Origin of the sequence: Micromonospora sp. LOL_015, assembly GCF_048060275.1 — a bacterium.
GTDB lineage: Bacteria > Actinomycetota > Actinomycetes > Mycobacteriales > Micromonosporaceae > Micromonospora_E.
In genome coordinates, this window is sequence record NZ_JBHMIO010000010.1 from 1 (window position 1) to 115,343 (window position 115,343).

Genomic DNA, 115,343 nt, shown 5'->3' on the forward strand with positions numbered 1-115,343 from the left:
GCGCCGATGGTACTGCACTCGTGAGGGTGTGGGAGAGTAGGTCACCGCCGGACATCTTTACTTGTGGGCCACCCGTACGGGTGGCCCACAAGTGTTTTCCAGGGGAAATCCCTCGGAAGACCGCCCTGTGCAACGACCCCGTGCCGACCGTGCAGTACACCGTCGACCGGACGTCAGTCCCGCTGCTGAAGGTCCATCCGCAGGTCCGCGAGCAGCGCGGCCGACTCGCCGACGGTACGCCCCGGGAACAGCGCCACCGCGATGCTCCCGTGGTCCGCCCAACCGCATACCGGCATCTCCTGGTCACCGGTAGGCGTGCTGCCGCACTTCATCACGCCGCCGTACGTCCCGGGCGGCACCTGGTAAACGCCGGTCACCGAACCCTCCTCGTCACCGACGATCTTCAGCAGCGCGTCCAGGTCGTGCTCGGGTGACCAGAGCAGAGCGGTGCCACCGAAGACCAGAACGCTGCGGTCCGCCGCCGACGGGTCCCGGTAGACGGCAGCCGTGCTGTGGTCCAGGTCGATTCCGGCGGCGAAGGCGCTGTGCAGGTAGTCGGCCGTACTCCTGGCCTGTTCTCCGTCGTCGCGGACCAGCCCGGCCGCCTTGTCCGGGGCGCTCAGGCTGGCATCCTTCTGCGCGACGATGCGCAAGCCGGTCGAACCGAGCAGACCGACGCCCAGCACACCGATCGTGGCAAGTGAGCCGATGACGACGACGCGCCGGCCGCGCCCGACCCGGGCACCTCGGCCGCGGCTCTCTCCGTCGCCCGGCGTCGGCTGGGCCTCCGGGGTAACGTCGACCGGTTCCTGGTGAGCCGACCGTCGTCCGCCGAATATGTCGTCGACCATGCCCGACACCGTACGTCACCGAGTCCGCCGAGCGGTGGGTGCCGCCCGTCGGCCCCGTCAAAGCGGCCCGAGACAGCTGGCCTGCCGCGGTCGGGCCTGCGTGAATTCGGGTGCGGGGGCTCCGTAAACTCGATGGGTGACCGAGACTCCGCAACCCCAACACGACGCAGCCCCTATGTTGCCGGCCCAGTACGCTCCGGGTGAGGTCGAACAGCGGCGGTACGAGTGGTGGGTAGCCGAAGGTTACTTCCGGGCCGACGCGGGCACCGGGAAGCCGCCCTTCACCATCGTGGTGCCGCCCCCGAACGTCACGGGGTCGCTGCACGTCGGGCACGCACTCGACCACTCGATCCAGGACACGCTGATCCGACGCAAGCGGATGCAGGGCTTCGAGGCGCTCTGGTTGCCCGGCATGGACCATGCCGGGATCGCCACCCAGAACGTCGTGGAGCGACAACTCGCCGCCGAAGGGCTGTCCCGGCACGACCTTGGCCGGGAACAGTTCATCGACCGGGTCTGGCAGTGGAAAACGGAGTCGGGCGGCACCATCCTCGGGCAGATGCGCCGTCTCGGTGACTCGGTCGACTGGGACCGGGAACGTTTCACGATGGACGAGGGCCTGTCCCGGGCGGTGCAGACCATCTTCAAGCGTCTCTACGACGACGAGCTGATCTATCGCGCCGAGCGCATCATCAACTGGTGCCCGCGGTGCCGGACCGCCCTGTCCGACATCGAGGTGGAACACAGCGACGACGACGGCGAGCTGGTCTCCATCCGGTACGGCGAGGGCGACGCGTCAATCGTGGTGGCCACCACCCGGGTCGAGACGATGCTGGGCGACACCGCAGTCGCGGTGCACCCGGACGACGACCGCTACCGGCATCTCGTCGGCACCGAGGTCGAGCTGCCGTTGACCGGTCGGCGGATCCCGATCGTCGCGGACGCGCACGTCGATCCGACGTTCGGCACGGGCGCGGTGAAGGTGACCCCGGCGCACGACCCCAACGACTTCGAGATCGGCCAACGGCACGGGCTGCCGAGTCTGACCATCCTCGACGAGCGGGCGGTAGTCACGGCCGCCGGACCGTTCGAAGGACTCGACCGGTTCGAGGCGCGGCCGGCGATCGTCGCGGCGTTGCGGGCCGAAGGTCGGGTGGTGGCCGAGAAGCGGCCGTACGTGCACGCGGTCGGTCACTGTTCGCGGTGCCGGACCACGGTCGAACCGCGGCTGTCGTTGCAGTGGTTCGTCCGGACCGGCCCGTTGGCGAAGGCCGCCGGGGACGCGGTGCGTGACGGTCGGACCCGGGTTGAGCCGCCAGAGCTGGCCGCACGCTACTTCGCCTGGGTCGACAACATGCACGACTGGTGCATCTCCCGGCAGCTGTGGTGGGGGCACCGAATTCCGGTCTGGTACGGCCCGGCCGGCGAGGTCGTCTGCGTCGGCCCCGACGAGCAGCCGCCGGCCGGTGCCGGCTGGCGGCAGGACGAGGACGTCCTCGACACCTGGTTCTCCAGCGCGCTGTGGCCGTTCTCCACGCTCGGCTGGCCGGACCAGACCGACGACCTGCGGACCTTCTACCCGACCAGCGTGTTGGTGACCGGTTACGACATCCTGTTCTTCTGGGTGGCCCGGATGATGATGTTCGGGCTGTACGCGATGGACGGCCGGCCGCCGTTCGACGTGGTGGCCCTGCACGGCATGGTCCGCGACCAGTTCGGCAAGAAGATGTCGAAGTCGTTCGGCAACGTCGTCGACCCGTTGGACTGGATCGACCGGTTCGGTGCCGACGCGACCCGCTTCACCCTGGTCCGCGGTGCCAACCCGGGTGCCGACGTGCCGGTCAGCGAGGAGTGGTGCCAGGGCTCGCGCAACTTCTGCAACAAACTGTGGAACGCGACCCGGTTCGCGCTGCTCAACGGCGCGCACCTGACCGGTGACCTGCCCGACCCGGCGGATCTGGGCATGACCGACCGGTGGATCATGTCGCGGCTGCAGGAGGTGACGGCCCAGGTCGACCAGCAGTTCGAGGCGTTCGAGCTGGCCAAGGCGTGTGACACGCTCTACCACTTCGCCTGGGACGACGTCTGCGACTGGTATCTGGAGCTGAGCAAGCCGGTGCTGGGCGCTGGCGGGGAGGCCGCCGACCGGACCCGCCGGGTGCTCGGCCACGTGCTCGACCAGCTGCTGCGGCTGCTCCACCCGGTTACTCCGTTCGTCACCGACGAGTTGTGGTCGGCGCTGGCCGGGTCGGGCCAGCCGGCGGCCGGCAGCCTGATGGTGGCTTCCTGGCCGGTCGCCGATCCAGCGTGGCACGATCCGGCGGCGGAGGCGGAGCTGGCCGTGGTGCAGCGGGTGGTCACCGAGGTCCGCCGGTTCCGGTCGGACCAGGGGCTGCGGCCGACCCAACGGGTCAGCGCCCGGCTGACCGGTCTGGCCGATGCAGGCGTCGGCGGGCACGAGCCGCTGATCCGGTCGCTGACCCGGCTGGACGAGCCGGCCGTTGAGTTCTCGGCTACCGCGAAGCTTGCCGTGACCGCACAGGTCGGTGTCGAGTTCGACACCCGCGGTTCGATCGACGTGGCGGCTGAACGCGCCCGGTTGACCAAGGACCGGGCGGCGGCCGAGCGGGAAGCCGAGCAGTGCCGGGCCAAGCTGGGCAACAGCGCGTTCGTCGACAAGGCACCGCCCCTGGTGGTGGACAAGATCCGTACTCGGTTGGCAGTGGCCGAGGCGGAGCTGGCCCGCATCGCCGGAGCGCTCGCCGCGCTGCCGGCTGCTGACGGTGGGCAGTCGTGACGGTACGGCGACCCGGAGCCACCGGCGGCGCGAAGCAGCGGCCGGGTGGCGAGTTTGCGCGGGTCGAGCAGGAGCTCGCCGACCGGGGCTTCACCCGGATGGTGTTTGACCTGGACCGGATCGGCCAGCTGCTGGACCTGCTGGGCAGCCCGCAGCGGGCGTACCCGTCGATTCACTTGACCGGGACCAACGGCAAAACCTCGACCGCGCGGATGATCGACTCGCTGCTGCGGGCCTTCGGGCTGCACACCGGCCGCTACACCAGCCCGCATCTGGAGACGGTGCGGGAGCGGACCAGCCTGGACGGTGAACCGGTCAGCGAGGAGCGGTTCGCCGCCGTGTACCGGGAGGTCGCGCCGTTGGCCGAGCTGGTCGACAAGCAGGCGGCGGAGCCGTTGACGTACTTCGACATGACGACCGCGTTGGCGTTCGCGACGTTCGCCGACGCCCCGGTCGACGTGGCGGTGGTGGAGGTCGGGCTGGGTGGCGCCGAGGACGCCACCAACGTGTTGTCCGCCGGTGTCTGCGTGATCACTCCGATTGGTCTGGATCACACCGAGTGGCTGGGCGACACCCTCACCGACATCGCCTGGGCCAAGGCCGGCATCGTGCACGCCGGGTCGACGGTGGTCACCGCGGTGCAGCCGGAGGAGGCGGCCGGGCCGATCCTGGACCGGTGCGCCGAGGTGGGGGCCACCATCGCTCGGGAGGGCGGCGAGTTCGGTGTGGTCCACCGCGCGGTCGCGGTCGGCGGGCAGATGCTCACGTTGCAGGGGCTCGGCGGCCGCTACGACGAGGTGTTCCTGCCGCTGCACGGGGCGCATCAGGCGCAGAACGCGGCGTTGGCGCTGGCAGCGGTGGAGGCGTTCCTCGGTGCCGGACCGGGTCGGACGTTGGACGCTGAGCCGGTCCGGCAGGGCTTCGCCGGGGTGACGTCACCGGGCCGGCTGGAGCGGGTACGCAGCGCGCCGACGATCCTGCTCGACGGCGCCCACAACCCGCACGGAATGGCGGCCACGGTCACTGCGGTGCAGGAGGAGTTCGCGTTCCGGCGGCTCGTGGTGGTACTCGCCGTGCTGGCCGACAAGGACGCCGAGGCGCTGCTGGATCTGCTGGAGCCGGTGGCGGACGCACTGGTGGTGACCGGCAGCACGTCGCCGCGGGCGATGCCGGTCGGTCAGTTGGCCGGTCTCGCGGTCGAGGCGTTCGGCGTGGACCGGGTACGGGTGACCCAGCAGATGCCGGACGCGATCGAGGCGGCGGTGGAGCTGGCCGAGGCTGACCTCGACGGGGAGCTCAGCGGGGTGGGGGTCCTGATCACCGGATCGGTGGTGACGGTGGCCGACGCACGCCGGCTGCTGACCCGGTGACCGGCGACCCGACGACCGACGACCCGGCCGGACCGCCGCCGCGTCGGTCCGGGTTGCGCAACCCGCCGGCCGCCGTGCGCGGGCTCGGCGCGGCGACCCTCGGCCTGGAAGCGTTGGTGCTGGTGCTCGCGATCCAGCCGATCCGGATGCTGGGCGACGGTTCCGGCCCGGCGGCGATGGTGGCCAGCGCCGTCCTCGCCGTCGGCGCAGTGCTGCTCGCCGGCCTGTTGCGGCGCGGCTGGGCCTGGTACGCCGGCACGGTGCTGCAAGGGCTGGTCCTGCTCGCCGGCCTGCTGCACTGGTCACTGCTGGTGGTGGGGGTGCTGTTCGGCGTCGTCTGGGCGTACGTGTGGCACGTCCGGCGGGTCATTCTCAGCTGACCACAACTGGCGCCGGGGTCACTGCGGTGCGTCGGTGTCGGACGTCGGCTGGTCACGGTCACGCCACTCGATGATGGCGATACCGTGGCCGTCCGGGTCGCGGAAAGCAGCCGCCCACAGCTCCAGCCGGGCACCACGGTTGACCGCCCGGGGCGCGTAGGTGAACCGCACCCCTTTGGCCTTGAGTTCGTCGTGCATCCGTTGCAGGCCGTCGACTTCGAGGTTGAGGTGCATGAGCCGACGGTTGACCGGGGCGACCTCGGGCACCGACCGCAGCACCAGGCGGGTCTGCCCGGAGGCGAGCACCGCGTTGCCGTCCCCGCCGTCGATCTCGAAGAAGCCGAGCATGTCGCGGTAGAACCCGACCGACCGGTCGAGGTCCGCGACGAGCAGGGTCAGTCCGACGCCGTGGATCGGCCCGTGGTCGTCGCCCGGTTCGCCGGCCAGGGTGTTGGGGCCGGTCACCGGGCCGGCGGCGGCCAGGTCGGCGAGCGGGCCGTCCGGGTCGGTCACCGACCCGCGGTCGGGGTCGTCTGCGTCCTGGTCGGGCTGGTCGGCCAGCGCCGTCCCGGTGACGGTCGGCGACTCGGCGCGGGCCTCGGCGGCGGCCCGGCCCCGGTCCGCTCCGGCGGCGACCGTGCCGGCCTCCGACTCGGCGGGTGGGGAGTACGGCCGTGGCCGGGCACTGCGCGGCAGCGGCACCGGCTGCGGGTCCACCACGGTGCCGTCCACCACCTTGTGGCCCCCCGGTGACTGGCTCATCACGACGGGGTCGTCGACCTTGCCGGGGGCGTCGACCCGGCCCGGAACCGCCGGCTCGGACTGTTCGATGTCGGGGTCGAACCCCGGGGTGGTGAAGTCCGGCCGGGGATTTTCCGCCGGGTCGCGTCGACGCTGACGCGGGTCGACGGCCGGACCGGCAGGCTCGGCCGGATCGTCGCGCAGCCCCGCGCCGAGATCGGCGGTCTGGGCGGTGTCCGGGTCGAGGAACAGGCCGTCGGAGCGTCGCCGCGCCCACGGCGGCTCCTCATCCACGTCGAGCAGGTCGTCGTCGAGAGTGCTGAAGTCGGGCTCGTCGAACTCCGGCGGCAGGTCGGCCCGCTCTGCGGCGGCTTCGGCGTGGGTCAGCACGTCGTCCCAGATGATCCGTACGTGGCGTTGGTCGTCGATGGCGACCATGATCGGCAGCGTGGCGCCAGGGTCGGGCCACTTCGCCACCGGCACCCGGGGGTCGCGGACCTTGACCGACCGGGGCGGTACGCCCGGCGCGTCCACCAGAATCTGCAGTTCGCAGCGGCCGTAGGTGGAGGAGGCCGGTGGCTCGGAAACGCTGCGGACGTGAGCGATGCCGGCCACCCAGGCGCGCTCAGCGCCGGGAAACGCGGTGATCAGCACCAGGCTGACCGCGAGCACCAGCAGCGCCACGCCCAGCGCGGCGATCGCCCAGCTGGTCATGCCGGCGCCGAAGAGGATGATGAACGTGGCGAAAGTGCCCAGCACCGTCGCGATGAGCTTGCGGGCGGTGGAAACCGATCGATGGCCGTTCGCCACAGTAGACCTCCCTGCGTCAAGGCCAGGCTAGGCCGGGCCCGGCGAGGATGGAAGAGCCGCGACCGGTGGCGTCGGTAGCCGCCGGTCCTCGTCCGTCCCCTGGCCCTCCATCATGACGCGCGGGGCGGCGTGCACCCACTAGGCTGGCAGCGCCAGTCCGTACCGGATCGCTCCGCAGGGGAGCGGTGCCGGTCCGTCGATAAGGAGCCAGCGTGTCCAGCCCCACCGATGTCGAACGTACCCTCGTGTTGATCAAGCCGGACGCGGTCCGGCGCGGCTTGGTCGGCGAGATCCTCGGCCGGTTCGAGCGTAAAGGACTGCACCTGGTCACCCTGCAGTCGCGCCGGATGGACGAGGAGCTGGCCGGCGCGCACTACGCCGACCATGTGGACAAGCCGTTCTACCCGCCGCTGAAGGAGTTTATGACCAGCGGGCCGCTGGTCGCCCTGGTGCTCGCCGGTGACCAGGCGATCGAGGTGGTGCGTGCGCTGATCGGCACCACCGACGGGCGCAAGGCGGCAGCCGGCACCATTCGCGGTGACCTGGCGCTGTCCAACCGGGAGAATTTGGTGCACGCCTCGGACTCCCCGGAGAGCGCGGCCCGCGAGATCAAGCTCTGGTTCCCCGACCTGGGCTGATCCCGGTCGATCAGCCGCGGGTTATCGGCCGGTTCGTGTGCTGGTCACCTGATCCGGTGGATCTCGCCACATTCCATCGATAGACCTCTTGGGAACGCCGTACTTCCCAGGAGGATTTCGATGAACCCGTTCGACCGCCGTACCCTGCTGCGGGCCGGACTGGCCGGCGGTGCCGGGCTCGCCGGCGGCGCGCTGCTCGGTGGAGCCGGTGCGGCCGCTGGCGCGGACCTCGCGTCCGGCCGGCCCGCGGCACCAGCCTGGCACCCCACCGGCCGGCCGGTGCTCACCCACGGAGTGCAGAGCGGCGTGGTCGGCCCCGGCGAGGCCGTCGTCTGGACCCGCGCCGACCGGGTCGGCCGGCTGATCGTCGAGGTCGGCCGCCGGCCCGACCTGCGCGACGCCCGACGGGTACGCGGCCCGGTGCTCGACGACCGGGGCGACTTCACCGGCAAGGTGCGGCTGCGTGGCCTGCCCGCCGGCGAGCGGCTGCACTACCGGGTGCGGGTGGAGAGCCTGCACCGTCCCGGCCTGGTCAGTGAACCGTTGACCGGTTCGCTGCGCACCGCACCCCGCGCCGGTGGCCACCACGGACACCGAGGCCGGCCGGTCGGCGGAACCGGCGGGCGGGTCGACGACGTGCGATTCGTCTGGACCGGGGACATCGCCGGTCAGGGATGGGGGATCAGCGACGACTTCGGCGGGATGCGGATCTTCGAGGCGATGCGGCGTGGCCGGCCGGACTTCTTCCTGTGCAGCGGCGACACGGTGTACGCCGACAACCCGCTCGCTGAGACGGTGACGCTGCCGGACGGGCGGGTGTGGCGCAACCTGGTGACCCCGGAGAAGTCCAAGGTCGCCGAGACGCTCCCCGAGTTCCGTGGTCAGTTCGCCTACAACCTGCTCGACGCGCACCTGCGGGCGTTCGCCGCCGAGGTGCCGCAACTCAACCAGTGGGACGACCACGAGGTAACCAACAACTGGTATCCCGGCGAGATCCTTACCGACCCGCGTTACACCGAGACCCGGGTCGACGTGCTGGCAGCGCGGTCTTGGCAGGCGTTTCACGAGTGGCTGCCGACCCCGGACGACGGACCGCTGTACCGGGTGGTCCGCTACGGGCCGCTGCTGGACGTGTTCGTCCTCGACATGCGCACCTACAAGGACCCCAACGACGGCAACACGTACGCCGACCCGCATCGTGGCCTGCTCGGCACCCAGCAACGGCAGTGGCTGATCCGCGAGCTGACCCGGTCGACGGCCACCTGGAAGGTGATCGCCAGCGACCTGCCGATCGGCCTGATCGTGCCGGACGGTGGCGGGGCCCAGGAAGGGGTCGCCCAGGGCGACGGTGGCGCGCCGGCCGGGCGGGAGCTGGAGTTCGCCGAGATTCTCGACGCGGCGCACCGGTCCGGCGTCACCGGTATTGTCTTCCTCACCGCCGACGTGCACTACACCGCCGCCCATCACTACGATCCGGCACGGGCGGCGGTGGCCGACTTCACCCCGTTCTGGGAGTTCGTCTCCGGCCCGGCGCACGCCGGGGCGTTCGGCCCGAACACCCTCGACGGTACGTTCGGCCCGGAAGCGGTGTTCGTCAACGCCCCGCTGCGGGCCAACACCTCACCGGCCGAGGGCTTCCAGCACTACGGCGAGGTGTTCGTCGACGGCGGGTCCCGGGCGTTCACCGTGCATCTGCGCGACCGGGACGGACGTTCGCTCTGGTCGACCACCCTGCCGGCCCCGTCCGCCCGCTGATCCCGGAAGTGGCGGGCGGACGGAAACCGGCTCGACGGGTGGGATACGCTCGGAACCGAAGGTAACCCAAAGGCGACGACCCGGCCATCACCGGTGAGCCTCCGGAAGAACCGGCCACCACTGCCAGGCAGTGGCGGCCCCAGTAGAACCGGACGGGTCCGGCCCGTCACAGCCGGCCGACGAGCGGGCGGTCGCGCACCTCGGCGACCGCCAAGCGAGGTGGTACCGCGGCCCACCGTGGCGACGTCCGGCAGCAGCCGGCGACCGCCCGGCGGGTTCGTCCTCGCAGACCACGAGACAGTGAGCTGTGCGAGGAGAGGGCACCACCATGGCGTACCCGATGACCGACCCCGCCGCCACCGGCGTGCCGGCCAGTCCGGACCTGCCCGAGGTGGAGCGCCGCGTCCTGGACTACTGGACCGCGGACAAGACCTTCGAAGCCAGCGTCGACCAGCGCGACCCGGGTCCGGACGGCGCCAACGAGTACGTCTTCTACGACGGCCCGCCGTTCGCCAACGGCCTGCCGCACTACGGCCACCTGTTCACCGGCTACGTCAAGGACGTGGTACCGCGCTACCAGACGATGCGCGGCCGGCGGGTCGAGCGCCGCTTCGGCTGGGACTGCCACGGGCTGCCCGCCGAGGTCGAAGCCGAACGTCAGCTCGGCATCTCCACCAAGGCGGAGATCGTTGAGCTGGGCATGGAACGCTTCAACGATGTCTGCCGCAGCTCGGTGCTGACCTACACCCAGGACTGGGAGCGCTACGTCACCCGGCAGGCCCGGTGGGTCGACTTCGTCAACGACTACAAGACGCTCGACCTGGACTACATGGAGAGCGTCATGTGGGCCTTCAAGGCCCTGTACGACAAGGGGCTGGTCTACGAGGGCTTCCGGGTGCTGGCCTACTGCTGGCGGTGCGAAACGCCGCTGAGCAACACCGAAACCCGGATGGACGACGTCTACCGGGACCGGCAGGACCCGACCGTCACCGTCTGGTTCGAGCTGGCGCCCGCGCAGCCCGGTGGCGAGACGGAACGGATCGGGGTGTGGACCACCACGCCGTGGACGCTGCCGTCGAACCTGGCCCTCGCCGTCGGCCCGGACATCGAGTACGCGGTACTGCGGCGCGACGGGCAGCGGTACCTGCTCGGGGCGGCCCGCCTCGAGGCGTACGCCAAGGAACTGGACGGGTTCGAGCGGGTCGGCACGGTCCGCGGCGCCGACCTGGTCGGACGCCGCTACACCCCGCTGTTCGACTACCTGGTCGACCGGGCCGGCCCGAACGCCTACCAGGTCCTCGGCGCCGACTTCGTCACCACCGAGGACGGCACCGGGGTGGTGCACCTGGCCCCGGCGTTCGGTGAGGACGACCAGAACACCTGCAACGCCGCCGGCATCCCGACGATCGTCACCGTGGACGACCACACCCGGTTCACTGCTCTGGTCCCGCCGCACGCGGGGGAGCAGGTGTTCGACACCAACAAGCCGATCATCCGTGAGCTGCGCGACCGGGGTCTGCTGCTGCGCCACGACACCTACACCCACTCGTACCCGCACTGCTGGCGCTGTGACACGCCGCTGGTCTACAAGGCGGTGTCGTCGTGGTTCGTGGCCGTGTCCACCTTCCGGGACCGGATGGTGGAGCTGAACCAGCAGATCTCCTGGACGCCGACGCACGTCAAGGACGGCTCGTTCGGCAAGTGGCTGGCCGGAGCGCGGGACTGGTCGATCAGCCGGAACCGGTTCTGGGGCTCGCCGATCCCGGTGTGGCGCTCGGACGACCCGGCCTATCCGCGGGTCGATGTCTACGGCTCGCTCGACGAGTTGGAACGCGACTTCGGCGTACGCCCGGCCGACCTGCACCGGCCCGGTATCGACGAGCTGACCCGGCCCAACCCGGACGACCCGACCGGACGGTCCACGATGCGCCGGGTGCCGGAGGTGCTCGACTGCTGGTTCGAGTCCGGGTCGATGCCGTTCGCCCAGGTGCACTACCCGTTCGAGAACCGGGAGTGGTTCGAGCACCACTACCCGGGCGACTTCATCGTCGAGTACATCGGGCAGACCCGGGGCTGGTTCTACACCATGCACGTGCTGGCCACCGCGTTGTTCGACCGGCCGGCGTTCCGCAACTGCGTCAGCCACGGCATCCTGCTCGGCGCCGATGGGCGCAAGATGAGCAAGAGCCTGCGCAACTACCCGGACGTGTACGAGGTGTTCGACACCTACGGCTCGGACGCGATGCGCTGGATGCTGATGGCCTCGCCGGTGCTGCGCGGCGGCGACATGGCGGTGGTGGAGAGCGGCGTCCGCGACGCCGTCCGGCAGGTGCTGTTGCCGCTGTGGAACGTCTGGTACTTCTTCGCGTTGTACGCCAACGCGGAGGGCTACACCGCGACCCGGCGTACCGACAGCACCCACCTGCTCGACCGGTACGTGCTGGCCAAGACCGGTGAACTGGTCGACGAGGCCACCCGGCAGATGGACGGCTACGACATCTCCGGTGCCTGCGCCAGTGTGCGCACCTACCTCGACGCGTTGACCAACTGGTACGTCCGCCGGTCCCGGGACCGGTTCTGGTCCGGTGACACCGACGCGTTCGACACGCTCTACACGGTGCTGGAGACGCTCACCCGGGTGGTGGCGCCACTGGCGCCGTTGACCAGCGAGGAGATCTGGCGCGGGCTGACCGGTGAACGGTCGGTGCACCTGACCGACTGGCCGGCCGCCGGCGAGTTCCCCGCCGACCACGACCTGGTCGCGTCGATGGACGCGGTCCGCGAGGTCTGCTCGGCCGGGCTGTCGCTGCGCAAGGCCCGCAATCTGCGGGTCCGGCTGCCGCTGCCAGGGCTGACCGTGGCCAGCGCCGCCGCGCCGCAACTGCGGCCGTTCGCCGACCTGGTCGCCGACGAGGTCAACGTCAAGTCGGTGGAGTTCACCGACGCGGTCGCCGACCACTGCCAGCAGGTGCTGACCGTGGTGCCGCGGGTGCTCGGCCCCCGGGTCGGTGGCCAGGTGCAGGCGGTGATCCGGGCGGTGAAGTCCGGTGACTGGGCGCTGGGCGACGACGGCGCGCCGGTCGCCGCCGGGGTCCGGCTGGCCGAGGGGGAGTACGAGCTGAAGCTGGTCGCCGCCGACCCGGAGCATTCCGCACCGTTGCCGGCCGGGCAGGGGGTGGTGGTGCTGGACACCACCGTCACGCCGGAGCTGGCCGCCGAAGGGCTGGCCCGGGATCTGGTCCGGGTGATCCAGCAGGCCCGGCGGGAGGCGGATCTGCGGATCACCGACCGGGTCCGGGTCACGGTGGTCGCCGGGGCCGAGGTGGCAGCGGCGGTACGGGCGTACCAGGACTTCGTCGCCGGTGAGGTGCTCGCCGACGAGGTGACGTTCGTTCCGTCCGGTGCGTCGGCCGTCGGTCCGGCAGGTGGATTCGCCGGTGAGGTGGGCGACGGTGAGCCGGTGTCGGTGCGGGTGCAGCGGGTCTGACCGGTCCGGGCGGGATCCCGTCCGTTACCGTGTCTGTCCGACCCACCCATGCCTGTCCCGTCGCCGGAGGATCCGTGCCGCCGCTGTATTCGATCGGCAAAGTCACTGTCGGACCAGCGTTGCTGCTGGGCTGGCGGCCCAAGGTGGAAGGGCGGGAGAACGTCCCCACCACCGGCGGAGTGATCCTGGCCGCGAACCACCTGTCCGTCGCCGACGAGTACTTCCTCGGCGCGGTGCTGCCCCGGCACGTGGCGTTCTGGGCCAAGGCCGAGTACTTCGACGGCACCGGATTCCGTGGGCTGCTGACCAAGGGCCTGGTGACCGGGCTCGGCGCGATCCGGGTGGAACGCGGCGGCGGGCGGGCGGCGCTGAGCGCCTTCGACGGCGCGATCCCGCTGCTGCGGGCCGGCCGGCAGGTGGCCGTCTTCCCGGAGGGCACCCGATCGCCGGACGGGCGGCTGTACCGGGGCCGGACCGGGGTGGCCCGGCTGGCGCTGGCCGCCGGGGTGCCGGTCGTCCCGGTCGGGTTCGTCGGCACCGCGCAGGTCCAGCCGATCGGGTCGCTCTGGCCGAAGCTGAGCCGGGGCGCGGTCACGGTCCGGTTCGGCAAGCCGCTCGACTTCACCGGACGCGGCGATGACCGCTCCGAGATGCGCCGGATCACCGACGAGGTGATGAGCGAGATTCAGCAGCTCACCGGCCAGGAGTACGTGCCCCGGTACGCGCCACCGCGTACCGCCGGTGGGGCCAGGACCGGCGACGGCCAGCCGGGCAGCGGCAACGGCGACGCCGCCGGCTGAGCCGCTCCCGGGTCACTCCCGGCTGATCACCTGGGCGCGTAGTTGCCCGGTCAACGTCGCGCTCTCCTCGACCGACCGGCGGGTGAACAGCGCGGTGCCGAGGCTGCCGTGGTCGGCCCAGGCGCAGACCACCACGTCGTCGCCGTCGGAGACGCCGGTTCCACAGCTCAGGTGGGTGCCCCGGGCGCCGGTCTCGAACGTCTCGACGGCATCCATCTGGTACGCGTCGCTGATCCGGCCGACCTCGCTGTCCAGGTCGCTGCCTGGCGTCATCCGGAAGCCGGTGATGCCGTACAGCACCACGAGCTTGCCGTTGCCGTCCCGGTAGACCCCGGCGAAGGTGTCCTCGGCCAGCAGATGGGCGGTGCGCATCTCACCTTCCAACCGGGTGACCGTCTCCTGGCTGGAACCGTCGTCGCTGAGTCGCAGGTCGGCGACCTGCCCGGGGAGCGCGGCGTTCGCCGGGTACTGGTCCCACAGTGGCTTGCCGTAGTAGGCCGGGCAGCCACAGCAGCAGGCGACGGTGAGCAGGGTGAACAGCGTCGTCTTCCAGGGCCAGCGTCGTCGGCGTTGTTGTCGGCGCTGCCGACGGGCCGCCTTCCCGGTCGGCGCCGGCGGCCCGGTGACTGGCGGTCGGGTCACCGGGAGCCGGCTCGGGTTCGGTGGGTGCGGGCCGGCGACCGGTGGTGGTGGGTGCGGGCCGGCGACCGGTGGTGGTGGGTGCGGGCCGGCGACCGGTGGTGGCGGCGGGTCCGGGGGCGAGGAGGGCGCGGGTGGGGACACCGGCGGGGGGAAGGCCATCGGTTCCGGTGTCGGCGCCCCGGCACCGGGCCATTCGTCGGGTGGACCGGTCGACTGACCTGCCGGCCAGGGGTCGGCGGCGGCCCACGGGTCGACCGGGGTGCGGGTCGCCGGATCGTCCTCGGCGAACCCGTCGGGTGGTAGCTGCAGGGTGGGGTCACGGGGTGGTGGTTGCTCCGTCCGGGGGGCGTCCCGCTGCCACCAGCGCTGGCGCGGCCGCGGTGGCGGCACCGCTGCCGAGCCCCGCCACGGGGCCGGTGACGTGGCCGGGTCGGACCCGCCCGCCCCGGCCGGCTGGTCCGTGATCGGACCTTCATCCGGTTGCGGCTGCCGCATCGCAGATGCATCTCCTCTCGGACCCGTTCGAGGTTAGTACCGTGCGGCCAGCACGCCCGCTCCGCCCGCGTACTCTGGGTGGTTGATCCGGTGTCCGATGCGGTTTGGAGGAGGTTTGATGGGTGTCCCGGCAGGCGCTGCCCCGACGGCGACCGTGGGTGGCCCGACGGCCAGGTCGGTCTGGCCCCGGTTGGAGCCGCTGCTGCCTCAGGTCAGCAAGCCGATCCAGTATGTCGGCGGCGAGCTCGGCGCGGTGGTCAAGGACTGGGACGCCGCGGCGGTGCGTTGGGCGCTGATGTACCCGGACGCCTACGAGGTCGGCCTGCCGAACCAGGGCGTGCAGATCCTGTACGAGGTACTCAACGAGCAGCCCGATGTGCTGGCCGAACGGACCTACGCGGTGTGGCCGGACCTGGAACGGCTGATGCGGGCGCACGGGGTGCCGCAGTTCACCGTCGACGCGCACCGGCCGGTCGGCGACTTCGACGTTTTCGGTGTCTCGTTCGCCACCGAGCTGGGCTACACGAACCTGCTGACCGCGATCGACCTGGCCGGGATCCCGCTGTCCGCCGCCGACCGGGACGACTCACACCCGGTGGTGCTGGCCGGTGGGCACGCCGCGTTCAACCCGGAGCCGATCGCCGACTTCATCGACGCGGCGGTGCTCGGCGACGGCGAGGAGGCCGTCCTGGAGATCACCGGCATTGTCCGGCAGTGGAAGGCCGAAGGGTCGCCGGGCGGGCGCGATGAGCTGCTGCTGCGGCTGGCCCGTACGGAGAGCATCTACGTGCCGCGCTTCTACGACGTGGACTACCTGCCGGACGGCCGGATTCAGCGGGTGGTGCCGAACCGGGCGGATGTGCCGTTCCGGGTGCACAAGCGCACCACCATGGACCTGGACGCCTGGCCGTACCCGAAGAAGCCGATCGTGCCGCTGGCCGAGACGGTCCACGAACGCTACGCGGTGGAGATCTTTCGCGGCTGTACGCGCGGTTGCCGGTTCTGCCAGGCTGGCATGATCACCCGTCCGGTGCGGGAACGGTCCATCACCACGGTCGGGCAGATGGTCGCCGACGGCCTGGAGTACTCCGGTTTCCACGAGGTCGGTCTGTTGTCGCTGTCCTCGGCCGACCACTCGGAGATCGGCGACATGTGCTCCGGCCTGGCCGAGCAGTACGCGGGCACCAACGTGTCGCTGTCGTTGCCGTCGACACGGGTCGATGCGTTCAACATCGAGCTCGCGCAGGAGCTGTCCCGCAACGGTCGGCGTACCGGGCTGACCTTCGCCCCGGAGGGCGGCTCGGAACGGATCCGCCGGGTGATCAACAAGATGGTCTCGGAGGAGGACCTGATCCGCACGGTGGTGACCGCGTACACCAACGGCTGGCGTCAGGTGAAGCTCTACTTCATGTGCGGGCTGCCCACCGAGACCGACGAAGACGTGTTGCAGATCGCCCGGCTCGCCCACGAGGTGATCAAGGCGGGCCGGGCGGCGACCGGCTCCAAGGACATCCGTTGCACCGTGTCGATCGGTGGGTTCGTGCCCAAACCGCACACCCCGTTCCAGTGGGCGTCGATGCAGCGCCCGGAGGTAATCGACAACCGGCTGCGGCTGCTCAAACAGGCGATCAACGCCGACCGGTCACTTGGCCGGGCAATCGGCTACCGCTACCACGATGGTGAGCCGTCGCTGATCGAAGGGCTGCTGTCGCGCGGTGACCGGCGGGTCGGCGCGGTGATCCGCCGGGTCTGGGAGTCCGGTGGCCGGTTCGACGGCTGGAGCGAGCACTTCTCGTACCAGCGGTGGGTCGACGCGGCCGCTGACACGCTGCCAGCGTACGGGATCGACCTGGACTGGTTCACGGTCCGCGACCGGGACGCCACCGAGGTGCTGCCCTGGGATCACCTGGACTCCGGGCTGGACAAGGACTGGCTCTGGCAAGACTGGCAGGACGCGTTGGGCGAGTACGAGCAGGATGACTGCCGGTGGACGCCCTGTTTCGACTGCGGTGTCTGTCCGTCAATGGATACTGAGATCCAGATCGGTCCGACTGGGCAGAAGCTGCTGCCGCTGACGCCGGTCAACACCGGCCTGCGGACCCCGACAGCGGGCTGACTGGCGCGCCGCACCCATCCGGGTGAAGATGACGACGTTCCCTACCCCTTCCGAGGAGCATCACGATCAGCAGGAAGCCACAACCGGCAGGCGGCCAGGCACCGGTCGTGCAACGGATCCGGATCCGGTACGCCAAGCGCGGCCCGCTGCGGTTCACCTCGCACCGCGACTTCGCCCGGGCGTTTGAACGGGCATTGCGTCGGGGCGGTGTCCCGGTCGCCTTCTCTCAGGGATTCACCCCGCACCCCAAGATCTCCTACGCGAGCGCGGCCCCGACCGGTGTCGCCAGCGAGGCCGAGTACTTGGAGATCGGTCTGCAGCAGCAGGTCGATCCCGACCGGCTGCGGGTGGCGCTCGACGCCGCGCTGTCGTCCGGTCTCGACGTGCTGGAGGCGGTCGAGGCGACCGGCGGCAGCCTGGCCGACCGGATCGACGCGTCGCGGTGGCGGATCGAGCTGCCCGAGGTCGATCCGGAGTCGGCCGGCCGGGCGGTGGCGACGTTCGCCGCCGCCGAGGAGGTGCTGGTGGAGCGGTTGACCAAGCAGGGCCGACGGACCTTCGACGCCCGTGCCGCAGTGGTGCGGATTCTGGTCGTCGACCGGTCCGACAACACCGACGGACCAGGTGCCGGTCCGGGCAGCGGCCTACCTTCCGAGGTCAGCTCGGTGCCGTGTGCGATACTCGACCTAGTCGTCCGGCAGGTCACCCCGTCGGTACGACCCGATGACGTCCTCTCCGGCCTGCGCGTCATGGCCGACCTGGAGCCGCCGGTGCCGCCCCGAGTGACCCGGCTAGCGCAGGGAACACTGACCGCGCAGGGGGAGATCGTCGATCCGTTGGAGGCGGATCGAGCTGGGCAGCCATCGGTGAACGCCAGCCGTGTTCCGGCCGGCGCTCAGTAAGCCAGACTTCGGCGGTCTGCCTCCGGGTCTTTCGCCCCACCGGGCCGGAAGCTCAGCGGCGCGTCCGCCGGATCACTTTTTGCGGCAACCCTGCGTGGCAGCGCTCACCCGCGCCCGGGGCGGCCAGAACTGGAGAACGTCCAATGCTCGAAAACGAGCCCGAGGGCGGGGACCGGACCGGTACCGAACCGGCCGGCGCCACCGCTGATGTGACCCGATCCACGACCGCCCGTACGACGCGGCGGCGGACCAGCAAGGCCGCAGCGGCGGCCGCCGAGCCGGCGGCGGAGGCCACCGGCGGCGATACGGCCGCGACCGGCGGTTCGGCCGATCCGGCACCAGCCACCGGTGAACCGGCTGCGGTGTCGCGGACCCGCCGTCGCCGTTCGACGGCAGCGGACACCACCGGCGCGGATACCACCGGTACGGGTGGCCCGGCCGACAACGCCGGCCCGCCGGCCGACTCCGCTGCGGAGCCGGCCGAGCCGGCCGTCAAGAAGACCACTCGGACCCGGCGGAAGAAGGCGGCCGAGCCGGCCGTCGTGGTGCCGGCCGAGGAGAGTGAACCCGCCCCGGGAGCAGCCGCTGCCCAACTGGCCACATCGCCGCCGGCCGGTCCCGCGACGCCGGCAGCCGAGCCGCTGGCCACCGCCGCCTCCGACGCGGAACCGGGTGCCGCCGTGGACCAGCCCGGCTCGGCGACCGACGGCGCGGCTGCGGCGCCGGACGCCGCGCCGCCTTCCCGCCGCCGCAGAGCGGCAGCCGGCCCACCGGTCGTACTGTTCATGGCGCCCGATCCGAAAAGCCCGCCGGTCGCCACCGACGCCGGCCAGCCGGCGGCAGCGGAGGCCGCTGTCCGGGCCGTCGACGGTGCTGAGGCGGCCGGCGAGGACGAGCCGGTGCGGCGCCGACGGCGGGGCCGGCGTAGCGCCGACGGCGAGCCGACGGCCGAGGCCGTCACCGAAGCAGCCGAGGCGCCGCAGGAGCAGCCCGCTGCGGCGACCACCGACACCGACGCGGACGACGATGACGACGACACGCCTGCCGGCCGGCGCCGCCGGCGCCGGGGCCGCCGGGGCCGGGGCCGCGGCAAGGGCGGCGCGGAGGAGGACGACGCCGACACCGGCGACGAGACCGAGGCGCCCGCTGACGCGGGATCGGCCGACGACGCCGACGCCGACGGCGACTCCACGACCCGTCGGCGGCGTCGGCGCCGCCGACGTGGCTCCGGCGACGCCGAGTCCGGCGCCGAGGACGGTGTGCCGACCGTCGTCAAGATCCGTGAACCGCGCAAGACCGTTGACGAGGTGCAGGGCGTCACTGGGTCGACCCGCTTGGAAGCCAAGCGGCAGCGCCGTCGGGACGGTCGTGAGCAGCGGCGGACCCGTCCGCCTATCCTCAGTGAATCGGAGTTCCTGGCCCGGCGGGAGGCCGTCGACCGGGACATGGTGGTGCGCCAGCGCGGTGACCGGACCCAGATCGCCGTGCTGGAGGACGGCGTCCTGGTCGAGCATTACGTCACCCGGGCCTCGTCGGGCACCATGGCCGGCAACGTCTACCTCGGCAAGGTGCAGAACGTGCTGCCGAGCATGGAGGCCGCCTTCGTCGACGTGGGGCGTGGCCGCAACGCGGTGCTGTACGCCGGTGAGGTCAACTGGGACGCCACCGGCCTGGAAGGTCGGTCCCGGTCCATCGAGCAGGCGCTGCGTTCCGGTGACTCGGTGCTGGTGCAGGTCACCAAGGACCCGATCGGGCACAAGGGCGCTCGGCTCACCAGTCACGTCGCGCTCTCCGGCCGGCATCTGGTGTACGTGCCGAACGGCAACGCCTCCGGGATCAGCCGCAAACTGCCGGACACCGAACGCAAGCGGCTCCGGGACATCCTCAAAAAGTTGGTGCCCGACGGCGCCGGGGTCATCGTGCGGACCGCGGCCGAAGGCGCCAGCGAGGACGAGCTGTCCCGCGACGTCAAGCGACTGCAGGCACAGTGGGAGGACATCCAGGCAAAGGCGGGTTCCGGTGGCGCACCGACGCTGCTCTACGAGGAGCCGGACCTGGTCATCAGGGTGGTCCGGGACCTGTTCAACGAAGACTTCCGCGAACTGGTCGTGCAGGGTGACACCGCGTACGAGATGGTGGAGTCCTACCTCGCGCACGTCTCGCCGGACCTGCTGGCTCGGCTGCGCCGGCACGCTGCGGTGGCGGACGTGTTCGCCGAGCGGCGCATCGACGAGCAGATCCTCAAGGGCCTGGACCGCAAGGTGTTCCTGCCGTCCGGTGGTCACCTGGTGATTGACCGGACCGAGGCGATGACCGTCATCGACGTGAACACCGGCAAGTACACCGGCGCCGGCGGAAACCTGGAGGAGACGGTCACCCGTAACAACCTGGAGGCAGCCGAGGAGATCGTCCGCCAGCTACGGCTGCGCGACATCGGCGGCATCGTGGTGATCGACTTCATCGACATGGTGTTGGAGTCGAACCGGGAACTGGTGCTGCGTCGGCTGACCGAGTGCCTGGGCCGGGACCGCACCAAGCACCAGGTCACCGAGATCACGTCGCTGGGTCTGGTGCAGATGACCCGTAAGCGGATCGGTGCCGGGTTGCTGGAGGCGTTCAGCGAGACCTGTGACTGCTGCAAGGGCCGCGGGCTGATCATTCACACCGAGCCGGTGCCGGAGAAGCCGCGTTCGTCGGGCGGGACCGGGGCCGGGGACCGGGCGAAGGCGGTCGCCGCAGCTCCGGCCAGCGGTGGCGGTACGGGTGGTGCGACGGCCGGCGGCGGTCGCCGCCGGGGCCGCAAGGCCAATCAACCGGCGGACGACACCTCCCCGGCGCCTGACGTCACGGGTACCCCTGACGTCACGGGTACCCCTGAGGTAACGGCTGTGACCGGGGCGGACCAGCCGGATGAGCCGGCCGACGTGGTGGTCGTCGGCGTCGCCGAGGCTGCCCCGATCACCACCGGCGTGATCAAAGTTCCCGTCGCGGCAGCGCAACCGCTGGTCGATCCGACCGCGGAGGACGAGGACGAGACGATGGGCTACGACCTGTCCCGCTACGAGGTGGATCCGGTGGTCGAGAACGGCAACGGCGCGGCACCGGTCCGCCTGGCCGGGGCGGACGATCCCGACCTCGCCGATGACGACGATGACCAGGACGCGTCCGCGGCCGACCACGCCGCCGGCGGTCGGCGGCGGGTCCGTCGCAGCGGGGGCACCCGCCGCCGGACCCATCCCTGACCGGGGTCGATTTGAGGGTTGCCACCGGCATGGCGTACCCTTGCCGGTGGCGCACCCGGTGCGCCAGGTTCCCGCGTGCCCGTGACTGCTCAGTCCGAGACCGCCGCGTCCGTTCCCTACGGCGTAGCCGACGGTCCACCGAGCTGCCACGAACACCATCCGCCAGCGACAAACGACAGGAGTCCGCGTCCGATGTACGCGATCGTCAAGACCGGCGGCAAGCAGTACAAGGTCGCCGAGGGCGACGTGATCGAGGTCGAGAAGATCACCGGCGCCCCCGGTGACGCGGTGACGCTTCCCGCGGTGCTCCTCGTCGATGGCGACGACCTGGTGACCGACGCGACCAAGCTTGCCCAGGTCGCTGTGACCGGCGAGATCGCCGCGCAGACCAAGGGTCCGAAGATTCGGATCCACAAGTTCAAGAACAAGACCGGCTACCACAAGCGCCAGGGTCACCGTCAGCCGCTGACCCAGGTCAAGGTGACCGGCATCTCGAACGGGAAGTAGGCACCAGCCATGGCTCACAAAAAGGGCGCGTCCAGCTCGCGGAACGGCCGTGACTCCGAGGCCAAGCGTCTCGGTGTGAAGCGGTTCGGTGGTCAGGTCGTCAGTGCCGGCGAGATCCTGATCCGTCAGCGCGGCACCAAGTTCCACCCGGGTGACCTGGTTGGCCGGGGCGGCGACGACACGCTGTTCGCGCTGGCCACCGGCTCGGTGCAGTTCGGCACCAAGCGCGGTCGCAAGACGGTCAACATCGTGCCGCCGGCGCAGTAGCATCTGCCGTACAGCGCCGCCGCCGGCAGGCGCCCTGGCGTTGCTGGCTGACGCTTCGTCGAGCAACCTGACGAGCGGGCTGCGGACCAGAGGTCCCAGCCCGCTCTGTCGTGTCCGCCGGTCCCTCCGGCGGCAGTGGAGAGGATAGGGCCGTGACGACCTTCGTCGACCGGGTTGTACTGCATGTGCTGGCGGGCAACGGTGGGCACGGCTGCGTCTCGATCCACCGCGAGAAGTTCAAGCCGTTCGGTGGACCGGACGGCGGCAACGGCGGGCATGGCGGCAGCGTCACCCTGGTCGTCGACCCGCAGGTGCACACCCTGCTCGATTTCCACTTCCGGCCGCACGCCAAGGCGGAGAACGGCAAGGGCGGTGCGGGCGGCAACCGGGACGGTGCCAAAGGTGCCGATCTGGTGCTCAAGGTGCCGAACGGGACGAGTGTGCAGGGTCTCGACGGCGAAGTGCTGGCCGATCTGGTCGGCGCCGGCACCAGCCTGGAGATCGCCCGGGGTGGCCGGGGCGGCCGGGGCAACGCCGCGTTGGCCAGCGCCCGGCGCAAGGCCCCTGGCTTCGCTGAGTTGGGCGAGCCGGGCGAGCAGCTTGACGTCGTACTGGAGCTCAAGAGCGTCGCCGACGTGGGTCTGGTCGGTTTTCCCTCGGCCGGCAAGTCGTCGCTGATCTCGGTGATCTCGGCGGCGCGGCCGAGGATCGCTGACTACCCGTTCACCACACTGGTGCCCAACCTCGGGGTGGTCCGGGCCGACGAGCACACCTTCACCGTCGCCGACGTACCCGGGCTCATTCCCGGTGCGGCCACCGGCAAGGGCCTCGGTCTGGAGTTCCTGCGGCACATCGAGCGGTGTGCCGTGCTGGCCCATGTGGTCGACACGGCGACTCTGGAACCTGGGCGGGACCCGCTGGCCGACATCGACGCGATCGAGGCGGAGCTGGCCGCGTACGGCGGTCTGGCGGACCGTCCACGGCTGGTGGTGCTGAACAAGATCGACGTACCGGACGGCAGGGCGATGGCCGAGCTGGTCCGAGACGACCTGACGGCGCGCGGGCTGCGGGCGTTCGAGGTCAGTACGGCGACCCGGGAAGGGCTGCGGGAGCTGACCTACGCACTGGCGGAACTGGTCGCCGCCGCCCGTGCGGCCGCCCCGGAGCTGGAGCCGACTCGGATCGTGCTGCGGCCGGCGGCCGTCGACGACGCCGGATTCACCGTCGAGCCGGCCGCCGACGGCGGGTACCGGGTCCGGGGATCCCGCCCGGAACGCTGGGTACGGCAGACCAACTTCGACAATGACGAGGCGGTCGGCTTCCTCGCCGATCGGCTGGCCCGGCTGGGCGTGGAGGACGCGTTGGCCAAGGCGGGCGCCGAGCCGGGTGCGTTGGTGCGAATTGGCTCGTGGGAGTTCGACTGGCAGCCGAGCCACTTCGCTGACGTCGAGTATGTGCCGAGCTCCCGTGGCACAGACGTCCGGCTGGAGGAGCAGTCGAGCCGGGCCAGCGCCGCGCAGCGGCTGGCGGACCGCAAGGCCCGCCGGCAGCGGCCGGTCGAGGACGACCCGGACGTATCGAGGTAACTGACTGTTACCAAGTGGGTGGGTGGCAGGTGAACGTCGGGTTGTCGGAATCAGGCCTGATCCCGGCCAACTGGACGAAACCTTCGGGAAACGCGTCTTGTCTATTGTGACTGAGTGTTGATCGAGCGCCGTCTGCCTACCGACCCGGAGGTCGCCGCCCTGATCATGACCCAGCAGCGCGAGCTGGCTGAGGCGGAGCGTGCCGGCCGACCGGTCGACCCGGTCGGGTTCCCGGTGCACGACGACGCCCGGTATCTGGTGTGCGTGCTGGACGGGCGGGCGGTCGCCTGTGGTGCCGTCCAGGCGCTGGACGCGCAGACCGCCGAGATCAGACATGTGTACGTACGGCCGGCCTACCGGGGCCGGGGGATCGCACGGCACTTGCTGACCGCGCTGGAGGAGTCGGCGTACGCGGCCGGGCACACCGTCTTCCGACTGGAGACCGGCAGCTACCTGCCGGTGGCGCTGCACCTGTACGCGTCGGCAGGCTACGCCCGGATCCCGGTTTACGGCGAGTACGTCGGCAATCCGTACAGCGTCTGCTTTGAAAAGCGGATTCCGGTCGCTGCGGCCTGACCGTCCTGGCTCATGCTGCCCGGCGAAGCGGACGGGGTGGCCGATCCCGGGCGAATGGTGGACGATGTCGGGTCATGAGCGATTCGCCGGTTCTGGACAGCCCCGAGGCTATCGATGCTCATCTCGCTGCGGCGATTGAGCGGTGGGAGCGGGGTCGGCGCGGGGTGCGGTTCGTTCTCTGTGACGAGGAGGACCGCGTTCAGGTCCACTGTCCGGTCGACGACCTGCCGGCGCGGCTCGACCCGGACGGCTGCGCCCAGGCGGTCGGGATCTTCGCCAACGCGCTCGCGGAGCGGGCGGGTGACGGCTCGATGCTGGTGGTGCTCACCCGGTCCGGTTCGAGCGCGGTCGGCGACCCGGACCGGCTCTGGTTCCACACCGCGTACCACGTGTGCGGGCAGGCCGGCGTGCGGCTGCTCGGCGTACACCTGGTGACGCCGACCGACCAGCGGCGCATCCTGCTCGACGACGCGCTGTAGTCCTGGCCCGACCCGCCTGCTGCAGCCGGTGTCTCTCAGTCCAGGAGTGTCAAAGATTGTCGCCATCGTCGCGGCGATGGTGGTACGGATCGTGGTGGAGATGGCGGCACCCAGCGAGACGTACCAGATCGACGTCCGCGACAAGGACATCAACCGCCGGGGCGACTACGTCGCCGGGCTGATCCTCTCGACCGGGATGGTACTGCCGCTCGGGCTGACCCTGGCCGAGCTCGACCTCTTCTGGATCGCCAACGCCATCTACGCGGTGTTCGTGGTGTCGATGTCGGTCGGCGCGATCGTCAAGATCGTCGCGTATCGCCGGGGGTGGTGACAGGTGGGCAGACCGACCAGGGTGACCAATTCGATCCGGGCCGCCCTACCGTTCGCCAACGGTGAGATGACCCAGGCCGAGCTGGCCAAACGGCTCGGCGTGCCCCGACAGACCGTCATCGCCATCGAGCAGGGGAAGCACTCGCCGTCGTTACGATCTGAGCGCCGCAGGCCCTGCCCGGCCCGGCGGACCGGTCCCAGATACTCGGCGACCATCCAGCGGAACGACTCAGCGAAGCTGACTACCCGTGGGCCCTGACCAACTCAATGTGGTCCACTGTCACGCACTCCCGGAGAGCCGATGCTCTTGGCCACCTGTGCGATCAGGTCGGCTGACTCGGCTGGCGACAAAGCGGCCGCACAGTGGCGGCTGACCGCGCTCCTGCCCCGGGCCGGCGCAACCGTCGAGTCAATCCAGGTCGAACTCGCCGTCCTGGGCGCCGGCGACGAACGCGTCCCACTCGGCCTGGGTGAAGACCAGGATCGGACCGTCCGGCTCGGCCGAGTTACGCATCCCGATCAGGTCGTCGACGAACGCGATCTCGACTGCGCCCTCGGACGCGTCGCCCTCGGCCCGCTGCCACACCGCCCGCGACAGGTCGAAATCGCCCTTGGGGTGCTGCGCCATCGTCGACTCCTTCGATACTGGAAACACATACTGGGGAACACACGCGGGACCTGTCGGGCGGTACACGCCCGGTTACCGGCACAGGTTAACGCCCGCCGCCCCGGGCGGGTGCGGCAGGATGGTCTGATGCCGAGCCTGACCCGCGTCGAGGCGGCCGAGCGCGCCGAGGCGATCACCGTCGAGTCGTACACGATCGACCTCGACCTGACCATCGGTGACACCGAGTTCGGTTCGACCAGCGTGATCGAGTTCCGGGCCGCGCCGGGAGCCGCGACGTTCGTCGAGGTCGCCCCGGCGAAACTGACCCGGGTACGGCTCAACGACGTCGACCTGGATCCGGCGGGCCTCGACGACAACCGGGTGCCGCTGACCGGGCTCGCCGGGCGTAACACGCTGACCGTCGAGGCGCGGATGGCGTACTCCAACTCTGGGCAGGGGCTGCACCGCTTCGTCGACCCGGCCGACGGTGAGACGTACCTGTATGCCATGTCGTTCCTGGACGACGCGCCGCGCATCTTCGCCTGCTTCGACCAGCCAGACCTGAAGGCACCCGTACGGCTACGGGTCACCGCGCCGCCGCAGTGGACGGTGGCCGGCAACGGCCAGCCGGTCGGCGCGCCGGTGGACGGGCGCTGGGAGTTCGCGCCAACGGTGCCGCTGGCGACGTACCTCGTGACCCTGATCGCCGGGCCGTACCACGCCCGCCACGCCGAGCACGACGGCGTCCCGCTGGCGCTGTACTGCCGGCGTTCGCTCGGCCCGCACCTGGACGTCGATGCCGAGGAGATCTTCACGATCACCCGGCAGTGCCTGGACCGGTTCCACGAGCTGTTCGACGTGCGGTATCCGTTCGGCGGCTACGGTCAGGCGTTCGTGCCCGAGTTCAACGCCGGCGCGATGGAGAACCCGGGCCTGGTGACCTTCCGCGACGACCACATCTTCCGATCGGCGGTCACCGACAGCGAACGCGAGCGGCGGGCCACCACCATCGCTCACGAGATGGCCCACATGTGGTTCGGCGACCTGGTCACCATGCGGTGGTGGGACGACCTGTGGCTGAACGAGTCGTTCGCCGAGTACCTCGGGGTGCGGGTGACCGCCGAGGCGACCCGGTTCACCGACGCCTGGACGACTTTCGGCATCCTCTACAAATCCTGGGGGTACGCCGCGGACCAGCGCCCGTCGACCCATCCGGTGGCGCCGGAGGAGGTCGCCGACGCCGAGCGGGCGTTGCTCAACTTCGACGGCATCTCGTACGCCAAGGGCGCGTCGGTGCTGCGCCAGTTGGTGGCCTGGCTGGGCGACGAGCCGTTGCTGGCCGGGCTGCGGGCGCATTTCGCCGCCCACCGGTTCGGCAACGCCACGCTGGCCGACCTGCTCGACGCGTTGACTGCGGCGAGCGGCCGGGACCTGTCCGGCTGGGCGGAACGGTGGCTGCGGCAGGCGCAGGTGAACACGATCCGGGCCGAGACGGTCGTCGACGAGGCCGGTCGATACCGGGAGGTCGCCCTGATCCAGACCGCACCGCAGCGCCATCCGGTGCTGCGTCCGCACCGGATCGGGCTGGGGTTGTTCGACGCCGAGGCGACCGGGGACCGGCGAGTGTCGGTGCGGCGGCGCTGGCTGGCGGTGGACCTGGCCCCGGACGTCGACGGCGGGCGGACCCTGGTGCCGGCGCTGGTCGGTGAGCCGGCGGCCGACCTGCTGCTGGTCAACGACGGTGACCTTACGTACGCCAAGGCACGGTTCGACCCGGCGTCGGCGGCCGCGCTGCCGGCGATGCTGCCCGGAATGACCGAACCGCTGGCCCGGGCGGTGTCATGGACCGCGACCCTGGACGCGGTACGTGACGCGCAGCAGCCGGTCGCCGACCTGGCGGCGCTGATCGAGCTGGCCCTGCCGACCGAGACCGTGGTGGTGGTCATCGAGGACGTGCTGCGGCTGAGCCGGTCGGTGATCGACCGGTACGCGCATCCGGTGGACCGTCCGGTGCTGCGATCCCGGCTCGGTGCCGCCTGCGCCCGGCTGCTGGCCGTGGCCGGGCCCGGAACGTCGGTCCAGTTGGCCGCTGCCCGGGGGGCGATCACCGCCAGCGGGGACGTGGACTGGTTGCGCGGGTGGTTGACGGGGCGGGTGGTGCCGGCCGGGTTGGCGGTCGACGCCGACCTGCGCTGGCTGCTGCTCTACCGGCTGGCAGCGTGCGGCGGTGTCGGCGTGACCGAGATCGACGACGAGGCCGGCCGGGACCGCAGCGCGGCCGGTGAGCAGTGGGCCGCGAAGTGCCGTGCGGCGGTGCCGGACCCGGCCGCCAAGGAGCGTGCCTGGCAGACGATCGTGACCGATACCAGGCTGTCCAACCGTCTCGTCGAGGCGTACGCGGAAGGGTTCTGGCAGCCGGAACAGACCGAGCTGACGGCGCCGTACGTCGACCGGTACTTCGCCGATCTGCCGGCGGCGACCCGGCGCCGTACGGCGTGGCTCGCCGACCGGGTGGCGGAATCGGCCTTTCCACAGTTCGCGGTGAGCGAGCGGACCCGGGCGGCGGCGACCGCGATGCTGGCCCGCGACGATCTCACCGCCGGGCTGCGCCGGGTGGTAACCGACGCCACCGACGAACTGGACCGGGCGTTGGCCGCCCGACGTCGGTACGCAGCCGGTGCCGGTGCAGGACCCGCGTAGGCGGGGATCGCCGTAGGCGCAAAGCGGGAGCAGCCCCCCGAAAGTGTTGCCTACGCCACGCGACAGCCCGGGTGGGTGGATCATCGGCATACGATTCGTCGATGGACGATGGCATCCGTCGGGTCGGCATCATGGGCGGCACCTTCGATCCGATCCACCAGGGTCACCTGGTCGCGGCGAGCGAGGTGGCCGAGCGTTTCGCGCTCGACGAGGTGGTATTCGTGCCGACCGGGGATCCGTGGGAGAAGGCCGGGCTGACCGTCACTCCGGCCGAGGACCGGTATCTGATGACCGTGATCGCGACCGCGTCGAACCCGACGTTCCAGGTGAGCCGGGCGGACATCGACCGGCCCGGCCCGACGTACACCGTCGACACGTTGCGCGACCTGCACTCGGTGTACGGGCCGAAGGCGCAGCTGTTCTTCATCACCGGCGCGGACGCCCTGGAGAAGATCCTGTCCTGGAAGGACACAGATACGATGTTCGAGCTGGCCCACTTCATCGGGGTGACCCGGCCTGGGTTCGAGTTGTCCGCCGAACACCTGCCGGCCGACACGGTGTCCCTGGTCGAGGTGCCGGCGATGGCGATCTCGTCGACCGAGTGCCGGGCGCGGGTGGCTGCCGGCAAACCGCTGTGGTACCTCGTGCCGGACGGGGTGGTGCAGTACATCGCCAAACGTCGGCTGTATGAGACGGAATCTTCGGGGGGATGACTCCTCGGTGTCATAATTTGGGTGTTATATCCGCATTTCCTGGCTGGTCGAGTGTGAGAGGCTAGAGCAGCGAAGCTGTCTAGCTGAAGGAGTGTTGTCGAGGTGATCCGATGAGCGCCTCAGAGCGCGCGCGGGAGCTGGCCCTGACGGCCGCCCAGGCCGCCGCCGACAAGAAGGCGCAGGACATCGTCGTCATCGACGTGGCCGACCGGATGGCGATCACCGACGCCTTCGTGCTCGCCTCGGCGCCCAACGAGCGCCAGGTGCTGGCCGTCGTCGATGCCATCGAGGAGAGCCTGGTCCGGCTGCCGGACAAGGCCAAGCCGATCCGGCGTGAAGGCGACCGTGCCGGCCGGTGGGTGCTGCTCGACTTCAACGACATCGTGGTACACGTCCAGCACACCGAGGAACGCGAGTTCTACGCCCTCGACCGGCTCTGGAAGGACTGTCCGGTCATCCCGTTCGTCGACCGCGACCTGGTCGAGGCCGAAGCCGGGGCCACCGAGTGACCCGATTGATCGTCTGGCGGCACGGCAACACCGACTGGAACGCCGGCGACCGGGTGCAGGGCCAGACCGACACCGCGCTCAACGACCTCGGCCGGACCCAAGCCGCCGCCGCCGCGCCGCTGATCGCGGCGCTACGACCGAACGCGATCGTCGCCAGCGACCTGCAGCGGGCCGCCGACACCGCAGCGGCCCTGGCGGCACTCACCGGCCTTCCGATCCGATCCGATCCCCGGTTGCGGGAGCGGCAGTACGGGCTCTGGCAGGGGCTCACCATGCCGACCATCGCGGAACGGTTCCCCGCCGAGCACGCCCGCTGGCGAGCCGGCGATCCGTCGCCCGGCTGTGCCGTGGAGAGCCTCGACGACCTTGGTAAACGGGTCGGGGAGGCGTTGCAGGACGCGGCTGACGCGGCGCCGGGCGGGACCGTGGTGGTCGCCACCCACGGCGGTGCGGCCCGGCAGGGCTGTGGCCATCTGCTCGGCTGGGGGGGCGCGGTGCTGCGTACCGTCGCGCCGCTGCAGAACTGCCACTGGACCGAGCTGCGGTACGACGAGTCGCGTGGCTGGCAACTGCGGGCACACAACGTCGGGGTGAGCAGCACCCGGGACATCCCCGCCCCGGTCTGACCCGGCAGCCGGTCCGACCTGATCGCCGGCTTATCCGACAGCCGGTCCGACCCCACCGGTGGCCTGACCCGGCACGATTACCGACGATCAGCTAGCGTGCCGGCATGTCCGTCGCGGTCGTGACCGACTCCACCGCCTACCTGCCGGCCGATCTGGCGCAGCGGCACCACCTCACGGTGGTGCCGCTGACCGTGCTGGTCGACGGCGTCGAACGCCGGGAAGGCCTCGATCTGACCCCGACCGAGGTGGCCCACGCGTTGACCGTGCGGCGGTCGACGGTCAGCACCTCGCGACCCGCGCCCGAGCAGTTCGCCGAGACGTACCGGCGACTGCTGGGTGCCGGTAGCTCCGGGGTCGTGTCGGTGCACCTGTCGGCCGGGCTGTCTGGCACGGTCGCGGCCGCCGAACTGGCCGCCCGGCAGACCGGCCCGGACCGGGTCGCGGTGGTGGACAGCGGCTCGACCGGCATGGGGCTCGGCTTCCCGGCGCTCGCTGCGGCGACGGTGGCGGCCACCGGGGGTGACCTGGCCGAGGTCAGCGCCGCCGCGACCGCCGCAGCGGCGCGCACCCGAACCTTCTTCTACGTCGACACGTTGGAGCATCTGCGGCGCGGCGGTCGGATCACGGCAGCGTCCGCGCTGCTCGGTACGGCGCTGGCGGTCAAGCCGATCCTGCGGGTGCAGGACGGCCACATCGTGCTGCGCGACAAGGTACGCACCGCCGCCCGTGCCCTGGCCAAGCTGGTCGACCTCGCCTGTCTCGCGGCCGGCGACGCGTCGCGGGTCGATGTCGCCGTACACCATCTCGACGATCCAGACCGGGCCGCCGCCCTGTGTGCGGAACTGACCTCCCGGCTGGGTGACCGGCTGCAGGACGTGCACGTGGCGCAGATCGGGGCGGTGGTGACGGCACACGCCGGCCCCGGTCTGCTCTCGGTCGTGGTGCACCGGCGGGCGGGCTTCTGACCGCCGGCCCATAGCAAGATCCGGGTCCGGTACGGGGCATCGTCCACAACGCGCCGGTCGTCCACAGCCCGGCCCGCAGCCCGGTCCGCCGTCCTGGCCGGCGGCATAGCTTCTGCACGTGACCGACGACGACACCGTCCAGCGGCGGCTGGCCCTGCTGACCCACGCCGGTGGCGGCCTACGGGCGCCGGTAGACCACGACCGGCCGACCGGCCACGACCACGGGGAGCCGACCGGCCGCAGCGGTCCGGCCGACCGCGACCGCGGAGATCCGGTCGGATCGGGCGACCCACTCGACCTCGACGGCCCGGCCTTCTCCGGGGCGGCCGCCCGGCTGCCCGCCTTCGACCCTGGCCGGCGGGGAGTACGGGCACTCGCCGCCGTGGCTGTCGTGGTGGTCGCCGTCGCCGCGCTGCTCGCCTGGCGGGCTCGACCCCGGGTCGAGCCGGTGCCGTCCGCCGACGGCGTCCCGGCCCAGACCGCCCCGGTGCCGGCCGCGGCCGGTGGGCCGGGTCCTGAGGGCCGTCCCGCTGCGGCTGGACCCGGGACGACCGGTACCGGTGGACCGACACAGCTGATCGTCGCGGTGACCGGTCGGGTCCACCGGCCAGGTCTGGTGACCCTGCCGGCAGGTTCCCGGGTGGCCGATGCCCTGGAAGCGGCCGGTGGTGCACTGCCCGACACCGACGTCGCCTGGCTCAATCTGGCCCGCCCGGTTCAGGACGGCGAGCTCGTCGTGGTCGGGGTCACCCCGCCGCCGGGAGCCGTGACCGGGCCTGCCCCTGCCGCCGGCCAGCCGGGTGGGACCGGCAAGGTCGACCTGAACGCCGCCAGCCAGCAGCAGTTGGAGACGCTGCCGGGGGTCGGCCCGGTGCTCGCCCAGCGAATCATCGATCATCGCGAGCGGGTAGGCGGGTTTGCGTCCGTCAACGACCTGCGCAAGGTCAGCGGTATCGGCGACGCGCGATTCGACCAGCTGCGTGGGCTGGTGACGGTGTGAAGGCATCCGGCGACAACCGGGTCGGGCCGCCGGATCTGCGGCTGGCCGGATTCGCGGTGGCCTGCTGGCTGGCCGCCTTCGCTGTGGTGTGCGGCACGGCTGTACTGGCGGTGGCACTGGTCATCGGTGGCGTGACGCTGGTCGGCCTGCTCGGCGTCTACCTGACCAGGGGTACGGGCACCGGCCGCAGCCGGGCGGCCCGGCGGCCCGGCAACGACTCCGACCTGCCCCGGCTGACCAGGTGGATGCACGCGTACGGCTGGCTGGCCATGGCGGTGGTGCTCGGGGTCGTCTGCGGTGCCGCCGCTGCCGGCGCACGGGTGGCGGCGCGCGACGCCGGGCCGCTTGCGGCACTGGTCGACGACCGTGCGGCGGTCACTGCGGAGCTGGTGATCCGCGATGATCCTCGACGGGTCAGGTCGGCGGTGGCGGGACCGCCGCTGTGGCTGGTGCCGGTCCGGCTGGCTGGCCTGTCCGGCTCGCCGGCCGTCCGGCCCGACCACGGCGTCGCGGGTCGGCTGGTCGGTCCGGTGCGGTTGCTCGTTCTCGGCACCAGCAATGCCTGGGACGGGCTGCTGCCCGGGCAGCGGGTGCGGGTCGCCGGCCGGTTGGCGCCACCACGCGGTGGTGATCTGACTGCAGCCGTGCTGTCCACCGGGGAGGACCCGACGCCGGTCGGGTCCTCCATCTGGACGCAGCGGGCGGCCGGTGTTTTGCGGTCGGGCCTGCAGCGCGCCTGCGAGCCGTTGCCAGACCAGCCCGGTGGCCTGTTGCCCGGTCTCGTCGTCGGCGACACCAGCCGGCTGGATCCTGCGGTGGAGGAGGACTTCCGGGCGACCGGGCTGACCCATCTCGTCGCGGTGAGTGGTTCCAACGTCGCGGTCGTCGTCGGTTTCGTCCTGCTCGGGATGCGCTGGTGTCGGGCTGGTCCCGGCCTGACTGCGGTCGCGTGCGCCGTGGCGCTGGTCGGCTTCGTGATCCTGGCCCGTCCCTCGCCCAGTGTGGTACGGGCCGGGGTGATGGGTGCAGTCGGGCTGCTCGCGCTGGCGACCGGACGTCGGCGGGCGGCGTTGCCCGCGCTCGGCGCGACCGTGGCCGTCCTGGTCGTGGTCGATCCGGAGCTGGCCTCGGACGCGGGGTTCGCCCTGTCTGTATTGGCGACCGGTGGTCTGCTGCTGTTCGCACCCGGCTGGCGGGACGCGATGGTGGTTCGTGGCGTTCCCGCTCCGCTGGCGGACGCGTTGGCGATCCCGGCGGCGGCGCAGCTGGCCTGCACCCCGGTCGTCGCCGGCCTGTCCGGGCTGATCAGCCTGGTCGCGGTCCCCGCCAACCTGCTCGTGGTGCCAGCGATCGCCCCGGCGACGGTGCTCGGGGTGGCGACAGCCGTCGTCTCACCGGTCTGGCCGGGCGGTGCCGAGCTGCTCGCCTGGCTCAGTCACTGGCCAGCCTGGTGGCTGGTGACGGTGGCCCGATACGGGGCGCGGGTTCCCGGGGGGTCGCTGCCGTGGCCGGACGGGGCGTTCGGTGCGCTGTCCCTCGCCGCGTTGACGGTCGTCGTGCTGGTCCTGGCCCGCCACGGGATCGCCCGTCGAGTGCTGGCGGTGGTGGCGGTCGGAGCCGTGGTCGGGGCGCTGCCGGTGCGGCTCGCCGCGTCGGGCTGGCCACCGGATGGCTGGGTGGTCGCGGTCTGTGCGGTGGGCCAGGGGGATGTGGTGGTGCTACCCGCCGGTGCCCGGTCCGCTGTGGTCGTCGACGCCGGCCCGGACCCGGCTGCGGCCGACCGGTGCCTGCGTCGTCTCGGCATCAGCCGAGTGCCGCTGTTGGTGATCAGTCATTTCCACGCCGACCATGTAGCTGGCGTCGACGGTGTCCTGCGGCACCGTCTGGTCTCGGCGGTGGCGACTACCGGGTGGCCGGAGCCGGCTGCCGGCCGGGACGCGGTGCAGTTGGCGGCGGCGGCCCGAGGCGTCGCGGTCGGACCGGTTTCGCCTGGCTGGAGCTACCGTCGCGGCCCGGTCGAGCTGACGGTGCTCGGTCCCACCGAGCCGTTCATCGGGACCAGGTCCGATCCGAACAACAACTCCCTGATGCTGCTGGCCGTCGTGGATGGTGTACGGATCCTGTTGACCGGTGACGCCGAGCACGAATCGCAGGAAGCGCTACTGGACCGGTTCGGGGCGGCCGGACTGCGGGCGGACGTGCTCAAAGTAGCCCACCACGGGTCGGCCTTCCAGGATGTCGGCTTCCTGGACGCAGTGGCACCCAGGGTTGCGGTGGTGCCGGTCGGTGCCGACAACCGGTACGGACATCCGGATCCGGGAGTGCTCGCCCGGTTGTCGGCGCGGGGAGCGCGGGTGCTGCGGACCGATGTCGACGGTGATCTCGCGGTGGTAGGGCGTGACGGCGGGCTCGCGGTCTCCCACCGGAGAGCTGACGCCAACGCCCGTAGCGGCTGATCCGGGTGGGACGGAACACCACAGTCAACTGGGATGTTCCGGTGTCGTTCGTAACAGCTCGCCGACAAATGTCCCTATTATCGGAGAGTGATCGAACGACTACTCAGCGAAAAATTGGGGGTTGATCTCGGTGCTACGACCCGTGCGACTATGGCGGGCGTGAAAATTGCCGCCCCGCCCGCCGTGGTACTCGTGCTCGGTGACGAGGAACTTCTGGTCACTCGGGCTGTGACGGAAGCCGTCCAGGCTGCCCGGTCCACCGATCCCGACGCCGACGTCCGGGAGTACGAGGCGGGCGCGGTCAGCGCCGGCGAGGTCGCCGAGATGCTCAGCCCGTCCCTGTTCGGCGGTCGGCGACTGCTCGTCCTGCGCAGCGGCCAGGATGCCCGAAAGGACCTGACCGCCGCGTTGCTCGGATACGCGAGGCAACCCGATCCGGACGTGACGCTGCTGGTCACCCACGCGGGCGGTGCCAAGGGGAAGGCCTTCGCCGACGGGCTGCGGTCGGCCGGGGCGACCGTGGTGCCGGCGGCCAAGCTCAAGGGGCACCGGGAACGGGTCGCCTTCGTCCGCGACGAGTTCCGGCGCGCCGGCGGCAGGTGCACCGACGACGCCGCCGAGGCGTTACTCGCCGCGGTCGGCAACGACCTGCGGGAGCTGTCTGCGGCCTGCACCCAACTGCTGGCCGACACGGGCGGCCGGGTCGACGCGGCGACCGTGGCCCGGTACTACCGGGGTCGTGCCGAAGTGAGCGGATTCACCGTGGCCGACGCGGCGATCATCGGCGACGTGCCGGGAGCCCTGGAAGCACTGCGGTGGGCCCTGCACGTCGGAGTAGATCCGGTGCCGATCGCCGACGCGCTCGCCGACGGCATCCGTACCGTGGCCCGGGTCGCATCCGCCGGTCGGGGGAGCCCGTACCAGCTGGCGAGCAGTCTCGGCATGCCCGCCTGGAAGATCGAGCGTGCGCAACGGCAGAGCCGGGGCTGGAGTGCGGGAGGCCTGGTCGATGCCATGCACGCGGCGGCGCGGTGCAATGCCGATGTCAAGGGCGGGTCGGACGACCGGGACTACGCGCTGGAGCGGGCCGTTGTCGCGGTCGCGCAGGCCCGTCGCAGCGGTGGTGATCAGCGGTGAGCGGTCGCGACCATCGGGAGCCGCGTGACCATCAGAACCCGGCCGACGAGCAGGATGCCGTCGAGGACGAGTTGCCGCCGCTCTACGCCCGGGCGCTGCGGCTCCGGTACGTGCAGCCCAGCGGGTTGACCTGTCTGGCCTTCTTTGAGGGCAGCTTCGTACTGGGCGGGCTGCTCGCCCTGGCGGAACTGATCCCCTGGTGGGGCATGCTGGTCCTGCCGGTCGCGGTGGCCGTCATGGTGAAAATCAACGATCTGGTCGCCGGTGCGGTCGAGCGGTCGGCGGAGCTGGTCCCCGAGCGGGAACGGGAGATGTTCCGCCGCGAGGTGGTCCCGGCGGTCGGGCAGCCCGTACGGTCGTTTACCGGGATCCGGACCGGCCCGGCGTTTCCGGTCGGCAGCGCCGTCCCCGGCATCCAGACCGGCTCCGGTGTCCAGATTGGTCCCGGTATCCGGATCAGGCGGATCGGCGGTGCCCACGTCGAGGCGACCGCAGCGACGGCTACCGCGTCAGCGGCGACCTGTGCGGCCCTCGCGGCGCCGACGGTACTCCTGCAGACCGTCCCGCCCAGCCCTACGGCCGCGACCGCTGCTGCGCTTGCCGCGCCGACAGTGCTGCTGGACGTGGTCCACACCGGTCAGCTCAGCGAGCACCAACCACCGGTACCCGAGTGACGTAAACCAGTTGGGTCGGGACTGGCGCAGCTCCGCTGGGTCGGATGGGTCGGAGCCAGCTGGTGGCATCGGTCTCCCGAAACGGACCAGCCGACCTCGCGGGTCGGCTGATCCGCGAGGTCGGCTGGTCGGTGGGAACGGGATCGTCAGGAGCCGATCGACTGCAGGCGCTTGGCGATCGCGGACTTGCGGTTCGCCGCCTGGTTCTTGTGAATCACGCCTTTGCTGACGGCCTTGTCGAGCTTGCGGCTGGCCTCCCGCATCAACGCGGCAGCCTGCTCGGTGTCGCCGTTCGCGTTGGCCTCGTTGAACTTGCGGACGGCGGTCTTCAGCGCCGACTTGACCGACTTGTTCCGCAGCCGACGCTTCTCGTTCTGCCGGTTGCGCTTGATTTGGGACTTGATGTTCGCCACGCGACAGCCTCGCCCTGCTCATCCGAAATCGAAACGACCAAAATGACAATCCGCCTGTGGCGTACGCGGCCGCCCGAGTCATCCCGGTGACCGGGTCCGGCGCAGTGGCCGGTCCGGACAGATATCGGGAGTCCGGCGGATAGCCGGGCCCGACAACCGGGATACATGCTGGCGGCGCGTGTCGCCACGCGCGAAGGGCAAGGCTACCAGCTCACCGGTGCGCCGGCCAAAACGGGCCGGGCCAACCGCGCCGGGCGGCCAGCCAGGCCAGCGCCGTCTCCCCGCTGAACCGCTGGTGGGCGCGGACGTGCGGGGAGGCGCCGGTGGGCCCGGCGGACGCCTGGGTCAGCCAGTAGCCGGAGAGCGCCGCCAGCGCCGCGTCCAGCCCGCCGGGCGGCGCGTCGACCGCAGTCGGGTGCCGGGCGAACAGCGTGTCCGCGTCGAGACCACTGGCGAATGCGGTGACCAGCAGGCTCGTCGTGTCGAACCAGGCGGGACCGTGACACACCCAGGTCCAGTCGCAGATCCACGCCATCCCGGTCCGGTCGATCAGCAGGTTGTCGAGGCGCAGGTCGCCGTGGATGACCGCGTCGTCGGACACCAGGCGGGGAAGGTCCGCCTCCAGCGACGCCAGCTCTGGCAGGTGCCGCCGGAGCAGCCCATCGGTGTCGGTGTCGGTGTCGGTGTCGAACACCGGCATGGCTTCCCGGCCGGCGGCTATCTCCTGCCACCAGGCCAGGTCGGCGCTGGCCAGGTCGGCCAGCCGGGGCAGACCGATATTGACCAGTCCGGCCGGCGGCCGGCGCAGGACGTGGGCCGCGCCAGCCCAACTGGCCAGGGCCGCGTCGAGCTCGGTCGGAGCCCAGGGAAGCGCCGGCATCCGGCCGTCGACCGAGTCGAGACAGAGTACGAAGTAGCCGGCGGTGGTGAGTGTCCACCGCGGCCTGGCCGCCGCTACCTGGGCCGGCAGTTCCCCCGTCAGCGCCGCCTCGCGGGCGTACCAGTCGCTGAGGTGTCGCTGCTCAACCAACGACGCGGCCTTGACGAACACCCGATCGCCGGCGGAGGTGGTCAGGGTCGCGGCGAAGCCCCGGGTGAAGCCGCCGCCGGCGCTGGTCGCCCAGGTCACCGGGCTGCCGAGCCGACCGCAGATCGCCGCGCGCAGATCGGGTGGAAGGTCCGCCCAGGCGGGTCGAACCGATGTCGCGTCATACCGGATAGCGGGCAACCGCACTGTAGCCACCCCTCTATCCTGCCGCGTCGCCGCCACGAACCCCGGCAGCGGCACCCGGCCGGCATCCGGCGTTGGCAGCCGCGCTAGGTGGTGGCCCAGTGGTGGGCATGGGCACCCCGACGATCGGGGCGTGGGAACATAGGTTGCGGCCGGCGACGCCGGCTGAGACGACGGACTCCAGCCCAGCAGAACGGACCACCGTGCCTCCGACGCCCGATTCCGGCGTGAACGCCCCCGGTGCCACCGAACCCGGCAGCATCCGGAACTTCTGCATCATCGCGCACATCGACCACGGCAAGTCGACCCTCGCCGACCGGATGCTCCAGCTCACCGAGGTGGTCGACCCGCGCCAGATGCGGGCCCAGTACCTGGACCGGATGGACATCGAACGGGAACGCGGCATCACGATCAAGAGCCAGGCGGTACGGATGCCCTGGACGATCCGAGCCGGTGAACGCCAGGGCGAGTCGGCCGTGCTCAACATGATCGATACCCCGGGGCACGTCGACTTCACCTACGAGGTGTCCCGCTCACTCGCCGCGTGCGAGGGCGCGGTGCTGCTGGTCGACGCGGCGCAGGGGATCGAAGCCCAGACGCTGGCCAATCTCTACCTGGCGCTGGAGAACGACCTGCACATCATCCCGGTGCTCAACAAGATCGACCTGCCGGCGGCGCAGCCAGAGAAGTACGCCGAGGAGCTGGCGCATCTGATCGGCGGCGATCCGGCCGACTGCATCCGGGTCTCCGGCAAGACCGGCGAAGGTGTTTCGTACCTGCTCGATGAGATCGTCCGCCAGTTCACCCCGCCGGTCGGTGACGCGGCGGCACCGGCGCGGGCCATGATCTTCGACTCGGTGTACGACGTCTACCGGGGGGTGGTGACCTACGTCCGGGTGATTGACGGGCGGATCGAGGCCCGCGACCGGATCAAAATGATGTCCACCGGCGCGACCCACGAGCTGCTGGAGATCGGGGTGATCTCACCCGAGATGATCAAGGCGACCGGGCTCGGTGTCGGCGAGGTCGGTTACCTGATCACCGGGGTGAAGGACGTCCGGCAGTCCCGGGTGGGGGACACCGTCACCATCAACGGCCGGCCGGCGGCCGAGCCGCTCGGCGGCTACAAGGATCCCCGGCCGATGGTGTACTCCGGGCTGTATCCGATCGACGGTTCCGACTACCCGGCGCTGCGCGAGGCGCTGGACAAACTGAAGCTCAACGACGCGGCGTTGACCTACGAGCCGGAAACGTCCGGCGCGCTCGGCTTCGGGTTCCGCTGCGGCTTCCTCGGACTGCTGCACCTGGAGATCATTCGGGAGCGGCTGGAGCGGGAGTTCAACCTCGACCTGATCTCGACCGCCCCGAACGTGGTCTACCGGGTGGTGATGGAGGACGGCGAGACGGCCACCGTCACCAACCCGAGCGAATACCCGACCGGCAAGATCGCCGAGGTGCACGAGCCGGTGGTCCGGGCCACCGTACTGACCCCGAACGACTACGTCGGCGCGGTGATGGAGCTGTGTCAGGGGCGGCGCGGCTCGTTGCAGGGCATGGACTACCTCTCCGCCGACCGGGTCGAGCTGCGCTACACGCTGCCGCTCGCCGAGATCATCTTCGACTTCTTCGACCAGTTGAAGAGCCGCACCAAGGGCTACGCCTCGCTCGATTACGAGCCCTCCGGCGAGCAGCCGTCGGACCTGGTCAAGGTGGATATCCTGCTGCACGGTGAGCCGGTGGACGCGTTCAGCGCGATCGTGCACAAGGACAAGGCGTACAGCTACGGCACGACGATCGCCGCCAAGCTGCGCAACCTCATCCCGCGCCAGCAGTTCGAGGTGCCGATCCAGGCGGCGATCGGCAGTCGGGTGATCGCCCGGGAGACGATCCGGGCGATCCGCAAGGACGTGCTGGCCAAGTGCTATGGCGGCGATATCAGCCGCAAGCGCAAGCTGCTGGAGAAGCAGAAAGAGGGCAAGAAGCGGATGAAGATGGTCGGCCGGGTGGAGGTGCCGCAGGAAGCGTTCATCGCGGCCTTGTCCACCTCGGACGGCGGTGGCTCGGACGGGAAGTCCGGTGGCAAGCGGTGATCCCCCGTGGGTACGGACCGAGCGCGGCGTACTGCCCACGGTGCGGGGCCGGGCTTCCCGGTCCGCCGCCGGTGCGCTGCGGTGGCTGCCGCTACCAGCTGTTCCAGAATTCCCGGCCGACCGTGAACGTGGTGGTGACCAACCCGGCCCGGACCCGGTTCCTGGCCATCCGGCGGGCCAAGCCGCCCCGGGCCGGTCAGTGGGAAACTCCTGGCGGGTTCTGCGACGGGGCGGAACACCCCCGGTCGGCAGCGCTGCGCGAGTGCCGGGAGGAGTTGGGCGTCGAGGTCGAGCTCGGTGCGCTGGTCGGTCTCTACCTGGGTGAGTACGAGTTCCAGGACGAGACGTTGAGCGTGCTGGAGTGCTTCTTCCTGGCCACCCTTGCCGGCGACCGGGTCCGACTCGACTCGGCCGAGGCCACCGAGTGCGGTTGGTTCGCCCTCGCCGAGCCGCCGCCGTTGGCCTTCGCGACCATGGACGCGGCGGTACGGGACGTGGCGGCATCCTTCGGACGTTGACGCGGTTGATCGTCGGCGGAGGTGAATCGGTTTGGTTGTCGCGATGGCCGGGAACTTAGCGGTCACCAAGGACAACACGACATCTCCGACAAGGAGGATAAAAAATGACCGTAATGGGCATCATCACCGCTCTCATCGTCGGCCTCATCATCGGTGCGCTCGGCCGCCTGGTCGTGCCGGGCAAGCAGAACATCCCGATCTGGCTGACCATGCTGATCGGCGTCGGCGCCGCCCTGCTGGGCACCGTCATCGCCCGTGCCGGCGGCTTCGCCAGCACCGCCGGCTTCGACTGGCGGGAGTTCTTCGTGCAGGTGATTCTGGCTGCGGTCGGTGTGGCGCTGGTCGTCGGGGTCGGTGGCCGGCGCAGCATGAGCCGGTACTGACTGGCCGGGTCGACTGGCCGAGCGGTCGGGCCGACGGACTGGCCGCGCGATCGACAGCTGACGGCACCGGGTCCGTCGTCGGCGCCCATCCCCGCACAGGCGGGGCGGGCGCCGACGACGGACCCGGTTCGCCGCAGATCAGCGCAGCCAGGGGATGCTGCGGTCGAGCAGCCCACGCTCCTTGAGTTCCTTACGGAGCGGGATCTCGTCGTCGATGTAGCCGTCCCAGTTGATGCCCCAGTAGTTGGCGGTGTGGGTGCCTTCGCCGAGCAGTTGTCGCTGCACCGGCGTCCGGTTCGCCCACCACTGGCCGTCCTTGTCGACATGCAACTCGTCCAGCGGGCGGATCCAGCGGTACGTGTACCCGATGAACAGCATCTTGCGGGTGATCGTGGACAGGTTGGTCGACCGGGAGTGCCACTGCCGGCGGTCGAAGATGAACGCGTCGCCCGGGTTCGCGGTGATCTCGACCGTGCCTTCGGGATCCGGGTTGTGCACGGTGAGGTCCGTCGGGCGGGGCAGCGAGTTGCGCAGGTGGCTGCCGGGGATCACCTTGGTGGCGCCGCGGCCGGTCTCCGACAGGTCGGACAGGACGTAGGCCACCTTCAGCGAGAACATCGGCCGGGGCAGGTTCGGGTCCATCGTCTCCGGGTCGGAGTTCTGCCGGTAGCCGTCCTGGTGCCACCCCCAGTACGGCTTCTCCGGCTCCAGCGCCGGTGGGGTGACGTCGAGGTGGTTGTGGTGGGTGTAGATGTTCCAGCCGGCCAGCCCCCACATGTAGGGGAACGCGATGGGATGGGTGAGCAGGTCGCCGAAGAGTTCGTCGCGGTCCAGGAAGCCCAGCAGGTGCAGGGTGCCGTCGGCGGTGGTCCTGCCGGCGGCCTTTTCCTCGGCGTACACCCGGTCGACCGTGGCCTCGAGTGCCGCCCGGTGGTCCTCGGTCAGCACGTTGCGCAGCAGGAGGAAGCCCTGCTCGTGGAACTCCTTGAGGTCGATGTCGCTGATCGCTTCGTAACCGGTCCGCCCGCCGTAATCGAACACAGCTTTCCCGTCCTGTCGGTGGTGCGCCCTTTTTCGGGCCTGGCGGATGCCGATCCTAGCCCGCCTCTCGGCCGGCCCGCCCGGACCGATTGTCAGCAATTCGCGGACCGCGTGGTCGGCCACAGCCGACTGCACGTGAGGTGTCGGGACATGCACTTTCGGTACAGGTTCACCGCGCAAAATGTCCGGATTGCACAATTTGCCGTATATTGCGCTAGCAGTCGGTCAAGATATGCAACCAGGGGACCGGTTGTCGACGTCAGGCGAAAACCTCCACCATCACCCGCCCGGTCTCGATGTCCCCGCCGGAAATCGACGACCAACTGCCGCCTATCGCAGTCCATTCCTGATCGCCGAACGTGACCCTTTTGACGCCATGATCAGTGGCATGGGATACGAGCCAGTGCGCATATCGCCACCCGACCTGCGTGTTCTCCACCGGGACGCTCAGCGATGGCGTGTTGGACGCCGGTAGCAGTGACTCCAGGCCGCCCCAGTCCAGCCGCAGTCCGTCGGTGAGCGCCGCCGTCGCCTCGGCGCCCCGCATCACCGGATCCCGGGTCACCGTGCAGGCAACCGCGCCGGTGGCCTCGCCGAGCAGCGCTACGGTGAGCACCTGCGACTCGTCAGTCCACTTCTCGTACGCCTCGGGGAAGGCCGACCGCTGGACGGCCTGCGCGGCGTCGGTGACCCGCATGTCCTGCCAACCCCGGACCCGTTCCAGGCCGGCGTAGAACGCGTTCGTCGCGAACCTGGTGTCGCGGATCTGCTCGACCGTGCCCCACCCCTGGCTGGGCCGCTGCTGGAACAACCCGACCGAATCCCGGTCGCCGCCGGTCAGGTTGCGCAGCTTGGACTCCTGGAACCCGGTCGCTAGCGCCACCACCACGGCACGGGGCGGCAGCCCCCGCTGCACCCCGATCGCCGCGATCGTCGCGGCATTCGCCATCTGCTCCGGATCGAGCGACACCCGACGCAGTTGGCTGTCGCCAGCCCCGGGCATGGAGTCGGGCAGCTTGACCGTGCAGCCCCGCCAGCCACCGGGCAACGCGAAATCGCCGATCCACCGGCCCAGGCCGACCCCGCCCAACAGGGCGATTGCCGCCAGCACGGCGACCAGCACCAGCACCGTCCGAGCCCGCACCGTCACCCCCACGCGTGTTGCTGGGACCTTTGGTACACCAGGGACGGTTGTGTCGTCCAGCGGGAGCGGGTCCCGCACTTGTCGTACGCCGGCCCTTACGCCGTACGCCTCGACCCCTTACGCCGGAGATACCCCGTTTCGGGGCGACTATCCATGGTCACCGCCCCGGCAGCCAGCTCGGGTCGCGTTTGTCGCGGAACGCCCGTACGCCCTCGCGGCCCTCTTCGGAGAGGAAGTATCCGGTGGAAAGCTCACGCAGTTCGGCCGTATCGGCCCGGATTTCCGCCGCCGGGGTGCGGCGGAGCAGCTGCTTGGTGCCGGCCAGGGCGTCCGGGGCGCCCCGGACCAGTGCAGCGCAGCTCGCCGTCACCGCGGGGTCCAACTCCCCGGCCGGTACGGCGGCGCTGACCAGACCGATCTGCGCCGCCCGGGCACCGTCGAACAGCTCACCGGTGAGGTACAGCTGCGCCGCTGCCCGCGGCTGCAGCCGGCGCAGCACAGTGGCGGAGATCACAGCCGGGACCACTCCGAGCCGTACCTCGGTGAAGGCGAAGGTGGCCGCCGCGTCGCAGATCGCGATGTCGGCCGCGGCGATCAGCCCCAGCCCGCCGGCCCGCGCCGGGCCGCCGACCCGGGCCACCACCGGCTTGGGGCACTCCCAGAGCGCCGCCAGTACGTCGCCGAGCATCCCGACCGGTACCCGCCGGGTCGCGTACGCCTCGGCGGTCTCCTTCAGATCGGCGCCGGAGCAGAAGACCGGACCGGTGTGGCTCAGCACCACCACCCGGACCTGCGGGTCGGCGACCGCCTCGGCCAGGCCGGCGAGCAGTTCGGTCATCAACGGGGTGGACAGCGCGTTGCGGTTGCCCGGGCTGTCCAGGGTCAGGGTGGCGATCCCGGCGGCGGTGGCCGTACGGATCAGTGGCTGCGCGGACCTGGTGGGTCGGGGCTCATCCATGCCGGCACACTAGTCCCATGCCGAAAGCACCACCCGCCGGTACGCCGGTGCCCGCCGACGGGGCGCTGCCGCCGTCCGCGCTCGCCCGCAGCGGCCGGCGCGGCTTCGGGGTCTATCTGCACGTGCCGTTCTGCGCCACCCGCTGCGGCTACTGCGACTTCAACACGTACACGCCCGCCGAACTCGGCGGCAGCGCGCCGATCGGCGAGTACCTGGACGCCGTGCTGGCCGAGCTGGAACTGGCCGCGAAGGTCCTGGCCGCCCGCCCGCCACAGCAGGTGGACACGGTCTTCGTCGGCGGCGGCACGCCGAGCCTGCTGCCGGCCGACGCGCTGGCCCGGCTGCTCGACGCGATCGACGCCACCTGGAGGCTGGCCGCCGACGCGGAGGTCACCACCGAGGCCAACCCGGAGTCGGTGACCCCGGCGTCGCTGCGGGCGCTGCGGGCCGCCGGCTACACCAGGGTGTCGCTCGGCATGCAGTCGACCGCGGCGGCGGTGCTCGCCGTGCTGGACCGCCGGCACGCGCCCGGGCGCGCGGTCACCGCCGCCCGGGAGGCCCGGGACGCCGGATTCGAGCATGTCAATCTCGACCTGATTTACGGTACGCCGGGGGAGAGCGCGGCGGACTTCGACGAGTCGCTGGCGGCGGCGGTGGCGGCCGGGGTGGACCACGTCAGCGCGTACGCGCTGATCGTCGAGGACGGCACCCGGTTGGCGGCCCGGATGCGGCGCGGCGAACTGCCGTATCCCGACGACGACGTCGCCGCCGACCGCTACCTCGCCGCCGAATCGGCCCTGTCCGGCGCCGGATTCGACTGGTACGAGGTGTCGAACTGGGCCCGCTCGGCCGCCGGCCGGTGCCGGCACAACCTGTTGTACTGGACCGGCGGCGACTGGTGGGGGCTCGGGCCGGGGGCGCACAGCCACGTCGGCGGGGTCCGCTGGTGGAACGTGCGGCATCCCCGGTCGTACGCCGAGCGGCTGGCCGCCGGCCGGTCGCCCGGCCACGGCCGGGAACTGCTCACCGGCACCGAGCAGCAGGTCGAAGAGGTGATGCTGGGGTTGCGTCTGGCCAGTGGGCTGCCGCTGACGCGACTGGCCCCGGCCGGCCGGGGCGCGGCCCGCCAGGCCGGCGACGACGGGTTGCTCGACCCCGGCGCACTCGCCGCCGGGCAGGCGGTGCTGACCCTGCGCGGTCGGCTGCTGGCCGACGCGGTCGTGCGGGACCTGCTGCCGTGAAACCGCTGCTGGGCGACTCTCCGTGGGATGGCCCGTTGTCACCACCGTGACGCCCCCGGAGCCGGTTACGGATCCGGGGGCGAGCGGCGTCACTTGATGAAATTGGCGGACATCGGGTACTTGTACAGCGTCCCCTCGTTGGCCTTCACGCCCGCGATGATCCCGAAGATGATCTGGATCGCGAACACCACCAGGCTGGGGATGAACAGCAGGCACCAGCTGATGAAGAGCAGCACGAAGGCGATCGCCGACCAGAGGATCTGGAAGTTGAGCGCGGCCAGCGCGTGCGCCCGTACGGCCGGTGACTGCTGACCCTTGACCAGGTAGGCGATCAGCGGGCCGACGAAGCCGAGCGGCCCGAAGCTGATGAACGCGCCCAGGGCGCCACCGAAGTGGGCGATCAGCGCCCAGGTCTTGTCGTCGTTGGTGGCGTAACCGGACGGGGGTTGACCTCCGTACGCCGGACCGCCAGGCGGAAAACCGCCGGGCGGGGGGTATCCGCCGGGGGGCGGGCTCGCGCCGCCGGGCGGCGGGGGGTATCCGGGAGAGGAGGCCTCGCCCGGCATCGAGTAGGACGCTGGAGGTGGCGGCGGGGAGTTGGGGTCCTGCGGCATGCCGCCGGGACCGTTCTCCCCTGGTGGGCGAGGTGGTTCAGTCATGCCCGACACGGTAGGGGGAGGGATCAAGCCGCGCCAGTTAGCCCCGCCGACGATTTTCCCGTCCGGGCAGGCCGTCTCCGCTGGTCGGTCGGCTTGTGTGGGGCCCGCCGGCCGGCTTCTCTGGCCCGCCGGCCGGCTTGCGGAGCCCCGCCGGCCGACCGATCCGACCCGGGTGAGTGCGCTTGGTGACATATCGCCCGGTACGCCCCCGCCCGGCGAACTGATCATCGCCGGCCCGGCCCGATCGACGTATGCTGGCACTCACAGCCGGCGAGTGCCAGCAGGGGCGTCGTTGGTCCGGCCACCCACCGGCCGCCGCGACGGCCGGGACCGTAGCCTCGGACCGGTCCGACCGGTGACCGGTCCGACCGGTGCCGGCGAAGGAGGTGCAGATGGGTCTCGACGACCGCAAACTCGACGTGCTCCGGGCGATCGTCGAGGACTACGTCGCCACCCAGGAGCCGGTCGGCAGCAAGGCGCTGGTCGAGCGGCACCAGCTTGGAGTGTCACCGGCGACCGTCCGCAACGACATGGCGGTGCTGGAGGAGGAGGGCTACATTCGGCAGCCGCACACCAGCGCCGGGCGGGTCCCGACCGACCGTGGCTACCGGTTGTTCGTCGACCGGCTGTCCCGGGTGAAACCGCTCAGCCCGGCCGAGCGCAGGGCGATCGAACGCTTCCTCGTCGGCGCCGTCGACCTCGACGACGTCGTGCACCGCACCGTCCGGCTGCTCGCCCAGCTCACCCGCCAGGTCGCGGTGGTGCAGTACCCGAGCCTGTCCCGGTCGTCGGTCCGGCACCTGGAGCTGGTGCCGATCTCGACCACTCGGCTGATGCTGGTCCTGATCGTCGACACCGGCCGGGTCGAGCAGCGACTGGTGGAGCTGCCGGCCCCGATCAGTGCCGACGACGTGACCGACCTGCGTCGGCTGGCCAACGAGAAGCTCGACGGCTGTCGGCTCTCCGACACTCCGCCGTTGGTCCAGGCGTTGGTCGACGAGGTGCCAGCGGACCTGCGACCGGCGATGACCACGCTTTCGACGGTCCTGCTGGAGACGCTGGTCGAGCGGCACGAGGAACGCCTCGCCCTGGCCGGGACCGCTAACCTGGCCAGAGGGGGACTACTCGACTTCCAGGGCTCCCTGCGTCCGATACTGGAGGCACTGGAGGAGGAGGTCGTCCTGCTCAAGCTGATCGGCGAGGTGGAGCCGAGCACCCTGCGGGTCCGCATCGGCGACGAGAACGAGGTTGACAACCTGCGGGCCGCATCCGTGGTCAGCACCGGTTACGGTCCGGGCACCGTTATGGTCGGTGGCCTCGGCGTGCTGGGGCCCACCCGGATGGACTACCCCGGCACCATCGCCACGGTTCGCGCCGTGGCACGCTACGTCGGCGATCTGCTGGCGCAGAACTGACCGGCGGGCAGGATCAAAACGACCCGGCGAACTGCACATGCGAGACTGACACATGAGGACACCAGACGCAGTGGCCAAGGACTACTACGGGATTCTCGGCGTGAGCCGGGACGCCTCCGCTGACGACATCAAGCGGGCCTACCGCAAGTTGGCCCGGCAGTACCATCCGGACGTCAATCCGGATCCGGTGGCGGCTGACAAGTTCAAGGACATCAACGCCGCGTACGAGGTGCTCTCCGACGACCAGAAGCGGCAGATCGTCGATCTCGGTGGCGACCCGTTGGCACCCGGCGGCGCGCCCGGCGGCGGCCCCGGCGGGGCCGGGCCCTTCGTCGGCTTCCAGGACATCATGGACGCCTTCTTCGGGGCAGCGGCCGGCTCCCGTGGGCCGAGGTCGCGGACCCGCCCAGGCGCCGACGCGATCCTGCGCCTGGAGCTCGATCTGACCGACACCGCGTTCGGCGTGGAAGCGCCGATCACCGTCGACACGGCGGTGATCTGCACCACATGCTCCGGCGCGGGCACCGCAGCCGGCACCCACCTGGCGACCTGCGAGGCGTGCGGCGGGCGCGGCGAGGTCCAGTCCGTGCAACGGACCTTCCTCGGCCAGGTGGTCTCGTCCCGGCCCTGCGTCGCCTGCCAGGGCTACGGCACCGTCATCCCGCACCCCTGCACCACCTGTTCCGGCGACGGCCGGGTGCGGACCCGACGTTCGCTGACCGTCAAGATCCCCGCCGGGGTGGAGGACGGGATGCGGATCCGGCTGGCCCAGCAGGGCGAGGTCGGGCCGGGCGGGGGCACGGCCGGTGACCTGTACGTCGAGATCCACGAGCAGCCGCACGACGTCTACTCCCGCAAGGGCGACGACCTGCACTGCCGGGTCACCGTGCCGATGACCGCCGCGGCGCTCGGCACCCGGCTGACCATCCGGACCCTGGACAGCGACGAGCCGGTGGACGTCAAGCCGGGCACCCAGCCGGGTGCCACGCTGCGGCTGCGCGGGCGCGGCGTGCCGCATCTGCGCGGCACCGGCCGCGGTGACCTCTACGTGCACCTCGACGTGCGTACCCCGACCAAGCTCGACGCCGAGCAGGAGCGGACGCTGCGGGAGTTCGCCAAGGCCCGGGGCGAGGAGGTCGCCGAGCTGACCAAGCAGGGCGGATTCTTCTCCCGCATGCGCGACGCGTTCAACGGCCACGGCTGACCCGCCGTCCGGCCAGCGAGCAGCAGCGGAGGACCGATCCGACGTGAGCGCCCCACTGTTTCTCGTCGACCGCCTGCCGACCGGGCCGACCCACACCCTCGACGGGCCGGAGGGCCACCACGCCGCCACGGTGGTCCGCCTGCGTCTCGGCGAGCGGCTGCGGCTCGCCGACGGGCGCGGCGGCGTCGCCGACGCGGTGGTCGAGGCTGTCGGCCGGCACCAGCTCGACCTGCGGATCCTCGACACCGGGCAGGTCAGCGCCGCCGACCCCCGGCTGGTGGTGGCGCAGGGCATTGCCAAGGGCGACCGGGGTGAGCTGGCGGTGCAGGCGATGACCGAGGTCGGGGTCGACGAGATCGTCCCGTGGGCGGCCGCCCGATCGGTGACCCGCTGGCGCGACGACCGTGGTGCCCGCGCCCGGCGACGATGGGTCGACACCGCGCGGGAGGCCACCAAACAGGCCCGCCGGCCGTGGCTGCCGACGATCGGCGGCTCCGACCAGCAGCCGGCCGAGCCCACCGACGCGGTCGCCGCCCGGTGCGCGGCGTCCGCCGCCGGCTTCGTCCTGCACGAGTCGGCGCAGCAGCGGCTGGCCGTCGCCGACCTGCCGACCACCGGGTCGGTGCTGCTGGTGGTGGGGCCGGAAGGCGGGATCGACGACGCCGAGCTGGCCACCTTCGTCGACGCCGGGGCCCGGCCGGTGCGGCTCGGCCCGGCGGTGCTGCGGACGTCGACCGCCGGTGTCGCGGCACTCGCCCTGCTCTCCGGTCGGCTGGGGCGCTGGTAGCGCGGCGGTGGACCGGCCGGACCCGATCACCGCTACCATCCGTCGGGTGAGCGACAACTGTGTCTTCTGCCGGATCGCCGCCGGGGAACTGCCGACCACCCTGCTGTACGACGGGGCCAACACGGTCGCGTTCCGGGACCTCCACCCGCAGGCACCGACCCACGCGCTGGTGATACCGAAGCAGCACCACCCCGACGTCGCCGCCCTGGCCGCCGCAGACCCCGCCGTCGCGGGCGAGCTGCTGGCCACGGCGGCCGCGGTGGCGCAGGCCGAAGGGCTCGCTGCGGACGGCTTCCGGTTGATCTTCAACACCGGCCGGTACGCCGGTCAGGAGGTGTTCCACGTGCACGCCCACGTGCTCGGTGGGGCACCGCTCGGTCCGCTGCTGTCCCGGTGACAACCGGCGGAAATGGAGCCGCTGCGCCGGGCGTTGAGCGGATACGATGGCAGCAAGTCCGCCCGCCGCGGCCGACCGGGTCGGGGCGCTGAGATGGAAGCAGGTGCGAAAGGCCGTCAGGCCGACCCATGACCGGCACTCCACCTCCCGGGCAGGCCCGGGTGCAGACCAGGATCACCGTCCCGGACCCGCAGATCATGGTCAACCTGCTCGGCGCAGGCGACGAGATCCTGCGGCTGGTCGAGCAGTCCCTCGCCAGCGACGTCCACGTACGCGGCAACGAGATCACCATCACCGGTGTGCCGTCGGACAACGCGGTGGCCGAGCGGTTGTTCAGTGAGCTGCTCGAGCTCATCGCCAAGGGCGAGACGCTGACCACCGACGCGGTCCGGCGTACCGTCGGCATGCTGGCGCAGGGCGGCAGCGAACGCCCCGCCGACGTGCTCACCCTCAACATCCTCTCTCGGCGCGGGCGGACCATCCGGCCCAAGACCCTGGGCCAGAAGCGGTACGTGGATGCAATCGACGCGCACACCATCGTCTTCGGCATCGGCCCCGCCGGCACCGGCAAGACCTACCTCGCGATGGCCAAGGCGGTGCAGGCACTGCAGGCCAAGCAGGTCAACCGGATCATCCTGACCCGGCCGGCGGTCGAGGCCGGTGAGCGGCTCGGCTTCCTGCCCGGCACGCTCTACGAGAAGATCGACCCCTACCTGCGTCCGCTCTACGACGCGCTGCACGACATGCTCGACCCCGACTCCATCCCGAAGCTGATGGCGGCCGGGACCATCGAGGTCGCGCCGCTGGCCTACATGCGGGGTCGGACCCTCAACGACGCCTTCATCATCCTCGACGAGGCGCAGAACACCACGGCCGAGCAGATGAAGATGTTTCTGACCCGGCTCGGCTTCGGTTCCCGGATCGTGGTCACCGGCGACATCACCCAGGTCGACCTGCCCGGTGGCACCTCCAGCGGGCTGCGTACCGTGCGGGACATCCTCACCGGCCTGGACGATGTGCACTTCGCGCAGCTGTCCAGCACCGACGTGGTGCGCCACCGGCTGGTCAGCGACATCGTCGACGCGTACGCCCGGTGGGACGCCGACCGCGAAGCACAGCAGAATCAGGGCGTCCACGCGGTCCAGGGCCGGACCGCCCACGGCGGCCGGGCGAACCGGCGTCGATAGAGCTTCGGGAGAGATACGTGTCCATCGAGATCGCCAACGAGTCCGGAATCGACGTCGACACCGACGCGGTGCTCGCCGTCGCCCGTCACGCGCTGGACGAGATGGGCGTCAACCCGCTCGCGGAGCTGTCGGTGCTGCTGGTCGACCAGGACTACATGGCCGAGCTCAACCACCGCTGGATGGGCGGCGACGGGCCGACCGACGTACTCGCCTTCCCGATGGACGAGGGCAGCGTCGACCACGGTCCGGGCGAGTCGAGCCCGGACGAGCCGGGGCTGCTCGGCGACATCGTGCTCTGCCCGGAGGTGGCCGCCAAGCAGGCGGCCACCGCCGGGCACGCCGCCGCCGACGAGCTCCACCTGCTCACCGTGCACGGGGTGCTGCACCTGCTCGGCTACGACCACGCCGAGCCGGACGAGGAACGTGAGATGTTCGAGTTGCAGGCTCGCCTGCTCTACAGCTGGAAGGAAGCCCGGGCCACGTGAACTCTGGCCATACCACCGGCACCCCGCTGGCCGCCGCTGCGGCAGCCACCGGGCTGCCGGACCTGCAACTGTTGGTCATCGCCGCCGGTCTGGTGGTGCTGGCCGGAATCATCGCGATGACCGAGGCGGCGTTGGTCGTCGTCTCCCCGGCCCGGGCCGCCGAGTTGGCCCGCGACGGTAGTCGGTCCGCCCGGGCGCTGCAGATCGTCGCCGCGGACGCGGTCCGGCACGTCAATCTGCTGCTGCTGCTCCGCCTGCTCTGCGAGCTGACCGCCACCACCCTGGTCGCGCTGGTCGCCGTGGACACTTTCGGTGCCGGCTGGACGGCGGCGCTGGTCACCGCCGGGGCGATGACCGTGGTCAGCTTCGTGGTGGTCGGGGTCGGCCCGCGTACGATCGGCCGCCAGCACGCCTTCGTCGTGGCGCGGGCGACCGCGCCGCTGGTGCGCGGTCTGGGCCGCGCCCTGAACCCGCTGGCCTCCCTGCTGATCCTGATCGGTAACGCGGTGACCCCGGGCAAGGGCTTCCGGGAGGGCCCCTTCGCCACCCAGATCGAGCTGCGGGAGCTGGTCGACCTGGCCGAGCAGCGCGGCGTCGTGGAGCACGGCGAGCGCCAGATGATCCACTCGGTGTTCGCGCTCGGCGACACCATCGCCCGCGAGGTGATGGTGCCGCGGACCGAGATGGTGTGGATCGAACGGCACAAGACGTTGCGTCAGGCGCTGGCGCTGTTCCTGCGGTCCGGCTTCTCCCGGATTCCGGTGATCGGCGGGAACGTCGACGACGTGGTGGGCATCATCTACCTCAAGGACGTGGTGCGTCGGGCCCACTCGGTCGGGCCGGGCAGCGACGAGGTCCCAGTGATCGAACTGATGCGTCCGGCGACGTTCGTGCCGGAGTCCAAGCCGGTGGACGACCTGCTCTCCGAGATGCAGGCCGCCCGCACCCACCTGGTGATCGTGGTCGACGAGTACGGTGGCACCGGGGGACTGGTCACCATCGAGGACATCCTGGAGGAGATCGTCGGTGAGATCACCGACGAGTACGATGTCGAGCGGCCACCGGTCGAACGACTCGACGACGATCGGGTCCGGGTGACCGCCCGGTTGCCGGTCGAGGACCTCGGCGAGCTGTTCGACGTGGAGATCTCCGACGACGAGGTCGAGACGGTCGGCGGGTTGATGGCCCACGTGCTCGGCCGGGTGCCGATCCCGGGTGCGGAGGTCACCGTCGCCGGCCTCTGGCTGGTCGCCGAGGGCACCACTGGGCGGCGCAACCGGGTGGACACCGTCCTGGTACGCCGGACCGTCGACCAGTCGACCGGCGACCGGCCGGCCGGGCCGTCGGCCGAGCGCACCGCCGGTGGCAGAGACCACCGTCATGCCAGAGCAGAGGAAAGGCAGCACGCAGATGCCTGAGTCGCCGTCGGCCGCGCCGGCCGGGTCGGAGCCGGAGCAGCAGATCAGCGCCGAGGACAGCAAGCTGGTCGTGCTGGCCCGCAGTGCCCGGGCCCGGATCGGCGCGGCCGAGGGCGCCGCCGTACGGGACCAGGATGGTCGCACCTACGCCGGGGCGAACGTCGCGTTGCCGTCGTTGACGCTGACCGCGTTGCAGCTGGCGGTCGCGTCGGCCGTCGCGTCCGGCGCCACCCGGCTGGAGGCCGCCGCCGTGGTTACCGAAGCATCCACCTTGGATGGTGCCGGCCACGCGGTGGTGCGGGACCTGGCCACCGACGCGCCGGTCCACGTCGCGGCCCCGGACGGCAAACTGCTCGGCACGGTACGCCAGTGAGCCGGCACGGGTCAGCTCCGCCGGAGACCTTCCGGGCGGGCTTCGCCTGTTTCGTCGGCCGCCCGAACGCCGGAAAGTCGACCCTGACCAACGCGATCGTCGGGCAGAAGATCGCGATCACCTCCAGCAAGCCGCAGACCACCCGGCACGTGATCCGGGGCGTACTGCACCAGCCGCAGTCGCAACTTGTCCTGGTCGACACCCCGGGGCTGCACCGGCCGCGGACGCTGCTCGGCGAACGTCTCAACGACCTGGTCCGCCAGACCTGGAGCGAGGTCGACGTGATCGGGCTGTGCATCCCGGCCAACGAGCCGGTCGGCCGGGGCGACCGGTTCATCACCGCAGAGATCGCCGAGCTCAAAGCAACGGTGCTGGCGGTGGTCACCAAGACCGACCTGGTCGACCGGCGCCGGCTCGCCGAACAGTTGCTCGCGGTCAGCGAGCTGGGCGACTTCGCCGACGTGGTGCCGGTCAGCGCCGCCACCGGCCACCAGGTGCAGACCCTGGTCGAGGTGATGACCGGCCACCTGCCCGAATCTCCCCGGCTATACCCGGACGACATGCTCACCGACGAGCCCGAGCAGGTGCTGATCGGCGAGCTGATCCGGGAAGCCGCGCTGGATGGCGTACGGGACGAGCTGCCACACTCGATCGCGGTGATCGTCGAGGAGATCCTCCCGGAGGATTCGCTGATTCGGATATATGCCGACATCTACGTCGAGCGGCCGAGTCAGAAGGCGATTGTCATCGGCGCCGGCGGCAGCCGGCTGCGTGACGTCGGCACCCGCTCCCGCCGGGAGATCGAGGAGCTGCTCGGCAGCCGGGTCTACCTCGATCTGCACGTGCGGGTCGCCAAGGACTGGCAGCGTGACCCCCGGCAGCTGCGCAAACTGGGCTTCTGACCTGGTATCTGCGCGACGCTACTCTGGTCCGGGCCGGTTGCGGTCGATGACGATGCTCCCGCTGCCGGTCCGCGCGTCGATAAGATGCTCGCCGTCCGGATCGTCCGGCACTCGTACGTCGGCCGATCCGGATCCGGTCTCGGTCCGGATCCGGAAGCTACCCGCGGGCACGGTGACGTGCACCGACCCACTGGACGCCTCGGCACGCACCGGACCCGGGTCACCGAGGGTGAGTGCCACCTTTCCGGAGCCGGTGGTCGCGACCACCCCGTCGCCGCTGAGATCGCGGCCATCGATCGAGCCGGAACCGGTGTGCAGCTCCGCCGGACCGGACAGCCGGTACGCGGTGATGCCGCCGGAACCGGTCCGCGCGTCCACCCGACCAGTAGCTCGGTCGATGGTGATACTCCCCGATCCGACCCGCACCGACACGTCCGACACGTCAAACAGCATTAGCTGGCCGGAGCCGTTCTCACCCTCGACCGAGACGCCCGGAGGCGCGACGATCTCGTACGACACGTCGCACCGCCAGCCGCACGACGTGTCCAGCTCGAGCACCGTCCCGTCGATCCGGTAGGTCCGACCCGGCTCGGAACGCTGGTAGCGGACGACCCGCTGAATCTCGACCGTGTCACCGGGCCGGGTCCGCACCAGCACGTCGCCGTCGCCGGATTCCACGATCCGCACCGCGGTGATCGGAACCGTCTCGGTGTCGTGGAAGTCCAGCTGGTGCCAGTCAAGCGGTGTGCACGCGGCCGAGGCGACGGCCAGCAGCGCGACGGTCGACGCGGCGGCGAACGCGGTGCTCGTGGTACGGGTGGGAGGCATACCGGTGACGCTACGAGCGCCACCGGCAGAACACATCCGGCACGGCCACGGATCTGTCCCGGATCGCGACCCTGAGTCCATATCAGGGCCGGCCGCCGGCACACCCGGTCGGCACGGGACAATGACCGGGTGCCCGGATACCGCCGCCAGCTCTACCGCGACGACGCGGTGGTGCTGCGCGTACAGAAGCTGGGCGAATCCGACCGGATCATCACCCTGCTGACCCGCCGGCACGGCCGGCTGCGGGCGGTGGCCCGGGGGGTACGCCGGACCACCTCCCGGTTCGGCGCCCGGCTGGAGCCGTTCGGCCACGTCGACCTGCAGATCGCCGGGAACCCCGACGGGCCCGGTAGCTCACTGCACACGGTCAGCCAGGTCGAAGGGCTGCACCTGTACGGCAAACGGTTCCTGGCCGACTATCCGCGCTACACGGCGGCCAGCGCGATCGTCGAAACCGCCGAGCGCCTCACCCCGGTGGAACGGGAGCCGTCGCTGCGGCTGTTCCAGCTCACCCTCGGCGCGCTGCGGGCCCTCGCCGACGGCGAACACGCCGGCACCCTGGTGCTCGACGCGTACCTGCTGCGCGGGATGGCCCTCGCCGGCTGGGCGCCAGCGCTGCGCGACTGCGCGGTGTGCGGCACCCAGGGCCGGCACCGGGCGTTCTCCGTACCGGCCGGGGGGTGTGTCTGCCCGGACTGCCGACCACCCGGCGCGGCCCATCCGGCGCCGGCCACCATCGACCTGATGGCCGCCCTGGCCACCGGCGACTGGCAGGTGGCGGACACCTCGGAGCCGGCCACCCGCCGGGAGTGCAGCGGGCTGGTGGCGGCGCACCTGCAGTGGCATCTGGAACGCGGGTTACGCTCGCTGCCGTTGGTCGACCGTTCCCCAGGAGATTGATCATGACCAAGGGCAGGGGCCTGCGCCCGCCGGTGGCACCCACTGCGCACCCGTCCGGTGCCCGGCCACCGGCGTTGCCGAAGCAGGCGCTGCCCGACCACGTGGCGATCGTGATGGACGGCAACGGCCGGTGGGCCAAGGACCGTGGGCTGCCCCGCACCAAGGGGCACGAGCAGGGAGAGTTCTCGCTGTTCGACACCGTCGAAGGCGCGATCGAGCTGGGCATTCCGTACCTGTCGGCGTACGCGTTCTCGACGGAGAACTGGCGCCGCTCGCCGGACGAGGTCCGCTTCCTGATGGGCTTCAACCGCGACGTCATCCGCCGCCGCCGCGACCAGCTGGTCGACCTCGGGGTACGGGTGGTGTGGTCGGGCCGGGCCGGCCGGCTGTGGAAGAGCGTGATCTCCGAGCTGCAGACCGCCGAGCAGATGTCCCGCCACAACAGCACGCTCACCCTGCAGTTCTGCGTCAACTACGGCGGCCAGGCGGAGATCGCCGACGCGGCGGCGGCGATCGCCCGGGACGTCGCGGCCGGCAAGGTCGATCCGGCCCGGGTCAACGAGAAGATGCTGGCCCGCTACCTCTACCACCCGGAAGTGCCCGAGGTGGACCTGTTCCTGCGGCCGTCCGGCGAGCAGCGGACGTCGAACTTCATGCTCTGGCAGTCGGCCTACGCCGAGCTGGTCTTTCTGGACACCCTCTGGCCCGACTTCGACCGGCGGCACCTGTGGTACGCCTGCGAGCTGTACGCCCAGCGGGACCGCCGCTTCGGCGGTGCCCTGCCCAACCCGGTCGCCCCGCAGGGCTGAGCCACCGAGCCGTCCCGGCGCCGCCGCCGGACTGTCTGAAAACCGGGTGCGCCGCGGGACCGCACCGGTTAGCGTGATTGTCATGCGCTTCTGACGCCCTTTCGCAGTGCCGCGACCGCTCGGCGGTCGCCGTCGATCCGTGCCGTGCGGGGTTTCCGCCGCCGGTCGGCACTGCGGGCGTCACTGAGTCCCGGCTGCCCGGTCCCGCTGTTGTGGACTGTCGTCGGTGTCTGCGGCGCCCGCCTCCCGCATCTCACCCGTCACCGCCGCGGGTTCGCGTGGCGGTTCGTAGCCAGGAGGTCTTCTCACATGGCGCAACGACCAGAACAAGACACGACGACGCCCCGGTTCACCGTGCCCGACGACGCCCCGGGTGAACTCGCGCTGCCCGAGGTCACTCTGTCCGAGATCGATCTGCCCGAGGTCGCGCTGCCTGAGGACGCGCTGCCCGCCGAGGGTCGGCGCGCTGCCCGCGCTGCCCGCGCCGTCGCGCCGGGCTCCGGCCCGCAGGCCAGGAGCGTCCGCCCGGACCGGCTCGCCGGTCGCGGTCAGCGCGCCGCCAAGGGCCGCAACTACCAGTTCCGGCGCAGCTGACCGACGCCGAGGTGAACAGTGACTCACCACCTTCCGATCCCTTGATCTTGCTGCTAGCTTCTTGCCATAGCTTTGCAAGAGCAAGGGATCGGCATGTGGGGGTGGGGCGATGGCTGCGGCCACCCTGTCGGCAGCCCGCAGCGACCTGCTCGGCGTCGCCGCACAGCGCCGCCGGACCGGGATCTGGCTGGTTGTCCTGACCGTCGGGCTGGTGGCCACCGTCGTGGTGGCGGTCGGCTCCGGCGGGATCGGGATCACCCCGACGACCGTCGCCGCCATCATCGGCCACCAACTCGTCGGACTGCCCGGTGAGGCGACCTGGAGCCTGCCGGAGCAGGCCATCGTCTGGCAGGTCCGGCTGCCCCGGGTGCTGCTGGGCATGCTCGTCGGCGCCGGGCTGGCCGTGTGCGGAGTCGCGCTGCAGGCGATGGTCCGCAATGTGCTCGCCGACCCGTACCTGCTGGGCATCAACTCCGGAGCGTCCAGCGGCGCGGCGGCGGCGATCCTGTTCGGGGCCGGCGCCGGCTTCGGCCAGTACGCCCTGTCCACCAGCGCATTCCTCGGCGCCCTCGCCGCGTCGCTGCTGGTCTTCCTGATCGCCCGCAGCGGCGGCCGGGTCACCTCGATCCGATTGCTGCTGTCCGGCGTCGCCGTCGGCTACGCGCTGTACGCCACCACCAGTTTCCTGATCTTCGCCTCCGGGTCGGCCGAGGGCGCCCGGTCGGTGATGTTCTGGCTGCTCGGGTCGCTGGGGCTGGCCCGGTGGGACGCGCTGCTGGCGGTAGCCGCCGTCGTGCTGGTCGGGATGACCGGGTACCTGACCATCGTCGGCCGGCGACTGGACGTACTCGCCATCGGCGACGAGACCGCGCAGACCCTCGGCGTGTCCCCGGACCGGTTCCGACTGCGCCTGCTGGTACTGGTCTCGTTGAGCGTCGGCGTGCTGGTCTCCGCCGCCGGCAGCATCGGCTTCGTCGGCCTAGTCGTGCCCCACCTGGCCCGGCGGCTGGTCGGCGCACCACACGTACGGGTGGTGCCGATGGCCGCGCTGCTCGGCGCGATCCTGCTGGTCTGGGCCGACGTGCTCGCCCGGGTCCTGCTGGCTCCCCAGGAGATCCCGATCGGGATCATCACCGCGCTGCTGGGCGCACCTTTCCTGCTGGTTCTGATCCGCCGCCTGCACGCCACCTCTGCCTGACCAGCTGCGACCTTCGAGGAGCAATGATGACGACCGCCCGTACCGCCGTCGCGGCGATCTCCGCCGCCGCGCTGCTCGCCGCCGGTTGCGGCGAAGCCGGTGCCGGCCCTACCCCGGCCGCGGCCGACGGCTACCCGGTGACCATCACCAACTGCCGCGTCAACGTCACCTTCAACGCCGCGCCGGAACGGGTCGTGCTGCTCAAGAGCGCTGCCGTGCCGTACCTGCACGCGCTCGGCGTGCTGGACCGGGTCACCGCCCGGGCCGGGCAGTACCCGGCGGAGTACTACGACGAGGCGACCCTCGCCGAGCTGGACCGGATTCCGCTGCTGACCGACAAGACCGACACCAGCGGCCACCTGCAGATCTCCAAGGAAGTGGTGATCAGCCAACAGCCGGACCTGGTGCTCGGCGAGGTGGACAACCTGTCCCGGGACACGCTGTCGGCGGTGGACATCCCGCTGCTGGAGGAGCCGGCGATGTGCCCGGGAAGCACGACGGTGCCGACCTTCGACGACATCTACGCCCAGATGCGGACCTACGGCGAGGTGTTCGACCGGGCCGACGAGGCGGCAGCGGCGGTCGCCGCGCTGGAAGAGCGGATGGCACAGGTGCAGGCCCAGGCCGGGGCGGGCACCGGCCGTACGGCTGCGGTGCTGTACCCGACCGTCGGCGGCGGTGTCACCTACGCGTACGGCACCGCCAGCATGGCGCACCCTCAGCTGGAGGCGGCCGGCTTGCGCAACGTCTTCGACGACGTACCCGAACGGGTCTTCGAAGTCACCGTGGAGGAACTGCTCGGCCGCGACCCCGACGTGCTGATCCTGCTGTACAGCGACGGCGACCCGGCCGCCGTCGAACAGGGCCTGACCGGGCTGCCCGGGGCGGAGAACCTGGCCGCCGTGCGCAACGGCGACGTGCTGACCCAGCTGTTCAACTTCACCGAGCCGCCGACCCCACTGTCCATCGATGGACTCGAACGGATCGTGCAGCACTTCCAGGCCGAGTCGTGATCACCGCGACCGAGGTCTCCTGGCGCTACGGCGCCAACCCGGTGATCGACGGGGTCAGTGTGACCGCCCGGCCGGGCCGGGTCCTCGGGCTGATCGGCCCGAACGGCAGCGGCAAGACCACCCTGCTCCGGCTGCTCCACGGTGCCCTGCGCAGCGGCGGCGCCGGGCGCAGTAGCGGTCCTGGTCGGAGCGGTGAGGCCGGGCGGGTCGTGGTGGACGGCGACGAGCTGACCGGCCTGCCGTCGCGGGAGGTCGCCCGCCGGCTGGCCGTGGTGGTGCAGGAGACCGGCGGCACCGACACCGCGTTGACCGTGGCCGAGCTGGTGCTGCTGGGCCGGGGCCCGCACCTGTCGACGTTCCAGCGGACCAGCCGGGCCGACCACGAGATCGTGGCCCGCTGCCTGGCCCGGGTCGGTGCCGCCCACCTGGGTGCCCGCGCGTTCGCCGGGCTGTCCGGCGGCGAACGCCAACGGGTGCTGATCGCCCGCGCTCTCGCCCAGCAGGCCACCCATCTGCTGCTCGACGAGCCGACCAACCATCTGGACATCCGCTACCAGCACGAGGTCCTGCAACTGGTGCGGGATCTCGGCACCTGCTCCATCGTCGTACTGCACGACCTGAACCTGGCCGCCCGATACTGCGACGACCTGGTGCTGCTCGGCGAGGGTCGGGTGGCGGCCGCCGGCAGCACGGACGAGGTGCTCGACCCGGCGGTGCTCGAACCGGTCTACGGGATCGGCATCCGGCGGCTGGACCTCGACGGAGCCATCCACCTGCTGTTCCGCCCGCACGAGGTGACCGAGGAAAGGACCGCGGCATGACGGCCGTACAGGATCGGATCAACGCGTACTGGACCGGCCGGGCCCCCGGCTACGACGCGTACGTGCAGCGCCCTGAGCGGTTCGCCGCCGACCAGCAGGCCTGGTCGCAGGTCTGGGCGGCGGCGCTGCCGCCGGCCCCGCTGGACGTGCTCGACGTCGGCACCGGCACCGGGCAGGCGGCCATCGTGCTGGCCGGCCTCGGCCACCGAGTGACCGGCATCGACCTGTCCGAGGGGATGCTGGAGCGGGCCCAGCACCACGCCGCCGCGATGCCCGACGGCCCAGTCATCGCGTACGGCGACGCCGTGTCCCCGGGCTTCCCGGCGGCCAGCTTCGACGCGGTGACCAGCCGCTACCTGATGTGGACGCTGCGGGAGCCGCAGGTCGCCGTGGCCAACTGGGTACGCCTGCTGCGCCCCGGCGGCACCGTCGCCGTGGTCGACAGCACCTGGTTCCCCGACGGGCTGGACAACGCCTCGGAGAACTTCGCCGACCACTACGACGACGCGGTCCGGTCGGCGCTGCCGCTGGCCACCGCGAAGTCGATCGACCAGACCGTGGCGGTGCTGGAAGGAGCCGGTCTGCATGATGTCACGGCCGTACCGCTGACCTCGATCTACGAACTCGATCAACGGTTCGGCGTGGCACCCGATCATGAGCTCAAGCTGCAGTACATCGTCACCGGCCGTCGCTGACGGTCGCGAGCCGAGTGGGGTGACGGGGTCAGCGGAGTCCGTCCCCTCATCCGGCCTGTTCCAAAGGGAAGCAACTCGACGGTTGATCCTTATCCGACCTCTGCACTAACACGCTCGCGGACGTTGCGCGTGATGCGAACGCGGCCATTAGTACGATCGACCCCGTCGGCTACCCCGGGAAGCCTGGCCTCCGCTCCGGATAGCGGCAGCGCCGTCGCAGAACAAATTCAGTCAACTGCCGACCTGTGCCGATGTTTTCGTGTGCTCGGTGACTTGATCCTCTGCTGCTGCGGTGGCTGCTTTGCGAAGTTCAATCCGGCGCGGTTTTCGTGTGCTCGGGGACCGTGTCCGAAATGTCGGGCGGTCTGACCTGGGCAAACGGGGGGCCTGGAGGGCAACCTTCGGTTGATCATGATCTTGGTAGTGGCTCAGATGATCTCTATGAGGCTGGTTTTCGCAGCTCGGGGCAGTTTGGGATCTTTCCGCCAACTTCCCCTGGATCCTGGGCGTGTCGGAGGTTGCCGCAATCGACATTTCACCCCAACTCCGGCACCTAATCTTGCGTACATCGATGCGTTGTCTGTCCTTGACGGATGCTGCTGGCTCGGCGTGGCTGTCTCACTTGACTCCGCCTACCTAACGACAGGTCGATGTGGAAATTGTCGCGTACCCGGTCGTCTCCGGCAAGGGGGAGTAGTTGTCCGTTGTGCGCATGCAGCGGTTCGCCAAGCGGAGTTCGCCGTGGCCAACTCCACTACCTCGGTGGAGGTCTGGTAAGTGTCGCGGGAGGGCGGTGAGATCAGGCTTTGTCTGGTCCGGGCAGGAGGTATCTGGCCTTGCGCAGGTGGGCGGCTTTGATCATCTCGGTGACTTCGATCGATTCGCCGGCCCGGGTAGTGGGTTCGCTTCGACGGCGATCGGCTGGTTGGCGGTGACGAACACGCCCGACCCCGGACTCGCCACGGACGAATCCTTGCTTTCTGAGGATGGCGAGTGCGCGTTAAGTGGTGAGGTTGGAGACGCCGTCCCGCTGGCAGAGTTGGGCGGTGGAGGGCACCTTGTCGCCGGGTGTGAACTCGCCGGTGAGGATCTGTCGGCGGAGATCGGCTGCGATCTGGCGTTGGCGGTCGCGTACGTCGTTGGCGGCGGCGTGGTCGGGTTCGTTGGTCATGCGGGTGAGACCTGCATTTGGTAGGTGTGGCCGGTGGAGCGGCTGGTCACGGTGCGCATGACGGCGTACTCGACGGGTTGGCCGGTGGCGGCGCGGCTGATGCGGGTGAGGACGAGGAGTGGTTCGTCGGCGGGGATGTCGAGGAGTTCCTGTTCGTGGTCGGTCGGCCGTCGTGCGGTGACGTGTTCGCTGACCTGGTGGGGCGCGAGTCCGAGGTTGGTAAGGACCCGTACTGCGCCGCCTTTGATCTTGCGGTTGTCGGCGAGTGGGGTGCCGGCGGCGACGGACTCCGGGTAGTAGGAGTCGGCGAGTTCGACGGGTCGGTCGTCTTCGAGGATGAGTCGGCGGCGGACGACGGCTCGTCCGGTGTCGGCGAGACCGAACGCGCGTCCGACCTGTGCGTCAGCGTCAACGGACTCGACGCCGAGAAGCTGTTGGGTGCCGACGCGTCCCCGGGTGGCGGCCTCGGCAGACCACGCGTCGTGCTGCTGTGCAACGAGGTACGGGTCTGAGCTGCTGGTCCAGCCTGGGTCGGTCATGGGGCCGGTGCTGGTGCGTGGGCTGCTTCCCACAGGTGTTCGACGTGGTTGGCGTACTGGTCGAAGAGGCCACCGGGGCTGCGTCGGCGGATGTGCAGGGTGGGGGAGGCGTGTCCGAGTTGGTCGGCGAGGTGGGTGCTGACCAGTGCTTCGTCGTCGAAGATCCAGACGGACAGGCTGATGTGGCGGTCGGTGTGGCGTACCTGTGGGGTGGGTTCGATCTTGGCGAGTTCGGCGGTGGTGATGTCGATGCGGGTGGAGATCGACAGGGCGGCATCTTCGATGCGTTCGCGGTCGCGGGTGACGGGTGAGTCCTTGTGGCCGAGAAGGAAGCGCAGGTCGAGGCCGGATACGGCCTTGCTCCGCAGGGTGGGTGTGATGCCGGGGACTTCGGTCCAGAGGAAGTACGAGGTGTAGCCGGCGCACCAGATGCGGGACGTGGCGCGGTGGAGCAGGTCGTTCCAGAGTTCCCGGGGGACGGCTGAGCGTGTCGGCCATGCGGCGCGGATCTCCCGGTCGTATCCGCGTTTGACCAAGCCGGACCAGATCACGTCTTCATCTTCTCTCAGCACCTGGGCTACCTGCGAGCGGTGGCGGGGGTGAGGAACGCGACCGCCGAGCCACCGGGCGACGGTCTTCGGGTCGACGCCCACCTTGCCGGCCAGGGTCGCGGGTGTCATGCCGGTTCGGCTCATCGCCACGTGCAGCGCTGTGTTCATGGTTGATCACTCCCGGGACGTTTGTGAACGTCCCTAGGCTACCTGACGCAGGGGTCCCGGCATCCCCTCCACACAGGAAGAGTCCACAAAAGATCCTTCAAACGCCCCCGACCCGCGATGGAGAGAGCCGTGAACAGGAACCAGGTTCCCGACAACAGGTATCAACGGACCCGACAACCCACGGTCGACGCGGGTCCGACGCCGAACCGGCCGCCGTTGCCGCGCCGAACGCCGGGGCACACGGACATCGGGCGCGACCCACGGTTCCGGCTGCTGGCCGCGCGTGCAGTGGCACCCGCGCCGAATGCCGAGCGTCCGGCTGTCGACGCCGAACGGGCGGTGCTGGACGAGGTGGCGGCGGCGATGCGGAACCGGCCGGGAGTCGACGTGTTGGACCGTGCGCGGGCGACGGTCACCGAGCACATGCCGAGTCGGTTGGCCGAACGCCGGGTGTGTGACGTGGCGGCGTTCTGCCCGCCGTTCATCAGCGCGTTGGCCGTGCTGGACCGCTGGGATCAGGTCAAGGCGCGTCGGGTGCGGGCGGTGTTGCAGTACGCCGGGCTCTGGCCGGACGGGTACGTCCACGACGGGCGGGACGACTGATGGCCGACGGTGAACTCCTGCGGGTCGGTGACACCCTGCATCTCGGTAAGGCCGGCGGCGAGATGACCACCACACCACCGCCCGCGAGGTGACGCTGACACACCTTATTTTCGCGTTTCAAGGTGCGTCAGCGTCACCTCGCGGCTCCGGCAGCGGGAGGCCGTTGAGCATGAGACTGCCTCCGGCGCTGGCCACAGGATGTGACCAGCGCCGGAGGCTGGACAGGTGAGGCTAAACAGGTGAGGCGTACGGTCAGTGTTTATCGGCGCAGCACGGGGTCGGGTCGGGCAACTCGAACGGCCCGATCCGCCCCGGCCCGACCGCAGTGGTGATCAACGTCAGTACCCCGTTGATCCACTGCGGCCGGACGAAGTCCCGGGTCACCAGCGGAGTGTCCTCATCCGGCTGCGCGCCGCCGAGCATGATGACCTGCTCGATCGCGCTGAGTTCGAGCAGCTCCGCGACGGTGAGTGTGCCGACCAGGCGGTCGACCCCGGGGTAGCGCACCGCCCGCCCGGACCGGCCGGCCCGGTGCTCGGCGGCGGCGAGCTCCGCCGCCGGGACCAGATCGGCCGGGGTGGCGGGCAGGTCGCGCAGCCCGTCGGGGGCGGCCAGACTGATCGCCACGTGCGGCCTCGGCGTCCGCACCAGATGGGTGCAGGCGACGAGGTCGGGCAGGTCGGCCACGCCGACGACGTCGTGCAGCCAGTGTTCGGCAGCGGCGTCGTCGGCATGCCCGAGGCTCACCCCAGTAATGATCATGGCGGTGGCGGTCAGGATGGCAGGACCCAGATCGGGTTGCCGTAGAACCACAGGTCCAGCCACGGGTCGGCGTCGCCGAGCACGTCCATCGCCGGGCCGTGCGGGTCGACCGCCGCACCCATCAGACCGGGCGCGCTGCGGTTACCGTCGGTGCCGCGCACCCGGACGTACATCGGCCGGTCCACCCGGCCCAGCGGGTAGCTGAACGACACCCGCTTGCGGCCCGGCTGCACCTCGAACGAGGCGGCCACCCGGGTGGTCGGGGCGGTGAAGGTGTCCTGGTCGGTGACCGGTCCGGTGACGTCGCCGACGATCAGGTCCACCCGGGCCAGCTTCGGCACGAACTGCGCCCAGTTCGGCACGGTGGCCAGATCGATGTCCAGGGTCACCACGACCGACGTACCACTCTTGATCTTCAGCGTGCCGCCGAGCGTGGCACCGGCACCCGGCCGCTGGTCGTTGAGCCGGCGGACCCGCATGTCCAGGCCCCGGATCAGACCGCCGTGGTCCACCCAGACCCGGCCGGCCCGGATGGCGTCCATCACCGCGCGGTAGCCGAACGCCTGCGCGCCGACGTGGGTACGGCTGTACTGTCCCGGCCAGAAGTCACCGGCGGTGGTGATCAGCGGCCCGTACACCGGGTCGTTGTACTTGCCGTTGGCGTTGAAGTCGCTGTCCGGACCGCGCATCGACGTACCCAGGTAGTTGATGTGCGAGTCGGAGTTGGCGCTGATCCACCACGGCTTGCCCTCGGCGAGCAGGCTGTCCCACAGCCCGCCCACGGTGGAGGTCATCCAGTCGAACCCGCCCCAGGTGCGGTAGCTCTCCAACGGGTAGCCGGGGAACGACGCCGCCGACGGGCTGCCCTCGTAGTAGCCGCGACCGCGACCCGGGCCGTTCGGCGCCGGCAGGCTGGACGCCTGGTGACCCGGGGCGCCCTCCATGCCGACCGCCACGGTCGGGTCGGCGTCGCGCCAGGCCCGCACCTCGTGCGGCGAGTCGACGCCCCGCCGGGACGGGTGGTTGGCCAGGAACAGCGCACCACCGATCCGGCGTCGGCGGACCTCGTCACCGAGGAACTTGATGCCGGCGATGGCGAGCGCCTCGTTCTCCGGGCTCGGGCTGCTGGTGCCGTTGACCGAACCGTCGTAGTCGGTCTCGAACTGCTTGAGTACGGCGACCTCGTTCGGCCCCGGCTGGACGAAGACCGTGCCGTGCTCGGCGGACGGGATGTTCCACTCCAGGCCCTGGTAGATCAGCAGGTCCTTGATTTCCTTGCGGGTTTCGACGATGTCCGGGTTGACCTTCTCCACCCCGATGCGGGAGTGGGTAGCGTTGCCGTGGTCGGTGATGACGATCCAGTCCAGACCGTACGCGCGGGCGTGCTTGGCCTGGTCGACCACCCGGTACATGGCGTCCGAGCTGTACTGGGTGTGGATGTGGTGGTCGCCGGCCAGCCAGACGAACTCACCGTCGTTGGCCTGGCCGCCGCCGGTGCCGCCGCCGGCGTGGTCGTTGGCCGGTGCGGCGTGCGCGGCGTGTCCGCCGGCCAGCACCGACGACGCGGCTGCGCCGGCTCCGAGCAGCCCGGCGTTCCGCAGGAAGGTACGCCGGGACGCCTCGGTCGGCGACAGTTCGGCGTCCGGCACCGACAGGTCGAGCGGTGCCGGTACGTCGGCACCGCTCGCTGCGTGGTCGTGGTGGTGATGATGGTGGTGGTGTCCCATCCCTGTTCCGCCTCCCAGATCAACTTTGTCGCGGTCAATCTCGTGGAGGTGGGGAAACAGCAGGCGACGTACTGCCGTCGTTGCGGCGCACGTGCCGTGAAGGTGTTGCCATATGTGCATCTGTGACACCTGGCGTGACCTGCTGATCTTTCTGCCGGGGAGTGGCCGGGCCGGGCTCAGCCGATCACCGGGCGGAAGACCCCGGCGGCGAAACTGACCGCCAGCGACCCTCCGGCGGCGACTGCGGCACCGACAACCAGAGCGGCGTCGGCCGCCCCGAACCGTTGCCGCCGGGCACTGGTCCGGGGGATGCCGGCGTCGAATCCCCGGGCGTCCATCGCGGTGGCCAGCCGGGTGCCCCGGCGGATCGCCAGCACCAGCAGCCCGAAGGCGGTCGTCGCGAACAACCGGAGCCGACGCACCGGGTTGCGACCCGCGTCGATGCCCCGGGCCCGGCGGGCCATCGCCAGCAACTGCCACTCGGCGGCCAGCATCGGCACCAGCCGGAACGCGGCGAGCGCCCCGATCGCGAACCGGGGCGGGGCCTTGACGTTCTGCACCAGGGCGTCGGCCAGGTCGGTCGGGTCGGTGGTGGCGAAGACCAGCACACCGGGCAGCGCCACGGCCAGCAGGCGCAACGCCAGTCCGAGTGCGGTGACCAGCACGCCGCTGGTCACCAGCACCGGCCCGGCGGCGAGCAGCACCGGGCCGGTCCGTTCGGCGGCGAACAACGTCAGGGTGACCAGCACTCCGGCGGCGCTCAGCAGCAGCGGCGCCATCCGGCGCAGCAGGGCCCGGTAGCCGAGCCCGAACAGCGGGACCACGGCGAGCTCGACGGCGATCGCGACGGCCGGCGCCACCGGGTCCAGAGTGGCCAGCAGCAGCACCGAGAAGACCAGCGCGGCGGCGAGCTTCGCTACCGGGTTGCGGCGGGCCAGCGGCGCCGTCCTGGTGCCGTCCGGTTCGCCGATCACCGGGTCAGCCGCCGGCCCGCTCACAGAATCAACCGCCGGCCGGCTCATAGGGTCAACCGCCGGTCGGCGAGGGCGGCGACGAGGTCGACGTCGTGGGTCACCGTCACGATCCCGTGCCCGGCGTCGCGCAGCTCACCGAGCAGCGTGACCAGTTCGAGCCAGGTACGCCGGTCCTGGCCGAACGTCGGCTCGTCGAGCACCAGCAGGCGGGGCGCGGTGGCCAGGGCGGTCGCCACACTCAGCCGCCGCGCCTCACCACCGGAGAGGGTGTACGGGTTGGCAGCCGCCAACCGGTCCAGCCGCAGCCGCTGCAGCAACTCGTCGACCACCCTGGCGACGGTCGACTCCGCCAGCCCGCAGCGGCGCGGGCCGAGAGCCAGCTCGTCGGCCACCGTGGTGGCGACGAACTGGTGCTCCGGGTTCTGGAACACGTTGCCGATCCGGCGGACCAGCTCCGTTGCCCGCCACCGGTGCGGGGCCGGGCCGACCCGGCCGTCGCCGGTCAACGCGGCGGTGGCCTGGACCGTTCCGTCGGTGGCTGCGACCAGCCCGCCGAGCAGCAGGGCCAGCGTGGTCTTGCCGGCACCGTTGGGCCCCAGCACGGCCAGCGCCTCGCCGGCGCGTAGCGGCACCTCGTCGGCGAGCGGGGCGAGCCGGGGCACCAGCCCGACCCGGTCGGCGATCAGCAGCGGCTCACCGGCCCGGGCAGGGAAACCACCGCGCTGCGGCAGCGGCTGATCGGGCACCCAGACACCGTCGGCGGCCAGTTGCCCGCCGTACCGGTCGAAGACCTCGTCCGGCTCGCCGTCAGCCCGCACCCCGCCCCCGGCGGACAGCACCACCACCCGGTCGACCAGCGGCAGCGCCTGCGCCACCCGGTGCTCGACGATCACCAGTGTGGTGTCCCGGTCCCCGTCGAGCGCCCCGGCGACGGCGTTGCGGACCAGGTCGGCGCCGGCCGGGTCCAGGTTGGCGGTCGGTTCGTCCAGCAGCAGCAGACCCGGCCGCAGGGCGAGCGCCCCGGCCAGGGCCAGTCGCTGCTGCTCGCCGCCGGACAACGCGACCGTCGGCCGGTCCCGGCCGTACCGGAAGCCGACCCGGGCCAGCGCGGCGTCCACCCGCGGCCAGATCTGCTCGGCCGGCACCCCCCGGTTCTCCAGACCGAACGCCACGTCGTCGCCGCTGCGCGCCATCACCAGCTGGGTCTGCGGATCCTGGAAGACAATGCCGACCCGCTCGCGGGCCTTGCGCGGGTCGAGCCCGTCGACGGTGACGGTGCCGGCCTGCTCGCCCGAGTCAGCCGGCAGCACCCCGGCGATCGCCGCCAGCAGCGTGCTCTTGCCGGCCCCCGACGGCCCGAGCAGCAGGACCCGTTCACCGGCGTCAACGCTCAGGTCGACGTCACGGACCGCCCAGGCCCGGCGGCCGGCGTGCCGCCAGCCGAACCCGCGCAGCTCCAGCCGGCTCACGACCCGCACGGTCGCGGCCGGGTCACACCATGGTGCGGTCGCGGCCGGGTCACACCGTGGTGCGGTCGCGGCCGGCGGGGAACCGGTCGAGCACCCCGGTGCGGGCCAGGGCCCGGGTCAGCGCCACGCTGCCGGCACCGGCCAGCACGATCGCGCTGACCACGGTGACGATGAAGATCGGAATCCGGAAACTGACCAGGTCGTACGGCGCGTAGTAGCGGATCTGGTCGAAGATCGCCGCGCCGAGCCCGGCGGCCGCACCGGCGGCCAGCGCCACCGGCAGCCGGAACGAGCGGTACGCCACCGCCAGGAACACCAGCTCGGCACCGACCCCCTGGGCCAGCCCCTGCACGATCACCACGGCGCCCCACTGGCTGCCCAACGCCGCCGAGACGACCGCGGCGACCAGCTCGCAGAACAGCGCGGCCCCCGGCTTGCGGATCACCAGTGCGCCGAGCACGGCCGGCACCAGCCATACCCCGTACAGCACCGCCTGAGCGGGCGGGAAGAAGGTGAACGCGGCCTCGGTAGCGGCCCAGATCAACCCCCACAGCCAGAAGACCACCCCGAACGCGACGGCGATCACCGAGGCGACCACGATGTCGACGGTCCGCCAGCTGCGGTCGGCGGGCAAAGATTGCTGCGTCATACGTCGCTCCAACTCCCTGCGCTGGCATTACCCAGATCAGGTTCGAGGGTCTGCGGGACTCCCCGCACTCTCAGCGCTGTGTGCGCTCCCCTGTGGGACATCAGGTTGTGCCACCGACGCTAGCACCGGCGGCACCGCACCGACAGTGGGCGCGTCCCGGTGTGGTGGCGCGCACCCCTGCGCGGGTTATCGTGAACTGCCCGCCTTCACACCAGCGAGGGGACCAGCCCGCCGTGACCGCTGCCGATCGCACCGCGACGCGTCGGACGCGCCCAGGCGACGACATCGACTGGGCCGCACCGGCCGACGACGACCTGCCCGGGTCCGGCGGCGGCGCCGGACCGCCCGGCGGCCCGCGTCCGCCCCGACGCCGGCTGTTCGGTGACCGGGTCGGCTCGGTGGAGGTGCTCGCCTTCCTGCTGATCGGGCTGGTGATCTTCCGCGAGCCGTTGGCCAACCTGATCTCCGACCCCCGGCTGCAGACCTGGACCACGGTCTTCGTGTCGGTGATGGTTCAGGCGATGCCGTTCCTGGTCTTCGGGGTGGGGCTCTCTGCGGTGATCGCAGTCTTCGTACCCAGGTCGTTCTGGGCGAAGGCGTTGCCGAAACACCCGGCGCTGGCGGTGCCGGTGGCCAGCGCCGCCGGGGTGGTGCTGCCCGGCTGCGAGTGCGGTTCGGTGCCGATCGCCGGGTCGCTGATCCGTCGGGGCGTCGCGCCGGCTGCCGCGCTGGCCTTCCTGCTCGCCGCTCCGGCGATCAACCCGATCGTGCTGGTGGCCACGGCGGTTGCCTTCCCGAACAACCCCGAGATGGTCGTCGGTCGAGGTGTCGCCAGCCTGCTCGTCGCGGTCGTGATGGGCTGGCTGTGGCTGCGGCTGGGTCGCACCGATTGGATTCGCCTGCCGCGCCGGCCCGACCTGGACGACCTGTCCCGGGCGCGGGCGTTCTGGGCGGCGGTCCGGCACGACATCATGCACGCCGGCGGTTTCCTGGTCATCGGCGCGATGGCCGCCGCCAGCATCAACGTGCTGGTGCCGGAGCGCTGGCTGCAGACCCTCGCAGACAACCCGGTGCTGTCCATTCTGGCGCTCGCCGTACTCGCCGTGCTGTTGTCGATCTGCTCGGAGGCGGACGCCTTCGTCGCGGCCTCGCTGTCGCAGTTCTCGCTCACCTCACGGCTGGTCTTCCTGGTCGTCGGCCCGATGGTCGACCTGAAACTTGTCTCGATGCAGGCCGGCACGTTCGGGCGCAGATTCGCGTACCGGTTCGCTCCGGCGACATTCCTGATCGCCATCGTGGTGGCGGTCGCGGTGGGGACGGTGCTGTTGTGAACAAACAGGCTCAAGGCGTGGTGCTGCTGCTCCTCGGCGGCGCGGTGGTACGGGCCAGCGTCACCGACATGTACCTGCGGTACGTCAAGGAGGCGCTGCAACCGTTCCTGATCGCCGCCGGCCTGCTGCTGATCGTCGCAGCGGTCATGACGCTCTGGCACGACCTGCGGCGTCGGTCGACACCGGCCCCTGCCGTCGGCGTACATGCCGGGCACGGCCACGCCGTCGACGACGGGCACGGTTGCTCCGCCGACGACGGCCACGGCCACGCCCATCACGAGCCGAGGGTGGGCTGGCTGCTGATCCTGCCGGTGCTCGGGCTGCTACTGGTCGCCCCGCCGGCGCTGGGTTCGTACGCCGTCGCGCAGGCCGGCACCGCGTTGAGCAGCGAGCAGGCATCGTCGGATTATCCGCCGCTGCCGGACGGCGATCCGGCCGAGATCAGCGTGCTCGACTACGCCTCCCGGGCGATCTTCGACGAGGGCCGGTCGCTGGACGGGCGCGACGTACGGCTCACCGGCTTCGTCACCGACGGCCCGGACGGTGAGCCGATGCTGGCCCGGATCGTGCTCTCCTGCTGTGCCGCCGACGGCCGGCCGATCAAGGTCGGGATGGACGGCAGCGCCCCGACCGGGCTGCCGGCGGACACCTGGATCGCGGTGGTCGGCCGGTACAGCGACCGGATCGGCACCGACCCGGTGAACGGGGCCAGCATCCCCTATCTGGCGGTCGAGTCGTGGCAGCAGATCGACGCCCCCCGGCAGCAGTACGAGTAGAGGTTTCCCGCCGTGGCGTCCGGGGCACATTGCTGACCGCCAGTTGAGCGTGGGCGGTCCGGCAGGAGGACGAGCGGACGTGGACCGGGAGACTGAGAAGGAACGCTGGCAGCGCAACTTTTCCGATCTGCTACAGGAGCTGAGGGTCGCCCAGACCGGGGTGCAGATCCTCTTCGCGTTCCTGCTGACCCTGCCGTTCAGCAGCGGGTTCCCCGACACGAACGGGTTTCAACGGGACGTGTACGTGGTGGCGCTGCTGGCGGCGGCGGCCGCCGCAGCGTTGATCATTTCGCCGGTGGCGTTCCACCGGGCGCTCTTCCGGCGTGGCCGTAAGCCGGAGCAGGTCCGGTTCGCCCACCGGATGGCCAGCGGGGGTCTCAGCCTGATGCTGGTCGCCATGGTCAGCTCGGTGCTGCTGGTCACCGACTTCATCCTGTCCCGACCGGTCGCGTTCGTGCTCAGCGGTCTCACCGGGGTATGGTTCCTGATCTTCTGGGTCGCCCTGCCCTTCGTACACCGTGGTTGGCTGGACGGCGACGAGGATGAGGACGAGGACGGTGGTGCCGACGGTGGTGCGGGTGGCGACCGTGGTGCGGGTGGCGGCCGGTCAGCGCCGGCCACGTAGGCCCAACGCCCGCAGCTCCAGTTCCGCCAACGCCTCGGTGGCCGCCGATGGTGCCGAGCGGGTGGGTGGCCAGCGCCAGGGCCAGCTCGCCGACCCGGTCCTGCAGCCAGCTGGCGGCGCGGATCCACAGGTAGACCCGAAACGACGACGATCAGGTCGGTGGCGAGTTGCCGGTCGGCGCGCGGAAAACGGTCGGCGTAGATCTGCATGCGCACAGCGTGCCGTACGAGGACCGGAATCGCGCGGGCGCGGTCACGTCGTAGGGGTACGCCGGGCGGCGCATTTCGGGCAGGTCCCGAAGATCTCCATGGTGTGGCTGACCCCGACGTAGCCGTGCTGGGCCGCGATCCGTTCCGCCCAGTTTTCCACCGCCGGCCCGGCCACCTCGACCGCGCTTCCGCACGAGCGGCAGACCAGATGGTGGTGGTGGCCCTGGCTGCACCGCCGGTACAGGTGCTCGCCGCCGGGCGGGCGCATCACGTCGACCTCGCCGGAGTCGGCCAGCCCTTGCAACGTCCGGTAGACCGTGGTCAGACCGACCCGGTCGCCCCGCTGGCGCAGCATGGCGTGCAGCTCCTGGGCGCTGTGGAAGCCGGCGAGCTCGTCGAGGATGGCGCTGACCGCGCTGCGTTGCCGGGTGTTGCGCACCGTCGAGGGCTCCGCGGTGCCGGGTGTGGTGTCTCCAGTCCTCATTCAGGGCCTCCGGGACGTGTTCTGCCCGGGCCAGTGCCGGCGGCTGCTCACCGGACCTCCCGGGCATGACTGACAGCGTCCGCTACGATGTGCGCGACGTGTTCGTCGACCAGCGCGTAAGCGATCTCCCGGCCACGCCGGGAGCCGTGCACCACGCCCGCGCCCCGCAGCACCCGCAGATGCTGGGACACCAGCGGCTGCGGCGCGCCGAGCTTCTGCACGAGTTCGTGGACACATCGCTCACCCTGGGCGAGCTCGGTCACGATGGCCACCCGCAGCGGGGCAGAGAGTGCGCGCAGCAACTCGCTGGCGCTCTCGTACCCGTCGTAGCCGTTGGCCATCGTCACCCCGCAACGGTAACCAATACCGGAGCCGGATCGGCAGGCAGGCGGCTCAGCGGTGCTCGTCGCCGGGTCTGTACCAGGTCAGACGGGACGATCCGGGACCATCTCGGCGGGACAGTCCAGGACCACCTCGGGCGGTTCGACCTCGCGGGGCTGCCGGCGGTGGACGGCCAGCGTGCCGGCCCGGCGGCGCAGCCGCCGCCACGTCCCGGCGCCGACGGCGGTGGCCGCGAAGGCAGCGATCGCCAGGATCACGATGGTCGCGCCCATCGCGGTGTCGGCGGTGCCGGCCAGCCACACCCCGCAGCCGGCGGAGGCCGTACCGATGATCATCGCCATCGCCATGGTGCTGCGGAAGCCCCGAGTGATCTGCTGGGCGGTCGCCACCGGGACCACCATCAGCGCGCTGACCAGCAGCAGGCCGACCGCCCGCATGGCGATGGTGACGGTCACCGCGGTGGTCACCGCGATCAGCAGGTTGAGGGTGCGCACCGGCAGGCCGGAGACCCGGGCGTACTCCTCGTCGTGGCAGATGGCGAACAGCGCCGGCCGCAGCAGCAACATCGCGGTCAGCACGACCGCGGCGAGCACCACGATCACCCACAGGTCCTCGACGGAGGCGGTGGTGAGCGAGCCGAAGAGGTACGCCATCAGGTTGGCGTTGCTGCGGTCGCCGGCCAGCCCGACCAGCATCACCCCACCGGCGATGCCGCCGTAGAAGAGCAGCGCCAGCGCCATGTCACCGGAGGTACGCCCGCGTTCGCGCAGCAGCTCGATGGCGACCGCCCCGACCGCGGCAGCGATCACGGCGGTGAGCACCGGGGACCGGTCCAGCAGCAGACCGACGCCGACGCCGGTCAGCGCCACGTGGCCGACGCCGTCGCCGATCAACGACATCCGACGCTGCACCAGGTAGATGCCGAGGGCCGGGGCGGCCAGGCCGATGACCAGGGCCCCGATCAGTGCCCGGATCATGAACTCGTACTGGAAGATGCTCATGCGCTCCACATCCGGGACGGTTCCACCGAAGCATGCGGATGGACGTGGTCGTGTCCCGGGTCCGCGTGGTGGCCGGCCGGCGCGGGCACCGGGCCGTCGTGCACCACCTCGCCGTGGTGCAGCACCACGGCCCGGTCGATCAGCGGTTGCAGCGGACCGAGCTCGTGGGCGACGAGGAGCACCGTACCGTTGCCGGCCACGAACGCGCCGAGCGCCCGGGCGAACGCCTCCTGGCTGGCCGCGTCGACCCCGGCGGTGGGTTCGTCGAGCACCAGCAGCTCCGGTTCGCCGGCCAGCGCGCGGGCGATCAGCGTGCGTTGCTGCTGCCCGCCGGAGAGCGTGGCCACCGGATCCCGGGACCGGTCGGCGAGGCCGACGGCGGTCAGCGCCGCGGCGACAGCGGTGCGGTCGGCGGCGCCGGGCGGCCGCAGTACGCCGCGGCGGGCCAGTCGGCCGGAGGCGACCACCTCGCCCACGGTGGCCGGTACGCCGCTGCCGGCACCGAGCCGTTGTGGGACGTAGCCGATCCGGTGCCACTGCCGGAACCGTCCGGCCGGCACCCCGAACAGGTGCACCGAGCCGCCGCGCAGCGGCACCAGCCCGAGCGCGGCGCGGATCAGGGTCGACTTGCCGGAGCCGTTGGCGCCCAGCAGCGCGACGACCTCACCGCTGGTCACGGTGAGGTCGACGAAGCGAAGTACGGTGCGGTTGTCGTAGCCGACCGCTCCGCGCGATACCTGGACGACGCTGGTGGTCACGAACACCCCAGGGCGTCGGTCAGATTGTTCAGATTGTCGTGCATCACCGAAAAATAGTCCCCGTCGGCGTCCGGCTGCAGTCCCTCGATCGGATCGAGCACCGCAGTCTCGGCGCCGGTCTCGTCAGCGATGGTCTCGGCGACGCTCGGGCTGACCAGGGTCTCGAAGAAGATCGTCGTCGCCTGGTGCTCCCGGGCCTCCTCGATCACCTCTGCGAGGCGCTGCGGGGTCGGCTCGTCCTCCGGGCTCAACCCGGTGATTGCGATCTGGTCGAGCTGGTAGCGGACGGTCAGGTAGCCGAAGGCGGCGTGGCTGGTGATGATTTCCCGGCGCTCGCAGTCGGCCAGCCGCTCGGTGTACTCGGCGTCCAGGGTTTCCAACTCGGTGCGCAGCGCGGCGGCGCGGGCGGTGAAGTCGTCGGCGTGGTCCGGGTCGACGGCGGCGAGACGCTCGGCCAGCGCGTCACCGACGGTGGCGAACCGGGTGGGGTCCAGCCACAGGTGCGGGTCCTTCGCGCCGGTCTCGTCGGCGTGGTCGTCCGCCTCGTTCTCGGCGTGGTCGTCTTCGTCGGCGTGCTCGTCTTCGTCGGCGTGGTCGTCTTCGTCGGCGTGGTCGTCCTCGCCGTCGTGGTCGTGGCTGTGCCCACCGTCCGTGGCGTCCAGCAGCGGCTCGACCTCCACCACATCGAAGGCGTGGTCGCCAGCCTCCTGCTCCACCGCGTCATCGACGGCGGGCTGAAAGCCACTCAGGTAGACGACCAGGTCGGCGTCGCTGACCTCGCCAACCTGCCGAGGGCTGAGCTCCAGGTCGTGCGGCTCCGCTCCGGGGGGCGCGAGACCGGTCACCGTGACGGCGTCGCCGCCGATCCGTTCGGCCAGGAACTGCAAGGGGTAGAAGGCGGCGACCACGTCGACCGTGGTGTCGTCGGCGGACCCGTCGCCGCCGTCCTGGGCACAGGCGGCGGTGCCGCCCAGGGCCAGCAGGGCACCTGCGGTGGTGGCGACGGTACGGCGGAAGAGGTGGCTGTGCATCAGGCAACTGTCCGTGGCGACGATAATGATTGTCAAAAACGCATGGTTGCATGATTCGCTGCGGCCTGCGGCGATCGGGCTGAACCGGCTAGAACACCTTGGCGAGGGCGACCGCCACCAGCAGGGTGAGCGCTACCAGGCGAAACATGCGCCCGGCCGCCGGCACCGCCGGCCAGCTGCGACGCAGCAACCAGACCAGCCCGGCGGCCAGCACCAGCAGCGCTGTCGCGCCGACGACGCCCGGCGCGAAGAGCCCGACCAGGACGAGCACCAGGGCGGCGAGGAACGCCCCGGTCGGGCTGATCCGCCCGGGGCGCACCGGCGGCGACGGTTGCGTAGGCTGCATCCGACCGACTCTAGTCAGGAGGGGACGCGACGTGCTGGTGGTCAACCGGTTCACCGTGCCGGAGGCGGACACGCCCGGCTTCGTCGATCGCGCCCGGGCCGCGCTGCGGGCCCTGGCCGGTCGCCCGGGGTACCGGCGCGGCGCACTGACCCGGGCGCTGGAGGACCCGCACCGCTGGTGCCTGGTCACCGAATGGGAGTCGGTGGGCACCTACCGGCGGGCGCTCGGCTCCTTCGAGGTGAAGGTGGACGCGACGCCGCTGCTCGCCGAATCGCTCGACGAGCCGTCCGCGTACGAGGAGCTGGTCACCGCCGGGCCCGGAGAAGAACCCGCAGCCCACAGCAGTGACCGGGCGGCGGAGCCGGGACGGTGAGCCGGCGGGCACTACCCTTTGCCCCATGACCGATCCCGGACCGGCGCAGCCGCGCCCGCCGTCCGCCGTGCCCGACGAGGCGTCCCCGTGGCAGGCACCCTCGCCGTGGGCGCCGCCGGACCGCCAGCCGCCGCCGCAGCCTGCTGCGACCGGACAGTCTGAGGCCGCACCGGACGACACGCCGGCTGCCGGCTCGGCAACCCCGGTGCCCGGCCCGGCAACCCCGGTGCCCGGCCCGGTGACCTCGGCTGCCAACCCGGTGACTCCGGTGCCCGGTCCGACCTACCCGGTGCCGGCTGGTCCAGGAGTCGCGCCGCCGTTCGCCGCTCCGCCGGCCGAAGGCCGTACCGCGCGGGTCTGGATCGGGCTGGGCGTCGCGGCGCTCGCGCTGCTGCTGTGCTGTGGCGGTGGCACCGTCGCGTTGGTCGGACTCATCGTCACTGGCGCCGAAGCGATCGACGAACAGGCCCGGATCGCGGTCGGCGACTACTTCGAGGCGGTGAGCCAGCAGGACTTCGACGCTGCGTACGCCATGCTCTGCGCCGAGGCGCAGCGCCGCGAGTCGGCCAGTGAATTCGCCCGACGACTCGCCACGGAGCCGGAGATCACCGGCTACGAGGTCGGTCAGGTCTCGGTCACCAGCCGGATCGTCGTACCGGTGGAGGTCGACTACGCCCGAGGCGGCGGCGACACCCTGCGAGTGTCGCTCAACCAGGACACCGGCACCGGTGAGCTAGAGGTCTGCGGCGTCGAGGGGTAGCCTCCGAACATCTGCCAGATCAGCCCGTCCGCACATCCCCGCCGGCCGCCAGCCGGTGTAGGAGCAGCGCATGCCAGCCGACCGCATCGACGCCGTGGCCAGTCTCGCCCACCGGCGTGGTTTCGCGTTCCCGTCTGGTGAGGTCTACGGTGGCCAGCCGGTCGCCTGGGACTACGGGCCACTCGGTGTGGAGCTCAAGGAGCATGTCCGCCGGCAGTGGTGGCGCACGGTGGTGCAGCACCGCGACGATGTCGTCGGCCTCGACGCGGCGGTCATCCAGGCGAGGCCGGTGTTCACCGCGTCCGGCCTGCTCGACACCTACACCCAGACCCGGGTCCGGTGCCGGGCCTGCGACCTCACCCAACCGCTGGACCGGATCGTCGAGGCGTTCACCGTACGCCGGGAACAGCCGGCTGCCGCACTCGCCGAGCTCGCCTGTCCGAGCTGCGGCAGCCGGGGCAGCCTCACCGACCCGCAGCAGGTCAGCGGGCTACTCGAGGTCTCACCGGACCGTCCGGGGCCACCACCGGACCGGTACTACCTGCGGCCGGAGGCGGCACCGGGCACCTTCGTGAACTTCGCCAACGTGATGATCGCCGCCCGCAAGAAGCCGCCGTTCGGCATCGCCCAGGTCGGCCGGATCTTCCGCAACGTCGTCGGTCCCGGCGAGTTCCTGCTGCGCAGCCACGAGCGGGAGCGGATGGAGCTGGAGTACTTCGTCGAGCCCGGAAGCGACGACGACTGGCTGGGGTACTGGGCGCAGCAGCGGTGGGACTGGTACGTCGACCTGGGTCTCGCGCCACAGCAGTTGCGCCGTACCGAGGTGCCCCTCGCCGGCCTGCCGCAGCACGCCAAGCGGATCGTCGAGATCGAATTCCGGCTCGGTGGCGCCTATCAGGAATTCGTGGTGCTGGAAGGGATCACGAACCGTGCCGACTACGATCTGACCGCGCATGCCAAGCATTCCGGTGCCGACCTTTCCTATTTCGACCAGGACCGGGGCGAGCGGTGGGTGCCGTACGCGATCGAGCCGGCGGCGGACCTCACCGCGACGGTCTTCGCTCTGCTGCTGGCGGCGTACGACGAGGACGAGGCACCGAACACCAAGGGCGGCGTCGACAAGCGGACCGTACTCCGTCTCGACCCGCGGATCGCCCCGGTCAAGGTCGCGGTGCTGCCGCTGTCGCGCAACGCCGACCTCTCGCCGAAGGCACGTGACCTTGGCGCCGCGCTGCGCCGCCGCTGGATGGTCGAGTTCGACGATTCGCAGGCCATCGGTCGCCGCTACCGGCGGCAGGACGAGATCGGTACGCCGTACTGCGTCACGGTCGACTTCGAGACGCTGACCGACGACGCGGTGACCGTGCGGGACCGGGACACCATGGCGCAGCAGCGGGTGTCGCTGGACCAGGTCGAGCGGTACCTGCTGGAGCGGTTGCCGACCGGCTGACCACCGGGCCCGGGCCCGGTGCCGGGTGGGCCCGTGGAATCCTGGACGGCGTGTCTGTCACCGTGTCCCGGCCGGCCGGCGGGTCCGCGCCGGTCCTCCCGCCGCTGCCGCTCGGCCGTCACCAGGTGTGGCCACCGGTGGTCCTGGCGCCGATGGCCGGGATCACCAATGTCGCCTTCCGCCGGTTGTGCCGCGAGCAGGGCGGCGGGCTGTACGTCTGCGAGATGATCACCACCCAGGCGTTGGTCGAGCGCAACCCGAAGACGCTGCGGATGATCGCGTTCGCGCCGTCCGAACGGCCCCGGAGCCTGCAGCTGTACGGGGTCGATCCGCAGGTCACCGCAGCCGCCGTGCGGATCGTGGTGGAACGTGACCTGGCCGATCACATCGACCTGAACTTCGGCTGCCCGGTGCCCAAGGTCACCCGCAAGGGCGGTGGTGCGGCGTTGCCGTGGCGGCACCGGCTGTTCAGCCGGATCGTCGCCGGCGCGGTCCGGGCGGCCGCGCCCGCCGGAGTACCGGTGACGGTGAAGATGCGCAAGGGCATCGACGACGATCACCTTACGTACCTGGACGCCGGGCTGGCCGCCCAGGAGGCGGGGGTCGCGGCGGTGGCGCTGCACGCCCGTACCGCCGCCCAGCGGTACTCGGGCACCGCTGACTGGGACGCGATCGGCCGGCTCAAGCAGACCCTGAGCGTGCCGGTGCTCGGCAACGGTGACATCTGGGAGGCCGATGACGCGGTGCGGATGGTGGCGCACACCGCCGCCGACGGGGTCGTCGTCGGCCGGGGCTGTCTGGGCCGGCCGTGGCTGTTCGCCGACCTGTCGGCGGCGTTCGAGGGCGGGTCCGGGCGGACGTTGCCGACCCTGGGCGCGGTCGCCGCCACCATGCGCCGGCACGCCGAGCTGCTGGTCGACTGGTTCGGCACCGGACGGGACGGGCGTGCCGACGCCGAGCGGGACGGCTGCACCGACTTCCGTAAACACGTGGCCTGGTATCTGAAGGGCTTTCCGGTCGGCGGTGAGCTGCGCCGGGCCCTCGCCATGGTGTCCAGCCTGGCGGAGCTCGACGCGCTGCTGTCCAAGCTCGACCCGGCCGAGCCGTTCCCCCGGCACACGTTGGGCCAGCCGCGGGGCCGGACGAACTCGCCGGGCAAGGTCTTCCTTCCGTGCGGATGGCTGGCCAGCCGGGACGACGATTCCGTCCCGGTCGGGGCGGAGACCGCCGATTCCGGCGGCTGAGATCCGCAGGCGGATCCCGTACCTCACACCGGTCGACCGGCGTGATCCAGCTCACCGGTGAATGCGCAGAACTGCGCACGGAAGCGCTCCCAGAACGGGTATCCGATCGCCGCCTGTGTCGTTTCCTGTGCGGCTGGTCACCCACTACTGTCGGCTGGCCTCCCCGGTCGCTTAACCTGCGCCAACCAATGGCCATTGGTGAACCATCGTTCAGCGCCGAACGGCACATGGGAGGCCAACAATGGCGGAATCCGGCGGACCGGGCGACCCGTCCCGGCAGACAACCGATCACCACAGGTACGTCTACGACTTCACCGAGGGGAACCGCTCCCAGCGGGATCTGCTCGGCGGCAAGGGCGCGAACCTGGCCGAGATGACCAATCTCGGCCTGCCGGTCCCACCCGGCTTCACCATCACCACCGAGGCGTGCCGGGCCTACCTGACGACCGGCGCGGTACCGCCGGATCTGCCCGACCAGATCGCCGCCGCCCTGGCCCGGCTGGAGCGCCAGCGGGGTAAACGGCTCGGTGACCCCGCCGACCCGCTGCTGGTCTCGGTCCGCTCCGGGGCCAGGTTCTCCATGCCGGGAATGATGGAGACGGTGCTCAACGTGGGCCTCAACGACGAGTGCGTGGCGGGGCTCGCCGCCCAGGCCGGCGGTGACGAACGATTCGCCTGGGACTCCTACCGTCGGCTGGTCCAGATGTTCGGCCGGACGGTCTGCGGGGTGCCGGGGGAGGAGTTCGACCAGGCGCTGGAGGCAACCAAGCGGGCCGCCGGCTCCGACGACGATCTCGCGCTGGACGCCGACGCGCTGCGCGGACTGGTCCGGGCGTACCAAAAGATTTTCTTCGCGCACACCGGCCGGGACTTCCCGCAGGACCCCCGCGAGCAGCTCGACCTGGCGATCCGGGCGGTCTTCGACTCGTGGAACGCCGAACGGGCGGTGATCTACCGGCGTCAGGAGCGGATCCCCGCCGAACTCGGCACCGCGGTCAACGTGGTGGCGATGGTCTTCGGCAACCTGGGGCCGGATTCCGGCACCGGCGTCGCCTTCACCCGCGACCCGGCCAGCGGTGACCAGGGGGTTTACGGCGACTACCTGGCCAACGCGCAGGGCGAGGACGTGGTCGCCGGGATCCGTAACACGCTGCCGCTGCAGGAGCTGGCCCGGCTCGACCCCCGTTCATACGACGAGCTGCTGGCCATCATGGCCCGGCTGGAGAACCACTACCGGGACCTGTGCGACATCGAGTTCACCATCGAACGCGGCAAGCTGTGGATGCTGCAGACCCGGGTCGGCAAGCGGACCGCCGCCGCCGCGTTCATCATCGCCAGCCAGTTGGTCGACGAGGGGATCATCGATCTGGACGAGGCGCTGCACCGGGTCAGCGGGGCACAGCTGGCGCAGCTGATGTTCCCCTGCTTCGACCTGTCCGACGCGCCGCCGCCGATCGCCACCGGGGTGGGTGCCTCGCCGGGTGCCGCGGTCGGCAGGGTCGTCTTCGACCCGGCGCGGGCGGTCGAGCTGGCCAGGCAGGGAGAGCAGGTGATCCTGGTCCGGCGGGAGACCAACCCCGACGACCTGCCCGGCATGATCGCCGCGCAGGGCATCCTGACCAGCCGGGGCGGCAAGACCAGCCACGCCGCCGTGGTGGCCCGGGGGATGGGCAAGACCTGCCTGTGCGGGGCCGACGCCCTCGACATCGACGCCAGGGCCGGGCGGTTCATGGTCGCCGATCTCACCGTCACCGAAGGTGACGTGGTGTCGATCGACGGCACCAGCGGCTGCCTGTACCTCGGTGCGGTGCCGGTGCGACCATCCGAGGTGGTGCAGTACTTCGAAGGCGCCGTCGACCCGGCGAGCTCCACCAACCCGCTGGTGCTCGCCGTACACCGGATCCTGTCCCACGCCGACGACCGGCGGCGGCTGGCGGTGCGTACGAACGCCGACACCGGCGCAGACGCCGCGCGGGCCCGGCGGTTCGGCGCCGAGGGGATCGGGCTGTGCCGCACCGAGCACATGTTCCTCGGCGACCGCCGGGAACTGGTGGAGCGGCTGATCCTGGCCCGTGACGAGGCGGAGCGTGCGGCCGCGCTGGCCGAACTGCTGCCCCTGCAGCGGGCCGACTTCCGGGAGATCTTCCAGGAGATGGACGGCCTGCCGGTCACCGTACGGCTGATCGACCCGCCGCTGCACGAGTTCCTGCCGTCGCTTGAGGAGTTGGCCGTCTCGGTCGCCCTGGCGCAGGCCCGGGGTCAGGACGCCGGCCGCGACACGGCGTTGCTCGCCGCGGTGCGCCGGATGCACGAGCAGAACCCGATGCTCGGCCTGCGCGGTGTGCGGCTCGGCCTGGTCATCCCTGGGTTGTTCGCGATGCAGGTGCGGGCGATCACCGAGGCTGCCGTCGAGTTGGCCGCCGCCGGGCGCGATCCGCGCCCGGAGATCATGGTCCCGCTGGTCGGTGCGGTCCAGGAACTGGAGACGGTACGCGCGGAAGCCGACCGGATCATCGCCGAGGTGCTCGGCGACCGGTCAGTCGAGATCCTGATCGGCACCATGATCGAGGTGCCCCGGGCCGCGTTGACCGCCGGTCAGCTCGCCGGATCGGCGCAGTTCTTCTCCTTCGGCACCAACGACCTGACCCAGATGGGCTGGGGATTTTCCCGTGACGACGTGGAGGGCGCGTTCTTCTGGCGTTACCTGGAGCTTGGCATCTTCGGCATCTCGCCGTTCGAGTCGATCGACCGGGACGGCGTGGGCCGGCTGGTGCGGATCGCCGTCGAGGAGGGCCGCGCCGCCCGGCCCGGTCTGAAGATCGGGGTCTGCGGCGAGCACGGCGGCGACCCCGACTCAGTGCACTTCTTCCACGAGGCGGGCCTGGACTACGTGTCCTGCTCGCCGTTCCGGGTGCCGGTCGCCCGGCTGGAGGCCGGCCGGGCGACGGTCGAGTCGACCGGCTCGGACAGCCGCTGACCGGCCGCTGACGAAGAACGGCCGGGCACCCTGGGGGGCAGGAGGGTGCCCGGCCGCCGCCTCGGTTCCCGCCGGCCGGCGTTGGTCAGAACCGGCGGCGAGGTAGCGCCGGGTTGTACGGCAGGGTCGCCATCGGGGTGCGGACCGCCAGCGGCGCGTGGTTGTCCAGCAGGCCCGGCACCGGTGCCGCGACGTTGCCGGCCGGCCTGCTCCGCAGCAGTTCGCCGATCGACCGGGCGGCCCGACGGCCATGGGCGTGCAGCAGGCCCGGATCGGTGCCCGGTCCGGCGAGCACGGCGAGCAGCGCCCGGTCGCCCACCGGGTAGAGGGCGACCTGGCCACGGTTGCCGTGGATGACGGTCTCCCGCAGGTCACCGTGGCCGGCGGTCATCGCGAACCGCCGCCCCAGGCCGACGCTGGCGGCGGCCAGCGCGGCGATGCTCTCCGCTTCGGTGCTGGCGAGGTCGTGGGTGATCAGCAGGCCGTCCACCCCGGTCAGTACGGACCCGGTCACATCGGGCACCCAGTGGCGTAGCCCGTTCAGCTCGGTAACGATAGCGGTGTCAGTGTCCACCGGCGGTCTCCTTCACTCGATCGTCCGGTTGGCTGGTCGCCGACCTCGTCCCGACCGACCTGCCGCAGGCGTACCGGCGGGTGGTGGCCGGACGGGGAGGGCGGCCGCGGTCGGCGCGGCGTCGGCGACGTTGCGCGCCGCGCGACAGTGGGCGCAGGGTTCCGCCACCGGGCCGGGTGGGGTGCCGGCGGGCCTCGGTCGGTCGATGATCGACACCAGCGGGTTGTCCAATCGTCCGGTCGAGGCGGCAGTGACGATGTGCTCCTGGCACGTTACCGCAGGCGATGTTTCTTTGTGGACCCGTAACCATCGGCAATCGGACAGCAACTGATAACTGATTGGCTATTGCGAACGATCATCAAACTGACTTCGGGTGTTTGGCCCGTCACCCTGCCGGGTCGGTGGTCGTCGCCGTACGGTAGGCCTGGAACCGGGTCCGTACGACCTCAGGAGGTGGCCGGTGGCAAGTCAGTGGGAGAACCTGGTGGTCGACGCCCACGACCCGGCCCGGCTAGCCAGATGGTGGGCGCAGGCGCTCGGCTACCAGATTGTGCACGAGGCGTCGGACGAGGTGGAGATCCGGCGCGCGCCGGACCAACTGCCCGGGCTGATCTTCGTTCCGGTGCCAGAGAGCAAACAGTTGAAGAACCGGCTGCACATCGACCTGCGCCCGACGGATCAGGCAGCAGAAGTCGAGCGGCTGGTCGACATGGGTGCCCGCCGGGTCGACATCGACCAGGGCGACGTCACCTGGATGGTGCTGGCGGATCCGGAGGGCAACGAGTTCTGCGTGCTCAGCGGACGTGGCTGAGTGGCCCGCCCCACCGCGGCCCGCAACAGCAGCAGGAACGTCCGGCCGTCCGGCCCGTCGCCGAACCCCAGCCAGCAGGACTCGGGCCGGCCGTGGGTCTGCCAGCGGGCGGTGACCAGGATGCCGTCCGCCGCCGGCAGGGCCAGCGCCAGCGTGGCCAGTCGTGCCGACCGGGCGTAGCGGTGCGGCGGATCGTCCCCGGCAGTGACCAGGTGCTGCCCGAGCAGGATGTCGACCCGATGATGACGGCGCGGTGGTCGCGCCGATCCGGTCGGGCCGGTCGAACTGGTCAGACAGCAGGCGCTGGCGCCGGCCAGCTCTCCCATGAGCTGGCCGGCGCAGTGCTCCTCGACGGCGTACCGCATCGGTTCGGCGACATCGCAGATGTGTACGAGCCGGCTGGTACGGGTCCACCCCTGGTCAGCCACGCCCCGATTGTGGGCTGGTCGGTGCGGTCCCGCAGGGCCGACGTCAACATCACGACACAAACCGGAAACCACCCCGAAATCGTTACCCGGTCGGGTGACGGCGCCGCCGCACGAGGGGTTCGGTTCGCCGCCCCCGACGGGCCGGTCGGGTTGCCGGTTCGCCGCGCCGCCAGGGCGGTTAGGCTGCTGAAGGTGAGTCCCTCTCCGGACGGCCCGGCGGTTGGTCGCGCCGCCGACGTGCACCGTCTGGTGCCGGAGCCGGCCAAGGACACCGGCTACGGGCGCAGCCCGTACGAGCGGGACCGGGCCCGGGTGCTGCACTCGGCCGGGTTCCGGCGGCTGGCGGCCAAGACCCAGGTGCATCTGGCGGATCCGAGCGGCGCGGACGGCGTACCCCGGACCCGGTTGACCCATTCGCTGGAGGTCGCGCAGATCGCCCGCGAGATGGGTGCCCGGCTCGGCTGTGACCCGGACGTGGTGGACGTCGCGGGCCTGGCCCACGACCTCGGACACCCGCCCTTCGGGCACAACGGTGAGCGGGCACTGGACGAGGTGTCCGCCGGCTACGGCGGCTTCGAAGGCAACGCGCAGACGCTGCGGGTGCTCACCCGCCTGGAAGCAAAGGTGATCGGTCCGTCCGGCGATTCCGTCGGGCTCAACCTCACCCGGGCCTCGCTCGACGCTACCTGCAAGTACCCCTGGCCACGCCGGCCCGGCGAGCGCAAGTTCGGGGTGTACGCCGACGACCAGCCGGTGTTCGCCTGGCTGCGCGACGGCGCGCCCGACGGCCGGCGGCGCTGCCTGGAAGCGCAGGTGATGGACTGGGCCGACGACGTCGCGTACTCGGTGCACGACCTGGAGGACGGTATCCATGGCGGCTACATCGACCTCGGTCGGCTGATCGCGGACCCCGACGAACAGGCTGCGCTGGCGGCCGACGTCGCCGCAGTGTACTCCACCGAGTCCGCCGACGAATTGACCGGCATCCTGGCCGAGTTGCTGGCCCGGCCGGAGCTGCGGCTGCTGGCGGGCTACGACGGCAGCCACCCGGCCCAGGCAGCGCTGAAGGGTACGACCAGCATGCTCACCGGGGCGTTCGTCGCCGCCGCGGTGTCGGCCACCCGGGAGTGTTCCGGTGGGCAGCCGGTGCGGCGGTACGCGGCCGATCTGGTCGTGCCGCGGGTGGTGCGCGCCCGGTGCGCGCTGTTGAAGGGGCTGACGTTGCGCTACGTGATGCGTCGGCCGGGTGCCGCCGCCGGCTACCTGCGGCAGCGGGAAATCCTCGCCGAACTCGTCGAGGCGTTGACCGCGTACGCCCCGGCCGGTCTGGACCCGGTCTTTCTCCCATTGTGGTCGGACGCGTCGGAGGACCGGGCCCGGGCCCGAGTGATCATCGACCAGGTCGCGTCACTCACCGATCTGGCGGCGATCTCCTGGCACCGGCGGCTGACCCGGCCGGCGGGGCGGCCGGGTCCGACCCGCGTCTGATCCGGTTCACGGCCGGTGGCTCACTCGGCCCTCGGCCGGCGGGCGGACCGCGACCAGGTCTGCGGCGAGCAGCGCCGACCACCAGGTCTCGACGTTCGACAGCGATCCGGAGATGATCCGTGGCTGGTCGCCCTCGGTGAGCAGGGTCAGGGCCGAGCCGTCCGGCCAGGCCAGCACCCAGCCGGCGATGTGTGGAAGCTCGTCCTCCGGCGCCAGCTCGGCGTCCTGGCCGCGGTAGAGGGCGCACAGTCGGGGCGCTTCGTCGAGGGCGATCACGTCCAGGTGGTCGGTGGCGCTGGTCTCGGGTAGCAGCTGGGGCATGGGGGTGCCTCCTCCTTCGGGCTGGGGATCCGGCAATGTAGACGAGACACAGTGAATCGTGAAGAAAGAGAAACAAGCCAGCGAACGGTTCACTAGGTACGACACAGACAGTATTGCCCTGGTTACAGGTGAGGACAAGGTCTGTTCTTCGGCGAGGCGTGGAAAGTGCGTATTGACAGAAGCCTGCCTGGTCAGGGTGGGGTTCGGGGGTCCGCTGCGGCCGGTGGGGTGCCGGCTCCCGGCTCTCGGCACCCGCACCGTCGGTGATGGTGGCGGCAGGGCAGGATGTACCTCGAAGGAGGGCGGCAGAGCATGGCTGGTCGGATCCGGGACGAGGACATCTCGCTGGTGCGGGAGCGTACGTCGATCGCCGACATCATCTCGGAGAGCGTCACACTCAAGTCGGCCGGTGGCGGCAACCTCAAGGGGCTCTGCCCCTTCCACGACGAGAAGACGCCGTCGTTCACCGTGGCACCTGGCCGGAACGTGTACTTCTGTCACGGTTGTGGCAAGGGTGGGGACGCGATCACCTTCCTGATGGAGGCCGAGCATCTCACCTTCGTCGAGTCGGTGGAGCGGCTCGCTGCCCGTGCCGGGATCCAGCTGCGCTACATCGAGGCCGGTCCCGCGCCGGTCCGCCAGCAGACCGGTCAGCGGCAACGACTGACCGCGGCACACGCCGCCGCGGTCGAGTTCTACGTCGACCGGCTGACCGACCCGGCGGCCCGGCCGGCCCGCGAGTTCCTCGCCCGCCGTGGGTTCGACCGGGCGACCGCCGAGCGGTACGCGTGCGGGTTCGCCCCGGACGCGTGGGACGAGTTGACCCGGCATCTGCGCCAGCGGGGCTACACCGCCCAGGAGCTGATCACCGCTGGGCTGGCCCGCCAGGCCCGGTCCGGCTCGTTGATCGACCGCTTCCGGCGCCGCCTGCTGTGGCCGATCCGGGAGCTCGGTGGCGACGTCATCGGCTTCGGCGCGCGTAAGCTCTTCGACGACGACGACGGACCAAAGTACCTGAACACCCCGGAAACCCCGATCTACAAGAAGTCTCACGTGCTGTACGGGATCGACCAGGCGAAGCGGGAGATCGCCCGGCAGGGCAGGGCGGTGATCGTGGAGGGCTACACCGACGTGATGGCCTGCCACCTGGCCGGGGTGCCGACCGCCGTCGCCACCTGCGGCACCGCGTTCGGCGCGGACCACATCGGCGTACTGCGCCGGCTGCTGATGGACACCGAGGCGGTCGCCGGGGAGGTCATCTTTACCTTCGACGGGGACGCGGCCGGGCAGAAGGCGGCGCTGCGCGCGTTCGAGGAGGATCAGCGTTTCGTCGGGCGTACCTTCATCGCGGTCAGCCCGGACAACATGGATCCGTGCGATCTGCGGCTGGCAAAGGGCGACCTCGCGGTGCGCGACCTGGTCGCGCGCCGGGAACCGCTGGTCGACTTCGCGCTGCGGCAGGTACTGAGCCGGTTCGACCTGGACACCGTCGATGGCCGGGTGGAGGCGATGCGGCGGGCCGCGCCGCTGGTGGCGAAGCTCAAGGACCGGGACAAACGCCCGGAGTACGTGCGCAAGCTCGCTGGCGACCTCGGGATGGAAATCGAACCGGTGCAGCGGGCAGTGCTTGCGGCGGCGGCCGGGCCGCAGCGGACCGCTGGCGGCCGGGCGGCGGTGCCTGAGCCGGCGGCGCCGAAGCCGCGCAACGAGCCGGACGATCCTCAGACGTTGGTCGAACGGGAGGCGTTGAAGCTCGGGCTCCAGGTGCCGGTGCTCGCCGGTCCGATGTTCGACAATCTCGGCGCGGAGGTCTACCAGCATCCGGTACACGCCGTGCTGCGGGACGCGATGGCGCAGGCCGGCGGGGCCGCAGCCGCTACCACCGGAGCGGTGTGGATCGAGCGGGTCCGGGACAACTGCGCCGACCTCGCGGCCCGGGCGTTGGTCGCCGAGCTGGCAGTCGAACCGCTGCACGTCGACCGGGAGGCGGACCCGTACTACGTCTCGGTGACCCTGGCCCGCCTGCAGTGGGGAGCGGTCACCACCCGGATCAGGGAGCTGAAGTCGAAGGTGCAGCGGATCAATCCGGTGACCAACCAGGACGAGTATCTGACCCTGGCCGGAGAGCTGTTCTCCCTGGAACAGCATGCGCGTGCGTTGCGCGAACAAGCCGTGGGAGGGTTGTGACGGTGTGGAGTCTGTTTCGGCGTAGCGCGCGGCTGCCGGCCGACCAGCGGCCGCCGCTGGACCGTGACGAGCGGGTGCTGGCCTGGAGTGGGACCGCGACCGGCACGCTGGTCGTCACCAACCGGGGCCTGTGGTTGCCGGGCCGGGCCACCCGGCTCGGCTGGCACCGGGTGCACAAGGCGGTCTGGTCGGGCGAGACGCTGGTCGTCACGCCGGCCGAGACGGTGTCTGAGCACGACGGTTACACCGTGGTCGCCGACGGGCCGGCAATCTCGTTCGACCTCTCGGACCCGGGAGACGTTCCGGACCAGGTCCGGACCAGGGTGACCCGGTCGGTCGGCTACAGCATGCACCACCAGCTGGATGGTGGTGGGGCTCGGGTGGTGGGCCGGCGGGTGTCCGGCATCGACGGCCTGAGCTGGACGGTGCGCTACGACGCCGGCGTCGACACCGACGCGGCCTGGCTGCCCGAGCGTACCGCCGAATTGGTGGCCGCGGCCCGGGCGTCGGTCGAGCAGCAGCCGTGACCGGCCGCGGTGGTGGAGCCGTCCGGTGGCGGATGCGCCCGGGGTCGGGCAGGTCGGCTCAGCTGGCGGTGAAGACGTGGTCGCTGATCATCCGGGTAGCGCCGATCAGACCGGTCTGGTCACCCAGCTCGGACAGGACGATCGGCATGTCGCCGGTGGCCAGCGGCAGTGAGCTGCGGTAGACGACGCCTCGGATCTCGGCCAGTAACGCGTGACCCATTCCGGCGAGCCCGCCGCCGATCACCACCATCCCCGGGTTGAAGAAGCTCACCAGTCGGGCCAGCACCTGACCGACGCGTCGTCCACCGTCGCGGACCATGCCGACCGCGACCGGGTCGCCGGCGGCGGCCGCCCGGGTGACGTCCAGCGCGGTGAGCGTGCCGATCCGGGCGAGTTGTTCGGCGAGCTGGTCGGAACGCCCGGCTCGGGCGGCGGCGACCGCGTCGCGGGTCAGCGCCGCACCGCTGAAGTACGCCTCCAGGCAGCCGACGTTGCCGCAGAGGCATTGCGGCCCGTTCTCGTCGACAGCGGTGTGGCCGATGTCGCCGGCGCAACCGTTGGCCCCCCGGTAGACGTACCCGCCGACCACTATCCCGGCGCCGATCCCGGCGCCGATCTTGACGAACAGGAAGTCGTCGAACGAACGGGCGATGCCGGCGTGTTTCTCACCGAGCGCCATGATGTTGACGTCGTTGTCGACCAGCACCGGGCAGCCGAGTTCGGTGCTGAACATCTCCCGTACCGGAAAGCGGTGCCAACCCGGCATGAACGGTGGCGAGACCGGCACGCCTTCGTGGAAACTGACCGGACCGGGCACCCCGATGCCGGCGCCGGTGAACCGCGTGGTGCCCGAGTCGGCGGCCAGTTTGGTGACCAGTTCGAGGGCCTGCGCGATCACCGCTGTCGGACCCTTACGCAGCTCGGTGCGCTCGGCCAGCCGGGCCACGACCTGCAGTTCGCCGTCGGTGAGCGCCACGTCCAAAGTGCTCGCGCCGATGTCGATGCTGAGGAAGCGGGTGGCGGCGGCGATCCGGACGATCGACGACGGACGACCGCCGCGGGACGCGGCCGGACCGGCGGTCTCCACCAGACCCCGGTCGATCATCCGGTCGAGCTCGGTGGCCACCTTCGACCTGGAGAGGCCGACCGCGTCGCCGAGTTCGGCGCGCGAGCACGGGCCGTCTCGGAGCAGGCGCAGGATCTGCGCCTGATGCGTGTTCTCCGGCCACACTCCCAACACGTTGGTCATTGTCCTTCACCTGGGTCCGGCACGTGGCGTCGTCCGACGTGGAGGGCCGGTGGACACGCGGGCGGAGCGGACCGGCGTGGGCAGGGATCGGGCGAGGTGACGAACTCGCCCGCTGACCCAGGAATAGTGAGCCAGGATGGCAAACTTAGTGCATCAAAGCGTAAACTTCAAGATGCTCGTACAGTACTTTGTCCCCGATCTGGCGGAAGGTGCCTGCTTGCGAAACTCGCTGGCGTCCCTGTCGGGGCCGCGCGGTAGCGTCGGGGCCGTGACTGAACGGGGTAGCGGGCCACTCATCCACGCACGCGGTCTGGTCAAGCGGTTCGGGGCGTTCACCGCGGTCGCCGGCATCGACGTCGATGTCGCGCCCGGTGAGGCGTTCGGCTTCCTGGGGCCGAACGGCGCCGGCAAGAGCTCCACCATGCGGATGGTGGGCTGCGTCTCCCCGCCCAGCGGCGGCACCCTGCGCATCCTCGGGATGGATCCGCAGCGGGACGGCCCGGCGATCCGGGCCCGGCTCGGCGTCTGCCCGCAGCTGGACAACCTCGACCAGGACCTGACGGTACGGGAGAACCTGGTCAGTTACGCCCGCTTCTTTCAGATCCCGCGCCCGGTCGCCCGGCGACGCGCCGACGAACTGCTCGATTTCGTGCAGTTGCGCGACCGGGCGGGCAGCAAGGTGGAGCCGCTGTCCGGCGGCATGAAACGCCGGCTCACCATCGCCCGTGCCCTGGTCAACGAGCCGGACATCGTGCTGCTCGACGAGCCGACCACCGGGCTGGACCCGCAGGCCCGGCACCTGGTGTGGGAGCGGCTGTTCCGGCTCAAGCAACGGGGTGTCACCCTGGTGCTGACCACGCACTACATGGACGAGGCCGAGCAGCTCTGCGACCGACTGGTGGTGATGGACGGCGGTCGGATCGTCGCCGAGGGCTCGCCGCGGGACCTGATCACCCGCTACTCCACCCGGGAGGTGGTCGAACTCCGGTTCCCGACCGACGACCAGGACAGCTTCGCCGACAAACTGGGCGGAATCGCCGAACGGACCGAGGCGCTGCCGGACCGGATCCTGCTCTACACCGGCGACGGCGACGGGGCGCTCAACGAGGTGCACCGCCGTGGGCTGGCGCCGACCAGCGCGTTGATCCGGCGCAGCGGTCTGGAGGACGTCTTCCTGCATCTCACCGGCCGGACCCTGATCGACTAGAATCGGCCGGGGATGATCGCGCAGACCGACCGGCTGTCACTACGCCGCTTCACCATCGACGACCTGCCACTGCTCGTCGAGCTGGACAGTGACCCCGAGGTGATGCGGTACCTCACCGGAGGCAGACCGACCCCGGCCGAAACCGTACGCCGCGAGGTCCTGCCTGCGATCCTGCGTGACTATCTTCGCTTTCCGGGCTTTGGCAAGTGGGCCGCCATCGAGCGCTCCAGCGGCGCCTTCATCGGCTGGTTCGCGCTGAAGCCGGCCGCCGCCGGTCCGGCCGGTGTCGGTCCCGCCAGCGGTGTGGTCAACGGCCGGGGTGGTCGGCTGGCGATCACCGAGGTGGAGCTCGGGTACCGACTGCGGCGCGCCTCCTGGGGCCGGGGGTACGCCTCGGAGGGTGCCCGAGCGCTGCTGCGGATGGCGTTCGACCACCCGACCGTCGACCGGGTCTTCGCCGAGACGATGGCGGTCAACGTCGCCTCGCGGCGGGTGATGGAAGCGGCCGGGTTGCGCCTGGCCCGCTGCTTCCACCTGCAGTGGGACGATCCGATTGAGGGCGTCGAGCACGGCGAGGTCGAATACGAGGTGCGCCGAATCGACTGGGCGGAGCGCGTCGCGGCGCCGGCGATCGAGCGCAACCGCCCGCACTGACGGCGGGGCCGCACTGACAGTTGGGTCGCCGAAACTTCGGCCTGGTAGCGCCGCGTCTGACCCAGTTCACCGAACGCTTCGAGCCGTACCCGCCATTCTCGTGCTGTCCACCACGGGCGACACCGAGCGGCGGTGGTTGGCAGCTGGGCAGGCGCTGCAACGGGTGCTGTTGCTGACCACCGTCGAGAACTTGGCGACCATCCCGGGCGGCGGACCCGGGAGACGGAAATCCCGGTGAGGATGTCCCGCCGTCGCCGTAGAGTACGCCGGGCCGGTAGATCCCGGGCGGTCGGGCCGGGGCGTCGTTTCCACGATGTCGTACCCGGGCGGTACAACATCGGCCGGGGACCGGGTACGGGGAGGGCGACGACGGATGTCCGGGACAGACACTGGCGCGACGCCGACGGCCACGACAACCGCGCGATCGACCGGGGCGCGGGCCCGGAGCTGGTTCGGGCCGGCGTCGAGCGTCCTGGAAGCGAACCTGACCGGCTACCGGCGGACCTGGCGGTCGTCGGTCTTCTCGTCGTTCCTGCTGCCGCTGTTGACGGTGCTCAGCTTCGGTGTGGGGGTGGGAGCCTACGTTGACCAGGGGGTCGGTGGGTTCAGCTATCTCGACTGGATCGTCCCTGGTCTGATCGCTTCCACCGCGTTGCAGGTGGCCATCGGGCAGTCCTCGTGGCCGGTGCTGGGCGGGTTCACCTGGCAACGAACCTACTACTCACAGATAGCCGCTCCGCTACGGATCGCCGACATCGTCGGTGGGTTGCTCGCCTTCGTCCTGCTGCGGGTGCTGGCCAGTGCCGTGGCCTTCCTCGCGGTGGCCGCCGCGTTCGGTGCGCTGCATTCAGGTTGGGCGGTGCTGACCCTGCCGGTGGCCGTGCTGCTGGCAGCGGCCGTCGCCCTGCCGGTGGCCGCCTTCGCGGCCACCATCCGCAGCGACAGCTACATGGTCATCGTGTTCCGGTTCGCGGTCATCCCGATGACCCTGTTCGCCGGAGTGTTCTTTCCGGTGGAGTCGCTGCCGGTGACAGTGCGCTGGCTGGCTTACCTGTCGCCGCTCTGGCACGGGGTCGACCTGTGCCGGGCGGCCTCGCTCGGCACCACGCCCGCCTGGTCCGTCCCCGGACATCTCGGCTACCTGAGCCTCTGGGTGGCGGCCGGATGGTGGCTGGCCGTCACCCGGTTCCGCAGGCGTCTGATCCACTAGAGAGCGTCTGATCCACTAGAGAGCGTCTGATCCACTAGAGGAGGCAAACGGTGGTGACCCTCGTCCTGCCGCAGGTGCTCGGGGTCGGCGCGGCCGTGCGGCGGGCCGGGTCGGTGATGGAGCGCAACGCGGCCGCCCTGAAGTCCGCGTACTGGGTGGTGATGATCTCCGGGGTGGTCGAGCCGTTGCTCTACCTGTTCTCGATCGGTGTCGGCGTGGGCCGGCTGATCGGGGACATCGCCCTGCCGGGCAGCGGGGCCGTCATCGGGTACGCCGCGTTCGTCGCGCCGGCGATGCTCGCCGCCTCGGCGATGACCGGCGCGTTGTCGGAAACGACTTTCAACTTCTTCGCCAAGATGAAGTTCGTCAAGCTCTACGACGGGATCCTGGCCACCCCGGTCCGTCCGACCGAGTTGGCCTTCGGCGAGCTCGGCTGGGCGATGGCGCGGGGCAGTATCTATTCGGCGACCTTCCTGCTGGTGATGGTCGTGATGGGGTTGACGACCGTCCCGCGGGCGCTGCTGGCGTTCCCGGCGGCGGTACTGGTCGGGTTCGCCTTCGGTGGGCTCGGCATGGCGCTGTCCACCTACATGCGTAGCTGGCAGGACTTCGACTTGATGGGCTCGGCCCAGTTCGCGGTCTTCCTGTTCTCCGGGACGTTCGTGCCGGCGGAGGCGTACCCGTCGGTGCTGCGTTGGCTGGTCGAGCTGACCCCGCTGTACCGGTCGGTCCATCTGATCCGGGCGATCTCCGTGGACACCGTCGGGTGGACGCAGTTGGTCGACGTCGGCTACCTGGTCGGGGTGACGGTGCTCGGGCTGACCGTCGCCGGGCGTCGGGTAGGTCGGCTGCTCTGCAACTGACGTCCTAAAGCACCCTTCTGCGACAGTCATCGATCTTGCCGGGTCCTGTCGTACAGACTTCTGGCTGGCGGAAGACAAAGCCATCGGTAGTTCACCTGAAAGTTTAGTTCGACGGGGTCATTCTTTCCCTGGTCTCCGGGGCTGATGTCTGCCCCAGACGTAACACCAGCGACACAGCGTCGTAAACGCCGGTCGCGACCAGGGCCACCAGGCCCGAGCTGTCTCCCGCCAGGGGCATGGCGGAGACAGCTGCGGTTCGGGGTCGGTGCCCGCCACCGCGGCACCGACCCGAACCCACCCATCCGAACCTCTCCGCCCCGGGGTCGTGCGTTTCGGCGGCGTGCGGCTCCATACACCCCGACCCTCCTCACTCGTCATCGGCGGCTCTGCGAGCCGCTGCAGAAAGGTGGACAGAATGGACGAGGTGCTACGCCGCAACGGGCAACTCTCGCCACCCAATCCGGCGCTCACCCGCCGCAACATCCTCGCCGCATCGGCCGGTGCCGCTGCCGTGCTCGGTGCGGCCGGGCTGCCGGTGCTGCAGACCAGCCGTCCGGCCCGGGCCGGACGGCTGGTCGGTGGACCCGCTGATCCCCGAGCAGAACCGGGGCATCATCCTCTTCTCGGTCCGGGACCGCATCCGGGCCGCTCCGGACGACAGCGGCGTGCCGTACGGCTTCGAGCGGGTCCTGGCCCGCCTGGCGGAACTCGGTTACAAGGAGGTCGAGTTCGCTGGTTACACCCAGAGCGAGGAGATCCTCGGACGGCAGATCACGCCGACCGAGATCCGCAAGATCCTGGACGACAACGGCCTGGTCGCAAACGGCACCCACGCCAGGATCAATGCGGAGACGTTCCAGCAGGAGCTCGACATCGCCGAGGAACTCGGCATGAAGAACATCGGCACCGGCAGCGACCCGACCCGCAGCGACTACCAGTCGGACTGGAACGAGGCCGCTGACCTGTGGAACGAGCTCGGCCGGCAGGCCCGGGAACGCAAGATGCGGCTCTACACCCACAACCATGACGCTGCGTACAACTTTCTGCTCGACTCCGGCCCGCTGGACGAGCAGGGACGGCCGACCCGTTCGTCCGGTGTCCGCAAGGTCGAGTACTTCATGGCCAAGACCGACGCGAAGTACGTCTACTTCGAGATGGACATTTACTGGGGCTACGTCGCCCGGCACAAGCACCACACGTTCATCAACTCGGCCGGCAAGGAGCGGACCCGGGTGTTCGACCCGATCCTGACCGTGGCCCGTCGGCCCCGGCGGTTCCCGCTGTTCCATGCCAAGGACGGCAACAAGAACTCCGAGCTGAGCAACGGCTACGAGATGACGCCGATGGGCGACGGCGACATCAACTTCCAGCAGTTCTTCCAGACCATCGGGCACTACGACTTCCACCACGCCAACTGGGAGCAGGACACCGCTCCCGGTGGATCGGAGAACCCAGGTCAGTCGCTGGAGTTCGCCGAGCGCAGCTACCAGCACATGTCGGAACTGACCGTCTACAGCCAGAGCGAGTGATCCACCGGTCGCCAGTCACCCGGCACGGCGGCCACTGATCCAACCGTGTGAACCGACCGGGGTGCCGGCCGCCGCCGCGGCGGCGGCCGGCACCCCGGTTCCGCGTGTCCGGGCTCCGCCCTCGTTGCGCGAGGGCCGATCGGTCGATCCCTCGTGCCCTGAACCAGATACATCGGGCCAGGTTAACTTCGGTTCGGGTAGGTGCCACCAACTTCTGTCACGATCAGAAAAAGTTTTGCTTCAGTAGACCGAAACTCTGGACACGAGACTGAGAAGACTCTTAGTGTTTCGGTCACGACACGCCGAGGTCGCCTCGGTGTTACTCACTGTCGGAGGTGGACCCCATGCGTACGGCGGATCCTCTGCACCTCCAGCTGCTGCGACTGCTGCGGGACAACGGACCGGTCTCCCGGGCCGAGCTCGCCGACCAGCTGGAGATTCCCCGCCCTCGCCTGCTGTCCGAGTTGGAGCGGCTGGTCGCCTCCGGCTTCGTGACCGAAGCAGGGATGGCCGCCTCACGGGGCGGCCGCCGCTCAACCCTGGTCGAGCTCAACCCGGACCTGCGGTTCGCCGCGATCGACCTGGGCGCCAGCTCGGTCGACGTGGAGATCACCAACGGCCGGCTGGAGCCGGTGGCCGCGTACACCGAACCCGCCGACATCCGGCAGGGGCCAAAGGTCATCCTGCACCGAATCAACGAGCTGCTCGCCAAGGCCCGGGTCGAAGGGGTGCACGAGCGCCTCGACGGTATCGGCATCGGGGTACCCGGGCCGGTCAGCTACCGCGACGGAGTGCCGGTCTCCCCGCCGATCATGCCGGGCTGGGACCGGTTCCCGGTCCGCGAGCTGCTCGCCCGGGAGCACGGCTGCCCGGCGGTGGTGGACAACGACGTGAACATCATGGCCATCGGGGAACGGCACGGCGGCGTGGCCCACTCGGTCGACGACTTCCTGTTCGTCAAGCTCGGCACCGGCGTCGGCTGCGGCATCTACCTCGCGGGCCAGGTCTACCGGGGGATCGACGGCTGCGCCGGCGACATCGGCCACATCCAGGTCGACTCGCACGGTCCGATGTGCTCCTGCGGCAACGCCGGATGTCTGGAGGCGCTGTTCAGCGGTGCGGCGCTGGCCAAGGAGGCGGCCGCCGCCGCCCGGGCCGGCACCTCTCCGGCGCTGGCCGAGCGGCTCACCCAGCGGGCCGAGCTCACCGCGCGTGACGTTGCCGAGTGCGCCATGGAAGGCGACGTCACCTGCATCCGGCTGATCCGCGACGGCGGCCGACGGCTCGGCGGCGTCCTCGCCGGTCTGGTCAGTTTCGCCAACCCGTCGATGATCGTGATCGGTGGTGGTCTGGCCCACCTCGGGCACATCCTGCTGGCCGAGATCCGCAGCGTGGTCTACCGGCGGTCGCTGCCGCTGGCCACCGGCAACCTGCCTGTCGTGCTGTCCGAGCTGGGCTCGCGGGCCGGCGTGACCGGCGCCTCCGTGCTGGCCAGCGACGTCGCCTTCGAGCAGGCGTCGTGAGCGCCCCCGAGGCCACCGGCGCCGCGCCGGTTGACGAGCCCGGCGGCACCCCGGCCGTGGCTGCCGGCGGCGACGTGGTGCTGCGGCTGACCGATGTCGTGAAGACCTTCCCCGGGGTACGCGCGCTGGACGGGGTGCAGCTCGAGGTACGTGCCGGGGAGGTGCACTGCCTGCTCGGCCAGAACGGGGCCGGCAAGTCGACCCTGATCAAGGTGCTGGCCGGCGTGCACCGCCCCGACTCGGGGCGGGTCGAATGGCAGGGCCGACCGGTCCGGTTCGCCAATCCGCAGGCCGCGATGCGGGCCGGCATCGCCACCATCTACCAGGAACTCGACCTGGTCGACGACCTCTCCGTGGCGGAGAATGCCTTCCTCGGCCACGAGCCGCGGACCGCGGGCTTCGTCCGTCGGTCGGCGATGGCTCGACGCACCCGCGACATCCTGGGCCGACTCGGCCACGCCGAGATCCGACCCCGCGGGCTGGTCCGATCGCTTCCGGCGGCCGGCAAGCAGGTGGTCAGCATGGCCCGGGCACTGTCCCACCAGGCCAAGCTGATCATCATGGACGAGCCGAGCGCGGTGCTCGCCCACGACGAGGTCGAGAACCTGTTCCGGATCATTCGCGAACTGACCGCTCAGGGCATCGCGGTCATCTACATCTCGCACCGGTTGGAAGAGATCCGCGAGATCGGTGACCGGGTCACCGTACTCAAGGACGGCCGGACCACCGCGCAGAACCTGCCGGCCCAGACCACCCCGACCAAGGAACTGGTCAGCCGGATGACCGGCCGGTCGATCGAGTACGTGTTCCCACAGCGGGAGCCCAACCCGCACGGGGAGCAGCTGCTGGAGGTGTCCCGGCTCGGCCGCGCGGGGGAGTTCAGCGACGTCTCACTGACTGTCGCACGGGGGGAGATCGTCGGCATCGCCGGTCTGGTCGGTGCGGGTCGTTCGGAACTGCTGGAGACGATCTTCGGAGCCCGGACCGCCGACACCGGCAGGGTCACGATGGCCGGCAAACCGGTACGGGCCGGCAGCGTCGGTGCCGCAGTGCGGGCCGGCATGGGCATGGCGCCGGAGGAACGCAAGAGCCAGGCGCTGCTGCTGGGCGAACCGATCTTCCGCAACATCACGCTGGCCACCTTCGGTCGCCTCGCCCGGGTTGGGTTCACCGACGCCGGCCGGGAGGTCAGCGCCGCCGAACGGGTGGCCGGCTCGCTGGAGCTGCGTCCCCGGGGTGTGCATCGTCCGGTGCGCCAGCTCTCCGGCGGCAACCAGCAGAAGGTGGTGGTCGGCCGGTGGCTGCTCGGTGACACCCGGCTGCTGCTGCTCGACGAGCCGACCCGGGGCGTCGACGTCGGTGCCCGGGCCGAGCTGTACCAGGTAATCCACGACCTCGCCGCGCAGGGCGTGGGCGTCCTGCTGGTCTCCAGCGAGGTGCCCGAGGTACTGGGGCTGGCTGACCGGGTGCTGGTGATGCGGGAAGGACGCGTCGTCCACCACGCCCCGGCCGGTGAGATCGATGAGGAAACCGTGCTCGATCTCGTCATGTCGGGGTCGGCGAAGGAAAGTGCCACGGCGTGACCGGGCGACCCGACCGGTTGGCCAGCGGCCAGCCGGTAAACGAAGGAGTAGGACTGTGACCGCGGAAGAGGCCACGGCGACCGTACCCGGTAAGGAGAAGCCGGCAGCGCCGCCGGCGCACGGCGCGGACGAACCATCCCGGCAGAGCTGGTGGCGTTCCGACGCCAGCGAGTACGCCCGCCGCAACCTGTGGCTGGTCGGCGTCCTCGTTATTCTGGTCGTCATCGGTGCTGCCACCCGGCCCGACCTATACAGTGACCCTACCTGGGTCCGCAACAACATCTTCACCATTTTGCAGCAGGCCTCCGCGATCGGCGTGGTCACCGTCGGTATGACATTCGTGATCATCGCCGGCGGCATCGACCTGTCGGTCGGCGCGATCATGGCGCTGGCCGGGGTATGGGCCACCACGGTAGCGACCCAGAGTTTCGGCCCCGGCGGCATGATCTTCACCGCTGTCGTGGTCGGGATGTGCGTCGGGCTGGTCAACGGAGTGCTGATCTCGTACGGCCGGCTGGTGCCGTTCATCGCCACCTTGGCGATGATGGTGGCTGCGCGAGGGCTGGCCGCGCTCATCTCCGGCAAGCAGACCCAGGTCTCCACCTCGTCGGTGATCAACGGAATGGCCACCCAGCGGATCCTCGGAATCCCGTTGCTGGTCGTCATCCTCGCCGGGGTGGTCGCCGCCGGCTGGGTGCTGCTCAACCGCACCACCTTCGGCCGACGCACCGTCGCCATCGGCGGCAACGCCGAAGCAGCCCGGCTCGCCGGGATCAACGTCCGGTGGCACACGCTGCTCATCTACGGACTGTCCGGGCTGTGCTGCGGCATCGGCGCGATCATGCTGACCGCGCAGGCCAACTCGGCCCAGGCCGCTATGGCCAACCTGTACGAGCTTGACGCGATCGCCGCGGCGATCATCGGCGGCACGCTGCTCACCGGCGGTCGCGGCACCATCATCGGCGCCCTGTTCGGGGTGCTGGTCTTCTCCACCATCACCAACCTGTTCGCCATCAACGGACTATCCACCGAATCCCAGAACATGATCAAGGGCGGGATCATCGTGGTGGCCGTTCTCATCCAGCAGTTCCGGTTCAACTCCCTCAGTCAGCTCTTCAACCGAAGAACCGTCTGACTCCCACCTGACACACCCGTCCACCGCCCGGTGGCCGTCGACTTCCGACGGTCGCCAGGCCCCGCACACCCCGGTAACCCCTCGCCATTGCGATCCAGGAGGTCGTCATGACCGCTTTCTCCCGCCGGACACTGTTCGGCGCGCGCGGTGCCGCCGCCGGTGACATGTCCCGCCGTCGGCTGCTCGCCGGTGGTGCCGCAGTCGGTGCCGGTGTACTGCTGAGCGCGTGCACCAGCAACGAAGCCGCCCCGACCAACACCCAGACGCAGGCAGCCAACCAGGGCAACCCCAACTCCGAGCCCGGTGAGACCGTCACCATCGGCTTCTCCGCCCCGGCGGCCGACCACGGCTGGCTCGCGGCGATCACCAACAACGCCCGGGCCCAGGCTGAGGCGTACTCGGACGTCGAGTTCCTCACCGTCGAGGCAGGTGCCGACGCTGCCGCTCAGCGGGCCGCGTTGGACACGCTGATCTCGCAGAGTCCGGACGTCATCGTGATGCTGCCGCACGACGGAGCTGAGCTCACCGCCAGCGGTCTGCAGGCCATGGAGGCCGGCATCCCGGTGGTCAACCTGGACCGGGCGTTCACCCAGGCGCTCGCCTACCGTACTCAGATCAAGGGCGACAACTACGGCATGGGCGTGTCGGCGGGCAACTACATCGCCGCTCAGATGCAGGAGAAGGGCATCGCCAACCCGGTGATCGCCGAGATCGCCGGGATCGACGCGCTGGAGTTGACCCAGGAGCGGTCCGCCGGTTTCAAGGACGCCCTCGAGGCACACGGCTTCACCGTCGCCAACCGGCGGGCGGCCGAGTTCACCGCCGACTCCGGCCAGCGCGAGGCGGCCAACCTGCTGCAGGCCCTGCCGGAGATCGACGCCATCTGGAACCACGACGACGACCAGGGCATCGGGGTACTGGCCGCGATCAGCCAGGCCAACCGGTCGGAGTTCATCATGGTCGGCGGTGCCGGTTCGCGGGCGGCGATGGAGGCGATCCAGGCCGACGACAGCGTGCTGAAGGCGACCGTCACCTACAGCCCGTCGATGGCCTCCTCGGCGATCTCGCTCGCCCGCCTGATCGCACAGGGCCGGGGCATGTCCGACCTGGTCGAGCTGCAGGTGCCCAAGGAGATCATCCTGGCCTCGGAGACCATCACCAAGGAGAACGCGAGCGAGTACCTGCCGCTCGGGTTCTGACCTTTTCGGGGAGGCTTACCTTGTCCGCTGAACACAACGAACTGCGGGTCGGCATGGTCGGCTACGCGTTCATGGGCGCCGCGCACTCGCAGGCCTGGCGTACCGTGAACCGGGTCTACGATCTGCCGGCGCGGGTCCGGATGACCGCAGTGTGCGGCCGGGACGAGTCCAAGGTGGCCGAGGCCGCCGACCAACTCGGCTGGGAGTCGTACACCACCGACTGGCGGGCGCTGATCGCCCGGGACGACATCGACGTGGTCGACATCTGTACGCCGGGTGACAGCCACGCCGAGATCGCCATCGCGGCACTCGCCGCCGGCAAGCACGTGCTCTGCGAGAAGCCACTGGCCAACACGGTGGCCGAGGCGCAGCAGATGGCCGACGCGGCTCGGGCCGCCCGGGCCGGCGGCGTCCGGTCGATGTGCGGATTCAACTACCGGCGGGTGCCGGCGGTGACGTTGATGCGTCAACTCGTCGCCGACGGCCGGATTGGAACGATCCGGCACGTGCGGGCGGTGTACCTGCAGGACTGGATCCTCGATCCGGAGTTTCCGTTGGTCTGGCGGTTGCGCAAGGACAAGGCGGGTTCCGGGGCGCTGGGTGACATCGGTGCGCACATCATCGACGCCACCCAGTTCGTAACGGGCCAACGGATCGCCCGGGTGAGCGGGCTGACCGAGACGTTCGTCAAGCGGCGGCCGCTGCCAGCCGGTTCCAGCGGGCTGACCGCTTCGGCCGGCGGCGGGTCCGCAGACGACGCCGAACCGGCCACCGGCGAGGTCACCGTCGACGACGCCGCGCTGTTCATGGCCCGGCTCGACGGTGGGGCGGTGGCCAGCTACGAGGCGACCCGCTTCGCCACCGGACGCAAGAACGGGTTGCGGATCGAGATCAACGGCTCGCTCGGGTCGGTCGCGTTCGACTTCGAGCGGATGAACGAACTGGAGTTCTTCGACGCCACCCGGCCCGCGGCCGAGCAGGGCTTCACCCGCATCATCGTGACCGAACCGGAGCACCCGTACCTGTCCGCCTGGTGGCCGCCCGGCCACGGCATCGGGTACGAGCACTCCTTCACCCACCAGGCCCGTGACTTCGTCGCGGCGCTGGCGGCCGGAGACGACCCGACACCGTCCTTCGACGACGCACTCCAGGTCCAGCAGGCGCTGGCCGCGGTGGAGCAGTCGGCCGGGCTCGGCGAATGGGTCACCGTGGACTCGGTGAAGACCACGGCACCGGCCTGAGCGGCCCGACCTTCGTGGCAAGGTCTGGAAACCGAGACTCCTCGTCCCGTGGGCGAGGGTCGCCCGGCGCGGTTGCGCCCCGTGCCGGGTGATCCGCGGGTACGAGGACGGCTCGTCCGGCGTGACCGGATCGGGATTCCCCGGTCACGCCGGACGGCCGGCAGGGCGTACCAGAAGACTCTGGCGGACGTGGCACCGCGCCAGGGGTGAGGCACCAACCGTAACTGTCCGTCCGCAACGGAATCAGTGCCCACGGTCAGGCATGAGCCTCCCGAACCCCCGGAGGAACGACTGATGAGTAGATCCGCCCGGCGATGGCTTGCCGTCGCCGCGGGTGCCGCACTCGCCGCACCCATGATCACCACCGCGCCAGCGGTCGCCCACGACGGCCACGAGCACCACGACGACTACCAGGTGCTGGTCTCCACCCACAGCGAGGAGGCGGCCCAGCCGTCGACCGCCAAGGGTGTCAACGCCATCCGTACCCTCGGCAAGAACAACGGCTTCACGATCGACGTGTCCCGCAACGGGACCAGCTTCACCAGTGCGAACCTCGCCAACTACGCGGCAGTGGTGTTCATCAACAACACCGGTGACGTGCTCGACGACGCGCAGCAGGAAGCGTTCGAGGACTACGTCAAGGCCGGCGGTGGCTACCTCGGCGTGCACCTCGCGGTGGACGCCGAGCCGGACTGGGCCTTCTACCGTGGCCTGGTAGGCACCACCTCGACCGGCACCAGCGCCAGCGGTGCCGGTGTCATCGACGTCGTCGACCGCTACCACCCGTCCACGGCCACGATGCCCCGCGAAGTGATCGTCGAGGACGAGTACCTCAACTACACCGGCAACGTCCGGGGTGTGCAGCACGTGCTGGCCAGCGTCGACCCGACGTCGCTGGACGGCAGCAGCATGGGCGCCGACCACCCGATCTCCTGGTGCCAGGACTACCAGGGCGGCCGGTCCTGGTACACCGGTCTCGGCGCCTCGGCGGACACCTTCACCATCGGGGCGGTCCGCAAGCACCTGCTCGGTGGCATCGAATGGGCTGCGGGCATCGCCGAGGGTGACTGCGGCGCGACCGTCGAGTCCAACTACGAGCGCGTCGTTCTCAACGACCAGCCCGGTGAGCCGATGACTCTCGCGGTGCTGCCCGACGGCCGGGTGCTGCACAACACCCGCGCCGGTGAGATCCGTCTGTACGACCCGTCGTCGGGGGCCAGCCCGGTCATCAACAACCTGGACGTCTACCAGCACGACGAAGACGGCCTGCAGTCGGTGACCCTCGACCCCAACTTCGCCGAGAACAAGTGGGTCTATCTCTACTACGCGCCACCGCTGGACACTCCGGTGGACGACCCGGCCACCCCGGGCGTCAACGAGGGCGACGCACCGGCCAACAGTGACGACCCGAGCGTCTGGGAGCCCTTCAAGGGCTACAACCTGCTCTCCCGGGTCAAGTTCGTCGAGGAGCCGACCCCGCACCTGGACATGTCGACCGAGCAGGAGATCCTCAAGGTCGACACCGACCGGGGCGCCTGCTGCCACGTGGCCGGCGAGGTCAAGTTCGACGGCCGGGGCCTGCTCTACCTCGTCACCGGCGACGACACCAACGCCAGTGGCTCGGACGGCTACACCCCGATCAACCGGTCGGCGACCCGGGGGCCGGCCTACGATGCCGCGCGCTCCTCGGCCAACACCAACGATCTGCGGGGCAAGGTGCTGCGGATCCGCGTCAAGGACGACGGTAGCTACAGCATCCCGGCCGGCAACCTGTTCCGGGAGTCGCAGGACGTCGATGACAAGACCCGTCCGGAGATCTTCCTGATGGGCCTGCGCAACCCCTTCCGGTTCGACGTCGACGACCGTGGCTTCGTCTACATCGGTGACTACTCGCCGGACTCGCGCAACCCGGACCCGCAGCGGGGCCCGGAGGGCACCGGCCGGTGGTTCGCGACCAAGACCGCAGGCAATTACGGCTGGCCGTACTGCTACTCGCCGACTCTGCCGTACATCGACTACGACTTCGAGACGGGAACCTCGGGCGAGCCGTTCAACTGCGCCGCGCCGATCAACGACTCGCCGCGCAACACCGCTCTGAGCGTGCTGCCGCCGGTCGAGCAGCCGCAGTTCTGGTACACGTTCAACGCCACCACCACTTGCCGGGACAGCTACCTGGTCGACCCGGTCGGCAGCTGTGACTTCCAGTGGCCGGTGATCGGCACCGGCGGTGTCGGTCCGATGGGTGGCCCGATCTACAAGTACGACGAATCGCTGGAGTCGGAGTACAAGCTGCCGGCGTACTACCACGACACGGTGTTCTTCGGTGAGTTCAGCCGGGACCGGATGTTCAACCCGGCGAGCTGACCGGTCCGTGGGCCGGTGGCCGGCCGGCCACCGGCCCACGGACGACGACCCGGTAACCGCCGGGGCGGGCGCACCACCCGTCCCCGGCCGGGGACCGACCAGCAGTACCGCGGCCGGCGTGAGCCGGCCGGGGACAACTCAATGCGGGGGAGGCAGGGCCGAACGCCGAACGTCCCTGCCTGCCACAGCCCCGTCCGTCCGGTCGACCGGGCCCGCGACGGTGTCGTTGACGCCGACCTCGGCGCCGTCGACGGTGGTGCCACCCTGGCGCGCCCGGACGGACGGGGCCTTGCCGAACCGGCAAGGCAGACAACCGGCAGCAGAACGAGCACCGCCAGCGGCGGGCGTTGGGAGGCAGGAATGCGTACCGGAGTCTGGCTGATCGGAGCCCGTGGCTCGGTCGCGGTCACCAGCATCGTCGGCGCGCTGGCCGTGCGCGCCGGACTGGCCGACACCACCGGCTGCGTCACCGAACTGCCGCCGCTGCGCGGCTCGGCCCTGCCCAACTTCACCGATCTCGTCTTCGGCGGCCACGACATCGCCGCGACGCCGCTGGTGAAGAAGGCCGACGCGTTGGCCAGCGCCGGTGTGGTCCCGGGGCGGCTGGTCGCCGCCCTGCACACCGAGCTGACCGGTCTGGAAGCACAGCTGCGTCCGCTGCCGGCCGGGGCCACCCAGGCCGAGACAGCGGCGGCGATCGCCGCAGACCTGGTCGCCTTCCGCCGCCGGCACGACCTGGATCAGGTAGTGGTGGTCAACGTCTCGACCACCGAACCGGCGCCGCCACCGCATCCGGCGCACCACGACCTGGCCGCGCTCGCCGCCGCGCTCACCGAGGCATCCGGCGGCCCGCCGGTGCTGCCGCCGAGCGCGTTGGCGGCGTACGCCGCGCTCGGCGCCGGCTGCGGCTACGTCGACTTCACCCCGTCGGTGGGGGCCCGGTTGCCGGCCCTCGACGAGCTGGCAAGACAGCGGGGGGCGCCGTACGCCGGGCATGACGGCAAGACCGGCGAGACGCTGGTGAAAGCGGTGCTGGCACCCATGTTCGCGCTGCGTAACCTGCAGGTCCGCAGCTGGTCCGGCAGCAACCTGCTGGGCGGTGGCGACGGGGCCAACCTGGCCGAGCCGGCGGCCAACGCGGCCAAGGCGGCCAGCAAGCAGCGGGTACTTGGCGAGATTCTCGGCTATCAGCCGCAGGGGTACACCCGGATCGAGTACGTCGACGACATCGGGGACTTCAAGACCGCCTGGGATCTGATCACCTTCTCCGGCTTCCTCGGCACCGGGATGCGGATGGAGTTCACCTGGCACGGATGCGACTCGGCACTGGCCGCCCCGTTGGTGCTGGACCTTGCCCGGCTGACCGCCGCCGCCGCTCGTGCCGGACGCGTCGGACCCCTGCCGGAGCTGGCGTTCTTCTTCAAGGACCCGATCGGGTCGGGCCCGCACGCCCTCGGCGACCAGTGGCGGATCCTGGTCGACTTCACCGCGTACCTGCACGGTCAGACGGCCGAGCCGGGCGGTGTCGCATGACACCGCCACGGCTGTCGGATCTGGCCGAGCTGGTCCGGGCACCGGCAGCGCTGTCCGTGCCAGGTGACGTGGTCGCCGGGGCCGCTGCCGCCGGCGGGCTCGGCCCGCGTAGCGCCGGGCTGGCCGGCGCGTCGGTCTGCCTCTACTGGGCCGGGATGGCCGCCAACGACTGGGCCGACCGGGAGCTCGACGCGGTCGAGCGGCCACAGCGACCCATCCCGTCCGGCCGGGTCACACCTGGTGCCGCGCTCGGTGTCGCCGCCGGGCTCACGACCGCCGGGCTGGCGCTCACCGCCGTCACCGGCGGCCGCCGGGCGCTCGCCGTCGGCGTGCCGCTGACCGCCGCCATCTGGGCGTACGACCTGTGGGCCAAGAACACCCCGGCCGGCCCGGCGGTGATGGCCGCCTGCCGAGGGCTCGATGTCCTGCTCGGCTCGGCCGGCACCGGCCGGACCCGGGCCGCGCTGCCTGCCGCGCTGGCCGTCGCCGCGCACACCTACACCGTGACCGAACTGTCCCGTAGTGAGGTCAGCGGTGCCGATCCCCGGCTGCCGGCGGCCACCTTGGCCGGGACCGCTGCCATCGCACTGGCCAGCGTCGCGCCGGCGGCCGGCCGGGCCATGTCGGTCCGCCAGGCCACCTCCGCCCACTGGTGGCGGGCCGGAGTCACCGCCGGACTCGCCGGCTGGTACGCCGCCCGATACGGTGCCGCGCAGACTGCGGTCGCCCGTGACCCCCGGCCCGAACAGGTACGCGCGGCGGTCGGCGCCGGCATCGTCGGTCTGCCCGCCCTGCAGGGCGCGCTCACCGCCCGGGCGGCGGCCACCGGCACCGGCCTGGCCACCGCCGTTGGGCTCGCCGTCTCCGCCGCCGCGCCGATCGGTCGGCGGCTGGCCCGCAAGGTGTCCCCGACATGACCGCCGACCCGGCCGGCGAGCGGGAACCGGCAACCGGCGGGCCCGGCCCGGACGCGGCAGCCGGGCTGCGGTTCGGGTACGGCACTAACGGCTTCGCCAACCATCGGCTCGGTGACGCGCTGGCGCTGCTCGCCGACCTCGGCTACCAGGGTGTCGCGCTCACCCTCGACCACGATCACCTCGACCCGTACGCCGCCGGTCTGCCCCGCAAGGTGGCCCGGGTCGCCGACCAGTTGCGGGACCTCGACCTCGCGGTCGTGGTCGAGACCGGCGCGCGGTACCTGCTCGACCCGTGGCACAAACACGCCCCGACCCTGCTGCACGACACTGCGGCCCGTCGGGTCGATTTCCTGCGCCGGGCGGTGGCGATCGGCGCCGACCTGGGCGCGGAGGCGGTCTCCTTCTGGTCGGGGGTGCGCCCGGGCGACGTCGACGACGCCACCACCTGGGCCCGGCTGGTCGCCGGCTGCGCGACGGTCGTCGAGGCGGCCGACGCCGCCGACGTCACCCTCGGCTTCGAACCAGAGCCCGGGATGCTGGTGGCCGACATCGCCGGCTGGTGGCGGCTGCGCGACGCGCTGGGCCGCCCGGTCCGGTTCGGCATCACTCTCGACATCGGACACTGTCGGTGCCTGGAGCCGGTGCCGGTGCCGCAGTGTGTCACCGACGTGGCCGCGCACCTGGTCAACGTCCAGATCGACGACATGCGCCGGGGCGTGCACGAGCACCTCGAGTTCGGTACCGGGGAGATCGACTTCCCGCCGGTGCTGGCTGCCCTCGACGCCGCCGGTTACCGGGGCCTGGTCGCCGTCGAGCTGCCCCGGCATTCACATGCCGCCCCGGCGGTCGCCGCCCGGTCCATCGAGTTCCTCCGGTCCGCCGAACTCCAGGCTCGCACGGGACCGGCCGGTACGGCATCAGCCAGTACGGGTTCGGCCCGCACCGTCGTTGAAGGAGGCCAGCTGTGAACCGGTCCGCCCAGCCCGCCGAGGACCCCGCCGACGTCGCAGGCAGACTCGCCGCCGCGCTGGCCGGCGTACCCGATCCGGACTGGCTCGCGCAGGCGCGGAGCCGGATCATCACCGACCCGGTCAGCCTGCCGATGCTGTTCGCCAGCGCGGGCCGCCGCTGCGGCCGGGCCGAGCTGGCTGCCGTACCGGGTTGGTCGGCCGACGAGGCCGCCCGGGTGCTGCTCCTCGTCGACCTGGCCACCGTCACGACTGAAGCGGAGTTGGCCGCCGCGGTCGCCGACTGCTACCACCACGGCGACGCCGCGGAGCGTCGGGCGGTGCTCAAGGCGCTGCCGCTGCTGCCGGTCGGTGACCGGGCGGTGCCGCTGCTCGACGACGCGATCCGGACCAACGACACCCGGTTGCTGGCCGCCGCGCTCGGCCGGTACGCCCGCCACCTCGACCAGCCGGCGTGGCGTCAGGCGGTGCTCAAGTGCGTCTTCACCGGCGTACCGCTGGCTGCCGTGCACGGCCTCGACGCCCGCGCCGACGCCGAACTGCTGATCATGCTCGCTGGGCTGCACGACGAGCGGGTCGCCGCCGGCCGGAGCCTGCCGGACGACGCGCTCGCCCTGCTGCGGCGGCTGCGCACCGCAGCAGACACCACCACCCGACAGGAGGGGTGAATGCGCATCTTCGACCCGCACATCCACATGACCTCACGGACCACCGACGACTACCAGGCGATGGCCGACGCCGGGGTCCGGGCCCTGGTCGAACCGGCTTTCTGGCTCGGCCAGCCGCGCACCAACGTCGGCTCGTTCGTCGACTACTTCGACTCGCTGCTCGGCTGGGAGCCGTTCCGGGCCAGCCAGTTCGGCATCCGGCACCACGCCACGATCGCGCTGAACCCGAAGGAGGCCAACGACCCCCGCTGCGCCGGTGTGCTCGATGTACTGCCCCGCTACCTGGTCAAGGACGGGGTGGTGGCGGTCGGCGAGATCGGCTACGACTCGACGACCCCGGCCGAGGACGAGGCGTTCGCCGCCCAACTGGCGTTGGCCCGCGCGCACGATTTGCCGGCCCTGGTGCACACCCCGCACCGGGACAAGGCCCGGGGCACCGAACGGACTCTGGCGGTGGTCGCCGAGTCCGGCATGGACGCCGGCCGGGTGGTGCTCGATCACCTCAACGAGGTGACAGTCGGGCTGGTCAAGGAGTCCGGCTGCTGGATGGGCTTCTCCATCTACCCGGAAACCAAGATGTCGCCGCCGCGGATGGTGGAGATCCTCAAGGAGTACGGCCCGGAGCGGATCCTGGTCAACTCGGCCGCCGACTGGGGCCGGTCCGATCCGCTGCTGACCCGGACCACCGGCGCGGCGATGCTGGCCGCCGGATTCAGCACCGACGACGTTGACCGCGTGCTGTGGCGCAACCCGGTGGAGTTCTACGGCCAATCCGGCCGGCTCGACCTGAGCGACGTCGCCGCCACCGCACCGACCTTCGAAGGCAGCTCGATCATGCGGGGCGGTGGCTGATGCGCCTGCACGACCGGCGTCGGCGCACCGTCCACCTCAGCTACTGCACCAACGTGCACCCGGCCGAGGACCTCGACGGAGTGCTCGGCCAGCTCGACACGTACGCGGTGCCGGTGCGCGACCGGCTCGCTGCCGACCCGCTCGGCCTGGGTCTGTGGCTGGCCGCGCCGGCCGCCGCCGCGCTCGCCGCCGACCCGGCCGCCCGGCGCCGGCTGCGCACCGCGCTCACCGACCGTGGCCTGGAAGTGGTCACTCTCAACGGGTTCCCGTACGAGGCGTTTCAGGCGCCGGTGGTCAAACACGCCGTGTACCACCCGGACTGGGCCGACCCGCGCCGGCTCGACTACACCCTGGCGCTGGCCCGGATCCTCGCCGACCTGCTGCCCGACGACGCCGAGCGCGGCTCCATCTCCACGCTGCCGCTGGCCTGGCGGGAGCCGTGGGACACCGAGCGGGCCGACGCCTGCGCCCGGATGCTGGACCGGCTGGCCGTCGGTCTGACCGAGGTCGAACGGGACACCGGCCGCACCGTCCGGGTCGGCTTCGAACCTGAACCGGGCTGCGTCGTGGAGACCACCGCTCAGGCCGCCGAACAGCTGGCCCGGGTGGACACCGACCGGCTCGGCGTCTGCGTCGACCTGGCCCATCTCGCCTGTGCCTGGGAGGAGCCGGTCGCCGCGGTCGGTCGGCTGCGGTCCGCCGGGCTACCGGTGGTCAAGGTCCAGGTGTCGGCCGCGTTGGAGGTCACCGACCCGGTGCGGGACCGGTCCGCGATCGCCGGCTACGTCGAACCTCGGTTCCTGCACCAGACCCGGTCCGGGGTCGCCGGGGCGACCGACGACCTCGACGCCGCGCTCGACGCCGGGCTGCCCGGCCCGTGGCGGGTGCACTACCACGTGCCACTGCACGCCGCGCCGGTCGCGCCGCTGGCCTCGACGATGCTGCAGCTGCGGGCCGGTCTCGCCGCGATCATCGACGGCGACGGCTGCGACCACTTCGACGTGGAGACCTACACCTGGGGGGTGCTGCCGGCCGGACAACGCCCCACCGGACCCGACCAGCTCGCCGCCGGGATCGCCGCCGAGCTCGCCCAGGCCCGCGACGAACTGGTCGGGCTCGGCATGAGCGCCCGCACCCGTACCGCCGCCACCCGTACCGCCGCAGGATCGGAGGCCGCTGCATGAACCCGCTGCTCGTACTCGACGTGGTCGGCCTGACCCCCCGGCTGCTGCGCCACATGCCCCGGCTGGCGGCGGTCGCCGACTCCGGCTTCCAGGCCGAGCTCGGCACCGTGCTGCCGGCGGTCACCTGCTCGGTGCAGTCCACCTTCCTGACCGGTGAGCCGCCGTCCGGCCACGGCATCGTCGGTAACGGCTGGTACTTCCGCGGCCTCGGCGAGGTGTTTCTCTGGCGGCAGCACAACGCCCTGGTCGGCGGGGAGAAACTGTGGCAGGCCGCGCGCCGGGTCCGCCCCGACTACACGGTGGCGAACATCTGCTGGTGGTACGCCATGGGTGCGGACGTCAACTGGACGGTCACCCCCCGGCCGATCTACCACGCCGACGGGCGCAAGGATCCGGACTGCTATACCGATCCGCCGCAGCTGCACGACGAGCTGACCGGTCGGCTCGGCACGTTCCCGCTGTTCAACTACTGGGGGCCGGGTGCCGGGCTGGTGTCGTCGGAGTGGATCGCGAAGGCGACCCGGCAGATCATGGCCGACCATTCGCCGGATCTGACCCTGGCGTACCTGCCGCATCTCGACTACGACCTGCAACGCTACGGTGGCGCCGGCCCGCACGCGCAGCGGGCGGCGGCCGAACTCGACGCGGTGCTGGCTCCGCTGCTGGACGCGGCGGCGGCGCGCGGCGCGACCGTCGTGGCGCTGTCCGAGTACGGCATCACCGACGTGTCGCAGCCGGTGCACGTGAACCGGCTGCTGCGCGCCGAAGGGCTGCTGCGGGTTTACACCCAGGCGGGGATGGAGTACCTCGACCCGTGGACATCGCGGGCGTTCGCCGTCGCTGACCATCAGGTCGCCCACGTGTACGTTCGGGATCCGGCCGACGTCGCGACGGTGGCCAAGCTCTGTGCCGGCCTGCCCGGGGTGGCGCAGGTCCTCGACGCCGACAGGAAGGCGGCAGCCGGCCTGGACCATCCGCGCTCCGGTGAGCTGGTGCTGGTGGCCGAGCCGCAGGCCTGGTTCACCTACTACTACTGGCGCGACGACACCGCTGCGCCGGACTTCGCCCAGTTGGTGGAGATTCACCGCAAGCCCGGCTACGACCCGGCGGAGCTACTGTTCGACCCGGCCAATGCGGGTGCCGCCAAGGCACGCGCGGCGATCGCCCTGGCCCGCAAGAAGATCGGCCTGCGGTACACGATGAACGTGGTCGGGCTGGACGCCGGTGCCCGGGCGGTACGCGGATCGCACGGCCGGCTGCCGGAGGACCCCGCCGACGGCCCGGTGCTGCTCTGCTCGGACCCGGCGCCGGCCCAGGACCGGTTCGCCGCCACCGAGGTCAAGTCGCTGCTGCTGGAGCTGGCCGGGCTCGGTGCCGGTGAACCGGCACCGGAGGTGTCCCGGTGACCGTGGCGCCGGCCCGTCGAATCGGCGGGTCGCCGCGGGAGCGGTGCGACGCCGAACTGACGGCGTTCCTCGACCGGCAGGATCCGCACTGGCCGGACGGGGCATCGCGCGGGGTGTACGACACACTGCGCCGGTTCGTCCTGGCCGGCGGCAAGCGGCTGCGCCCGGTCTTCTGCTACTGGGGGTGGCGCGGTGCCGGGGGAGCGGACTGCCGGGAGATCGTCGCGGCCGCCGCCGCGCTGGAGATCTTCCACGCGTTCGCGCTGATCCACGACGACATCATGGACGGAAGCGACCGTCGCCGGGGCGAGCCGTCGGTGCACCGAATCTTCGCCGACCTGCACACCCGCTCGTCCTGGCGGGGCGACTCCGGCCGCTACGGTCACAACGCCGCGCTGCTCTGCGGGGACCTCTGCGCCGCCTGGGCGGACCAGATGTTCCACGAGTGCGGGCTCGATGCCGAGCAGATCCGACGCGGCTACGCGATCTTCGCTGGGATGCGGACCGAGGTGATCGCCGGGCAGTACCTGGACCTGGTGTCCGGCGTAGGCGACGGTTCCGTGGCCAGTGCGCTGACGGTAATCCGGATGAAAGCCGCCAGATACACGGTTACCCGACCATTACAGATCGGTGCCGCCCTTGCCGGGGCCGGCCCCGAACTGCTGGACGCGTACGCTGCCTTCGGCGATCCACTGGGCGACGCGTTCCAGCTCCGTGACGACGTACTCGGAGTGTTCGGCGACCCGGCGGTTACCGGCAAGTCGGTGCTCGACGATCTGCGAGAGGGCAAGTCGACGGTGATGATGGCGCAGGCCCGCAACCTGGCGGACCGCAGCCAGGCAGCCCGGTTGCGAGAGCTGTTCGGCAATCCGGAGCTGGGCCCGACCGGGGCCGACGAACTGCGCAGCATCATCGCCGACACGGGAGCTCTCGAGGTGATCGAGCAGATGATCCGGATTCGTACCCAGGAAGCGGTGACCATTCTCGTCGATGCGTCGTTGACCCCCGAGACGCGCGCGGAATTGACCGTCCTGGCTGAATCGGTGGCCGAGCGGCAGAGCTGACCCGCAGGACCCAAGGAGGCATCGTGGCCGTACCCCACCAGGTGACCGGTGGTTCGCATCCGGTCGACCAGCATGGTGTCGAACCGGGAACGGAGCACCGGCGGCTGCGGATAGCCATGATTGGCCAGAAGGGGATGCCCGCGACGTACGGCGGGATTGAACGTCACGTCGAGGAGTTGGCCAGCCGGCTGGCCGCTCGGGGACACGACGTCACCGTGTACTGCCGGCCCAGCTACGGGTCGGTGCCGATGGACCGGTATCGCGGCGTACGGCTGCGCCAGGTGCGAACCGTGGCCAGCAAACACCTCGACGCCATCGTGCACTCCACCACCTCGACCCTGGCCGCCATGCGTGACCGGCCGGACATCGTCCATTACCACGGTCTCGGCCCCGGCCTGGTCGCGCCGCTGCCCCGCTACCTGGCCCGCAGCAAGGTGGTGCTCACCGTGCACGGCCTCGACCAGCAGCGGGCCAAGTGGAGCCGGCTCGCCCAGACGGTGCTCGGTACCGCCCACTGGCTCAGCGGGTACGTGCCCGACGCCCGGGTCGCCGTCTCCCGCGGTCTGGCCAACCACTACCAGACCAGGTTCGGCAGTTCGGCCAGCTACATCCCGAACGGAGTCGGCATCCCGCGCCAGGTCCCGGCCCGACAGATCGGCCCCCGCTTCGGCCTCACCCCCGGCCGGTACCTGCTGATGGTCGGCCGTCTCGTGCCGGAGAAATCGGCGGATCTGCTGGTCCGCGCATTCCGCCAGGTCGACACCGACCTGCGGTTGGCCATCGTCGGCGGATCGTCGTTCAGCGACGACTTCGTGGCCCGGGTACGCGCCGAGGCCGTCGACGACCCTCGGGTAGTCTTCACCGGCTTCGCGTACGGCGATCTGCTGGCCGAGCTCTACTCGCACGCCGCCGCTTTCGTCCAGCCGTCCCGGCTGGAAGGGCTGCCGCTGACCCTGTTGGAAGCGGCTTCCTACGGATTGCCGGTGGTGGCTAGTGACATCACCCCGCACGTCGAGGTGCTCGCCGCCGACGGACCCGGTCACCGGATCTTCCGCGATGGTGACGCCGACGATCTGGTCCGCGCGCTGCGCCAGCTGGCCGCCGATCCGGACGCGGAGCGCATTGGCGCAAAGGCCTTGCGTGACCGGGTCGGCACCGAGTACACCTGGGACGCGGCCACCGCCGAGCTGGAAGCGCTGTACCTGAATCTGCTGCCGGCCCGCAAGCCGCAGCTGATCCGGCCCCGCCGCCAGCCCCGCAGCGAACCGGACGGCTGATGGCCGGCCCCGGCGTGTCGGCCTATACTGCCTCGTTGCGGATCCAGCTAGATTAGGCCGGCCCACCGGCGAACGGCGGTGGGCCGGGCCGGCCCACCGGGACGGCGGATCGACCTCCGTCCGCCCCGACCCGGGGCCGGTGGCGGTCCGGGTATGCGGCGCGGCTCGACCCGACAACGGGCGAAGCGGGACAACTGGC

107 protein-coding genes and 1 riboswitch are annotated in these 115,343 nt (G+C 71.0%); of the genes, 79 read left to right on the forward strand and 28 right to left on the reverse strand.

The window, feature by feature from the left end; translation table 11 throughout:
- Window positions 1-173: 173 nt before the first annotated feature.
- Window positions 174-851, reverse strand: coding sequence for a hypothetical protein (locus ACFHWU_RS11380; protein WP_416590535.1), 678 nt, complete (start codon window positions 849-851; stop codon window positions 174-176).
- Window positions 852-1,026: 175 nt separating this feature from the next.
- Here ACFHWU_RS11380 and ACFHWU_RS11385 point away from each other — a divergent pair, with 175 nt between their 5' ends.
- From ACFHWU_RS11385 to ACFHWU_RS11395, 3 genes are all read left to right on the forward strand, one after another.
- Entirely contained in the window at window positions 1,027-3,648 is a 2,622-nt protein-coding gene (locus ACFHWU_RS11385; RefSeq protein WP_416554555.1) for a valine--tRNA ligase, read from the forward strand.
- A gap of 98 nt (window positions 3,649-3,746) precedes the next feature.
- On the forward strand, window positions 3,747-5,018 hold the full coding sequence (locus ACFHWU_RS11390; RefSeq protein ID WP_416554557.1) for a bifunctional folylpolyglutamate synthase/dihydrofolate synthase: 1,272 nt from the start codon (window positions 3,747-3,749) through the stop codon (window positions 5,016-5,018).
- Window positions 5,015-5,398 carry a DUF4233 domain-containing protein gene (locus tag ACFHWU_RS11395; protein ID WP_416554323.1) on the forward strand — a complete coding sequence of 128 codons (384 nt, stop codon included), beginning with the start codon at window positions 5,015-5,017 and terminating at the stop codon, window positions 5,396-5,398. The genes ACFHWU_RS11390 and ACFHWU_RS11395 overlap by 4 nt, the downstream gene beginning before the upstream one ends.
- An 18-nt stretch (window positions 5,399-5,416) precedes the next feature.
- On the opposite strand, the gene ACFHWU_RS11400 is transcribed toward ACFHWU_RS11395, so the two are convergent.
- On the reverse strand, window positions 5,417-6,949 hold the full coding sequence (locus ACFHWU_RS11400; RefSeq protein WP_416590536.1) for a VOC family protein: 1,533 nt from the start codon (window positions 6,947-6,949) through the stop codon (window positions 5,417-5,419).
- A 212-nt stretch (window positions 6,950-7,161) separates the two neighbouring features.
- Between ACFHWU_RS11400 and ndk the strand changes: the two genes are divergently transcribed.
- The 4 genes from ndk to ACFHWU_RS11420 all read left to right on the forward strand — a co-directional run bounded on the left by ndk (window position 7,162) and on the right by ACFHWU_RS11420 (window position 13,629).
- Window positions 7,162-7,587 carry a nucleoside-diphosphate kinase gene (ndk, locus tag ACFHWU_RS11405; protein WP_278170707.1) on the forward strand — a complete coding sequence of 142 codons (426 nt, stop codon included), beginning with the start codon at window positions 7,162-7,164 and terminating at the stop codon, window positions 7,585-7,587.
- Between the two features lie 120 nt (window positions 7,588-7,707).
- Window positions 7,708-9,342 carry an alkaline phosphatase D family protein gene (locus ACFHWU_RS11410; RefSeq protein WP_416590537.1) on the forward strand — a complete coding sequence of 545 codons (1,635 nt, stop codon included), beginning with the start codon at window positions 7,708-7,710 and terminating at the stop codon, window positions 9,340-9,342.
- 328 nt (window positions 9,343-9,670) lie between these two features.
- Complete coding sequence (gene ileS, locus ACFHWU_RS11415; protein ID WP_416554329.1) at window positions 9,671-12,829, forward strand: isoleucine--tRNA ligase; 3,159 nt, start codon at window positions 9,671-9,673, stop codon at window positions 12,827-12,829.
- Window positions 12,830-12,903: 74 nt separating this feature from the next.
- Window positions 12,904-13,629 (forward strand): lysophospholipid acyltransferase family protein, encoded by a 726-nt coding sequence (locus ACFHWU_RS11420; protein WP_416554331.1) that lies wholly within the window; start codon window positions 12,904-12,906, stop codon window positions 13,627-13,629.
- Between the two features lie 12 nt (window positions 13,630-13,641).
- On the opposite strand, the gene ACFHWU_RS11425 is transcribed toward ACFHWU_RS11420, so the two are convergent.
- A complete protein-coding gene (locus ACFHWU_RS11425; protein WP_416590538.1) occupies window positions 13,642-14,766 on the reverse strand; it encodes a hypothetical protein in 1,125 nt (374 codons plus the stop codon).
- A gap of 118 nt (window positions 14,767-14,884) precedes the next feature.
- Here ACFHWU_RS11425 and ACFHWU_RS11430 point away from each other — a divergent pair, with 118 nt between their 5' ends.
- The 10 genes from ACFHWU_RS11430 to ACFHWU_RS11475 all read left to right on the forward strand — a co-directional run bounded on the left by ACFHWU_RS11430 (window position 14,885) and on the right by ACFHWU_RS11475 (window position 25,030).
- Window positions 14,885-16,882, forward strand: a complete 1,998-nt coding sequence (locus ACFHWU_RS11430) for a TIGR03960 family B12-binding radical SAM protein (RefSeq protein WP_416590539.1) — start codon at window positions 14,885-14,887, stop codon at window positions 16,880-16,882.
- Between the two features lie 146 nt (window positions 16,883-17,028).
- On the forward strand, window positions 17,029-17,784 hold the full coding sequence (locus ACFHWU_RS11435) for a TIGR03936 family radical SAM-associated protein (RefSeq protein WP_416554559.1): 756 nt from the start codon (window positions 17,029-17,031) through the stop codon (window positions 17,782-17,784).
- A gap of 143 nt (window positions 17,785-17,927) precedes the next feature.
- A complete protein-coding gene (locus ACFHWU_RS11440; protein WP_416590540.1) occupies window positions 17,928-21,026 on the forward strand; it encodes an Rne/Rng family ribonuclease in 3,099 nt (1,032 codons plus the stop codon).
- A gap of 192 nt (window positions 21,027-21,218) precedes the next feature.
- Entirely contained in the window at window positions 21,219-21,533 is a 315-nt protein-coding gene (rplU, locus tag ACFHWU_RS11445) for a 50S ribosomal protein L21 (protein WP_123602998.1), read from the forward strand.
- A gap of 9 nt (window positions 21,534-21,542) precedes the next feature.
- A complete protein-coding gene (gene rpmA, locus ACFHWU_RS11450; RefSeq protein WP_416554339.1) occupies window positions 21,543-21,800 on the forward strand; it encodes a 50S ribosomal protein L27 in 258 nt (85 codons plus the stop codon).
- 152 nt (window positions 21,801-21,952) lie between these two features.
- Window positions 21,953-23,386 (forward strand): GTPase ObgE, encoded by a 1,434-nt coding sequence (gene obgE / locus ACFHWU_RS11455; protein WP_416554341.1) that lies wholly within the window; start codon window positions 21,953-21,955, stop codon window positions 23,384-23,386.
- A 114-nt stretch (window positions 23,387-23,500) separates the two neighbouring features.
- Window positions 23,501-23,962: a GNAT family N-acetyltransferase gene (locus ACFHWU_RS11460; RefSeq protein WP_416590541.1), complete on the forward strand. Its 462-nt coding sequence runs from the start codon at window positions 23,501-23,503 to the stop codon at window positions 23,960-23,962.
- Window positions 23,963-24,036: 74 nt separating this feature from the next.
- On the forward strand, window positions 24,037-24,441 hold the full coding sequence (locus ACFHWU_RS11465; RefSeq protein ID WP_416590542.1) for a hypothetical protein: 405 nt from the start codon (window positions 24,037-24,039) through the stop codon (window positions 24,439-24,441).
- A 46-nt stretch (window positions 24,442-24,487) separates the two neighbouring features.
- Window positions 24,488-24,772, forward strand: a complete 285-nt coding sequence (locus ACFHWU_RS11470; protein ID WP_416590543.1) for a hypothetical protein — start codon at window positions 24,488-24,490, stop codon at window positions 24,770-24,772.
- Between the two features lie 66 nt (window positions 24,773-24,838).
- Window positions 24,839-25,030 carry a helix-turn-helix transcriptional regulator gene (locus ACFHWU_RS11475; RefSeq protein ID WP_416554561.1) on the forward strand — a complete coding sequence of 64 codons (192 nt, stop codon included), beginning with the start codon at window positions 24,839-24,841 and terminating at the stop codon, window positions 25,028-25,030.
- 150 nt (window positions 25,031-25,180) lie between these two features.
- On the opposite strand, the gene ACFHWU_RS11480 is transcribed toward ACFHWU_RS11475, so the two are convergent.
- Window positions 25,181-25,399, reverse strand: a complete 219-nt coding sequence (locus ACFHWU_RS11480) for a DUF397 domain-containing protein (RefSeq protein WP_278170686.1) — start codon at window positions 25,397-25,399, stop codon at window positions 25,181-25,183.
- Window positions 25,400-25,525: 126 nt separating this feature from the next.
- Between ACFHWU_RS11480 and pepN the strand changes: the two genes are divergently transcribed.
- The 9 genes from pepN (at window position 25,526) to ACFHWU_RS11525 (ending at window position 36,158) form a co-directional block, all read left to right on the forward strand.
- On the forward strand, window positions 25,526-28,078 hold the full coding sequence (gene pepN / locus ACFHWU_RS11485) for an aminopeptidase N (RefSeq protein WP_416554349.1): 2,553 nt from the start codon (window positions 25,526-25,528) through the stop codon (window positions 28,076-28,078).
- Between the two features lie 101 nt (window positions 28,079-28,179).
- Complete coding sequence (nadD, locus tag ACFHWU_RS11490; RefSeq protein ID WP_416554351.1) at window positions 28,180-28,791, forward strand: nicotinate-nucleotide adenylyltransferase; 612 nt, start codon at window positions 28,180-28,182, stop codon at window positions 28,789-28,791.
- Between the two features lie 110 nt (window positions 28,792-28,901).
- Entirely contained in the window at window positions 28,902-29,300 is a 399-nt protein-coding gene (gene rsfS, locus ACFHWU_RS11495; protein WP_123602988.1) for a ribosome silencing factor, read from the forward strand.
- Window positions 29,297-29,926 carry a histidine phosphatase family protein gene (locus tag ACFHWU_RS11500; RefSeq protein WP_416590544.1) on the forward strand — a complete coding sequence of 210 codons (630 nt, stop codon included), beginning with the start codon at window positions 29,297-29,299 and terminating at the stop codon, window positions 29,924-29,926. The genes rsfS and ACFHWU_RS11500 overlap by 4 nt, the downstream gene beginning before the upstream one ends.
- A gap of 104 nt (window positions 29,927-30,030) precedes the next feature.
- Window positions 30,031-30,891, forward strand: coding sequence for a DegV family protein (locus ACFHWU_RS11505; protein ID WP_416554355.1), 861 nt, complete (start codon window positions 30,031-30,033; stop codon window positions 30,889-30,891).
- A gap of 334 nt (window positions 30,892-31,225) precedes the next feature.
- Window positions 31,226-31,891: a helix-hairpin-helix domain-containing protein gene (locus ACFHWU_RS11510; protein ID WP_416554563.1), complete on the forward strand. Its 666-nt coding sequence runs from the start codon at window positions 31,226-31,228 to the stop codon at window positions 31,889-31,891.
- Window positions 31,888-34,347: a ComEC/Rec2 family competence protein gene (locus ACFHWU_RS11515; protein ID WP_416590545.1), complete on the forward strand. Its 2,460-nt coding sequence runs from the start codon at window positions 31,888-31,890 to the stop codon at window positions 34,345-34,347. The genes ACFHWU_RS11510 and ACFHWU_RS11515 overlap by 4 nt, the downstream gene beginning before the upstream one ends.
- 150 nt (window positions 34,348-34,497) lie before the next feature.
- Entirely contained in the window at window positions 34,498-35,484 is a 987-nt protein-coding gene (gene holA / locus ACFHWU_RS11520; protein ID WP_416554359.1) for a DNA polymerase III subunit delta, read from the forward strand.
- Window positions 35,481-36,158 carry a hypothetical protein gene (locus ACFHWU_RS11525; RefSeq protein WP_416590547.1) on the forward strand — a complete coding sequence of 226 codons (678 nt, stop codon included), beginning with the start codon at window positions 35,481-35,483 and terminating at the stop codon, window positions 36,156-36,158. Before holA ends, ACFHWU_RS11525 begins: the two co-directional genes overlap by 4 nt.
- Window positions 36,159-36,304: 146 nt before the next feature.
- Here the strand turns inward: ACFHWU_RS11525 and rpsT are convergent, their stop codons facing one another.
- Window positions 36,305-36,571 carry a 30S ribosomal protein S20 gene (gene rpsT / locus ACFHWU_RS11530; RefSeq protein WP_278170679.1) on the reverse strand — a complete coding sequence of 89 codons (267 nt, stop codon included), beginning with the start codon at window positions 36,569-36,571 and terminating at the stop codon, window positions 36,305-36,307.
- A gap of 211 nt (window positions 36,572-36,782) precedes the next feature.
- Complete coding sequence (locus tag ACFHWU_RS11535; protein ID WP_416590548.1) at window positions 36,783-37,814, reverse strand: phosphotransferase family protein; 1,032 nt, start codon at window positions 37,812-37,814, stop codon at window positions 36,783-36,785.
- Window positions 37,815-38,005: 191 nt separating this feature from the next.
- Between ACFHWU_RS11535 and lepA the strand changes: the two genes are divergently transcribed.
- The 3 genes from lepA (at window position 38,006) to ACFHWU_RS11550 (ending at window position 40,793) form a co-directional block, all read left to right on the forward strand.
- Window positions 38,006-39,892, forward strand: coding sequence for a translation elongation factor 4 (lepA, locus tag ACFHWU_RS11540; RefSeq protein WP_416554364.1), 1,887 nt, complete (start codon window positions 38,006-38,008; stop codon window positions 39,890-39,892).
- The gene (locus ACFHWU_RS11545; RefSeq protein WP_416590549.1) at window positions 39,889-40,410 is read left to right on the forward strand and encodes an NUDIX hydrolase; all 522 of its coding nucleotides are present in this window, start codon (window positions 39,889-39,891) and stop codon (window positions 40,408-40,410) included. The genes lepA and ACFHWU_RS11545 overlap by 4 nt, the downstream gene beginning before the upstream one ends.
- A gap of 104 nt (window positions 40,411-40,514) precedes the next feature.
- On the forward strand, window positions 40,515-40,793 hold the full coding sequence (locus ACFHWU_RS11550) for a GlsB/YeaQ/YmgE family stress response membrane protein (protein WP_278170675.1): 279 nt from the start codon (window positions 40,515-40,517) through the stop codon (window positions 40,791-40,793).
- A gap of 138 nt (window positions 40,794-40,931) precedes the next feature.
- On the opposite strand, the gene ACFHWU_RS11555 is transcribed toward ACFHWU_RS11550, so the two are convergent.
- The 3 genes from ACFHWU_RS11555 to ACFHWU_RS11565 all read right to left on the reverse strand — a co-directional run bounded on the left by ACFHWU_RS11555 (window position 40,932) and on the right by ACFHWU_RS11565 (window position 43,936).
- On the reverse strand, window positions 40,932-41,834 hold the full coding sequence (locus ACFHWU_RS11555) for a phytanoyl-CoA dioxygenase family protein (protein WP_416554368.1): 903 nt from the start codon (window positions 41,832-41,834) through the stop codon (window positions 40,932-40,934).
- 259 nt (window positions 41,835-42,093) lie between these two features.
- The gene (locus ACFHWU_RS11560; RefSeq protein ID WP_416554565.1) at window positions 42,094-42,984 is read right to left on the reverse strand and encodes a hypothetical protein; all 891 of its coding nucleotides are present in this window, start codon (window positions 42,982-42,984) and stop codon (window positions 42,094-42,096) included.
- Window positions 42,985-43,135: 151 nt separating this feature from the next.
- Window positions 43,136-43,936, reverse strand: coding sequence for an enoyl-CoA hydratase-related protein (locus tag ACFHWU_RS11565; protein WP_416554370.1), 801 nt, complete (start codon window positions 43,934-43,936; stop codon window positions 43,136-43,138).
- Between the two features lie 17 nt (window positions 43,937-43,953).
- Between ACFHWU_RS11565 and hemW the strand changes: the two genes are divergently transcribed.
- Window positions 43,954-45,177 (forward strand): radical SAM family heme chaperone HemW, encoded by a 1,224-nt coding sequence (gene hemW / locus ACFHWU_RS11570; protein WP_416590550.1) that lies wholly within the window; start codon window positions 43,954-43,956, stop codon window positions 45,175-45,177.
- Window positions 45,178-45,266: 89 nt separating this feature from the next.
- On the opposite strand, the gene ACFHWU_RS11575 is transcribed toward hemW, so the two are convergent.
- Window positions 45,267-45,836, reverse strand: coding sequence for a DUF4870 domain-containing protein (locus tag ACFHWU_RS11575; RefSeq protein WP_416590551.1), 570 nt, complete (start codon window positions 45,834-45,836; stop codon window positions 45,267-45,269).
- Between the two features lie 392 nt (window positions 45,837-46,228).
- Here ACFHWU_RS11575 and hrcA point away from each other — a divergent pair, with 392 nt between their 5' ends.
- The 9 genes from hrcA (at window position 46,229) to era (ending at window position 54,004) form a co-directional block, all read left to right on the forward strand.
- Window positions 46,229-47,251, forward strand: a complete 1,023-nt coding sequence (gene hrcA / locus ACFHWU_RS11580) for a heat-inducible transcriptional repressor HrcA (protein WP_416554376.1) — start codon at window positions 46,229-46,231, stop codon at window positions 47,249-47,251.
- 70 nt (window positions 47,252-47,321) lie between these two features.
- On the forward strand, window positions 47,322-48,455 hold the full coding sequence (gene dnaJ, locus ACFHWU_RS11585; protein ID WP_416554567.1) for a molecular chaperone DnaJ: 1,134 nt from the start codon (window positions 47,322-47,324) through the stop codon (window positions 48,453-48,455).
- Window positions 48,456-48,498: 43 nt separating this feature from the next.
- A complete protein-coding gene (locus tag ACFHWU_RS11590) occupies window positions 48,499-49,242 on the forward strand; it encodes a 16S rRNA (uracil(1498)-N(3))-methyltransferase (RefSeq protein ID WP_416590552.1) in 744 nt (247 codons plus the stop codon).
- A gap of 46 nt (window positions 49,243-49,288) precedes the next feature.
- Window positions 49,289-49,639, forward strand: coding sequence for an HIT domain-containing protein (locus tag ACFHWU_RS11595; RefSeq protein WP_416590553.1), 351 nt, complete (start codon window positions 49,289-49,291; stop codon window positions 49,637-49,639).
- A gap of 128 nt (window positions 49,640-49,767) precedes the next feature.
- Window positions 49,768-50,826 carry a PhoH family protein gene (locus ACFHWU_RS11600; RefSeq protein WP_278170666.1) on the forward strand — a complete coding sequence of 353 codons (1,059 nt, stop codon included), beginning with the start codon at window positions 49,768-49,770 and terminating at the stop codon, window positions 50,824-50,826.
- A gap of 17 nt (window positions 50,827-50,843) precedes the next feature.
- Entirely contained in the window at window positions 50,844-51,311 is a 468-nt protein-coding gene (ybeY, locus tag ACFHWU_RS11605; RefSeq protein WP_416554381.1) for an rRNA maturation RNase YbeY, read from the forward strand.
- Entirely contained in the window at window positions 51,308-52,729 is a 1,422-nt protein-coding gene (locus tag ACFHWU_RS11610) for a hemolysin family protein (RefSeq protein WP_416554383.1), read from the forward strand. The genes ybeY and ACFHWU_RS11610 overlap by 4 nt, the downstream gene beginning before the upstream one ends.
- Window positions 52,722-53,102 (forward strand): cytidine deaminase, encoded by a 381-nt coding sequence (locus ACFHWU_RS11615; protein WP_416554385.1) that lies wholly within the window; start codon window positions 52,722-52,724, stop codon window positions 53,100-53,102. Before ACFHWU_RS11610 ends, ACFHWU_RS11615 begins: the two co-directional genes overlap by 8 nt.
- The gene (gene era / locus ACFHWU_RS11620) at window positions 53,099-54,004 is read left to right on the forward strand and encodes a GTPase Era (protein ID WP_416554387.1); all 906 of its coding nucleotides are present in this window, start codon (window positions 53,099-53,101) and stop codon (window positions 54,002-54,004) included. The genes ACFHWU_RS11615 and era overlap by 4 nt, the downstream gene beginning before the upstream one ends.
- An 18-nt stretch (window positions 54,005-54,022) precedes the next feature.
- Here the strand turns inward: era and ACFHWU_RS11625 are convergent, their stop codons facing one another.
- On the reverse strand, window positions 54,023-54,832 hold the full coding sequence (locus ACFHWU_RS11625) for a DUF4097 family beta strand repeat-containing protein (RefSeq protein ID WP_416590554.1): 810 nt from the start codon (window positions 54,830-54,832) through the stop codon (window positions 54,023-54,025).
- Window positions 54,833-54,961: 129 nt separating this feature from the next.
- Between ACFHWU_RS11625 and recO the strand changes: the two genes are divergently transcribed.
- The 7 genes from recO (at window position 54,962) to ACFHWU_RS11660 (ending at window position 60,862) form a co-directional block, all read left to right on the forward strand.
- On the forward strand, window positions 54,962-55,732 hold the full coding sequence (gene recO / locus ACFHWU_RS11630) for a DNA repair protein RecO (RefSeq protein ID WP_416554391.1): 771 nt from the start codon (window positions 54,962-54,964) through the stop codon (window positions 55,730-55,732).
- Between the two features lie 2 nt (window positions 55,733-55,734).
- Complete coding sequence (locus ACFHWU_RS11635; RefSeq protein ID WP_416554393.1) at window positions 55,735-56,541, forward strand: isoprenyl transferase; 807 nt, start codon at window positions 55,735-55,737, stop codon at window positions 56,539-56,541.
- Window positions 56,542-56,850: 309 nt separating this feature from the next.
- The gene (locus tag ACFHWU_RS11640; protein ID WP_416554395.1) at window positions 56,851-57,135 is read left to right on the forward strand and encodes a hypothetical protein; all 285 of its coding nucleotides are present in this window, start codon (window positions 56,851-56,853) and stop codon (window positions 57,133-57,135) included.
- A gap of 109 nt (window positions 57,136-57,244) precedes the next feature.
- Complete coding sequence (locus tag ACFHWU_RS11645) at window positions 57,245-58,333, forward strand: FecCD family ABC transporter permease (RefSeq protein WP_416590555.1); 1,089 nt, start codon at window positions 57,245-57,247, stop codon at window positions 58,331-58,333.
- A 23-nt stretch (window positions 58,334-58,356) separates the two neighbouring features.
- Window positions 58,357-59,346 carry an ABC transporter substrate-binding protein gene (locus ACFHWU_RS11650; protein WP_416590556.1) on the forward strand — a complete coding sequence of 330 codons (990 nt, stop codon included), beginning with the start codon at window positions 58,357-58,359 and terminating at the stop codon, window positions 59,344-59,346.
- Window positions 59,343-60,167, forward strand: a complete 825-nt coding sequence (locus ACFHWU_RS11655) for an ABC transporter ATP-binding protein (RefSeq protein ID WP_416554401.1) — start codon at window positions 59,343-59,345, stop codon at window positions 60,165-60,167. The genes ACFHWU_RS11650 and ACFHWU_RS11655 overlap by 4 nt, the downstream gene beginning before the upstream one ends.
- On the forward strand, window positions 60,164-60,862 hold the full coding sequence (locus tag ACFHWU_RS11660) for a class I SAM-dependent methyltransferase (RefSeq protein ID WP_416590557.1): 699 nt from the start codon (window positions 60,164-60,166) through the stop codon (window positions 60,860-60,862). The genes ACFHWU_RS11655 and ACFHWU_RS11660 overlap by 4 nt, the downstream gene beginning before the upstream one ends.
- A 1,000-nt stretch (window positions 60,863-61,862) precedes the next feature.
- Here the strand turns inward: ACFHWU_RS11660 and ACFHWU_RS11665 are convergent.
- From ACFHWU_RS11665 to ACFHWU_RS11675, 3 genes are read right to left on the reverse strand one after another with little or no spacing between them, the layout of a single operon-like run.
- Window positions 61,863-62,033 (reverse strand): GntR family transcriptional regulator, encoded by a 171-nt coding sequence (locus tag ACFHWU_RS11665; protein ID WP_416554405.1) that lies wholly within the window; start codon window positions 62,031-62,033, stop codon window positions 61,863-61,865.
- Window positions 62,030-62,572, reverse strand: a complete 543-nt coding sequence (locus ACFHWU_RS11670; protein WP_416590558.1) for a GntR family transcriptional regulator — start codon at window positions 62,570-62,572, stop codon at window positions 62,030-62,032. Before ACFHWU_RS11670 ends, ACFHWU_RS11665 begins: the two co-directional genes overlap by 4 nt.
- Window positions 62,569-63,291 carry an XRE family transcriptional regulator gene (locus ACFHWU_RS11675; RefSeq protein ID WP_416554409.1) on the reverse strand — a complete coding sequence of 241 codons (723 nt, stop codon included), beginning with the start codon at window positions 63,289-63,291 and terminating at the stop codon, window positions 62,569-62,571. Before ACFHWU_RS11675 ends, ACFHWU_RS11670 begins: the two co-directional genes overlap by 4 nt.
- 129 nt (window positions 63,292-63,420) lie before the next feature.
- Between ACFHWU_RS11675 and ACFHWU_RS11680 the strand changes: the two genes are divergently transcribed.
- Window positions 63,421-63,894 carry a hypothetical protein gene (locus tag ACFHWU_RS11680; protein ID WP_416590559.1) on the forward strand — a complete coding sequence of 158 codons (474 nt, stop codon included), beginning with the start codon at window positions 63,421-63,423 and terminating at the stop codon, window positions 63,892-63,894.
- A 252-nt stretch (window positions 63,895-64,146) separates the two neighbouring features.
- Here the strand turns inward: ACFHWU_RS11680 and ACFHWU_RS11685 are convergent, their stop codons facing one another.
- From ACFHWU_RS11685 to ACFHWU_RS11705, 5 genes are all read right to left on the reverse strand, one after another.
- Window positions 64,147-64,641, reverse strand: a complete 495-nt coding sequence (locus tag ACFHWU_RS11685; protein WP_416554412.1) for a hypothetical protein — start codon at window positions 64,639-64,641, stop codon at window positions 64,147-64,149.
- A 26-nt stretch (window positions 64,642-64,667) separates the two neighbouring features.
- Window positions 64,668-66,383, reverse strand: coding sequence for a PHP domain-containing protein (locus ACFHWU_RS11690; RefSeq protein ID WP_416554414.1), 1,716 nt, complete (start codon window positions 66,381-66,383; stop codon window positions 64,668-64,670).
- Window positions 66,384-66,559: 176 nt separating this feature from the next.
- Window positions 66,560-67,357 (reverse strand): energy-coupling factor transporter transmembrane component T family protein, encoded by a 798-nt coding sequence (locus tag ACFHWU_RS11695; protein WP_416554569.1) that lies wholly within the window; start codon window positions 67,355-67,357, stop codon window positions 66,560-66,562.
- Between the two features lie 44 nt (window positions 67,358-67,401).
- Window positions 67,402-68,826 carry an ABC transporter ATP-binding protein gene (locus ACFHWU_RS11700; RefSeq protein ID WP_416590560.1) on the reverse strand — a complete coding sequence of 475 codons (1,425 nt, stop codon included), beginning with the start codon at window positions 68,824-68,826 and terminating at the stop codon, window positions 67,402-67,404.
- 49 nt (window positions 68,827-68,875) lie between these two features.
- Window positions 68,876-69,475 carry an ECF transporter S component gene (locus ACFHWU_RS11705; RefSeq protein ID WP_416554418.1) on the reverse strand — a complete coding sequence of 200 codons (600 nt, stop codon included), beginning with the start codon at window positions 69,473-69,475 and terminating at the stop codon, window positions 68,876-68,878.
- A riboswitch (TPP riboswitch) is annotated at window positions 69,472-69,577 on the reverse strand. It overlaps the preceding gene by 4 nt.
- A gap of 212 nt (window positions 69,578-69,789) precedes the next feature.
- Here ACFHWU_RS11705 and ACFHWU_RS11710 point away from each other — a divergent pair.
- The 3 genes from ACFHWU_RS11710 to ACFHWU_RS11720 all read left to right on the forward strand — a co-directional run bounded on the left by ACFHWU_RS11710 (window position 69,790) and on the right by ACFHWU_RS11720 (window position 72,207).
- Complete coding sequence (locus ACFHWU_RS11710; RefSeq protein ID WP_416554570.1) at window positions 69,790-70,806, forward strand: permease; 1,017 nt, start codon at window positions 69,790-69,792, stop codon at window positions 70,804-70,806.
- Window positions 70,803-71,582, forward strand: coding sequence for a TIGR03943 family putative permease subunit (locus ACFHWU_RS11715; protein WP_416554420.1), 780 nt, complete (start codon window positions 70,803-70,805; stop codon window positions 71,580-71,582). Before ACFHWU_RS11710 ends, ACFHWU_RS11715 begins: the two co-directional genes overlap by 4 nt.
- Window positions 71,583-71,661: 79 nt before the next feature.
- Window positions 71,662-72,207, forward strand: a complete 546-nt coding sequence (locus ACFHWU_RS11720) for a DUF6328 family protein (RefSeq protein WP_416554422.1) — start codon at window positions 71,662-71,664, stop codon at window positions 72,205-72,207.
- A 252-nt stretch (window positions 72,208-72,459) separates the two neighbouring features.
- Here the strand turns inward: ACFHWU_RS11720 and ACFHWU_RS11725 are convergent, their stop codons facing one another.
- The 6 genes from ACFHWU_RS11725 to ACFHWU_RS11750 form a co-directional block, all read right to left on the reverse strand.
- A complete protein-coding gene (locus ACFHWU_RS11725) occupies window positions 72,460-72,900 on the reverse strand; it encodes a Fur family transcriptional regulator (protein WP_416554424.1) in 441 nt (146 codons plus the stop codon).
- 47 nt (window positions 72,901-72,947) lie between these two features.
- Window positions 72,948-73,241, reverse strand: a complete 294-nt coding sequence (locus ACFHWU_RS11730; protein ID WP_370461550.1) for an ArsR/SmtB family transcription factor — start codon at window positions 73,239-73,241, stop codon at window positions 72,948-72,950.
- Between the two features lie 84 nt (window positions 73,242-73,325).
- Window positions 73,326-74,243 carry a metal ABC transporter permease gene (locus tag ACFHWU_RS11735; protein ID WP_416554426.1) on the reverse strand — a complete coding sequence of 306 codons (918 nt, stop codon included), beginning with the start codon at window positions 74,241-74,243 and terminating at the stop codon, window positions 73,326-73,328.
- Window positions 74,240-75,001 (reverse strand): metal ABC transporter ATP-binding protein, encoded by a 762-nt coding sequence (locus ACFHWU_RS11740; RefSeq protein ID WP_416590561.1) that lies wholly within the window; start codon window positions 74,999-75,001, stop codon window positions 74,240-74,242. The genes ACFHWU_RS11735 and ACFHWU_RS11740 overlap by 4 nt, the downstream gene beginning before the upstream one ends.
- Window positions 74,998-76,032 carry a metal ABC transporter substrate-binding protein gene (locus ACFHWU_RS11745; RefSeq protein WP_416590562.1) on the reverse strand — a complete coding sequence of 345 codons (1,035 nt, stop codon included), beginning with the start codon at window positions 76,030-76,032 and terminating at the stop codon, window positions 74,998-75,000. The genes ACFHWU_RS11740 and ACFHWU_RS11745 overlap by 4 nt, the downstream gene beginning before the upstream one ends.
- An 88-nt stretch (window positions 76,033-76,120) precedes the next feature.
- Entirely contained in the window at window positions 76,121-76,378 is a 258-nt protein-coding gene (locus ACFHWU_RS11750; protein WP_416554432.1) for a DUF6703 family protein, read from the reverse strand.
- A 31-nt stretch (window positions 76,379-76,409) separates the two neighbouring features.
- On the opposite strand from ACFHWU_RS11750, the gene ACFHWU_RS11755 reads away from it, so the two are divergent.
- The 5 genes from ACFHWU_RS11755 to ppdK all read left to right on the forward strand — a co-directional run bounded on the left by ACFHWU_RS11755 (window position 76,410) and on the right by ppdK (window position 83,182).
- Complete coding sequence (locus tag ACFHWU_RS11755) at window positions 76,410-76,751, forward strand: antibiotic biosynthesis monooxygenase family protein (protein WP_416554434.1); 342 nt, start codon at window positions 76,410-76,412, stop codon at window positions 76,749-76,751.
- A gap of 268 nt (window positions 76,752-77,019) precedes the next feature.
- Window positions 77,020-77,511: a hypothetical protein gene (locus ACFHWU_RS11760; RefSeq protein ID WP_416554572.1), complete on the forward strand. Its 492-nt coding sequence runs from the start codon at window positions 77,020-77,022 to the stop codon at window positions 77,509-77,511.
- A 70-nt stretch (window positions 77,512-77,581) separates the two neighbouring features.
- Window positions 77,582-78,961, forward strand: coding sequence for a glycine--tRNA ligase (locus ACFHWU_RS11765; protein ID WP_416554436.1), 1,380 nt, complete (start codon window positions 77,582-77,584; stop codon window positions 78,959-78,961).
- 50 nt (window positions 78,962-79,011) lie between these two features.
- The gene (dusB, locus tag ACFHWU_RS11770) at window positions 79,012-80,205 is read left to right on the forward strand and encodes a tRNA dihydrouridine synthase DusB (protein ID WP_416554438.1); all 1,194 of its coding nucleotides are present in this window, start codon (window positions 79,012-79,014) and stop codon (window positions 80,203-80,205) included.
- 241 nt (window positions 80,206-80,446) lie between these two features.
- A complete protein-coding gene (gene ppdK, locus ACFHWU_RS11775; protein WP_416590563.1) occupies window positions 80,447-83,182 on the forward strand; it encodes a pyruvate, phosphate dikinase in 2,736 nt (911 codons plus the stop codon).
- An 85-nt stretch (window positions 83,183-83,267) separates the two neighbouring features.
- On the opposite strand, the gene ACFHWU_RS11780 is transcribed toward ppdK, so the two are convergent.
- On the reverse strand, window positions 83,268-83,756 hold the full coding sequence (locus tag ACFHWU_RS11780; RefSeq protein WP_416554442.1) for a roadblock/LC7 domain-containing protein: 489 nt from the start codon (window positions 83,754-83,756) through the stop codon (window positions 83,268-83,270).
- 460 nt (window positions 83,757-84,216) lie between these two features.
- On the opposite strand from ACFHWU_RS11780, the gene ACFHWU_RS11785 reads away from it, so the two are divergent.
- Together ACFHWU_RS11785 and ACFHWU_RS11790 are read left to right on the forward strand one after the other, a co-directional pair.
- A complete protein-coding gene (locus ACFHWU_RS11785) occupies window positions 84,217-84,567 on the forward strand; it encodes a VOC family protein (protein WP_416554444.1) in 351 nt (116 codons plus the stop codon).
- Window positions 84,568-85,187: 620 nt separating this feature from the next.
- The gene (locus ACFHWU_RS11790) at window positions 85,188-86,483 is read left to right on the forward strand and encodes a deoxyguanosinetriphosphate triphosphohydrolase (RefSeq protein WP_416554446.1); all 1,296 of its coding nucleotides are present in this window, start codon (window positions 85,188-85,190) and stop codon (window positions 86,481-86,483) included.
- A gap of 6 nt (window positions 86,484-86,489) precedes the next feature.
- Here ACFHWU_RS11790 and ACFHWU_RS11795 read toward each other — a convergent pair whose 3' ends face one another.
- Window positions 86,490-86,804, reverse strand: a complete 315-nt coding sequence (locus ACFHWU_RS11795) for a hypothetical protein (RefSeq protein WP_416554448.1) — start codon at window positions 86,802-86,804, stop codon at window positions 86,490-86,492.
- A gap of 285 nt (window positions 86,805-87,089) precedes the next feature.
- On the opposite strand from ACFHWU_RS11795, the gene dnaG reads away from it, so the two are divergent.
- Window positions 87,090-88,991, forward strand: a complete 1,902-nt coding sequence (gene dnaG / locus ACFHWU_RS11800; RefSeq protein WP_416554450.1) for a DNA primase — start codon at window positions 87,090-87,092, stop codon at window positions 88,989-88,991.
- A 2-nt stretch (window positions 88,992-88,993) separates the two neighbouring features.
- A complete protein-coding gene (locus ACFHWU_RS11805) occupies window positions 88,994-89,518 on the forward strand; it encodes a hypothetical protein (protein WP_416568114.1) in 525 nt (174 codons plus the stop codon).
- A 58-nt stretch (window positions 89,519-89,576) separates the two neighbouring features.
- Here the strand turns inward: ACFHWU_RS11805 and ACFHWU_RS11810 are convergent, their stop codons facing one another.
- Window positions 89,577-90,767, reverse strand: a complete 1,191-nt coding sequence (locus ACFHWU_RS11810; RefSeq protein WP_416554454.1) for an ROK family transcriptional regulator — start codon at window positions 90,765-90,767, stop codon at window positions 89,577-89,579.
- Window positions 90,768-91,035: 268 nt separating this feature from the next.
- On the opposite strand from ACFHWU_RS11810, the gene ACFHWU_RS11815 reads away from it, so the two are divergent.
- The 20 genes from ACFHWU_RS11815 to ACFHWU_RS11910 all read left to right on the forward strand — a co-directional run bounded on the left by ACFHWU_RS11815 (window position 91,036) and on the right by ACFHWU_RS11910 (window position 115,144).
- Window positions 91,036-91,974 (forward strand): ABC transporter ATP-binding protein, encoded by a 939-nt coding sequence (locus ACFHWU_RS11815; protein WP_416554457.1) that lies wholly within the window; start codon window positions 91,036-91,038, stop codon window positions 91,972-91,974.
- Window positions 91,975-91,986: 12 nt separating this feature from the next.
- The gene (locus tag ACFHWU_RS11820; protein ID WP_416554459.1) at window positions 91,987-92,628 is read left to right on the forward strand and encodes a GNAT family N-acetyltransferase; all 642 of its coding nucleotides are present in this window, start codon (window positions 91,987-91,989) and stop codon (window positions 92,626-92,628) included.
- A gap of 373 nt (window positions 92,629-93,001) precedes the next feature.
- Window positions 93,002-93,838, forward strand: a complete 837-nt coding sequence (locus tag ACFHWU_RS11825) for an ABC transporter permease (RefSeq protein WP_416590564.1) — start codon at window positions 93,002-93,004, stop codon at window positions 93,836-93,838.
- 50 nt (window positions 93,839-93,888) lie between these two features.
- Window positions 93,889-94,701, forward strand: a complete 813-nt coding sequence (locus ACFHWU_RS11830; protein ID WP_416554463.1) for an ABC transporter permease — start codon at window positions 93,889-93,891, stop codon at window positions 94,699-94,701.
- A 578-nt stretch (window positions 94,702-95,279) separates the two neighbouring features.
- Window positions 95,280-96,230: a sugar phosphate isomerase/epimerase family protein gene (locus tag ACFHWU_RS11835; protein ID WP_416590565.1), complete on the forward strand. Its 951-nt coding sequence runs from the start codon at window positions 95,280-95,282 to the stop codon at window positions 96,228-96,230.
- Between the two features lie 344 nt (window positions 96,231-96,574).
- A complete protein-coding gene (locus ACFHWU_RS11840) occupies window positions 96,575-97,753 on the forward strand; it encodes an ROK family protein (protein WP_123602931.1) in 1,179 nt (392 codons plus the stop codon).
- A 74-nt stretch (window positions 97,754-97,827) separates the two neighbouring features.
- Window positions 97,828-99,336, forward strand: coding sequence for a sugar ABC transporter ATP-binding protein (locus ACFHWU_RS11845; protein WP_416590581.1), 1,509 nt, complete (start codon window positions 97,828-97,830; stop codon window positions 99,334-99,336).
- 55 nt (window positions 99,337-99,391) lie between these two features.
- Window positions 99,392-100,471, forward strand: a complete 1,080-nt coding sequence (locus ACFHWU_RS11850) for an ABC transporter permease (RefSeq protein WP_416590566.1) — start codon at window positions 99,392-99,394, stop codon at window positions 100,469-100,471.
- A gap of 107 nt (window positions 100,472-100,578) precedes the next feature.
- On the forward strand, window positions 100,579-101,670 hold the full coding sequence (locus tag ACFHWU_RS11855) for a substrate-binding domain-containing protein (RefSeq protein ID WP_416554470.1): 1,092 nt from the start codon (window positions 100,579-100,581) through the stop codon (window positions 101,668-101,670).
- A gap of 53 nt (window positions 101,671-101,723) precedes the next feature.
- Window positions 101,724-102,911, forward strand: a complete 1,188-nt coding sequence (locus tag ACFHWU_RS11860; RefSeq protein ID WP_416554576.1) for a Gfo/Idh/MocA family protein — start codon at window positions 101,724-101,726, stop codon at window positions 102,909-102,911.
- A 294-nt stretch (window positions 102,912-103,205) separates the two neighbouring features.
- Entirely contained in the window at window positions 103,206-105,275 is a 2,070-nt protein-coding gene (locus ACFHWU_RS11865; protein WP_416590567.1) for a ThuA domain-containing protein, read from the forward strand.
- A 360-nt stretch (window positions 105,276-105,635) separates the two neighbouring features.
- Window positions 105,636-106,808, forward strand: coding sequence for an inositol-3-phosphate synthase (locus tag ACFHWU_RS11870; RefSeq protein WP_416554474.1), 1,173 nt, complete (start codon window positions 105,636-105,638; stop codon window positions 106,806-106,808).
- Complete coding sequence (locus tag ACFHWU_RS11875; RefSeq protein WP_416554476.1) at window positions 106,805-107,725, forward strand: SCO3242 family prenyltransferase; 921 nt, start codon at window positions 106,805-106,807, stop codon at window positions 107,723-107,725. The genes ACFHWU_RS11870 and ACFHWU_RS11875 overlap by 4 nt, the downstream gene beginning before the upstream one ends.
- Window positions 107,722-108,693, forward strand: a complete 972-nt coding sequence (locus ACFHWU_RS11880) for a sugar phosphate isomerase/epimerase family protein (RefSeq protein ID WP_416590568.1) — start codon at window positions 107,722-107,724, stop codon at window positions 108,691-108,693. The genes ACFHWU_RS11875 and ACFHWU_RS11880 overlap by 4 nt, the downstream gene beginning before the upstream one ends.
- On the forward strand, window positions 108,690-109,361 hold the full coding sequence (locus ACFHWU_RS11885) for an EboA domain-containing protein (protein WP_416554480.1): 672 nt from the start codon (window positions 108,690-108,692) through the stop codon (window positions 109,359-109,361). The genes ACFHWU_RS11880 and ACFHWU_RS11885 overlap by 4 nt, the downstream gene beginning before the upstream one ends.
- Entirely contained in the window at window positions 109,362-110,213 is an 852-nt protein-coding gene (locus tag ACFHWU_RS11890) for a TatD family hydrolase (protein WP_416590569.1), read from the forward strand.
- Window positions 110,213-111,397 (forward strand): metabolite traffic protein EboE, encoded by a 1,185-nt coding sequence (eboE, locus tag ACFHWU_RS11895; RefSeq protein ID WP_416590570.1) that lies wholly within the window; start codon window positions 110,213-110,215, stop codon window positions 111,395-111,397. The genes ACFHWU_RS11890 and eboE overlap by 1 nt, the downstream gene beginning before the upstream one ends.
- On the forward strand, window positions 111,394-112,803 hold the full coding sequence (locus tag ACFHWU_RS11900) for an alkaline phosphatase family protein (RefSeq protein WP_416554486.1): 1,410 nt from the start codon (window positions 111,394-111,396) through the stop codon (window positions 112,801-112,803). Before eboE ends, ACFHWU_RS11900 begins: the two co-directional genes overlap by 4 nt.
- The gene (locus ACFHWU_RS11905) at window positions 112,800-113,867 is read left to right on the forward strand and encodes a polyprenyl synthetase family protein (protein ID WP_416554488.1); all 1,068 of its coding nucleotides are present in this window, start codon (window positions 112,800-112,802) and stop codon (window positions 113,865-113,867) included. Before ACFHWU_RS11900 ends, ACFHWU_RS11905 begins: the two co-directional genes overlap by 4 nt.
- Before the next feature lie 23 nt (window positions 113,868-113,890).
- A complete protein-coding gene (locus ACFHWU_RS11910) occupies window positions 113,891-115,144 on the forward strand; it encodes a glycosyltransferase family 4 protein (protein WP_416590571.1) in 1,254 nt (417 codons plus the stop codon).
- Window positions 115,145-115,343 lie beyond the last annotated feature (199 nt).

Coding starts and splice junctions, on each gene's coding strand:
- ACFHWU_RS11380 (WP_416590535.1), bottom strand. CDS start 851: ATGGTCGACGACATATTCGGCGGACGACGGTCGGCTCACCAGGAACCG.
- ACFHWU_RS11385 (WP_416554555.1), top strand. CDS start 1,027: ATGTTGCCGGCCCAGTACGCTCCGGGTGAGGTCGAACAGCGGCGGTAC.
- ACFHWU_RS11390 (WP_416554557.1), top strand. CDS start 3,747: ATGGTGTTTGACCTGGACCGGATCGGCCAGCTGCTGGACCTGCTGGGC.
- ACFHWU_RS11410 (WP_416590537.1), top strand. CDS start 7,708: ATGAACCCGTTCGACCGCCGTACCCTGCTGCGGGCCGGACTGGCCGGC.
- ileS (WP_416554329.1), top strand. CDS start 9,671: ATGGCGTACCCGATGACCGACCCCGCCGCCACCGGCGTGCCGGCCAGT.
- ACFHWU_RS11425 (WP_416590538.1), bottom strand. CDS start 14,766: ATGCGGCAGCCGCAACCGGATGAAGGTCCGATCACGGACCAGCCGGCC.
- ACFHWU_RS11430 (WP_416590539.1), top strand. CDS start 14,885: ATGGGTGTCCCGGCAGGCGCTGCCCCGACGGCGACCGTGGGTGGCCCG.
- ACFHWU_RS11440 (WP_416590540.1), top strand. CDS start 17,928: ATGCTCGAAAACGAGCCCGAGGGCGGGGACCGGACCGGTACCGAACCG.
- rplU (WP_123602998.1), top strand. CDS start 21,219: ATGTACGCGATCGTCAAGACCGGCGGCAAGCAGTACAAGGTCGCCGAG.
- rpmA (WP_416554339.1), top strand. CDS start 21,543: ATGGCTCACAAAAAGGGCGCGTCCAGCTCGCGGAACGGCCGTGACTCC.
- ACFHWU_RS11465 (WP_416590542.1), top strand. CDS start 24,037: ATGAGCGATTCGCCGGTTCTGGACAGCCCCGAGGCTATCGATGCTCAT.
- ACFHWU_RS11475 (WP_416554561.1), top strand. CDS start 24,839: ATGACCCAGGCCGAGCTGGCCAAACGGCTCGGCGTGCCCCGACAGACC.
- ACFHWU_RS11480 (WP_278170686.1), bottom strand. CDS start 25,399: ATGGCGCAGCACCCCAAGGGCGATTTCGACCTGTCGCGGGCGGTGTGG.
- pepN (WP_416554349.1), top strand. CDS start 25,526: ATGCCGAGCCTGACCCGCGTCGAGGCGGCCGAGCGCGCCGAGGCGATC.
- nadD (WP_416554351.1), top strand. CDS start 28,180: ATGGACGATGGCATCCGTCGGGTCGGCATCATGGGCGGCACCTTCGAT.
- rsfS (WP_123602988.1), top strand. CDS start 28,902: ATGAGCGCCTCAGAGCGCGCGCGGGAGCTGGCCCTGACGGCCGCCCAG.
- ACFHWU_RS11505 (WP_416554355.1), top strand. CDS start 30,031: ATGTCCGTCGCGGTCGTGACCGACTCCACCGCCTACCTGCCGGCCGAT.
- holA (WP_416554359.1), top strand. CDS start 34,498: ATGGCGGGCGTGAAAATTGCCGCCCCGCCCGCCGTGGTACTCGTGCTC.
- ACFHWU_RS11550 (WP_278170675.1), top strand. CDS start 40,515: ATGACCGTAATGGGCATCATCACCGCTCTCATCGTCGGCCTCATCATC.
- ACFHWU_RS11565 (WP_416554370.1), bottom strand. CDS start 43,936: ATGGATGAGCCCCGACCCACCAGGTCCGCGCAGCCACTGATCCGTACG.
- hemW (WP_416590550.1), top strand. CDS start 43,954: ATGCCGAAAGCACCACCCGCCGGTACGCCGGTGCCCGCCGACGGGGCG.
- ACFHWU_RS11575 (WP_416590551.1), bottom strand. CDS start 45,836: ATGACTGAACCACCTCGCCCACCAGGGGAGAACGGTCCCGGCGGCATG.
- hrcA (WP_416554376.1), top strand. CDS start 46,229: ATGGGTCTCGACGACCGCAAACTCGACGTGCTCCGGGCGATCGTCGAG.
- ACFHWU_RS11600 (WP_278170666.1), top strand. CDS start 49,768: ATGACCGGCACTCCACCTCCCGGGCAGGCCCGGGTGCAGACCAGGATC.
- ACFHWU_RS11615 (WP_416554385.1), top strand. CDS start 52,722: ATGCCTGAGTCGCCGTCGGCCGCGCCGGCCGGGTCGGAGCCGGAGCAG.
- ACFHWU_RS11625 (WP_416590554.1), bottom strand. CDS start 54,832: ATGCCTCCCACCCGTACCACGAGCACCGCGTTCGCCGCCGCGTCGACC.
- ACFHWU_RS11635 (WP_416554393.1), top strand. CDS start 55,735: ATGACCAAGGGCAGGGGCCTGCGCCCGCCGGTGGCACCCACTGCGCAC.
- ACFHWU_RS11640 (WP_416554395.1), top strand. CDS start 56,851: ATGGCGCAACGACCAGAACAAGACACGACGACGCCCCGGTTCACCGTG.
- ACFHWU_RS11645 (WP_416590555.1), top strand. CDS start 57,245: ATGGCTGCGGCCACCCTGTCGGCAGCCCGCAGCGACCTGCTCGGCGTC.
- ACFHWU_RS11650 (WP_416590556.1), top strand. CDS start 58,357: ATGATGACGACCGCCCGTACCGCCGTCGCGGCGATCTCCGCCGCCGCG.
- ACFHWU_RS11660 (WP_416590557.1), top strand. CDS start 60,164: ATGACGGCCGTACAGGATCGGATCAACGCGTACTGGACCGGCCGGGCC.
- ACFHWU_RS11665 (WP_416554405.1), bottom strand. CDS start 62,033: ATGACCAACGAACCCGACCACGCCGCCGCCAACGACGTACGCGACCGC.
- ACFHWU_RS11670 (WP_416590558.1), bottom strand. CDS start 62,572: ATGACCGACCCAGGCTGGACCAGCAGCTCAGACCCGTACCTCGTTGCA.
- ACFHWU_RS11675 (WP_416554409.1), bottom strand. CDS start 63,291: ATGAACACAGCGCTGCACGTGGCGATGAGCCGAACCGGCATGACACCC.
- ACFHWU_RS11690 (WP_416554414.1), bottom strand. CDS start 66,383: ATGGGACACCACCACCATCATCACCACCACGACCACGCAGCGAGCGGT.
- ACFHWU_RS11705 (WP_416554418.1), bottom strand. CDS start 69,475: ATGACGCAGCAATCTTTGCCCGCCGACCGCAGCTGGCGGACCGTCGAC.
- ACFHWU_RS11725 (WP_416554424.1), bottom strand. CDS start 72,900: ATGAGGACTGGAGACACCACACCCGGCACCGCGGAGCCCTCGACGGTG.
- ACFHWU_RS11730 (WP_370461550.1), bottom strand. CDS start 73,241: ATGGCCAACGGCTACGACGGGTACGAGAGCGCCAGCGAGTTGCTGCGC.
- ACFHWU_RS11735 (WP_416554426.1), bottom strand. CDS start 74,243: ATGAGCATCTTCCAGTACGAGTTCATGATCCGGGCACTGATCGGGGCC.
- ACFHWU_RS11745 (WP_416590562.1), bottom strand. CDS start 76,032: ATGCACAGCCACCTCTTCCGCCGTACCGTCGCCACCACCGCAGGTGCC.
- ACFHWU_RS11750 (WP_416554432.1), bottom strand. CDS start 76,378: ATGCAGCCTACGCAACCGTCGCCGCCGGTGCGCCCCGGGCGGATCAGC.
- ACFHWU_RS11765 (WP_416554436.1), top strand. CDS start 77,582: ATGCCAGCCGACCGCATCGACGCCGTGGCCAGTCTCGCCCACCGGCGT.
- ppdK (WP_416590563.1), top strand. CDS start 80,447: ATGGCGGAATCCGGCGGACCGGGCGACCCGTCCCGGCAGACAACCGAT.
- ACFHWU_RS11795 (WP_416554448.1), bottom strand. CDS start 86,804: ATGCCCCAGCTGCTACCCGAGACCAGCGCCACCGACCACCTGGACGTG.
- dnaG (WP_416554450.1), top strand. CDS start 87,090: ATGTACCTCGAAGGAGGGCGGCAGAGCATGGCTGGTCGGATCCGGGAC.
- ACFHWU_RS11810 (WP_416554454.1), bottom strand. CDS start 90,767: ATGACCAACGTGTTGGGAGTGTGGCCGGAGAACACGCATCAGGCGCAG.
- ACFHWU_RS11820 (WP_416554459.1), top strand. CDS start 91,987: ATGATCGCGCAGACCGACCGGCTGTCACTACGCCGCTTCACCATCGAC.
- ACFHWU_RS11825 (WP_416590564.1), top strand. CDS start 93,002: ATGTCCGGGACAGACACTGGCGCGACGCCGACGGCCACGACAACCGCG.
- ACFHWU_RS11840 (WP_123602931.1), top strand. CDS start 96,575: ATGCGTACGGCGGATCCTCTGCACCTCCAGCTGCTGCGACTGCTGCGG.
- ACFHWU_RS11855 (WP_416554470.1), top strand. CDS start 100,579: ATGACCGCTTTCTCCCGCCGGACACTGTTCGGCGCGCGCGGTGCCGCC.
- ACFHWU_RS11860 (WP_416554576.1), top strand. CDS start 101,724: ATGGTCGGCTACGCGTTCATGGGCGCCGCGCACTCGCAGGCCTGGCGT.
- ACFHWU_RS11865 (WP_416590567.1), top strand. CDS start 103,206: ATGAGTAGATCCGCCCGGCGATGGCTTGCCGTCGCCGCGGGTGCCGCA.
- ACFHWU_RS11870 (WP_416554474.1), top strand. CDS start 105,636: ATGCGTACCGGAGTCTGGCTGATCGGAGCCCGTGGCTCGGTCGCGGTC.
- ACFHWU_RS11875 (WP_416554476.1), top strand. CDS start 106,805: ATGACACCGCCACGGCTGTCGGATCTGGCCGAGCTGGTCCGGGCACCG.
- ACFHWU_RS11880 (WP_416590568.1), top strand. CDS start 107,722: ATGACCGCCGACCCGGCCGGCGAGCGGGAACCGGCAACCGGCGGGCCC.
- ACFHWU_RS11890 (WP_416590569.1), top strand. CDS start 109,362: ATGCGCATCTTCGACCCGCACATCCACATGACCTCACGGACCACCGAC.
- eboE (WP_416590570.1), top strand. CDS start 110,213: ATGCGCCTGCACGACCGGCGTCGGCGCACCGTCCACCTCAGCTACTGC.
- ACFHWU_RS11900 (WP_416554486.1), top strand. CDS start 111,394: ATGAACCCGCTGCTCGTACTCGACGTGGTCGGCCTGACCCCCCGGCTG.